This is a genomic window from Pseudochelatococcus sp. G4_1912 (assembly GCF_047501465.1).
Taxonomy (GTDB): Bacteria; Pseudomonadota; Alphaproteobacteria; order Rhizobiales; family Beijerinckiaceae; genus Pseudochelatococcus.
This window is the reverse complement of sequence record NZ_JAZDRL010000002.1, coordinates 863,145-960,000: the sequence shown is the minus strand read 5'-3', so window position 1 is coordinate 960,000 and position 96,856 is coordinate 863,145. Positions and strand designations below refer to the sequence as shown.

The 96,856-nt window shown below is 51.8% G+C and carries 104 protein-coding genes, 2 tRNA genes and 2 pseudogenes; 46 read left to right on the top strand and 62 right to left on the bottom strand.

Annotation, left to right across the window (positions count from 1 at the left end):
* Positions 1-330: 330 nt before the first annotated feature.
* Positions 331-3,354, bottom strand: a complete 3,024-nt coding sequence (polA, locus tag VRZ32_RS11625) for a DNA polymerase I (protein ID WP_414525888.1) — start codon at positions 3,352-3,354, stop codon at positions 331-333.
* 729 nt (positions 3,355-4,083) lie between these two features.
* On the opposite strand from polA, the gene VRZ32_RS11620 reads away from it, so the two are divergent.
* Complete coding sequence (locus VRZ32_RS11620; protein WP_414525887.1) at positions 4,084-4,788, top strand: XRE family transcriptional regulator; 705 nt, start codon at positions 4,084-4,086, stop codon at positions 4,786-4,788.
* Positions 4,789-4,899: 111 nt separating this feature from the next.
* Here VRZ32_RS11620 and VRZ32_RS11615 read toward each other — a convergent pair whose 3' ends face one another.
* Positions 4,900-5,175 (bottom strand): DUF1153 domain-containing protein, encoded by a 276-nt coding sequence (locus VRZ32_RS11615; protein WP_414525886.1) that lies wholly within the window; start codon positions 5,173-5,175, stop codon positions 4,900-4,902.
* A 375-nt stretch (positions 5,176-5,550) separates the two neighbouring features.
* Between VRZ32_RS11615 and mnmA the strand changes: the two genes are divergently transcribed.
* The 6 genes from mnmA to VRZ32_RS11585 all read left to right on the top strand — a co-directional run bounded on the left by mnmA (position 5,551) and on the right by VRZ32_RS11585 (position 9,382).
* A complete protein-coding gene (mnmA, locus tag VRZ32_RS11610; RefSeq protein WP_414526206.1) occupies positions 5,551-6,780 on the top strand; it encodes a tRNA 2-thiouridine(34) synthase MnmA in 1,230 nt (409 codons plus the stop codon).
* A complete protein-coding gene (locus VRZ32_RS11605; protein WP_414525885.1) occupies positions 6,781-7,431 on the top strand; it encodes a class I SAM-dependent methyltransferase in 651 nt (216 codons plus the stop codon).
* Positions 7,432-7,483: 52 nt separating this feature from the next.
* On the top strand, positions 7,484-7,984 hold the full coding sequence (locus VRZ32_RS11600; protein WP_414525884.1) for an HPP family protein: 501 nt from the start codon (positions 7,484-7,486) through the stop codon (positions 7,982-7,984).
* 10 nt (positions 7,985-7,994) lie between these two features.
* Positions 7,995-8,387, top strand: coding sequence for a dihydroneopterin aldolase (gene folB, locus VRZ32_RS11595; protein ID WP_414525883.1), 393 nt, complete (start codon positions 7,995-7,997; stop codon positions 8,385-8,387).
* A 6-nt stretch (positions 8,388-8,393) separates the two neighbouring features.
* Positions 8,394-8,870: a 2-amino-4-hydroxy-6-hydroxymethyldihydropteridine diphosphokinase gene (gene folK / locus VRZ32_RS11590; protein ID WP_414526205.1), complete on the top strand. Its 477-nt coding sequence runs from the start codon at positions 8,394-8,396 to the stop codon at positions 8,868-8,870.
* Between the two features lie 110 nt (positions 8,871-8,980).
* A complete protein-coding gene (locus VRZ32_RS11585) occupies positions 8,981-9,382 on the top strand; it encodes a c-type cytochrome (protein ID WP_414525882.1) in 402 nt (133 codons plus the stop codon).
* 7 nt (positions 9,383-9,389) lie between these two features.
* On the opposite strand, the gene VRZ32_RS11580 is transcribed toward VRZ32_RS11585, so the two are convergent.
* From VRZ32_RS11580 to gph, 11 genes are all read right to left on the bottom strand, one after another.
* Positions 9,390-10,028, bottom strand: coding sequence for a hypothetical protein (locus tag VRZ32_RS11580; protein WP_414525881.1), 639 nt, complete (start codon positions 10,026-10,028; stop codon positions 9,390-9,392).
* Position 10,029: 1 nt separating this feature from the next.
* The gene (locus VRZ32_RS11575; protein WP_414525880.1) at positions 10,030-10,767 is read right to left on the bottom strand and encodes a glycosyltransferase family 2 protein; all 738 of its coding nucleotides are present in this window, start codon (positions 10,765-10,767) and stop codon (positions 10,030-10,032) included.
* A gap of 15 nt (positions 10,768-10,782) precedes the next feature.
* Positions 10,783-11,583: a nucleotidyltransferase gene (locus VRZ32_RS11570; RefSeq protein WP_414525879.1), complete on the bottom strand. Its 801-nt coding sequence runs from the start codon at positions 11,581-11,583 to the stop codon at positions 10,783-10,785.
* Positions 11,580-12,356, bottom strand: a complete 777-nt coding sequence (locus tag VRZ32_RS11565; protein WP_414525878.1) for a glycosyltransferase family 2 protein — start codon at positions 12,354-12,356, stop codon at positions 11,580-11,582. The genes VRZ32_RS11570 and VRZ32_RS11565 overlap by 4 nt, the downstream gene beginning before the upstream one ends.
* Positions 12,353-13,219 (bottom strand): class II aldolase/adducin family protein, encoded by an 867-nt coding sequence (locus tag VRZ32_RS11560; protein ID WP_414525877.1) that lies wholly within the window; start codon positions 13,217-13,219, stop codon positions 12,353-12,355. The genes VRZ32_RS11565 and VRZ32_RS11560 overlap by 4 nt, the downstream gene beginning before the upstream one ends.
* Complete coding sequence (locus VRZ32_RS11555) at positions 13,209-15,359, bottom strand: hypothetical protein (RefSeq protein ID WP_414525876.1); 2,151 nt, start codon at positions 15,357-15,359, stop codon at positions 13,209-13,211. The genes VRZ32_RS11560 and VRZ32_RS11555 overlap by 11 nt, the downstream gene beginning before the upstream one ends.
* The gene (locus tag VRZ32_RS11550; protein ID WP_414525875.1) at positions 15,356-15,748 is read right to left on the bottom strand and encodes a GtrA family protein; all 393 of its coding nucleotides are present in this window, start codon (positions 15,746-15,748) and stop codon (positions 15,356-15,358) included. The genes VRZ32_RS11555 and VRZ32_RS11550 overlap by 4 nt, the downstream gene beginning before the upstream one ends.
* 3 nt (positions 15,749-15,751) lie before the next feature.
* On the bottom strand, positions 15,752-16,426 hold the full coding sequence (locus tag VRZ32_RS11545; protein WP_414525874.1) for an HAD family hydrolase: 675 nt from the start codon (positions 16,424-16,426) through the stop codon (positions 15,752-15,754).
* 167 nt (positions 16,427-16,593) lie between these two features.
* The gene (locus VRZ32_RS11540) at positions 16,594-17,835 is read right to left on the bottom strand and encodes a hypothetical protein (RefSeq protein ID WP_414525873.1); all 1,242 of its coding nucleotides are present in this window, start codon (positions 17,833-17,835) and stop codon (positions 16,594-16,596) included.
* 543 nt (positions 17,836-18,378) lie between these two features.
* Positions 18,379-18,453, bottom strand: a tRNA-Val gene (locus VRZ32_RS11535).
* Positions 18,454-18,553: 100 nt separating this feature from the next.
* On the bottom strand, positions 18,554-19,279 hold the full coding sequence (gph, locus tag VRZ32_RS11530) for a phosphoglycolate phosphatase (protein ID WP_414525872.1): 726 nt from the start codon (positions 19,277-19,279) through the stop codon (positions 18,554-18,556).
* 183 nt (positions 19,280-19,462) lie between these two features.
* Between gph and VRZ32_RS11525 the strand changes: the two genes are divergently transcribed.
* The 5 genes from VRZ32_RS11525 (at position 19,463) to VRZ32_RS11505 (ending at position 24,345) form a co-directional block, all read left to right on the top strand.
* Positions 19,463-19,984 (top strand): hypothetical protein, encoded by a 522-nt coding sequence (locus tag VRZ32_RS11525; protein ID WP_414525871.1) that lies wholly within the window; start codon positions 19,463-19,465, stop codon positions 19,982-19,984.
* An 85-nt stretch (positions 19,985-20,069) separates the two neighbouring features.
* Positions 20,070-20,708 (top strand): ribose-5-phosphate isomerase RpiA, encoded by a 639-nt coding sequence (rpiA, locus tag VRZ32_RS11520; RefSeq protein ID WP_414526204.1) that lies wholly within the window; start codon positions 20,070-20,072, stop codon positions 20,706-20,708.
* Positions 20,709-20,796: 88 nt separating this feature from the next.
* Entirely contained in the window at positions 20,797-21,360 is a 564-nt protein-coding gene (locus VRZ32_RS11515; protein ID WP_414525870.1) for a DUF2059 domain-containing protein, read from the top strand.
* A 129-nt stretch (positions 21,361-21,489) separates the two neighbouring features.
* Complete coding sequence (gor, locus tag VRZ32_RS11510) at positions 21,490-22,857, top strand: glutathione-disulfide reductase (protein ID WP_414525869.1); 1,368 nt, start codon at positions 21,490-21,492, stop codon at positions 22,855-22,857.
* A gap of 102 nt (positions 22,858-22,959) precedes the next feature.
* Entirely contained in the window at positions 22,960-24,345 is a 1,386-nt protein-coding gene (locus tag VRZ32_RS11505) for a class II 3-deoxy-7-phosphoheptulonate synthase (RefSeq protein ID WP_414525868.1), read from the top strand.
* Between the two features lie 30 nt (positions 24,346-24,375).
* Here the strand turns inward: VRZ32_RS11505 and VRZ32_RS11500 are convergent, their stop codons facing one another.
* The 4 genes from VRZ32_RS11500 to VRZ32_RS11485 all read right to left on the bottom strand — a co-directional run bounded on the left by VRZ32_RS11500 (position 24,376) and on the right by VRZ32_RS11485 (position 27,907).
* Positions 24,376-24,690, bottom strand: a complete 315-nt coding sequence (locus VRZ32_RS11500; RefSeq protein ID WP_414525867.1) for a hypothetical protein — start codon at positions 24,688-24,690, stop codon at positions 24,376-24,378.
* Between the two features lie 95 nt (positions 24,691-24,785).
* Complete coding sequence (locus tag VRZ32_RS11495) at positions 24,786-25,259, bottom strand: hypothetical protein (protein ID WP_414525866.1); 474 nt, start codon at positions 25,257-25,259, stop codon at positions 24,786-24,788.
* A gap of 106 nt (positions 25,260-25,365) precedes the next feature.
* Entirely contained in the window at positions 25,366-26,958 is a 1,593-nt protein-coding gene (locus VRZ32_RS11490) for a 2-isopropylmalate synthase (protein ID WP_414525865.1), read from the bottom strand.
* Positions 26,959-27,385: 427 nt separating this feature from the next.
* A complete protein-coding gene (locus VRZ32_RS11485) occupies positions 27,386-27,907 on the bottom strand; it encodes a CreA family protein (protein ID WP_414525864.1) in 522 nt (173 codons plus the stop codon).
* Positions 27,908-28,187: 280 nt separating this feature from the next.
* Here VRZ32_RS11485 and VRZ32_RS11480 point away from each other — a divergent pair, with 280 nt between their 5' ends.
* From VRZ32_RS11480 to VRZ32_RS11470, 3 genes are all read left to right on the top strand, one after another.
* Entirely contained in the window at positions 28,188-28,667 is a 480-nt protein-coding gene (locus tag VRZ32_RS11480) for a MarR family winged helix-turn-helix transcriptional regulator (RefSeq protein ID WP_414525863.1), read from the top strand.
* Between the two features lie 200 nt (positions 28,668-28,867).
* Positions 28,868-30,052, top strand: a complete 1,185-nt coding sequence (locus VRZ32_RS11475; protein WP_414525862.1) for a DUF2865 domain-containing protein — start codon at positions 28,868-28,870, stop codon at positions 30,050-30,052.
* Positions 30,053-30,533: 481 nt separating this feature from the next.
* Positions 30,534-30,944, top strand: coding sequence for a hypothetical protein (locus VRZ32_RS11470; RefSeq protein ID WP_414525861.1), 411 nt, complete (start codon positions 30,534-30,536; stop codon positions 30,942-30,944).
* Between the two features lie 328 nt (positions 30,945-31,272).
* Here the strand turns inward: VRZ32_RS11470 and VRZ32_RS11465 are convergent, their stop codons facing one another.
* Positions 31,273-31,479, bottom strand: a complete 207-nt coding sequence (locus tag VRZ32_RS11465) for a hypothetical protein (RefSeq protein ID WP_414525860.1) — start codon at positions 31,477-31,479, stop codon at positions 31,273-31,275.
* Positions 31,480-31,721: 242 nt separating this feature from the next.
* On the opposite strand from VRZ32_RS11465, the gene VRZ32_RS11460 reads away from it, so the two are divergent.
* From VRZ32_RS11460 to VRZ32_RS11405, 12 genes are all read left to right on the top strand, one after another.
* Positions 31,722-31,997 (top strand): helix-turn-helix domain-containing protein, encoded by a 276-nt coding sequence (locus VRZ32_RS11460; protein ID WP_414525859.1) that lies wholly within the window; start codon positions 31,722-31,724, stop codon positions 31,995-31,997.
* Between the two features lie 250 nt (positions 31,998-32,247).
* Complete coding sequence (locus VRZ32_RS11455; protein ID WP_414525858.1) at positions 32,248-34,008, top strand: SulP family inorganic anion transporter; 1,761 nt, start codon at positions 32,248-32,250, stop codon at positions 34,006-34,008.
* Positions 34,009-34,231: 223 nt separating this feature from the next.
* A complete protein-coding gene (locus tag VRZ32_RS11450) occupies positions 34,232-34,819 on the top strand; it encodes an invasion associated locus B family protein (RefSeq protein WP_414525857.1) in 588 nt (195 codons plus the stop codon).
* Positions 34,820-35,190: 371 nt separating this feature from the next.
* Complete coding sequence (gene rlmN, locus VRZ32_RS11445; protein WP_414526203.1) at positions 35,191-36,372, top strand: 23S rRNA (adenine(2503)-C(2))-methyltransferase RlmN; 1,182 nt, start codon at positions 35,191-35,193, stop codon at positions 36,370-36,372.
* Positions 36,373-36,600: 228 nt separating this feature from the next.
* Positions 36,601-37,191, top strand: a complete 591-nt coding sequence (locus tag VRZ32_RS11440; RefSeq protein ID WP_414525856.1) for a LemA family protein — start codon at positions 36,601-36,603, stop codon at positions 37,189-37,191.
* Between the two features lie 87 nt (positions 37,192-37,278).
* A complete protein-coding gene (locus tag VRZ32_RS11435) occupies positions 37,279-38,049 on the top strand; it encodes a competence/damage-inducible protein A (RefSeq protein WP_414525855.1) in 771 nt (256 codons plus the stop codon).
* 159 nt (positions 38,050-38,208) lie between these two features.
* The gene (gene gpt / locus VRZ32_RS11430) at positions 38,209-38,706 is read left to right on the top strand and encodes a xanthine phosphoribosyltransferase (protein WP_414525854.1); all 498 of its coding nucleotides are present in this window, start codon (positions 38,209-38,211) and stop codon (positions 38,704-38,706) included.
* Between the two features lie 256 nt (positions 38,707-38,962).
* Positions 38,963-39,038 (top strand) — tRNA-Lys (locus VRZ32_RS11425).
* A 280-nt stretch (positions 39,039-39,318) separates the two neighbouring features.
* Complete coding sequence (locus VRZ32_RS11420; RefSeq protein WP_414525853.1) at positions 39,319-39,501, top strand: hypothetical protein; 183 nt, start codon at positions 39,319-39,321, stop codon at positions 39,499-39,501.
* The gene (locus VRZ32_RS11415) at positions 39,494-40,165 is read left to right on the top strand and encodes a Fic family protein (protein ID WP_414525852.1); all 672 of its coding nucleotides are present in this window, start codon (positions 39,494-39,496) and stop codon (positions 40,163-40,165) included. The genes VRZ32_RS11420 and VRZ32_RS11415 overlap by 8 nt, the downstream gene beginning before the upstream one ends.
* 777 nt (positions 40,166-40,942) lie before the next feature.
* Positions 40,943-41,911 (top strand): thymidylate synthase, encoded by a 969-nt coding sequence (locus tag VRZ32_RS11410; protein ID WP_414525851.1) that lies wholly within the window; start codon positions 40,943-40,945, stop codon positions 41,909-41,911.
* The gene (locus VRZ32_RS11405; RefSeq protein ID WP_414525850.1) at positions 41,895-42,842 is read left to right on the top strand and encodes a hypothetical protein; all 948 of its coding nucleotides are present in this window, start codon (positions 41,895-41,897) and stop codon (positions 42,840-42,842) included. Before VRZ32_RS11410 ends, VRZ32_RS11405 begins: the two co-directional genes overlap by 17 nt.
* Here the strand turns inward: VRZ32_RS11405 and VRZ32_RS11400 are convergent.
* The 23 genes from VRZ32_RS11400 to VRZ32_RS11290 form a co-directional block, all read right to left on the bottom strand.
* Positions 42,839-43,936, bottom strand: coding sequence for an ImmA/IrrE family metallo-endopeptidase (locus VRZ32_RS11400; RefSeq protein ID WP_414525849.1), 1,098 nt, complete (start codon positions 43,934-43,936; stop codon positions 42,839-42,841). The genes VRZ32_RS11405 and VRZ32_RS11400 overlap by 4 nt on opposite strands.
* Positions 43,933-44,259 (bottom strand): hypothetical protein, encoded by a 327-nt coding sequence (locus tag VRZ32_RS11395; protein WP_414525848.1) that lies wholly within the window; start codon positions 44,257-44,259, stop codon positions 43,933-43,935. Before VRZ32_RS11395 ends, VRZ32_RS11400 begins: the two co-directional genes overlap by 4 nt.
* A 389-nt stretch (positions 44,260-44,648) precedes the next feature.
* A complete protein-coding gene (locus VRZ32_RS11390) occupies positions 44,649-45,149 on the bottom strand; it encodes a deoxynucleotide monophosphate kinase (RefSeq protein WP_414525847.1) in 501 nt (166 codons plus the stop codon).
* The gene (locus VRZ32_RS11385; RefSeq protein WP_414525846.1) at positions 45,146-46,414 is read right to left on the bottom strand and encodes a winged helix-turn-helix domain-containing protein; all 1,269 of its coding nucleotides are present in this window, start codon (positions 46,412-46,414) and stop codon (positions 45,146-45,148) included. The genes VRZ32_RS11390 and VRZ32_RS11385 overlap by 4 nt, the downstream gene beginning before the upstream one ends.
* Positions 46,415-46,479: 65 nt before the next feature.
* Positions 46,480-46,818: a hypothetical protein gene (locus VRZ32_RS11380; protein ID WP_414525845.1), complete on the bottom strand. Its 339-nt coding sequence runs from the start codon at positions 46,816-46,818 to the stop codon at positions 46,480-46,482.
* A 247-nt stretch (positions 46,819-47,065) separates the two neighbouring features.
* On the bottom strand, positions 47,066-47,416 hold the full coding sequence (locus VRZ32_RS11375; protein WP_414525844.1) for a hypothetical protein: 351 nt from the start codon (positions 47,414-47,416) through the stop codon (positions 47,066-47,068).
* Positions 47,413-48,063, bottom strand: coding sequence for a lysozyme (locus tag VRZ32_RS11370; protein ID WP_414525843.1), 651 nt, complete (start codon positions 48,061-48,063; stop codon positions 47,413-47,415). Before VRZ32_RS11370 ends, VRZ32_RS11375 begins: the two co-directional genes overlap by 4 nt.
* A gap of 92 nt (positions 48,064-48,155) precedes the next feature.
* On the bottom strand, positions 48,156-49,034 hold the full coding sequence (locus tag VRZ32_RS11365) for a hypothetical protein (protein WP_414525842.1): 879 nt from the start codon (positions 49,032-49,034) through the stop codon (positions 48,156-48,158).
* Positions 49,035-49,249: 215 nt separating this feature from the next.
* Positions 49,250-50,326: a phage late control D family protein gene (locus tag VRZ32_RS11360; protein WP_414525841.1), complete on the bottom strand. Its 1,077-nt coding sequence runs from the start codon at positions 50,324-50,326 to the stop codon at positions 49,250-49,252.
* Between the two features lie 9 nt (positions 50,327-50,335).
* Positions 50,336-50,548, bottom strand: a complete 213-nt coding sequence (locus VRZ32_RS11355) for a tail protein X (RefSeq protein ID WP_414525840.1) — start codon at positions 50,546-50,548, stop codon at positions 50,336-50,338.
* The gene (locus tag VRZ32_RS11350; protein WP_414525839.1) at positions 50,548-50,994 is read right to left on the bottom strand and encodes a phage tail protein; all 447 of its coding nucleotides are present in this window, start codon (positions 50,992-50,994) and stop codon (positions 50,548-50,550) included. Before VRZ32_RS11350 ends, VRZ32_RS11355 begins: the two co-directional genes overlap by 1 nt.
* A 63-nt stretch (positions 50,995-51,057) precedes the next feature.
* A complete protein-coding gene (locus tag VRZ32_RS11345; protein ID WP_414525838.1) occupies positions 51,058-53,454 on the bottom strand; it encodes a phage tail tape measure protein in 2,397 nt (798 codons plus the stop codon).
* 135 nt (positions 53,455-53,589) lie between these two features.
* Positions 53,590-53,901, bottom strand: coding sequence for a phage tail assembly protein (locus tag VRZ32_RS11340; protein WP_414525837.1), 312 nt, complete (start codon positions 53,899-53,901; stop codon positions 53,590-53,592).
* Between the two features lie 63 nt (positions 53,902-53,964).
* A complete protein-coding gene (locus VRZ32_RS11335) occupies positions 53,965-54,474 on the bottom strand; it encodes a phage major tail tube protein (protein WP_414525836.1) in 510 nt (169 codons plus the stop codon).
* A 26-nt stretch (positions 54,475-54,500) separates the two neighbouring features.
* Positions 54,501-56,168, bottom strand: a complete 1,668-nt coding sequence (locus VRZ32_RS11330) for a phage tail sheath subtilisin-like domain-containing protein (protein WP_414525835.1) — start codon at positions 56,166-56,168, stop codon at positions 54,501-54,503.
* 65 nt (positions 56,169-56,233) lie between these two features.
* Positions 56,234-56,776 carry a hypothetical protein gene (locus VRZ32_RS11325; RefSeq protein ID WP_414525834.1) on the bottom strand — a complete coding sequence of 181 codons (543 nt, stop codon included), beginning with the start codon at positions 56,774-56,776 and terminating at the stop codon, positions 56,234-56,236.
* Positions 56,777-56,786: 10 nt separating this feature from the next.
* A complete protein-coding gene (locus VRZ32_RS11320; protein ID WP_414525833.1) occupies positions 56,787-58,184 on the bottom strand; it encodes a phage tail protein in 1,398 nt (465 codons plus the stop codon).
* A gap of 18 nt (positions 58,185-58,202) precedes the next feature.
* Positions 58,203-58,856 carry a phage tail protein I gene (locus VRZ32_RS11315; RefSeq protein ID WP_414525832.1) on the bottom strand — a complete coding sequence of 218 codons (654 nt, stop codon included), beginning with the start codon at positions 58,854-58,856 and terminating at the stop codon, positions 58,203-58,205.
* Complete coding sequence (locus VRZ32_RS11310; protein ID WP_414525831.1) at positions 58,840-59,814, bottom strand: baseplate J/gp47 family protein; 975 nt, start codon at positions 59,812-59,814, stop codon at positions 58,840-58,842. Before VRZ32_RS11310 ends, VRZ32_RS11315 begins: the two co-directional genes overlap by 17 nt.
* On the bottom strand, positions 59,811-60,203 hold the full coding sequence (locus VRZ32_RS11305) for a GPW/gp25 family protein (protein ID WP_414525830.1): 393 nt from the start codon (positions 60,201-60,203) through the stop codon (positions 59,811-59,813). The genes VRZ32_RS11310 and VRZ32_RS11305 overlap by 4 nt, the downstream gene beginning before the upstream one ends.
* Before the next feature lie 2 nt (positions 60,204-60,205).
* Positions 60,206-60,406 carry a hypothetical protein gene (locus VRZ32_RS11300; RefSeq protein ID WP_414525829.1) on the bottom strand — a complete coding sequence of 67 codons (201 nt, stop codon included), beginning with the start codon at positions 60,404-60,406 and terminating at the stop codon, positions 60,206-60,208.
* A 26-nt stretch (positions 60,407-60,432) separates the two neighbouring features.
* On the bottom strand, positions 60,433-61,011 hold the full coding sequence (locus VRZ32_RS11295; RefSeq protein ID WP_414525828.1) for a phage baseplate assembly protein V: 579 nt from the start codon (positions 61,009-61,011) through the stop codon (positions 60,433-60,435).
* Positions 61,008-61,877 (bottom strand): hypothetical protein, encoded by an 870-nt coding sequence (locus VRZ32_RS11290; RefSeq protein ID WP_414525827.1) that lies wholly within the window; start codon positions 61,875-61,877, stop codon positions 61,008-61,010. The genes VRZ32_RS11295 and VRZ32_RS11290 overlap by 4 nt, the downstream gene beginning before the upstream one ends.
* On the opposite strand from VRZ32_RS11290, the gene VRZ32_RS11285 reads away from it, so the two are divergent.
* Entirely contained in the window at positions 61,867-62,262 is a 396-nt protein-coding gene (locus tag VRZ32_RS11285) for a hypothetical protein (protein ID WP_414525826.1), read from the top strand. The two genes, VRZ32_RS11290 and VRZ32_RS11285, sit on opposite strands and share 11 nt — an antisense overlap.
* Here VRZ32_RS11285 and VRZ32_RS11280 read toward each other — a convergent pair.
* The 15 genes from VRZ32_RS11280 to VRZ32_RS11210 form a co-directional block, all read right to left on the bottom strand.
* Positions 62,249-62,608 carry a hypothetical protein gene (locus VRZ32_RS11280; protein WP_414525825.1) on the bottom strand — a complete coding sequence of 120 codons (360 nt, stop codon included), beginning with the start codon at positions 62,606-62,608 and terminating at the stop codon, positions 62,249-62,251. The two genes, VRZ32_RS11285 and VRZ32_RS11280, sit on opposite strands and share 14 nt — an antisense overlap.
* A gap of 1 nt (position 62,609) precedes the next feature.
* Positions 62,610-62,945, bottom strand: coding sequence for a DUF2190 family protein (locus VRZ32_RS11275; protein ID WP_414525824.1), 336 nt, complete (start codon positions 62,943-62,945; stop codon positions 62,610-62,612).
* A 63-nt stretch (positions 62,946-63,008) separates the two neighbouring features.
* The gene (locus VRZ32_RS11270; RefSeq protein ID WP_414525823.1) at positions 63,009-65,003 is read right to left on the bottom strand and encodes a prohead protease/major capsid protein fusion protein; all 1,995 of its coding nucleotides are present in this window, start codon (positions 65,001-65,003) and stop codon (positions 63,009-63,011) included.
* Positions 64,996-66,510 (bottom strand): phage portal protein, encoded by a 1,515-nt coding sequence (locus tag VRZ32_RS11265; protein ID WP_414525822.1) that lies wholly within the window; start codon positions 66,508-66,510, stop codon positions 64,996-64,998. The genes VRZ32_RS11270 and VRZ32_RS11265 overlap by 8 nt, the downstream gene beginning before the upstream one ends.
* A gap of 3 nt (positions 66,511-66,513) precedes the next feature.
* Positions 66,514-66,717: a phage head-tail joining protein gene (locus VRZ32_RS11260; RefSeq protein WP_414525821.1), complete on the bottom strand. Its 204-nt coding sequence runs from the start codon at positions 66,715-66,717 to the stop codon at positions 66,514-66,516.
* A gap of 10 nt (positions 66,718-66,727) precedes the next feature.
* Positions 66,728-68,647 (bottom strand): phage terminase large subunit family protein, encoded by a 1,920-nt coding sequence (locus VRZ32_RS11255; protein WP_414525820.1) that lies wholly within the window; start codon positions 68,645-68,647, stop codon positions 66,728-66,730.
* A gap of 5 nt (positions 68,648-68,652) precedes the next feature.
* Complete coding sequence (locus VRZ32_RS11250; RefSeq protein ID WP_414525819.1) at positions 68,653-69,309, bottom strand: hypothetical protein; 657 nt, start codon at positions 69,307-69,309, stop codon at positions 68,653-68,655.
* Between the two features lie 161 nt (positions 69,310-69,470).
* On the bottom strand, positions 69,471-70,079 hold the full coding sequence (locus tag VRZ32_RS11245; RefSeq protein ID WP_414525818.1) for a hypothetical protein: 609 nt from the start codon (positions 70,077-70,079) through the stop codon (positions 69,471-69,473).
* 115 nt (positions 70,080-70,194) lie between these two features.
* Positions 70,195-71,043, bottom strand: coding sequence for a hypothetical protein (locus tag VRZ32_RS11240; protein ID WP_414525817.1), 849 nt, complete (start codon positions 71,041-71,043; stop codon positions 70,195-70,197).
* A 346-nt stretch (positions 71,044-71,389) separates the two neighbouring features.
* Positions 71,390-73,102 (bottom strand): phage/plasmid primase, P4 family, encoded by a 1,713-nt coding sequence (locus VRZ32_RS11235; RefSeq protein ID WP_414525816.1) that lies wholly within the window; start codon positions 73,100-73,102, stop codon positions 71,390-71,392.
* The gene (locus VRZ32_RS11230; protein WP_414525815.1) at positions 73,099-73,683 is read right to left on the bottom strand and encodes a class I SAM-dependent methyltransferase; all 585 of its coding nucleotides are present in this window, start codon (positions 73,681-73,683) and stop codon (positions 73,099-73,101) included. Before VRZ32_RS11230 ends, VRZ32_RS11235 begins: the two co-directional genes overlap by 4 nt.
* Entirely contained in the window at positions 73,680-74,843 is a 1,164-nt protein-coding gene (locus VRZ32_RS11225; RefSeq protein WP_414525814.1) for a CHC2 zinc finger domain-containing protein, read from the bottom strand. The genes VRZ32_RS11230 and VRZ32_RS11225 overlap by 4 nt, the downstream gene beginning before the upstream one ends.
* A 2-nt stretch (positions 74,844-74,845) precedes the next feature.
* On the bottom strand, positions 74,846-75,166 hold the full coding sequence (locus VRZ32_RS11220) for a hypothetical protein (protein WP_414525813.1): 321 nt from the start codon (positions 75,164-75,166) through the stop codon (positions 74,846-74,848).
* 1 nt (position 75,167) lies between these two features.
* On the bottom strand, positions 75,168-75,656 hold the full coding sequence (locus VRZ32_RS11215) for a hypothetical protein (RefSeq protein ID WP_414525812.1): 489 nt from the start codon (positions 75,654-75,656) through the stop codon (positions 75,168-75,170).
* Between the two features lie 144 nt (positions 75,657-75,800).
* On the bottom strand, positions 75,801-76,061 hold the full coding sequence (locus VRZ32_RS11210) for a carph-isopro domain-containing protein (RefSeq protein WP_414525811.1): 261 nt from the start codon (positions 76,059-76,061) through the stop codon (positions 75,801-75,803).
* A gap of 110 nt (positions 76,062-76,171) precedes the next feature.
* On the opposite strand from VRZ32_RS11210, the gene VRZ32_RS11205 reads away from it, so the two are divergent.
* Complete coding sequence (locus VRZ32_RS11205; protein WP_414525810.1) at positions 76,172-76,579, top strand: hypothetical protein; 408 nt, start codon at positions 76,172-76,174, stop codon at positions 76,577-76,579.
* 2 nt (positions 76,580-76,581) lie between these two features.
* Here VRZ32_RS11205 and VRZ32_RS11200 read toward each other — a convergent pair whose 3' ends face one another.
* Positions 76,582-76,779 (bottom strand): hypothetical protein, encoded by a 198-nt coding sequence (locus VRZ32_RS11200; protein ID WP_414525809.1) that lies wholly within the window; start codon positions 76,777-76,779, stop codon positions 76,582-76,584.
* A 237-nt stretch (positions 76,780-77,016) separates the two neighbouring features.
* Here VRZ32_RS11200 and VRZ32_RS11195 point away from each other — a divergent pair, with 237 nt between their 5' ends.
* Entirely contained in the window at positions 77,017-77,475 is a 459-nt protein-coding gene (locus VRZ32_RS11195) for a hypothetical protein (RefSeq protein ID WP_414525808.1), read from the top strand.
* On the opposite strand, the pseudogene VRZ32_RS11190 reads toward VRZ32_RS11195, so the two are convergent.
* Positions 77,463-78,191: pseudogene (locus VRZ32_RS11190) on the bottom strand (IS5 family transposase); the annotation flags it as partial. The gene VRZ32_RS11195 and the pseudogene VRZ32_RS11190 sit on opposite strands and share 13 nt — an antisense overlap.
* Before the next feature lie 468 nt (positions 78,192-78,659).
* On the opposite strand from VRZ32_RS11190, the gene VRZ32_RS11185 reads away from it, so the two are divergent.
* The 10 genes from VRZ32_RS11185 to VRZ32_RS11140 all read left to right on the top strand — a co-directional run bounded on the left by VRZ32_RS11185 (position 78,660) and on the right by VRZ32_RS11140 (position 84,882).
* On the top strand, positions 78,660-78,938 hold the full coding sequence (locus VRZ32_RS11185) for a hypothetical protein (protein ID WP_414525807.1): 279 nt from the start codon (positions 78,660-78,662) through the stop codon (positions 78,936-78,938).
* A 21-nt stretch (positions 78,939-78,959) separates the two neighbouring features.
* Positions 78,960-79,190, top strand: a complete 231-nt coding sequence (locus VRZ32_RS11180; protein ID WP_414525806.1) for a hypothetical protein — start codon at positions 78,960-78,962, stop codon at positions 79,188-79,190.
* Positions 79,191-79,294: 104 nt separating this feature from the next.
* Entirely contained in the window at positions 79,295-79,972 is a 678-nt protein-coding gene (locus VRZ32_RS11175) for a hypothetical protein (protein WP_414525805.1), read from the top strand.
* 13 nt (positions 79,973-79,985) lie between these two features.
* Complete coding sequence (locus VRZ32_RS11170) at positions 79,986-80,243, top strand: DUF2312 domain-containing protein (protein WP_414525804.1); 258 nt, start codon at positions 79,986-79,988, stop codon at positions 80,241-80,243.
* A gap of 88 nt (positions 80,244-80,331) precedes the next feature.
* Positions 80,332-81,258, top strand: coding sequence for a hypothetical protein (locus VRZ32_RS11165; protein ID WP_414525803.1), 927 nt, complete (start codon positions 80,332-80,334; stop codon positions 81,256-81,258).
* Positions 81,259-81,342: 84 nt separating this feature from the next.
* Positions 81,343-82,449 carry a DNA polymerase III subunit beta gene (gene dnaN / locus VRZ32_RS11160; protein ID WP_414525802.1) on the top strand — a complete coding sequence of 369 codons (1,107 nt, stop codon included), beginning with the start codon at positions 81,343-81,345 and terminating at the stop codon, positions 82,447-82,449.
* 2 nt (positions 82,450-82,451) lie between these two features.
* Positions 82,452-82,850, top strand: coding sequence for a hypothetical protein (locus VRZ32_RS11155; RefSeq protein ID WP_414525801.1), 399 nt, complete (start codon positions 82,452-82,454; stop codon positions 82,848-82,850).
* Positions 82,851-83,108, top strand: a complete 258-nt coding sequence (locus tag VRZ32_RS11150; protein WP_414525800.1) for a helix-turn-helix transcriptional regulator — start codon at positions 82,851-82,853, stop codon at positions 83,106-83,108.
* Positions 83,109-83,241: 133 nt separating this feature from the next.
* Entirely contained in the window at positions 83,242-84,213 is a 972-nt protein-coding gene (locus VRZ32_RS11145; RefSeq protein WP_414525799.1) for a tyrosine-type recombinase/integrase, read from the top strand.
* Positions 84,214-84,489: 276 nt separating this feature from the next.
* Positions 84,490-84,882 carry a VOC family protein gene (locus VRZ32_RS11140; protein ID WP_414525798.1) on the top strand — a complete coding sequence of 131 codons (393 nt, stop codon included), beginning with the start codon at positions 84,490-84,492 and terminating at the stop codon, positions 84,880-84,882.
* Between the two features lie 341 nt (positions 84,883-85,223).
* Here VRZ32_RS11140 and VRZ32_RS11135 read toward each other — a convergent pair whose 3' ends face one another.
* Together VRZ32_RS11135 and rpmB are read right to left on the bottom strand one after the other, a co-directional pair.
* Positions 85,224-85,835, bottom strand: coding sequence for a queuosine precursor transporter (locus VRZ32_RS11135; RefSeq protein WP_414525797.1), 612 nt, complete (start codon positions 85,833-85,835; stop codon positions 85,224-85,226).
* Positions 85,836-85,842: 7 nt separating this feature from the next.
* Positions 85,843-86,139 (bottom strand): 50S ribosomal protein L28, encoded by a 297-nt coding sequence (gene rpmB / locus VRZ32_RS11130; RefSeq protein ID WP_414525796.1) that lies wholly within the window; start codon positions 86,137-86,139, stop codon positions 85,843-85,845.
* A gap of 438 nt (positions 86,140-86,577) precedes the next feature.
* On the opposite strand from rpmB, the gene VRZ32_RS11125 reads away from it, so the two are divergent.
* From VRZ32_RS11125 to VRZ32_RS11105, 5 genes are all read left to right on the top strand, one after another.
* Positions 86,578-87,438: a DUF3108 domain-containing protein gene (locus VRZ32_RS11125; protein ID WP_414525795.1), complete on the top strand. Its 861-nt coding sequence runs from the start codon at positions 86,578-86,580 to the stop codon at positions 87,436-87,438.
* Positions 87,439-87,815: 377 nt separating this feature from the next.
* A complete protein-coding gene (locus VRZ32_RS11120) occupies positions 87,816-91,025 on the top strand; it encodes a helicase-related protein (RefSeq protein WP_414525794.1) in 3,210 nt (1,069 codons plus the stop codon).
* Between the two features lie 106 nt (positions 91,026-91,131).
* Positions 91,132-91,425, top strand: coding sequence for an RNA-binding S4 domain-containing protein (locus VRZ32_RS11115; protein WP_414525793.1), 294 nt, complete (start codon positions 91,132-91,134; stop codon positions 91,423-91,425).
* 288 nt (positions 91,426-91,713) lie between these two features.
* A complete protein-coding gene (gene fdxA / locus VRZ32_RS11110) occupies positions 91,714-92,052 on the top strand; it encodes a ferredoxin FdxA (RefSeq protein WP_414525792.1) in 339 nt (112 codons plus the stop codon).
* Between the two features lie 911 nt (positions 92,053-92,963).
* Positions 92,964-93,548, top strand: coding sequence for a CarD family transcriptional regulator (locus VRZ32_RS11105; RefSeq protein WP_414525791.1), 585 nt, complete (start codon positions 92,964-92,966; stop codon positions 93,546-93,548).
* A gap of 445 nt (positions 93,549-93,993) precedes the next feature.
* Here the strand turns inward: VRZ32_RS11105 and VRZ32_RS11100 are convergent, their stop codons facing one another.
* The gene (locus tag VRZ32_RS11100; RefSeq protein WP_414525790.1) at positions 93,994-94,665 is read right to left on the bottom strand and encodes a response regulator transcription factor; all 672 of its coding nucleotides are present in this window, start codon (positions 94,663-94,665) and stop codon (positions 93,994-93,996) included.
* A 149-nt stretch (positions 94,666-94,814) separates the two neighbouring features.
* Between VRZ32_RS11100 and VRZ32_RS11095 the strand changes: the two are divergent.
* A pseudogene (locus VRZ32_RS11095) lies at positions 94,815-95,542 on the top strand (IS5 family transposase); the annotation flags it as partial.
* Positions 95,543-95,899: 357 nt separating this feature from the next.
* On the opposite strand, the gene VRZ32_RS11090 reads toward VRZ32_RS11095, so the two are convergent.
* Positions 95,900-96,694: a phosphodiester glycosidase family protein gene (locus VRZ32_RS11090; protein ID WP_414525789.1), complete on the bottom strand. Its 795-nt coding sequence runs from the start codon at positions 96,692-96,694 to the stop codon at positions 95,900-95,902.
* Positions 96,695-96,856: the final 162 nt, after the last annotated feature.

The window sequence follows — 96,856 nt, the reverse complement described above, 5'->3', positions numbered from 1 at the left end:
GTCGGCCGCAGCGCCGGTGTGACGCTCTTCTAGGACAACACCCCCAAGTCGTCAATATCTAAAATTATTATCCACAAACATCCACACCCAAAACAAACCAGAAAAATCAAAAATACAATAATATCAAAACTTTACAAACAAACCAAAACAAACCCACACCCAATCAAAGCAACACAAACGACCCTAAATCCAGGCAAAAATCTCAAGAATCGCTGAAAAACCCTTCAGCAAAACCAAAAAAAGATCCCAAAAAATCAAAAAACCCTCGCTCAGCCTCTGAGAGACACGAGCAAGGGTTCGAGACATATACAGAGAGGTGGTCAAAAATGCTTAGTGCGCATCATCCCAATTTGAGGCGGCACGGGCCTCAACACTAAGCGGCACCTTGAGTTTCACAGCCGGAAGCGGCGCGTGCTCCATTATATTGCGGATGACAGGAATCGTAGCCTCAATCTCCTCATCACGCACTTCAAACACCAGTTCGTCGTGCACCTGCAGCAACATTCGTGCGGAAAGCCCCGATTCTACGAGTGCAGGCTCCATTCTGACCATTGCGCGGCGGATAATGTCTGCAGCTGCGCCCTGTAGAGGAGCATTAATTGCCTGCCGCTCAACAAAAGCTCGCTCCGACGCGTTCTTGGACTGAATCTGGGGGTAGTGGCAGACGCGCCCAAATGCCGTTGTTACATAACCATGTGTACGCACGAACTGCTTCATGTCTTCCATATAGTCGCGAATCCGAGGGAAGCGCTCAAAATACTTACGGATATAAGCACCTGATTCTTCGCGACTGATTCCAAGCTGGTTCGCCAGCCCAAATGCTGAGATTCCATAGATAATGCCGAAGTTAATTGCCTTAGCACGGCGGCGAATGGAGGGATCCATGCCCTCAACCGGCACCCCAAACATCTCCGATGCCGTCATCGCATGAATGTCTATGCCACTCTCAAACGCATTCTGCAGCTGCGGAATGTCTGCAACATGGGCCAGTAGCCGTAGCTCGATTTGCGAATAATCGGCGGAAACCAGCTTCCAACCGGGCTCAGACACAAAAGCCTTGCGAATCTTGCGGCCCTCTTCCGTGCGAATCGGAATGTTTTGCAGATTCGGGTCCGACGATGAGAGGCGGCCTGTCGTTGTTGCCGCCAGAGAAAAGGACGTATGCACCCGCCGCGTCTGCGGATTGATGAAACCAGGTAGCGCATCTGTATATGTAGAGCGCAACTTCGATAACTGCCGCCAATCCAGAATACGCGATGGCAACTCGTGCCCCTGCTCTGCCAGGTCCTCCAGCACGCCTGCACCCGTCGCCCATTGACCGGTGGCAGTTTTCTTTGCACCCGGAAGTCCGAGACGGCCGAAAAGGATCTCACCCAGCTGCTTGGGCGATCCAACATTAAACTCTTCGCCTGCAAGGCTATGAATTTCAGCCTCAAGGCTACCTAGTCGCTGCGCAAACTCGCCCGACAGACGGGCAAGTAAAGCAGAATCAATCATAATGCCGCGCTGCTCCATGCGCGCCAGCACGCCAACCAGCGGTCGCTCAAGCGTTTCATAGACTGTCGCCTTAGCCTCTGAAACGATGCGTGGCTTGAGCGCCTCCCATAAACGCAACGTGACATCAGCGTCTTCGGCAGCATAGGCCGTGGCCTTGTCGATCGCTACTTTATCAAAGCTGATCGCATTGCGACCCTTGCCCGCTACATCTGTAAAACTAATCGGCGTATGACCAAGATGCTTCTCGGAAAGTGCGTCCATACCATGAGTGCCACGTCCTGCATCTAACACATAAGAAAGCAACATCGTGTCGTCATAAGGAGCAACCTCGATGCCGTGACGCGCAAAGACCAGCCAGTCATATTTAAAGTTCTGGCCAATCTTCAGCACGTCCGGATCAGTAAGGAGGGGTCTCAGGCGCTCCAACGCAGCTTGGAGGGGGATCTGTTGAAGATGATTCGCTGCAGAGGGAACGGGCGCTTCCGCAAAAAGACCCGCTTGCGTCTCATGCTCCCGGTGCGCCAAGGGAATGTAGCACGCACGTCCCATATCAGTGGCAAGCGAAACACCAACCAGCCCCGCGCCCATAGCATCAAGAGCATCCGTTTCCGTATCAACGGCAACAATGCCGCGCGCGTATGCATCTGCAATCCAGCGATCAAGGGCCTCAAGGGTCGTTACTGTTTCATAGGTCGTAGTATCGACAGGACTGGTCAGTTGTCGCGCACTTGCCCGCGCGGCAACACGTGCGGGGCCCTCGCCTTGCTCCGCCTCTACGCTGGTTGAAACTGAACCGCTGTCTGCATGAGCTGCAATGGAAGGTGTTTTTGCCTGCGCTGCACTTATAATTGCTGCTGGGGCAACTTCATCAAGATCTACATTATATATGTCAGCCGCACGACGGGTAATAGTCGTGAACTCCATCGCCTTCAGAAATGCCACTAACTGCTGCGGATCCGGCTGGTGAAGCGCGAATGTCTCAATCGGCGTCGCGAGTTCAACTTCATCAACCAGCTGTACGAGTTGGCGCGAGATGCGAGCCATTTCAGCATTTGCGATCAACGCTTCTCGCCGCTTGGGCTGCTTGATCTCCGGAGCTCGATCGAGCAACGCATTGAGGTCGCCATATTCGTTGATGAGTTGTGCTGCGGTTTTAATGCCAATGCCGGGAACGCCAGGCACGTTATCAGTCGAATCGCCAGCAAGGGCTTGTACATCCACCACCTGGTGCGGTGGCACGCCAAAATAGGCAACGACTTCCTCTTCACCGATCAAACGCTCAGGCCGATAACTGCCTTTTGATTGCGTGCCAGAAGCCGGATCATACATCGCGACACCAGGGCGAATCAGCTGCATCAGATCTTTATCTGCAGAAATGATCAGCACTTCCGCTCCTGCCGCACATGCCTCACGAGCGTAGGTCGCAATCAAATCATCCGCCTCGTACTTGTCCTGTTCAACAGGCGAAAGCCCAAATGCACGCACAGCTTCACGCATTAAGGGAAATTGCGGCACCAGATCTTCAGGCGGCGGTGGACGGTTGGCTTTATAGGCTGGGTACAGCGCTTTACGAAATGAGTTCTCAGATTTATCGAAAATAATGCCCAGATGCGTCGGGGTGATGCCAGCCGCTCCCTCACGAATAAACTGGAACAGCTTCGTGCAGAAAAGCCTGACAGCGCCTGTCGGCAAGCCGTCTGATCGATAGTTGTACTTTCGATCCTGATTCATCGACTGGAAATACGCCCTAAAAACAAAGGACGATCCGTCAACGAGGAATACACGATCTCCCGGCCCTGGCACGCGAGAGGCGAATGCAGGAACGGGGGCGATGATGGGGGTGTCAGATGCGCTCATGCCCTATCCATACCCTGTTTCTACCCTCTAACGGTAGTCACCTTAACTTCCCTTCCCCAGCAGGTAACCATATTGGAAGCATCATAGATGCCATTACTGAACCGATGCGGAACCGCTAAAGCGCCTCACGCATTGAATCTTGGCAGAGATCGCGACACATCCGCGCGCGATGCGCCAACACTGCGCGCATTGCAATACCATTATCAGTAGCACGAACATCCATTATCAATAAGCTCACGCTTCATAAATGACATTAAGAATGACAGATTTACTATAACAAACAAGAACCAGGCAGCATGGAATCAATGTCTACTGATATAAACCGTACATTGAATTTGACATATGTGTACATTAAGGTTGATAATGACACAATGATCGGAAAAGTTTGCAGTAAGAGGAGGCAGAAAAGTGAATAACAAGATTCGGTTTTTAGCCAACATTTCTCCTGCATATTTGCTCAAATAATTAGTCAGAGCGTAATAAATGGATCTGTGAAAGCAGGATTTGTCGCAATCTTATAGATTGCATTCTGGCGAATTTAAACTTTCTTTTGCTTTGACCGACAACGGAAAAACGCGTCAATATTTAACCTTGCACGCTACTGATAAATATTAATGAAAGACCGTGATCGATCCAAGCGAAAGAACCTTGCGCAGCAATACTGTACCGGTCTGGCTTCTACACGGCGCCTGACCTCCATCCACCCCTTGCGAATGGTTGAAGCCCACCATGAATGGCAAATCAAGCACCCTGACTAACACCGCAATTGTTAGAAACGATGGGTTCCACGCTGACAATGATCCCGATGTCGGCCGCCGAATCCGCTTCCTTTTCGAACGCCTTGGAGGACAAAAAGCTGCAGTCGCAACGGATAAATCCATCCGCTCACTGCAACGTTATTTTTCAGGCGCAGAGCCGCCGGCTAGTGTTGTCAAGGCACTTGCTAAAGCAACTGGCGTTTCTGCTGACTGGATTTTATTCGGTGGCGATGAGCCAACTCTTCAGCCGTCAGGCAATGGCAGTAATCAGTTTGTCTATGTGCCAAAATTCGATGCTGTTGATGCGCATAGAGGCATTGGCAATGATAATAGCCAATCCTCAGCAATTGCGATGCGTGAAAGCTGGCTGCGGGGTATCGGCACAGACCCGAAGCACGCCTGCCTGCTCGCTTTTAGCGGCGACAGTATGGAGCCAACTATCCGCGATAGTGATCTGTTACTGGTGGATAGATCCGTACAACAGATCGTCGATCACGGAATTTACGTCCTGCTCGTTGGCGGGCGGATGCTCGTGAAACGCGTGCAACTTCGCCATGACGGTTCATTAGTGCTGCGTAATGATAACCCGGCGTATGAGATTGAAACCGTCTCTGCCGTTGATGCCAGCCGTCTCATTATTGAAGGGCGAGTCCGCTGGTTCGGTCGCACGGTATAAATTTGCAAGCAGCATATGAGCGATGCCCCGGCTGCAAGACTGAAACAATAAAGGCCAGCGGGGTTTCGCCCAGCTGGCCTTTAGTGATTCTGACAAGATCAGATGCAGTAATTACTGCCGATAATGCTGGATCCGCGTGGTACGCAAGCCAGCAAGGCCATGCTCATCGATTGACTGCTGCCAGCTGAGGAACTCCTCCACGGTCAGCGTATAGCGTTGGCATGCCTCATCCAGACTCAGCAGCCCGCCGCGTACAGCGGCAACCACTTCGGCCTTACGCCGGATAACCCAGCGCTTGGTTGTTGTTGGTGGAAGATCTGCCACCGTCAAAGGACTGCCATCTGGTCCGATGACGTATTTTACACGCGGGCGAAAAAGTTCGGTCATTGATACGCTCACAATTCTTGACTGACCCAATTCGACAGAACCGTGTCCATGGAACCGGCCCAACTCAATCGCTCGATTGATCCGATCCTTCGGAGTTTCCCGAAAAAAAACAGCCCAACCGAACTCTAGCTATTGGGAGGCTAACCGCTCAGATTTAAGAATTGCCTAAAGCCTTCATCAGCGCTTGCACTTGCGCTCATAACTGTAAAAGAAGGATAATAGTGCATTACTGCGGACGAACCGTTACGGCAGGCCAAAAGCACGCTTCAGTATTGCACTGCAGGGCTGGCACGATACATCCGAGACGGGTATACAAGCGGGTGATTACAAGACGCGCGGGCACCAATTCTGCGCGTACGAAAGACGGAAGAAATGTTGAATAGTCTGGGTTTGCCAAAAGATCCGCGGGATACACGCGTCGTTGTCGCCATGTCTGGTGGTGTCGATTCGTCGGTGGTCGCGGCCATGCTGGCGCGAGAAGGCTATGAAGTAATCGGCATTACGCTCCAGCTTTATGACCACGGCGCTGCCATCCATCGCAAAGGCGCATGCTGCGCGGGTCAAGATATCCACGACGCGCGACGCGTAGCTGAGCGAATCGGCATTCCTCATTATGTACTCGACTACGAATCACGTTTTCGCGATGCGGTGATCGAGCGTTTCGCCGATAGTTATCTCAACGGGGAAACACCGATTCCCTGTGTGGAATGCAACCGGTCCATCAAATTCACGGAACTGCTCGACACTGCACGCGATCTGGGTGCGGATGTATTGGCCACCGGCCATTATGTAGCAAGCCGCCTGCTTGCTGATCGCAGTGATGGACGACGCGGTCTTTTCCGCGCTGCCGATCCTGATCGAGATCAGAGCTACTTCTTATATGCCACAACTGATGAGCAACTCTCGATTGTGCGCTTTCCCTTGGGGGATTTGACAAAACCGGAAACGCGGGCGCTGGCGCGCGAATTTGGCCTTGAGATTGCTGATAAGCACGATAGTCAAGATATATGTTTCGTGCCTAACGGTCGCTATGCCGATATCATTGAGCGCTTGCGGCCGAAATCCGTATTGCCGGGCGATATCGTGCATGCTGACGGTCGTGTGCTGGGGCAACATAATGGCATCATTCACTTCACTGTCGGCCAGCGAAAAGGGCTTGGGTTATCCACAGGCGAACCGCTTTATGTCGTCAAACTCGATGCTGAAAACGCCCGCGTTATCGTTGGTCCACGCGATATGTTGGCAACCAGCGCAATAACTCTCGGCGATCTGAATTGGATTGGGGACGCGACGCCGCAACCTGGCGATGCACCGATTGAGGTTGCTGTGCGGGTGCGTTCAACGCGCCCGCCTCATCCTGCATTCCTGCGCATGACAGCAGATGGTGCTGTCATCGATTTACCAGTTGCAGAACAAGGCGTGGCACCGGGACAAGCCTGTGTAATCTATGAAAACGCCGAATCCCGTGCGCGCGTGCTCGGTGGTGGTACGATTCGACGCACGACTTCCGTCATGCCGCTCATTGTGCCTCCAGCGCCCAAGTCCCAGCAAGAACCAACCAACACGGCAGACGCCAAGTCAGCAACCGGTACGGAAAACACCTGAATGAATACGTTGGCCGACAGCTCCGATACGACCCTCATGCGCAAGGCTTATGCACGTTGGGCTCCGATCTATGACTTCGTCTATGATGGTTTGACGGCCTCAGCCCGACAAACTGCAGTGGAAGCAGCAATTGCCTGCGGCAACAACATTCTGGAAGCGGGTGTTGGTACAGGTTTGTCATTGGGGGATTACCCCGCAACGGCAAAAGTGACTGGATTCGATCTCTCAGAACATATGTTGAAAAGGGCAGCGAAAAAGGTTCGCAAGCATAAGCTTGATCACGTGCAAATGCTCACAGTGATGGATGCATGCAATCTGGGCTTTCCCGATGCATCGTTTGATGCCGTTGTGGCGCAATTTGTCATTACCTTGGTGCCACATCCTGAACGGGCGCTTGATGAATTCCTGCGTGTTTTACGTCCGGGTGGGGAAATCATTCTGGCCAACCACTTTGGTGCCGCCGACGGTCCTATCGCCCGCTGCGAGGAAGCTATAGCTCCTGCCATGGCCAAGCTTGGCTGGAGCTCGGCATTTAAGACAACGCGCGTGGAAGCATGGGCTGAGCAACGTGGAAATGCGTCTGTTATTGATGTGCGGCCAGCATTTCCGATGGGCTTCTTCAAAGTTGCGCGCTTACGCAAAATCGCGTGAACTGATTTTTCATAACCGAAAAGGCAAACATGCTGTGGCATGGCACCGCTCAATGATCGACAAGGTGGTCAGGGTGCGCGCCTATCCTATTGCGCGGCGAACTGAGCAAGGCATCTTAATCGGCTGTGTCAGTGCGCTGGTAATATTCACGTTATGTAGCCTTTCCGAATATACAAACACACTGCTTGTCATGGCCTCATTCGGGGCGTCCTGTGTGATTGTCTTTACATTGCCTCAAAGTCCGTTAGCGCAACCCTCAAATGTTATTGGCGGACATGTGCTATCGGCAATTGCCGGCTTTGCTGCTTTGTTTTTATTTGGCCAAACACCATTTTCTATGGGACTGGGTGTTGGACTTGCTATTATCGCCATGGCAATAACGGCAACGCTGCATCCACCAGGCGCGGGCAACCCCATTCTGATTATCGGCGGCGGTTATCCGTTATGGTATCTCTTAACCCCGGTGTTCATAGGCGCAGTAACCATCGTGTTAGCAGCCTTGTTTTATCATCGCTTCATATCCGGACATATTTATCCGGTCAGGAAAGTTTGACGGTTTCCCCATGATTGACCTCTCCCCAAAGCCAACGGATCGCATCCTTATCAGCCGGATTGCACTGTTTGCGTATCATGGACTGCATGCGGAAGAAGCGAAACTGGGACAGCGATTTTTTATCTCGCTTGATATCGGGCTAGACCTGCGCGAAGCCGGCCGCAATGATGATTACAGCCGCACCGCCTGTTATGGTGAGCTGACACAACTTGTGCAGGAAGTTGGTGTTGGCCAGCGATTCCGTACGATTGAGGGGTTGGCTGAGGCCATCGCGGCGGCAATTCTCCTCAAGGACGAGCGAATCACGCGCGCGACAATTCTGGTTGAAAAACCTGCAGCGCCTGTGCCTGCGATAATTGATGGCATTGCTGTCGAGATCACGCGTACACGTGCTGATATCTGAGCCATGATCCGACGCGCCTACATCAGCCTCGGCAGTAATATGGGCGATAAGCGCGGCAACATTGCGCTCGCCCTTGAGCACCTTGATGCGATAACGGGCATCCATGTTGCGGCCCGATCGCATGATTATCGCACGCCCCCGTGGGGCGACACCGATCAGGATTGGTTCATTAATGCCTGCGCCGCACTTGATACCTCGCTTACGCCCGAGGCATTGCTGGTTGCTTGCCTTGCAATCGAGACCAGGATGGGACGTATCCGCACCCGCAAATGGGGACCGCGCGTGATCGATATCGACCTGCTGGATTATGACGGGTTAACGCTCATCAGCAATGACCTAACCTTGCCGCATCCTCACCTAATGGAACGCGCTTTCGTGTTGATTCCGCTGGCTGAAATCGCTAGTGACCTCATGATATCCGGTCGAAGTGTCACTGCCACCGCACACGCACTCGCTGATCCAGCCATCATTCCATACGATTAATTGGCGGCCATCCACGGGTGCGCTCATTAGTCTGCTGGCATGCGCATATTATTTGGCATAAATGAGCGTTAGAAGTTTTCTGGAACGATTTTGAATCAGGCATCAAGTTTATGAAAAATCGCGTTTCATGGGCGATATTCGCCCTCGCTGCATCGCTTACTGCTTTCGTAACGCCAAGCCATGCTCAGGATGCTGCGGCTGGTGAGCGCGTATTCATTAAGTGCCGTGTATGCCATCAGGTGGGTGAAGAGGCCAAAAGCACCATCGCGCCAAATCTAAACGGCATTATCGGCCGCGTGTCTGGCACGTTTCCGGACTACAAAAACTTTTCAGCACCCATGAAAGAAAAAGCTGTAACGTGGAATGAGGAAACGCTCACTGCTTACCTGCATAATCCACGCGAATTTATCCCACGTAATAGCATGATGTTCCCCGGCCTTAAGAAAGACGCTGATATCGTCAACGTCATCGCCTATTTGAAGCAATTCGGGCCAGACGGTAAGAAGCAGTAAGCACGAGTTACAGCTGTTCCCACAGATGCGGGCACTTGGTGCAAACCATATCGGGAATGGATGCTTCCATGCCCGGTTGCTTCAGTGCATCGATATGGTGCATCACGCGCCCTTCCCACGAACTGGGATCGTTGACATGATGCAGCTCTGGTGACACCAGACAAATGCGATATCCGGCAGCCCTTAATGCTGCCGCATCTTCAGCAGGTAGCGGCTGGCCAGTGAAGCTGTCCGCCCAGATCCAGTCAATACTACGCCCCTGCACACGCAGGTGATCAGCCAGCCGCAGCGCGGTTTCAATGCTTTCAAACTCCGAGACACGTACGGCGAATTTCGATAAGCCCTCAAGCGCGTATTTGCGAATGAAGGGAAAGCTCTCATCCAGAATGAAAAAATCCTCAACACCATGCTCCGCGAGCATTGCGGTCAAGCGGGGTTCAAGCCCTTCTTCTTTCACATTGGCGATCAGAAAGCGGTGGCGATACTGCGCCAACCAATCCTGAAGCCGCACCGCATCGGTGATAAAGGGGTCATGTGTCACCAAAATATCATTGCCATGATTGCGCAAATCGATCTCCGCCCCATGCTGCGGCAGGGTTTCAGAGAGTTCGGCTAAAGTATTGCGGCGATGATGGATAACGATCATATCAGCTGGCCTTTTTCGCTTGCAGGTTTTCATTGGCCAGCGTGCGGCGCAGTTCAAAGATATAGGCAAAGGTGCGCCGGATCAGCTTGATGCGCGTTTTCCAGTTGCCGCCACCCTTGGCCTCGCCGTGTAAACGCTTGGCGAAAAACACCGGAACCTCAAGAATACGATAGCCGTGTGTACGCGCCTGATACAGCATATACAGGTCCAGCGAGAAATCGTGCGGGGCGCGTGCTGTCATGAATTCCTGATAAAATGCGCGCGAAAACAACTTAGGCTGGGCATTCACATCATCAAGCCGCACGCCAAGCGCTGCAGATGCCACTAGCTGCATGCCAAACGTGAAAAACGCCTCCAGCAAACGACGGTTGCGGCGATTGCCCTTAACGATAATTTTTTCACCCGCATGCTGCTTGTAGAGATCAAACGCAACCAGCACATCGCGTGGATCGGTCTGCATGTCGGCATGCGTCCACGCCAATACATCCCCGGTTGCAGCTTCAAGCCCCTGCAGAATACCATAACCATAGCCCTGATTCACCGGCACCGTCACCGCACGCACCACGCTATCGCCCTGCAACTCACGCTGGAGAACGGCAGCCGAGTCATCTCGCGAGCCATTATCAACCAACAGCACCTCGACATCACTCCGCCCAACAGTGATTTCACGCAAACGCGCGACAATCAGCGGGATATTCAGTGCTTCATTGTAGCAGGGAATGACGATCGATAATTTCATGATGTCCAAATCTGATTATGCCAAAGGTTCATTGGCGACAAAAGCAGTCCAGTACGCCAGTGTATTCTCGTAAGCTTCGTAGTCTTCGGGCGTTCCCCAGCAGTGGTAGCGCGCAACTTCGGCGACCCGCACGTCCCGCCCTTCATCGATCAAATATTTAAAGACCTGATCGACATAAAATTCGTTGTTGATGCGGTCGTTCGCAGCAATCATCCGATCCGCAGCCGCCACAAAATCAGCGCCACGGCGAAACCAGAACGTACCAACGACGGCGTGATCGTTCATAGGCGTCTGGCTTATGGGCGTTTTGATGGATACGCCTGTTGCCTTGTCACCGTCAGTTTTAATCCAGCCATAAGCTTGCGGCTTCTCGAGCACGGATTCGTTATTGCGGAAGGTGAAAATCACCGCATCAGCTGTACCGGCATGCTGCGCAAAATCCGTCTGCGCGATATCCATGCCGTTATCACAGGCGGCAATCAGCAAGGGCTGCTCGTTATCAATCAGATTGCGCGTCAAAAGACACGTGCTCGCCTGCCCTTCCGTCAGCGCGTTGACGGTAACAAACTGCGCCTGCGCAAAGCGGCTCTTGAGAGTGTCGCAAACACCATCGCGCACATGAAAATCACGCACAACAAAGATGATACGCGTATCGGGCGCATCGACATTCACCGGCAAATCTTCAACAGCAGCGACCACCATCGGCACCCGCTCACTACGATGGCGGCTCGATACCGGAATAACAGGCTTATGGGCAGAATAGCCCGCAGCAGAAAAACGCGAGCCAGCTCCCGCCATAGGAATCAGGATATTCATGATTGGCGCTCTCGCACAATTTTGGTCCAATAGCGGTATTCGTCCAGATCCTCGGGTGTGCCCCACTGGCAGAAGTGTTCAATCCCACCGGGCACCGCAACCCGCAGCCCATCACGTACCAGATGGTTATAAACCATGCTGACGTAGTACTCACCGTTGAGCGCATCGCCCTCCGCCATCAAGCGGTTACAATACTTTTTCATCACTTCACCGGTGTGAAAATAGTAAACGCCAGGCGAGTGTAGCGCCCTGGTCTTATCTGCCTCGAAGCTGTATTTTTCGCGGATCTCACCAAGATCGCCCTGCGCATCAACGCGGCAAGAGGCATAGAGGTTCTTTTCCGGCAATAGATGCGGATGGAAACCTGTATAGCATGGCACCGCACCCGCATATTCACCGCCCGCCATCTGTGCCAGAAATGCGGAATAGTCCCAACGCATGTAGTAATCGCAGTAGCTTATGAGGGCAGGACGATCATCGCTGATTTCAGCTTCAACCGCCATCAGTGCCGCGACAGGCCCAAGCTTTGCGCCTTCAATCACCGCAATCCTGCCTTTGGGACGCAGCTCCTTAAGAATCTTCTCCATAGAAGTGGTTTCGATATGCTCTCGGCGACAGATGAAGAGTGGCTCCTCCTCCCCGGGAAACATATTCAATACCCATTCGATCATTGGACGATCGTTCACCCTGATCAATGGTTTGGGATCGGTATAGCCCACGCGCGCGAAACGCGAGCCCAGACCTGACATGGGAATGATGAGTTGCACTGTCATGCCTGCGCCACTTTCTGCCGGTGCTTTTCCGATTCCATGTTCAGCAACACCGCTTTTTCCGCATCGTTGATAAAATTAAGCGTCAGCCCGAGCTCGGGAATGGTTCCCAGCAAATAAGCATAAGCCTGCGCCGTCTGCTGCCCTGCAAGCGAAGCAGCCAGTGCGGGATTACACTGATAAACCGCCTGATCCGGAAACAGTAGCCCCTCATCCTGAAACGCATCCTGAGTCGGCCGCGGAAAAGTCGGCACAGAGGCAAAGAGCCCCCGCACCCGCTGGTTGACTGCCGAATGCAAGGCATAGGCTGCATCCGGCGTTTCCGCAGAAACAATAAGCCCATGATTTTGCAGGAATATCACGCTTGCTTTCGTATCCTGAATCCGCTCCGCAATAGCAAGCGTCAACGTCAAACCGGGGGTGCAATAATCGACCCACAATGCATCGGGCAACGCCTTGGCCAATAAGGCACGCCCCCCTTGCGCGCAGGTCAGCAGATTGGCCCATACCGAATGCGAGTGCAGCACACACCGCCCCAGCAGCGCATGAAACCCGGATTCGATGGATGGTAGATGGTTGCCGCAATCATCTACCATGCGCTCCCGCAGCAAGCACGCAGCCATCAACGCACTGTAATCGGCCTCACTTTTGCAAGCACCAATCTCACTTTTCAGGCGCGCGCTATTGAGCGGCAGAAAGCCCGTTTCCGCTGAAATCGTTGCAAGATCAATGCCCGATGCCTTGATGTACATGACATCACCGCCATCAATCTTGATCGATGTATTGCCACCACCGCCTTGCACATAACCTGCGTTCGCGCCAAGCCGCCGTGATACAGCGGCGAGTTCAGAAAGCTCACTGATCATCGTGATATTTCCATCCATGGAAGACGCAGTACCCCATAATGAGCTGAACAATTCCCATCCAGTCTGCATGCCAATGCGGACTGTAGACGCCAAATTCCTCTAAGCCAGCGACATGCTTTTCGCCAAGCGCCCATATATCTTCGATATCGAACGGCTGGTCAAAATCGAGCACTTGCCTATCGTGATCGTCGTAATAATGGTGCACGCCCGTTGGCATAACCGCGTGTAAATCATCGATCAACGGATCGAGAAAGAAAGCGTTTGAAAGCGTGATACGCAGCCACTCATGCGTGACGATATCGGCATCACCGATCCTGTCATCTGGCACGGGATCGCGCAGCATGAACGATACCACGATATCGGCATGCTTTTCCTGCGCGGTAATGTATTTTGCGGAATCCGCCTGTCGGCGTTTTACCGAGGCAATCACCGTTTCCTTGGTGTAATTACGCTTCTGCATATCCCGCACAACCTTGCGATGCAGCAGCAATGTCGGGTCCGGCTTCACAAACACACGCAGATCGAAAAGTTTACGCGCAGGGCGCAGATAAAACGTGTGCAGCCCTTCAAGCACTGTGATGGGCTTGGGACGGATCTTCATCTCTTCCGTAAACTGGCCCGAGTTATGATCGTAATGACGTCGCCAGATAAGCCGGTTCTGCCGCAGGGCTTTAACGTATTGCAACTCGATATGCAGTTCATTGGCGCGCGGATCGAGATGCGTCAGCTCGCTCCAGCGATCGTGCCCGCGCTGCCACTTATGCATATCATCGCCACAGATCACCCCAGCATGGCGCGGGCCAAAAAGATCGGCGACAGCCCCTGATACAGTGGATTTTCCCGCACCCGAATCCCCTGCAACTCCGAACATAAAGGGCCGCGCTGTCAATTTATGCTGACGCGGAAGGTAGATGCCCCGATAGTACATCACGCAGCAACACAGAAAGAGCAGCGTCTGCAATGCCGTGAACACCAGATTGAGCAGTACATCAGCAGGCAGACCCAGGCTTTGCAAATACGCAAAGAGAGCCCCCTCTTCACCCTGAGCTGACCATTGCCAAACCGTTGTGAAATCGGAAGTTGGCGTTAATGCGAAATAGGCGAAATAACAAAGCTGAAAGGCCGCAAACAATATCAGATATGACAGATTCAGCCGTACAAAGAAGTAGACGAAGAATGGCACAACCCAGAAATACCACCCCTGCGACGGCGCCACAAAAAGCAGGATAAGACCAAAGGCAAATCCTGTGAATGTCAGGAAAAGCTCGCGATTATGAATCCGTATATGTAGCGAATAGGCAACCAGCGTCAGGTACAGCGCCGGGATGATGTAAAACACCAATTCCTGATCCGCCAAGCTGATCGCAGCCAGCCCTATCTTCGCCTGCTGTGCATTGAGAAACACCATGTTTGCAAGGCCAGCCCCCGCCATAAATGGTAGGTTAACAGCGACGAACACCGCCAGCGTCACAACCATAAAGCGCGCAACCGCACGCAAACTCAGCTGATCTTGCCAGATAAAAACCAGCGCGAAGGGTAGCACCAGCAGCGTTTGTGTTTTTGCAGCCAGCGCAAGGCCCAGCACAACGGCAGCCAGCGTCGAGCGACCGGAAAATATGCAGTGCACACATAAAAACTGCAACGCAACCGGAATAACATCAAGCTGCCCATGCATATAGCTGATGTAAAACAGAACCGGGGATGCCCAATACAGCCAAAGCAGATAATCAACCCGCTGTCGCATCCATCGGCACAAGAGCAAAAAAATCACAAGGTCTGCCGCCAGCAACGGCAGTCGGTATATCAGCAGCAAGGCATGCTGCCCCAAATGCTCAAAGCCAAGCCCAAGCGTCAGAAAACGCGGCATCGCCATCAAATACAGCATGACGGCGGGATACGGAAAACTCGTCTCATGCCCCGTTTGGGAGAATAGCTCATAGGGGTTAGCAAGTGGATGAGCCACAAATTGCTCAAGAAACGGAATGAACAGTTCCGTCATATACGTCGAGCCGAAACTTACCGATGCAACGAGCTTCAGTAAGAGGACAATCCAGAAAGCCTTTGAGCGTGCAATACGTTCCGTCCAAGCCAAGATGCGCGCCCTGAACCGATGACGGTCATGCAAGGTGATGCTGTTCATGCCCGAAACACCATGTATCGCGTACCAATGAAATTGGTGCAGGTTGTGAAAACAATAGAAATGGCATTGGCGATCAGGGGGTCGATATCCGCATATTCCACAAGCCCATGAATCAGCATCAGCCCCATGCCCAGCGAGGCAAGATAAACTGCGAGATAGCGCGCCACAACGCCAAGTGTTGACCGCGCCGTGACACCAAATGTCCAACGCTTGTTCAATACATAACCAAAAGCGACGCCTGAGAGAAAGCCAACAGCAGATGCAGGAACATAATCCAGCCAGCCATTAGAAAACAGGGCTAGAAAGACCAGATAATTGATGACCGTGGAGAGGCCACCAACGATCAGAAAGCGCGGCAAGGGAGCCGCCATAACGCGCTGGATCATCATGGCTCAGGCATCACCCAGTCGGATCAGACCTGCCTGCAAACCGGCCGCCAGCGCGCCACCAATGTCCTTACGCAGATCGTCACCAAACATAATCGCCTCATCAGCGCGAACGCCGAGCTTTTGTAATCCTGCTTCGAACATTCGGACATCAGGCTTTTCAACGCCAACCTCTTCTGAAGTCACAAGACGCGTGATCAATCCCTCTACACCAAGACGCATCAGCTTTTCGATCTGGATATGCGCCGTCATATCCGTGACGACACACACGGGCACCGAAGTATCGTGGCAACGCTTAAGGAACCGCATGGCTCCATCATCGACTTTCATGAAATCAATGAACGCGCCCCAATAAGCCCGATCGAGCGCATAAGCGGCTATAAAGGGCATTGATATGCCGGCCTCTTCGCCCATAATCTGGAAAGCAAAAAGCCGCGAGCGACCTGCCCCCTGTCCGTTCAGACGCGACGTTACACGATCACGCGCAATGCGATAGCTATTGAAAAATGCATCACGCGCCAACCCGAATGAATGCAACGCAAACGCCGCCGCCAAGGCATGCTGATGGCAGGGTTCATAATCATAAAGCGTACCATCCAGATCAATCAAAACCCCACGAATGCCAGCAAGTGACACATCGTCAAACGCAACTACATCCGGTTGAATTCTCTGGATATCCATGAACCAAGCGCCTTATTAAAAGCCCATACGTAATCTGGCTGAAATGACATACCCATCCCGATCATGCTTGTAACAAGCCTGGTGGCAGAGCTATCAGCCGTTATAGGCGGTCATAACTTGCTGGAAGGTATAGTCAATCAATATTAGAAACAAATGTTGTCTGCTCGTTACTTGGCTGCCTTAAAAACTTTCAACCGAGCAGTCTCGCATACAACTTCAAAGTGCTGGCCATTAAAAGAACCATCCCGTTCAATGCCTTCGCGCGAAGCACGATCCATGCGCAAATTTGCTGCGATTTTTTCATCCACCTGAGAGATATACTTCTCAAATTTGAGAGAAGGCAACGCGCCAGGAGCAAGTTTATCCATCACGAGATAGTCCAAAGGACGATCGCAATATTTCCCAGAAGGAGATAAATTATACCATGCAGTTGAGAAGCAAACATTCGGATTGGTCAGATTATTGACTGTCAAAGACAATGTATAATCCGTAAAAAGATGGCCACCCCACTGTTTACCAGCAAGATCGACAATGCACGCATTAATAAATGTCGCACTCTCCAAAACAGCATCCATTTGCTGCATCTTGTCGAAATAGCTAAAATGCCCCCATCGATCTGGCCTTGGAGCATGCGGAACCTGCGCACGTAAAGCTGCGTCTCCCGCCATCAGCAGCGCAATCAACGTTAAAACCCCTATACCAATGCGAAGCCTGCTCCACCCTATAGCCCCCAGAATCAGCAAGAATGAAATTGCCGTCGCATAAGATCCAACGCTGGCGCGGGAGTGGATTGAAAGCACAATGTATGAAAATATGAGGGCAATACTGACAAGCAATACAAAAATTTCAGCCCGTAAGGCTTTTTCTTTAATGCCAGCAATAAAAATACCTATCGAGAGAATGCAAATGGCAATGGCGCTTACAGCTGTGCCGAAAATGCCATGATAGAAAAGCATTCCTGGACTTAATGCCTCAGGTGATCTTTTTGCAATCTCAAGAAAGGTTTTCAGCGTCAACACATAGCTTGTCAAAATGCCTTCATCAAATGGAACATACAAAAAGGCGGGGTTGGTAAAAACCACAAGCGCCAGCAAAAATACCAGTGACGGCACAAGCATCGCCCGTATAACGCCTACAAGTGACCTGTCAGAAAGATGCACCAAGATCAAACCGCCGATCAAAGGTGCAATTAACAAGCCACTTAGTTTAATCGCGCCCGCAAATGCAAGTGACAGCAGCGCGAGCAAACGCCCCCTTTCTGTAGAGGGCTTGTCATTCCAGGCGAAGTAAAAACTCAGCATTGAAAAAAACATTACGGCATTCACCGTGCCAAACCGCATGGAGAAATAGCCAAAAGTAGGAAATAGACTGAAGATCGCTAATGCAGCCGCAGCGCCTGTTTCCGGCACCCCTGACCGCTTTAAAAGCCTGCGCATGACAAGCAAACTAAGCACAGCAAACAGAAGTGATATCTGCCGCGGGAAAACAACAAGCGGCCAGTCAATCTGCGCATACTGGCTCAGCAGATAGAATGGAAAAGTCACAACCCCGGCAGAGAACCAGTAAATCCATCCATAGGCATAATCATTTATCTGCCAGATGCCTGTGAAATCACCATTCAGCAACAGAAGGTGCACTTTTCTGAGCACATACTGAAATGCCAAATCATCGATATCGCGCAGCCCACTCAGGCCAAGAGAGCTCGAAATAAGGAAGTTCTGATAGAAAAGCGTCCCAACAATACAAAACACGATAGCATAGAAGAAACATGCCAACGCTTTATCATATCGTGCACGCTTTAGAGTGGCGCCAGAATTGTCTATATGAATGTCAGCTTCAGAAATCGCTCTAAAGGTCATCATTGAACTTCCAACAAGAACTCAGCACCATTCATGCGCAATTGCGCACGCTGCGGGTGCCATACGACAGTTTCTGGTTTTCGTGAAGCTGGATGGTGGGCGGTACAGGGATTGAACCTGTGACCCCTGCCGTGTGAAAGCAGTGCTCTACCGCTGAGCTAACCGCCCATCCCATGGTTTGGAAAAAATCACCAAACACATCACCCCGCACTGGGAAGCGTATGTCAGCCTTCTAGAAAGCTCCAAGCTTCTCGTCAAGCGCCCTCGCTCACGAAACCGATATTTTTGCACGCATGCTGGTAAATCCCGTGAGCTCCACTGCCGCCGTCCACAGCTCATCGAAATGCTGGATCAGACGATCCGGCCCAAGATCTGCTACAGGAATATCGGAATAGCCAAACGGCACCGCCACAACGGGAATACCTGCTGCACGTGCGGTTTTGATGTCTGTCTGCGAATCGCCCACCATAATCGCCCGATTATGCGCGCCGCCTGCACGGTCAATGGTCAGCGTAAGGTGGCGCGGATCGGGTTTGAAGAACGGAAATGTATCGCGCCCACAAATGGCATTGAAGCAATTCTCGATACCCAGCATCTCAAGCAATTGGATGGAATGCTTCTCATATTTATTGGTGCACACCGCCAGCAACCACCCTTCATCGCGCAATCTGTCGAGAGCCTCCGGCACGCCGGGAAACAGCGTGGTGTAGTCGTTGATGTGCGTGCCATAATAATCAAGAAACTGGCGGAACATCCGATCAAGTTGCGCATCATCCACGGTTGTATAGCCAGCCTCATGCAGGCCACGCAAGATCAATGCACGCGCCCCCGCACCAATGAGATCACGCGCCTGATCAAATGCAAGCGGCGGCAGTTTTTCGGTTGCCAGCGCAGCATTCAACGCCGCGATCAAATCTGGCGCTGTATCGGCCAGCGTGCCATCGAGATCGAAAACGGCGATCGGGCGCTCCAAGCTCACGCGTTTGTCAGTCATGATCCTGCTTCAATGCTGTTTCAAGGGTAAGGAATAATCGGGCATGACTATAGGCTGGGGAAAGGCTGGCAGCAATCCATCCCAAGGCACTAAAACAACGGCAAACGGCTGACGGATCGCTGCAGGGATGCTATGTAAATGCAACCCGATGTACCGCGCATGATAATGACACGGACCACGCCCATGAGACTTAAGCCAACTTTGCCGAATCGCATACATGCCATTTTCACGCGCATGGCTGCATCTCAGCTTGTCTCATTGCGCGGACGGATCGCAGTTGGCGGCTCAGCGCTTGTTTTATTGAGCGCGGCATCACCTTTTTCTTTTGCGCCGGCACCGCAGTTGGATCTCAACCGTATTTACCGTGTCAACACCACAACTGGTGAAGTAGGCGCATGCCAATATGGTTTGAAGGAAGGCACTATTGGTGTGACCTTCTGCTTTCCTGCAGGCGAAGGCGCGGGCGCGCAAGCTCTTGGGGAATATGGACTGGTTAGCTCAAGCCATACCCGTGAGAGTGGTGTGTTCCGTGTGAACTATCGCACTGGGGAAATCAGCAGCTGCTATGTCTTTAATACCCACGTTGTCTGCACACCGCAACTCAGCGCGGCCGAGACAACCACACCCTCTTCCAAAGCAGCGCCCGCGCAAACGCAGATAACGCCACAGACCGATACCAATCCCCCTGCCACCCCGGCTCAATAAAGCGCCGTTGAGGAGTTTAAGTAACGTGAGTGAGATCTTGAAGCGTGAGGCTGCCGCCCGCGCCGTTGCACTGGTACAACCCGGCATGCGCCTGGGCCTCGGCACCGGCTCTACCGCTCGCCATTTTGTGGAGTTGCTGGGCGAGCGTGTGCGCGCAGGACTTGATGTCATTGGCGTACCAACATCGGAAGCAACACGCATACAGGCCGAGCAGGAGGGCATTCGCCTCACCACACTCGATGAAACACCTGAGCTGGATCTAACTGTTGATGGTGCCGACGAATTCGACGCACAGCTGCGCCTCGTAAAAGGCGGCGGCGGTGCGTTGCTACGTGAGAAGATCGTAGCTGCAGCCAGCAAGCGCATGGTGGTAATTGCGGATGCATCAAAGCGCGTTGCCAAGCTTGGCCGCTTTCCGCTTCCCGTTGAAGTCATGCCTTTCGGCCTTGCCGCAACACAAGCTGCAGTAACGGAATTAGCGGCACGCTTTGGCAATACGGGCGCCGTAACGCTGCGTAAAAAGGGCGATGCACCATTCGTCACAGATGGCGGCCATTACATCCTTGATATCGCATTTGGCGCAATCGAAAATCCCGAAGCCCTTGCTGCTGCGCTCAATATGATCCCCGGCGTTGTGGAGCATGGGTTGTTTATCGGCTTGTGTCAGACTGCGTTTCTTGCCACAGATCGTGGCGTAGAAGCAGTTGAGAGCCAAAGCGCCTGAAGTGCCTTATGAACATAAACATGAGTTGAGCGGGGCTTACAGACCCTGAAAAATTCTGATAAACCCTCATCAACTCAGGAGATCTTCGATGAAAAGTTTTTCATTCAATCGTTTTTCCGTTTCGGGTACTGCTCTCGGTCTCGCGGCGACTTTGTCTATTGCCATTGGTTGCTTATCCCTAAGCTCAATAGCGCATGCGCAGCAACCAGCAGCGCCGCAGGCTGCCGCAGCAACGCATACGCAGAGCCATCTTGCTGCTGCACGTGAGGTTGTTGTACTGTCAGGCATGGGGCGCACATTTGAAGGCATGCTGCCTACTTTTGGTGATCAGGTACGACAGAACTTCATCACACGCCCTGAGATTTCCAACGATCTCAATGCAGTTCTGGATCAACTGAAACCCGAGCTTGAGCAGCGTAAAAATGAGATGCTCGACACGGCAGCGAAGATCCTCGCCAACCGTATCAATGAAGAGAACCTTGTGCAGATCCGCACATTCTTCCAATCAACAGCCGGCCAGCAATATGTAGCGACGCAGCCGCTGGTGCTGGATGATCTCTTTGCAGCACTCAATACATGGGTTGGCGATGTATCAGGCTTCCTGATCAACCGCGTCCGCGAAGAAATGCGTAAAAAGGGTCACGAGATCTGAGATCGATAAGACCCGGAACGGCTCAGATCTGGCAATCGTCAGGTCTGAAACCTATATCGGGGCTACGCGAACACCGCGCCGTATCAGACAACCTGATATGGTTTACCTGCCCCCCTCAAGGAGATATCGATGGGATCGTTTGATGTTGATCTTTTCGTTATCGGCGGAGGTTCAGGCGGCGTGCGTGCGGCGCGGATTGCTGCAGGTTATGGCGCGAAAGTCATGCTGGCGGAAGAATTCCGCTACGGTGGCACTTGTGTTATCCGCGGCTGCGTGCCCAAAAAACTTCTCGTCTACGCCAGCCGCTTTCCTGATGCGTTCGCTGATTCAGCCGGTTTCGGCTGGACCGTGGGTGAAGCATCTTTTGATTGGCCCACGCTGATCCGCAACAAAGACGCCGAGATTAACCGGCTGGAGGCAATCTACGCCAATACGCTTGAAGCTGCGGGCGTCACCATTATCAAATCCCGTGCAGAGATTGAGGATGCGCACACGGTGCACGTGCTGGCAACGGGTGCACGTGTTCGCGCAAGAACCATCCTGATCGCAACCGGTGGAACGCCTTCATTAGAAGCAACCTTTCCCGGCGCTGAGCTTATGATGACCTCGAATGAGGTATTTTACCTGCCCGCCATGCCGAAGCGCGTGCTCGTGGCAGGCGCTGGTTATATTGCGGTTGAATTTGCAGGGATATTCGCTGGTCTTGGCGCTGAAACTGCAATGATCTACCGTGGCGATGCATTGCTGCGTGGCTTCGATGATGACCTCCGTTACGCGTTGGGTGCAGCCTACACAGCACGCGGCATCAAGCTGCTGCCATTGCGAACAATCACCAGCATTGCGCGCGGGGCTAATGATCAAGAGCTCGTAGTCAGCTTGTCTGACGGCACACAGATCACTGTTGATGCGGTCATGTCTGCGCTGGGGCGTCGCCCGAATGTATCAGGCCTTGGTCTGAAAGCTTTGGGCGTGGCGCAGAGGGCCAATGGCGCAATCATTGTCAATGCTGATTCATGCACCAATGTGCCCTCTATTTATGCCGTCGGCGATGTTACGGATCGTGTGAATTTAACCCCCATCGCCATCCGCGAAGGACATGCTTTTGCCGATACCCTATTTGGTGGTAAAAGTTGGCAGGTAGATCATTCCATCATTCCGACAGCTGTGTTCTCAACACCTGAAATCGGCACCGTTGGCCTGTCAGAGACGCAGGCACGCGCACAATATGGAGATGTGCTGATCTTCCGCACCTCCTTCCGCGCAATGAAAGCAACCCTTTCAGGCTCTAACGAGCGCGTGCTGATGAAGATTGTGGTCGACAAGGCTACTGATAAGGTGCTCGGTGTGCATATCATGGGCGATGTTGCTGGCGAGATGATCCAGCTTGCGGGCATTGCTGTCACCATGGGCGCCACGAAAGCTGATTTCGATCGCACCATCGCCGTGCATCCATCTGCTGCTGAAGAACTGGTGACAATGCGCAAGCCTGTCGCATGAAGGCAGCGTGTGACAGGGTATCAGCATTCGCTCTTGTTTCGGGGCGCGCTTTATGCGTTATAGACCGGAATGCGGGTGATTTCGCGAGCAGGAGAGCATGTTATGACGGAGCGTTGGACGCCATCAAGCTGGAGATCAAAACCTGTCCAGCAGGTGCCCTTCTATCCTGATCAGGAGGCGTTGGCAGCCGTTGAAAAACAGCTTGCCTCATTCCCTCCACTTGTCTTTGCTGGTGAAGCCCGCCAGCTAAAACGCCAATTGGCACGTGTGGCTGAGGGTAAGGCTTTTCTTTTACAGGGCGGCGATTGCGCTGAAAGCTTTGCAGAACATTCAGCCGATAACATCCGCGATTTTCTGCGCCTGTTCCTGCAAATGGCCGTGGTGCTGACTTACGCTGGCGGTCTGCCTGTCGTTAAAGTTGGTCGCGTTGCAGGCCAGTTCGCCAAGCCGCGTTCTTCAGCGACCGAAACTGTGGAAGGTGTTTCACATCCAAGCTACCGGGGCGATATCGTCAATGGCATTGACTTCACCGAAGAAGCGCGTACGCCGGACCCTCACCGCCAGTTGAAGGCGTTCCGCCAATCGGCTGCAACGTTGAATCTGTTGCGTGCATTTACCAACGGTGGCTACGCCAATCTCGATAATGCCCACCGCTGGATGCTGAGCTTCGTGCAGGACAGCCCGCTGTCAAACCGCTATCAGGAAATTGCGGACCGCATCACGGAAGCGCTCGACTTCATGCGCGCATGTGGCATCGACCCCGAATTGAACCCGGAAATGCGCGCCACACAGCTTTACACCAGCCATGAAGCGCTGCTGCTTGGTTATGAAGAAGCGATGACGCGTGTCGATTCCACCTCTGGCGATTGGTATGCAACATCTGGCCATATGCTCTGGATTGGCGACCGCACACGCCAGCTAGACCATGCCCATGTCGAGTTTTTCCGCGGCATCAAGAACCCGATTGGCCTGAAATGCGGCCCCTCACTGTCTCCGGATGAACTGCTGCGCCTGATCGACGCGCTCAATCCAGAGAATGAGCCGGGCCGTTTGACGCTGATCGCGCGGTTTGGTTCGGACAAAGTGCTGGACGGCCTGCCGCCACTTGTACGCGCAGTTAAGGCAGAAGGGCGCAGCGTCGTCTGGTCATGCGATCCAATGCACGGCAACACTGTTACCGCCAATGGCTACAAGACACGGCCGTTTGAGCGGATCGTAGGTGAGATCGATAGCTTCTTCAACGTGCATCATGCTGAGGGCACGCATGCGGGCGGCATTCATCTTGAGATGACAGGCCGCAATGTAACCGAGTGCACGGGCGGCGGACGCCCGCTAACAGCTGATCAGCTTTCCGATCGCTACCACACACATTGCGATCCGCGGTTGAATGCGGAGCAAGCGCTTGATGTTACCTTCCTGGTGGCAGAGCGTTTGAAGCAGGAGCGTTTATTGCGCGCGCGCCAATCGCCTGCAGAAGCAGCTGAATAAGCAATAGGGCCAGTCACAAACTGGCCCTTTTCAATTGAGAATACCACGCAGAACCGAGTGATTGCTTTGGCGTTGCGCAAAATATTGGTCGATTAAAGCCTTGCGTGTTTCTGGGTCGAGTGCCGCAAGCGCTTTCCCGGCTTTGACGGCAAGTTCCTCAATATCATCCCGCGAAGCACCTGCCTGCATATCCGTATTTACAAGCGCGGCCAGAACCTTGGCTGCATGGTCTTTCGCGAGATCTGCCTCAAGGCCGATATGATAATGCGAGCCGTAGTCCACAGGCTCAGGTGAGAGCCAATAGATAATGCCAACCGCAATTATACAACGCGCGAAAAATCCCATAACGATCAACCCCTTTCCTGCCTTTCACGATGGCGGGAATAAGTGAATGATCTCATAACGCAAAGAAAGGCCTGGCATTAATCAGCAGCAATAGCTCACCCGTGGTATCGCTGGCGCAAGTTATCTATTAGATTAACAGCACCGGATATTGGCGGAACCACAACACTGACAATAATGCTACCAACAACGGCCCCCACAGCACCACCGAACACCGCGCAATACTCAACCGTGCCTCTAAACGCACGATAAAATGCATCTTCTGTTCGTGGCGAAGAAGCCATTGAGCTCAAAGGGCCCGCAGTGTACGCCACTGCGAAAGTGCCAGCGAAATAACCTGGAAGCACGCCCAAAATAGCAACTGGCACAGCGCCGAGCTGAATGAATACATTCTGAACACTCCGCATCCACCGCACTGTTCGTCCATCACGAGACAAACCAACACTATCATTACCGGTTGTTGTAGCAGCAATTTCAGCTACCAACTCAGGTAAAGGTGGAATGGAATCCTGCACGCATTCTAAACGATATTGCAGATTTGTTAAAAATCCGGAAAAAGAAACATCTGACATCTCAATTATACTTTCAAGAAAACAATCTAAAATCTTATCAATTATAGCATACTATAAATGGAGCGCCGCAGCTTATTATGCGGCGCTCCTAGAAGCACACTATATATCAAGGCGTTGCAGCATGAGCGTGCGTTCTTGCTACTCGAGCGCGAAGCCGATTGAGTGCTGACAGGTATGCACGCGCTGATGCCACCAATGTATCCGGGTCCGCACCGCGCCCCGTAACCTCTCCATTATCTGCCTTCAATCGTATTGAGACTTCAGCCTGCGCATCAGTACCGCCTGTCACGGCATGCACCTGATAGAGCTCAAGCGTGGCTTCATGCGGCACCAGTTTCTTGATAACGTTGAACACCGCATCAACGGGCCCGTTACCTTCCGCCTCTTCCATGCGCTCCGTGCCATCGATATCAAGCCGGATCGTCGCGCGCTGTGGCCCGCGCGTGCCAGCAACAATCGATAATGACACCAGCTTCACACGATCATGGGCTGTCAGAATTTCATCACCGACCAGCGCCTCAATATCCTCATCGTAGACATCCTTCTTACGATCAGCCAAATCTTTGAAGCGCTTGAATACTTCTTCAAGCGCATTCTCGCCCAAACTGAAGCCCAAATCCTTCAACTTTTCGCGGAACGCATGGCGGCCAGAGTGCTTGCCCATAACAAGCGCGTTCTTGGTAACGCCCACAGATTCCGGAGTCATGATTTCATATGTCTCAGCATTCTTCAGTACACCATCCTGGTGAATGCCGCTTTCATGCGCAAAAGCATTCCGACCTATGATGGCTTTATTGTATTGTACGGGAAATGACGTGACGGTCGAAATCAGCTTCGAAGCACGCATGAGATGCGTCGAGTCGATGCCCGTTTCAAACGGCATGATGTCGCCGCGCGTTCGAATGGCCATCACCACCTCTTCCAGCGCTGCATTGCCAGCCCGTTCACCCAAGCCATTGATGGTGCACTCGATCTGGCGCGCACCCGCACGCACACCGGCAAGTGAGTTAGCAACCGCCAAGCCCAGATCATCATGACAATGGGTCGAGAAAATCGCTTTATCGGAATTCGGCACGCGCTCAATCAGCATGCGAATGAGCTCGAAATACTCTTCCGGTGTCGCATAACCGACGGTGTCTGGCACATTGATCGTGGTCGCGCCAGCTTTGATGGCGGCTTCTATAACCCTGCAGAGAAAATCATGCTCGGTGCGGGTCGCATCCATCGGCGACCATTCCACATCATCGGTGTAATTGCGCGCACGCGTTACTGATGAAATAACCCGCTCGTATACCTGTTCCTGATCAAGCTGTAACTGGAACTGGCGATGCAAGGGCGAGGTGCCGATAAAAGTATGAATACGTCCACGAGCAGCCGGCTTAATTGCCTCACCAGCGCGATCAATATCTCCCGGATTTGCACGCGCCAAACCACAGATAACCGAACGTTTCACCGTTTTGGCAATCTCGCGCACTGATTCAAAGTCGCCATCAGAAGCAATGGGAAAACCTGCTTCGATAACATCAACGCCCATATCGTCAAGGAGTGTCGCAACCTGCAACTTTTCCTCGAAGGTCATCGATGCGCCTGGACATTGCTCACCGTCACGCAAGGTGGTGTCAAAAATAACGATGTGGTCTTTCGCGCCGCGCGCAGAGGCGCCGTTTGCTGCCGTGCTGCTGTTTTCTGCGGGATTCATAGGCCAGATCTCCTGAGCTGAATTCAATCATCTTGCTACAGCATCAATTCCAAGAAAGCATACCGTTTTATTGGATAATTTTGATGCAAAATCAATTTGCTGGGCCAATGCGCGATAAAGATTTATCGCGTCTGACTGGCAGATGCTCCCCTCAAGGCCCAGGCAAAGCCCAGTCGGCCTCAGGGGCAGCTAAGCAGGAGGCTAGCAAGAAACGATAGGTAAAAAGAAGGACGCATAAATGCAGCAGCGGCGCGGATATTGTCCGCGACCAAGCTTGTCTTCGCACCTGTAGAGCGGGAATGGCCCACGCTCACGTCCTCCAAAAGGTCAAGCATTGCGCCTGACGACGTCACTTTGTAACAACTGCAAACGGGCATGGCAAGTCTGCGACACTTCAAAGATACCTGCACTTCAACGCTCGCGACAATTATCGCTTTAGCCAGTCAGCACAACGCGGTGCATTGGCTTCGCCCCATGGCATAATTGGCACGCCTGATGTCGCATTTTTGGGTGAACCTTCGATGATTTTGTCGGAATAAACCAAATAAACCAATACATTCCGCTTTTCATCGCATCCACGAACGATCTGCATGCGCTTAAAAATCAACGAGCGTCGTTCGCTGAATACTTCCTCGCCCTGCGCAAACTTCTCATTAAAGGTGATCGGCCCTACTTGATGGCAGGATAGTGAGATGTCCGAAAGCTCCTCTGCAACACCGAACATGCCCTTCACACCGCCCCTCTCAGGCGTGGTATAATGACAAGAAACGCCAGAAACGACAGGATCATCAATACCATAGACAGCAAGTTTATCGTCTGGCGTCAGCATTTTCCAGACTGTCGATTTTTTGAAAATAAGATCTGGGCCATCCGCACGAGCAGATGACAACGCCGCCCCGCCAACCAATAAGGCTAAGACAAGCAGACGGAGCAACTTAATTCCGGGCATCATAGTCCTCCAAACTCACCTCATGGCATGCAACCAGCGAATGGCGCCATGCGATGCTTAATACGATACTTCGCTGACTAGATCATGCACAACGACAATTGGCATAACGCATTTTCGCGTATTATACCCGCTTTTCATGTGGATCAGGGGGTATTAGTCAAGATACAGATTTGTCGCGTATGGGATTGCCGCCGGCCAATGATACCTGTATTTCTTTAAGCATACGCTCACTCTGATTAAAGAGGTGAGACCTTTATTTTCTTAGGACGAGACAGGCATAATGACGGACAATCCAGCAGAACCGTTGGCCCTTAGCCGCTTTCTGCCTTATCGCCTGAACGTACTTGCCCATGTTGTGGCGGGCGGGCTCGATCGTATCTACACAGAGCGCTTCGGCTTTGGCATTCCGGAATGGCGGCTGATTGCGACCTTGGGCGAATTCGGCCCCATGACTGCGCGGGACATCGGCGCCCATAGTCAGATGCATAAAACCAAGGTTTCGCGCGCTGTTGCAACGCTTGAGGAGCGAGGCTTGCTTGTACGCCGCGCAAACGAGCGTGATCGACGCGAGGCATTTTTATCGCTGACAGAAAAGGGCGCAAGCACCTACGCCATGATTGTGCCGACAGCGCTGGAATATTCACAGCAACTGACCGCTGATCTGCCCGAGGCCGACTTGGCTGCATTTGAACGAATCATCGCCCACCTCATGGAACGCTCCGGCATAGATGCCATCAACGAAGACCTGCTGGACGATTGAAGCTTCTGCCATTCCATCTTAGGCTACAGCCTTGCCTGTAGAGCCAGCTTCATGATGAATTATCCCGCAAGCAAGCTACGGAAAAGCTGGCGGTGAGCATACTGATAATGCTAAACAATTACATGGGTGACAGACAATCCCTGCACTGCTGCAACACACCAAAAGCCGGACGACGAATGATTAAAGTGATCATGCAACCGATGAAAAAAACATTCTGGGCTTCTCTTGCCCTAACCGGCTTCAGCATTATCACGGGGATTGGCTTCGCCGGTGTCGGCATGTCCAGCGCTATGGCACAGGCTTTTGATTGCGCGGGCTATCGCGCAGAACTTTCCAGCATCTCACGTTCGGCTGACCCCAGAGCGCAGGAATACCTCGTTGCAGCCCAGCGCCAACGCGCGGAGCTGGAACGAACCCGCGAGTACTTCAATCAAATTGGCTGCACGCGTTCTGACATGTACCGAACGCCGGGCGAGTGCGCCCCGCTGCGTGACAGCATGCGACAAATGCAGGCCAATTTGAATGAAATGCTTTCATTTGCAGACAAGCTTGGCGGCGGGCCCAGAAGTCAGGCACGCAGACGGCAGCTGCAAGCTGCCCTTGATCAGAATTGTGCAAATGAGCCGGCACCACCACAGGGCTTTTTTGAGCGCCTGTTCGGCGGCAATGCATCGAATGAAGCCGCTCCGGCATATCCTGACGGTGGTACGGCACCCATGACAGATCTGGCCGAAGATCAATCTCTGGGCGGCTCTCAACCCGTTTGTGTGCGAATGGCAGATGGTTACTTCTTTCCGCTCGGTGCACAATTCAGAGGTCGGGAGCATGCGCAGCAGGTCTGCCAGGCGCAATGCCCTGCGACGCAGACTGAGCTTTTCTTTATGCGCCAGGGCGGCACGATCGAGCGGGCGCAGAGCGCTTATGGCGTGCCCTATAGCACACTGCCAAATGCACTCGTCTATCAGAAAAAGCGCATTGCTGAGGCAGCATGCGTGCCAGCAGGCCAAAGCTGGGAACAGGCACTGCAAGGGGCAGAAATGCTTATAGGCCGGCACGAAAACGATATCGTCGTCACCGCTGAAAAGGCTGATGAGCTGTCGCGTCCTAAAACATCCAGCAAGACCGCTTCCAGGGCAGAGGCAAAGCGTGCAGCTGTACCAGCTCTTGCGCCCGGTGATGCAGAAGACATTGCTGATCCAGCCTCTGTGCCGACAGCGGGCGGCGAGTCTGCCGGTATTGGCCCCGGGATTGTCAGCGACGAACACACAATCTCGCGCAAGGATGGTCCAACAATTATTTCCTCCGCCGCAGATGGCTCTCAACGTCGCGTACGGGTTGTTGCCCCATATCTTATCCCAACACCAACCTCTACAACTGGCAGATAAGCAGCGCCGTTCATGCTATTGAACGGCATTGCATCGCCCAGCAATAGACCTGGGTGCAAAACGCTGTGACATTTAAAACGTTCGCGCATGCGCAGCATCAAATGGATGCATCATTTTTCATGCATTATACTGTTCTCTACCGCTGAAATCCGGTACAGACACCGCAATATTAAGCTCTTAAACGTGCATAGCTTGTTTGCAGCCATTACCAATTTCGGGCTTGGCAAATCACTTTCATTGATCGCTCTGCTATGAATGCCTTATGGCTCATCGATTTTACTATATTAAGTTTTTCTCACGAGAGAGAGAAACAAAATCATGAACATAATTTAATGTTGCAAGTTAACGATAAATATTCCGGCGTAATGACATATCTTGCCTTGGTTATGCAACAATTCAGCGGCACGTTTAGAATGCAATTTTTCTGGAATTGATCCGCAACATGCAGACCATGATGCGGACAGCCTGTAAGGAGTGCAGCATGGTTTCAAGACGGCATTTTCTCAATAGCCTGCTAGCCTTTGGCGCAATTGCACCGCTGGCAGGCATGGGCCTCCTGAACGAGGCACAGGCGCAACAACGTCCGGACCGCCCTCCACCGGATAATCGACCGCCAGGCAACAGGCCACCGCCGAACGATCGGCCACTGCATGGCCCTTCTCGGCACCCCAATCGCCCGCCCCCCGGTCCACGTCATGAGCGCCGTCCGCCACCAAGGAATGGTTACATTTGGGTGCCAGGTTATTGGCAATGGGATTGGCGGCGACGTGACTATGTGTGGGTTGGCGGTGGCTGGGCACGTGCACGCCCAGGTTGGCGGCATCACGATCCACGCTGGGTTCGTCGTGGCAATGAATGGGTATTCGAGTCCGGCGGTTGGCGGCGGCGTTAAAGCAACGCAAGCCGCTTAAACCGCAAAAACGAAAGCTCGCGCTGATCCAATATGATCGGAGCGAGCTTATTTTGCATTCAAATTATCAACCAATAGAAAATCTATAAACATAACAGCATGAAATTCATTATTTCCGGCCACCCGATTTGCCGCTGGAATGTTTGCTGATAATTACACCCGCCCTCTAGACTCAGGACCTATTAATCCTCGTGCAAGGGCGTCGTCATAACCAAGACATGCAAGGAACTTACAAAGAGCGGGGTTATTCCCCGGTCAAACGGCTTGACTACGCAGATTATGGGTCAGTGCGATGTGCGAAGGATATCGTTTATCCGCGCGACTTAGCCGGTTTTTTATCCTGTTTCTGTTCAGCATCTGGATCCTGCCCCGCACCTGCGCGGGTTACAGTAGGCGCATCGCTAGCAGGGAATGTCTCGGCTAGCTCCTCATCAAGGCGATCTTCCATCGCTGCCTTTCGGCGCATTTCAGCATTCGAAGACGTCTTCTCGGATGATCCGGCTTTTGTTTTCGTCATGCCATCCCCCCTTACCTGTTTTTGATTGCAATCACGAAAACGTAGTTGCAACCACATCTCACGATTAAATCACTCTACAGCGCACTATAACAACACTCACCACGCATGTCGCTATGCACATACAATCACCACCCGGAAGCTTCGGCAGACATGGTTATGAATTTGACATTTATAGTAATGTTTTTGACATCATTTATAAAGGATATTATAAAGCCTGAAGGTTCTAAAAGAGGAGATTTTGCGTGATTACTGCTGCTCAGATGCGCGCCGCGCGAGCGTTGCTGGGGATGGATCAGCGTCAGCTTGCGGAGCTTTCCGGTGTATCTTTGCCAACCGTGCAGCGGATGGAAGCAAGCAGCGGCAATGTGCGCGGCGTCATTGATACTCTCACCAAGATTATTGATGCATTTGATCGTGCCGGCGTGGTGATGCTGGGTGAAAACGAGCCAAGCTCAGGCGGTGGCCGTGGCGTACGCATGAAAGAACAGGCAATGACGCCCCAACTCGAGAACGACTGAACATCTTCAAACAGCTAACTAAAACAAACTGTTCATTGCTTTCCTTCATGGAGCACAGCGCAATATGAAAGTCTGGATTTAGGAGCATGGAGTTTCAAGAAAGACAGCGCCAAAGAGGCGGTCTTAGAAAACAGGATGCAATGAGCCTGCTATCCATCGCTCAAACATCGCGAAAGGCCACAATACATAAGCCCCGAAAAGCGCGAAATTATTACTTTTCAGATAGATATCACACGTTAGGTCGCTAGCAATGGTGCCACATCCCTTGTCGTCATCTTCCAGTAAGCACCAAGCCCAGGCACGGCCATCATTTATTGAGCTGTTTACGCCCAAGCTTATCACGGTGCTGCGAGAGGGCTATACACTTGGGCACCTCAAGGCCGATGCCATCGCTGGCCTGACTGTCGCAATTGTTGCGCTCCCTTTGTCGATGGCCATTGCGATTGCTTCAGGCGTCGGGCCAGAGCGAGGACTCTATACGGCAATCATCGGCGGGTTTCTGGTGTCGTTGCTAGGCGGCAGCCGTTTTCAGATCGGCGGCCCTGCGGGAGCATTTATCGTTCTTGTGGCTACAACTGTGGCCACTCAAGGTATTGAGGGCCTCATACTCGCAACACTCTTATCTGGCGTTTTTCTGCTGCTGATTGGTTTCCTGCGATTAGGAACATTCATCAAATACATTCCCTATCCCGTTACAGTTGGGTTTTCCGCAGGTATCGCGGTGATTATCTTTGCAAGTCAGATCAAAGACCTGTTCGGTCTCACGCTCTCCGGGCCGGAGCCCGCACCTATCATTGCCAAGCTGACAGCGCTCACCAATGCCTGGCCCACTTTCAGCGTGACAGCATTGGGGCTATCCATTGGCACGATTGCCATCATTGTTGGCTTGCGCCATTTCCGTCCTCGCTGGCCAGGACTGCTCATAGCCGTAGCGACAGCAGCTTTGCTAACGTGGGCATTCAATATGCCTGTCGATACAATCGGCACGCGCTTTGGCGGTCTTCCACAAGCGCTACCTATGCCGCAAATGCCGGCACTATCACTGGAAAAAATTATCGCTGCACTCCCCGCCGCGATAGCGTTTGCCTTGCTCGGCAGCATCGAGAGTCTGCTATCAGCCGTCGTTGCTGACAGTATGACTGGCCGCCGACATCGTTCCAATTGTGAGCTTGTTGCGCAGGGGGCAGCAAATATCGGCTCAGCATTATTCGGCGGGTTTTGCGTGACAGGCACCATTGCCCGCACAGCAACGAATGTTCGCGCAGGCGCACATGGCCCCGTTTCGGGGATGCTGCATGCATTATTTCTTTTGTTCTTCATGTTGCTGGCTGCGCCTTTGGCCTCTTTCATTCCGTTGGCAGCGTTGGCGGGTGTGCTTGCCACCGTCGCCTGGAACATGGTGGAAAAACATGCTGTCATAGTGCTCTTGCGGACTTCTCGTGGCGAAGCGGTGGTATTACTCGCGACGTTGTTGCTCACCATTTTCCGTGATCTGACTGAAGGCATCGTTGTCGGCTTCTCGCTCAGCGCGCTGCTATTTTTGCATCGGATGGCACAATCGGTGGAGGTAGAGAACGTCCCTTCCCTGCTGAATATCCCTGAAGATCAGGCTGATACAGATGCGAATGGTGCACGCACTCCTTATGACGCCACGCAGGCGAGCGATCCGGATGTTGTGGTTTCGCGCATATCGGGTGCATTCTTTTTTGGCGCAGCAGCAAGCGTGGCAACTATGCTTGATCAGATTGCCCGTGAGCCCAAGGCTTATGTAATCGATTTTTCGGCAGTCCCTTTTCTGGATTCAACCGCCGCCGCGACGATCGAGGGCTTTGTACGTAAAGGGCATGCGCGCGGTGCAATCATTTCGATTACCGGTGCCCGCCCAGGCGTTCGGCGCACACTTCTCCTGCATGGCGTTCACCATCCGATGGTGCACTTCAAAGCCACCATCGAAGACGCCATCCACGATGCACGCGCAAAACTTCAGCTTGATCAAAACAATTCACTTTAAGTGATTTATGGAGCGCTCCCCAAAATGTGATTGGGCGGTTTTCTCGTATTTATCTGGGGAAGCCCGCCTAACCATCGGCAATTAAGGCCAAAAATCTCATGTATTTGGCGGCTAATCCCCATGAACGGAAATGTTGGTGACAGAAAGTTTACCATCCCATGTCATGGGTTGAAGGGAGCCACTCTGATAAACTCCAGATATCCATGAGGGTGGCACAAAATTGATGATTATGTCCGGCGGCGCTCGCCGGCTGAAAGGGTATGAAGCGACAATGATTCGAATGACTTCGGCACGCCCCCTCGCGGGTCTTCTCGCAGCCACGATCCTCGCCTTCGTACTGCCAGGTGCAGCGGCACAGGCGCAGGCGCCGGCAGGTTCACGATTGGCAGGCACGTTCTCGGATTGGAGCGTCTACACCTCACAGCAGGGCGGCAATAAGGTTTGCTACGCCGTAACTCAGCCCAAGGTACGCCTGCCTGCTGGCCTCAACCGCGATCCGGCTTACCTGTTCGTGTCATCGCGCCCTGCTGAGCGCGTGCGCAATGAAATCAGCTTTGTGATGGGCTTCCCTACCCGTCCGGGTCAGGATGCCGAGGCAACTGTCGATAGCCGGAAATTTGCTATTGTTACCAAGGATGCGAATGCCTGGATCAAAGATCCAAGCCAGGAAGCTACCGTGCTGGCAGCCTTCCGCTCTGGCTCGAAAGTGATTATTAAATCAACTTCAGCACGTGGCTCCAACCTTACAGACGAATACTCGCTCTCAGGCGTCAGCGCGGCTTTGCAGCAACTCGCTCGCGAATGCCCCTAGGATGCGCCGATCTGCGCGCCAGGGTGGCCTGCATATGGCAATCCTTTGAACTTCCAGTGCTCACGTTGACGTAAACTGCGCTCCGGCTTTCAAAGGATCACCATTTTCGGCTCACCCTGACACGAAGATCAACGTATCCCCTGTTCATTTTTGTGGGGGTGTGCTATAGGCGCGCTTTCCTGAGTGAGCAGGGCTGCCAGAATGATTAAGGCTGCCCATTTTTATAGGGTAGTCCGAGCATCAGGTTCGGCAGTTGGGGTCTATAGACAATGACAGCGGTTGCGCTGGACATCACAAATAATAATCTGGCGGCAAACAACTTATCTGTAGGCGCACAAGCCTCGGATATACCTGCTGCTGTGGCATCTGCCATGCGCCCTTCTCTTTTAGGGCTTACGCGGCACGGCCTTCATGACGCGCTCGCCTCCATTGGTGTACCTGAGCGCGAGTTGAAGATGCGCGTCACGCAATTGTGGCACTGGATTTACATGCGCGGCGTGACCGAGTTTGAAGCGATGACCAACATCGCCAAGGGCCTGCGCACCACACTCGCTGAAAATTTTACACTTGCGCGTCCCAGCGTTGTCACGGAACAAGTATCCACCGATGGCACCCGCAAATGGCTCATACGGATGCCCGCCACCGGTCCACATGACCGTGGAGCAGAGATTGAGTGCGTTTACATACCGGAAGTTGATCGCGGCACTTTGTGTGTATCCAGCCAGGTTGGTTGCACGCTGAATTGCACCTTCTGCCACACGGGAACCCAAAAGCTGGTTCGTAATCTGACAGTGGCCGAAATTGTTGCGCAAGTTGTTGTTGCGCGCGACTGTCTGGGGGACTGGCCGGATGCATCACCACCAGAAAACGGCTTCGTGCCAACCGATGGTGGGCGCTACGTCTCCAACATCGTGCTTATGGGCATGGGCGAGCCGCTTTACAATTTCGACAACGTTAAAGATGCGATGGATGTCGTTAGCGATGGTGAAGGCTTATCCATCGGGCGGCGCCGTATCACGCTATCAACATCTGGTGTTGTGCCGATGATTGAGCGCGCGGGTGAGGAAATCGGCTCCATGCTGGCGATCTCACTGCATGCTGTGCGCGATGATCTGCGCAACGAGCTGGTACCACTCAACAAAAAATACCCCATCGCGCAGTTACTAGACGCCTGCCGCAACTATCCAGGCGTATCCAATGCCAAGCGCATTACGTTTGAGTATGTAATGCTGAAGGGTGTCAATGACTCACCCGCTGATGCACGCGAACTAGTCCGCCTGCTCAAGGGCATTCCGGCGAAGATTAACCTGATCCCGTTCAACCCCTGGCCCGGCACCAAGTATGAATGCTCGGACTGGGAAACGATTGAGCGTTTTTCGGACATTGTGTTCCGTGCTGGCTATGCCAGCCCTGTCCGCACACCACGCGGGCGTGATATTCTGGCTGCCTGTGGCCAGCTAAAGAGCGAAACAGAAAAAATGCGTGCGCGCGCCCGCCTCATGCTCGAAGCAGAGAGTGAAAATGCGAACGCTGAGGAAAACGCTGACAATTAATCATACGGCCATTGTTTTTCATAAAAATTCAGCTTTGATTAACCATGGCCGTCAGGGTGGATGGCGTTTGATTTGAATTGAACGCTGACTACCCCAAATAATCAGAATGAGAGCGGGTTACTCCGCAACTTAGTTTCCTGGCAAGGGCAGAGCGCATTACACGCAATGCTACCTTGCGAAGAAAACGGAAGATCAGATTTGATAAGCCAAACTCAGAGGATTTCAGGAATGGCGGTATCTTCACGAAACCGTCTATTCATTGTTATCGGCGTCATTCTTGTCCTTGCACTTGCTTTTGCTGGTGCGCGCTTCATGAATGTTCCTCAGGCTGAAAGCCGTGCCGCAAATGCCTGGGGCGAGGTTGAACGCCAATACCAACTGCGCGCGTATCTAACGCAAGACGTCATTGATGCGGTTCGCGCGGTAAATCCGGCGCAGGTTGATCTGGTGACGGCTCTCGAAGAGAAGCGCCAGCAAGTAATCCGCTATCCTTTTGATGCACGCGCTCCACATCGTGATGAGCAGTTCCGGGCTTTTATGGCAACGCAGGATGCGTTGTCGGTTGAGCTTGGCAAGGTGCTTGATCTAATGCAGCTATACCCTGAGCGACGCGCCCAGCCGCCCATCAGCTCAGTGCTGGCGCGCTTGGCACAAAGCGAAATTCGCATTGTTATGGCGCGCAGTGATTACATACGCGCGGCAAAAACTTACAACCGGCTGGTCACGAACATTCCAACACGTTGGTTTGCAGGATTAGTAGAGCATGAGACCGTGCCGATGATTGTCAGCTTCGACATGTCGGCGCCTGCAAAGAGCTGATCAATATATCTCTATAGCGCTTGCGTCCGGTTGAGTAACAGTCCGCTTCGGCGTATGGTGTGTCTTGATATTCAAGGATGCAGCGCGATGACAAATGATGTTTTGACAGATCCTCAGCCGGCAATAACCGCTGCAGTGCTGATTATCGGCGATGAGATTTTATCGGGCCGAACACAGGATCGCAACACAAGTTACATCGCACAATACCTTACTGCACTTGGCATTGATTTGCGTGAAGCACGCACCGTACCAGACGTTGAAGACGAAATCATCAATGCCATTAATGCATTACGCACCCGCTATACTTATGTATTTACAACCGGCGGCATCGGCCCCACGCACGACGATATCACGGCTGATGCTGTGGCACGGGCCTTTGGTGTGCCTATCGTGGAAAATCAGCAGGCAATAGCATTACTGCTTGAATACATCCGGCCGGAAGATATGAATGAAGCACGCAAGCGTATGGCGCGGATCCCCGTAGGTGCACGACTTGTTGCCAATCCAGTCTCCAAAGCACCAGGCTTCTGGATTGAGAATGTTATAGTGATGGCAGGTATTCCAGCAGTCATGCATGCAATGCTGGATAATGTGGCACCAGAACTGACAACGGGCGTACCTCCGCAATCATATACAGTCCGCGCAGAATGCAAGGAAGGTGATGTCGCGGCAGGACTTAAAGAGATTGCGCTTGCATACCCTACGGTATCCATAGGCAGCTATCCATTTATGGAAAATGGAATTACAGGCACAAATCTGGTTCTACGTTCGCGCGATACCCTTACACTGGCAGCCGCGCATGATGATGTCATCGGTCTTGTAACGAGAACGGCTTCGCATAAAGACAACCGCTTTTAGCGCATGCATTTTTGCCACTTGTATGGCTTCTCCTTAAGGCGTTGCGCTCATGCAGCACAGGTTTGGTTTCGTGGCGCTATCAGTTTCGGCCTATAGACAATGACCCGAATGGGGAGTAACTGCGTTTTTTGAATTTTCAACGTAAGGCAGTTTACGCAAATGACGTCGGCTTCTCAAAAGGCATTTCCGGTATCGTGGGATCAGTTTCATCGTGATGCGCGCGCACTTGCATGGCGGCTGCATGAAGCCGGCCCTTTCCATACGATCGTCTGCATCACGCGTGGTGGCCTTGTGCCGGCCGCAGTCATTGCACGTGAGCTTGAAATCCGGGTAGTCGAAAGTGTCGGTATTGCGAGTTATCACGATTACTCGAACCAGGGCGAGCTGAAGCTGATCAAGGATATTGCGCCATCTATTCGTGAGACCAAAGGCAAGGGCGTGCTTGTAATTGACGACCTCGTTGACACTGGCAAAACTTTGGCACTCGTTCACACATTTCTTCCTGAAGCGCATTACGCTGCAATGTACGCCAAACCCCAAGGGCGCCCATTGGTGAATACGTTTATCACTGAGGTATCGCAGGATACATGGATTTACTTCCCATGGGATATGGGGCTGACATTCCAGCCACCCATCCGCGAGGGCGCGGCTGGCTAAACAGCAGCCATATGCCAATTTTCGCGTGGGTCAGATAGAAATGCGAATACCTTTTGTGTGTAAAGTGCTCCTTTCGCCATAAGATGCCGCTTTGGATATTGACCCGCGCGCCTCAAATCCGTATTTGATACTCAGCTAGCGAATCTAGTGTCATGTCGTGAAAATGATACTGATACATAGTAGCTGGCAAGGCTTTGGTGACCGAGCGTTAGCTCACTCTTTAGAACAATTGCTCTAAATCTCTCACCATAAAAATGTGCTGGTAGCTCAGTCGGTAGAGCATTCGACTTTTAATCGAATGGTCGTGGGTTCGAGTCCCACCCAGCACACCACTCCTTTTTTATTGTATTGTTTTTTTTGATTATTTCGGATTAAAGTCCAACTTTTCTGCCGCCTCAAAATTAGGTTGGACGTTCTCTGATCTTCGATTCGCTCCGAAACGTCTCCTCTAAATTTACAATTAGATTGATCTCCACGACTGCATCTGACACAATTTCGCACTCATCAGATGTATGCCTGCATGATGCTGATAAAATGCTGAATGCGTTAGAAACCGCGGCAATGATGGACTAGGATAGCAATCTTACAGGCACGTCTAAAAGGAATCTGATAATGAATGAAGCGTTAATAAGCCTCATAGAGGCAGCAAAAAAGGTGCCCCAAACAGATAGCGACCGAGAAAAGCAGCGGCGCAGTTTCGCGTATGGGAATACCCATTTCGAAAATGATATGATCACGCGCGAGATGGTTAATCGCATAGCTAAGCAGATGGCAGAGAAAAAGAAAAATGGCTGACAAGCTCCGTCGTCATAGCGTTGCAACAGAAGCATATCTTATTAAAGATGACCAAGCACGGGCCGAAGCAGAAGCCCGCAATGGCCTCCTACAGTATGACTATGCCTTACGCATGATAATGGATGCCATTGAGAAGGGCAGCGCATGGAAGCTGCGCACTTCTGCACTTCTCGCACTGCATCGTGAAGCCCTACAGGGTATCAGTAGCTACGCGGGGAACTTTCGCCCTGCAGCGGTTATGATTGAAGGCAGCAATCATAAACCTGTTGATGCGCATCGTGTTCCAGAGTTGATCGAAGAACTCTGCGACTACGTTAATGAAAATTGGGAAAACAAAACAGCTATTCATTTAGCATCATATGTAATGTGGCGCTTAAATTGGATACATCCATTTAGCGATGGCAATGGCCGCACCTCACGTATGGTTTCCTACGTTGTGCTTTGCGTAAAGCTTGGCCTCGCCCCACCTGGCCACAACACAATTCCTGAACAGATTGTTGATAACCGGATTCCTTATTTTGATGCGCTGGAGGCTGCTGACAAATCAACCAAAGATGGCCCCCATGACCTTTCACAAATGGAAGAGCTAATAGAGAGTATGCTGGCGAAGCAGCTTGCAAGCGTCATGGAAACAGCAACCGGTAAGCAATTCCTACCTCGCTGAACCACTTTAATCCCTATTGCTACAAGTTAATCCGGCAATATTAGGGCTGCGCTCAGAAACTAGAATCAATCTGCAAAAATGCGGTCATACCCATTACATGGGGGTAGAGTAGGCAGCTGCCGATCTGGGCGCTAAATTTCTATTCTAGATAAGCTAGAGCAAAAAAGCCGCTGCCCAGCGCAGATGCGGCAGTCAGGCGCGACTTGCAATCAACCATCAGAAAAATGACTCGATTTATTGGCAGTGTGACCTGAAATTCTATGAAAGCGTTATATCACAGCACCGAGTAAACAAATCGGATATAATCAACTGCCACATAACCTTTAAGCGTTTTCTTCCTCAGGCATGATCCATACCGTCACCAACAGTATCTTGACATATCGATCGAAATACGCATGCGTCTTCTACTGTCGATCTGGCCTTCTTGACCTCTTCTTTCATGATATGCACTGAATAGCCAATCTAAACAGAAATCAAATAACTTCCTGCCAGCAAGATAAATGCTGACGCTCACCGACTAAGATCACTCGCATCGCTTGCCCATGGAAAAACTTACTCATTGTTTTTTATTATGATACTCTACCTACTTAGAAGCTAAGTAGCTTACAGTATATCCGAAACAACTCAATATAGATGAAGAAAAATGGCAAAATCACGGCTCACATTTTTTGTATTCATCAGGAGTTATGACGATAATTTAAAACAATCAAAATATTCATGCATAATAGAAAAAAGTCACATAACATGGTGCTAGTTTATTGATTCGAAGGAGTTCGAATGGAGATCGTCAAGGAAGGAATCGACGACATTCTGATCGAGCTCTACCAAGCGTTAATCGAGCATGGGAAGGTCAGCTCAGGAACGAGAGGCGAAATAAAAGAGATTCTTGGGGTACTAGTAACAATTCGTAACCCCTGCGCGCGTATTAGTTGCTCAGAGAACCGAGGCAAACCTTTCAGCGCTTTGGGAGAGCTAATCTGGTATCTCAGTGGCTCTAATAGGTTAGACTTCATTCAAGCCTACATAGATAAGTACAAGGATGACGCCGAAAAAAACGGCACCCTGCATGGCGCTTATGGCCCACGCCTCTATAAGATGCGAGGCAAGATCAATCAGCTCAAAAATGTTATTAATCTTCTGAAGAGGCATCCAGATTCTAAGCGTGCCGTAATACAGATATTCAACGCAGAAGATATCACTGGAAACTTTAAAGAAATACCATGCACAACAACGATGCAGTTTTTCGTGCGACAAAAAAGACTCTATTTATCCATTACGATGAGATCGAACGATGCATATTGGGGACTCCCACATGATGTATTTTGTTTCACTATGATGCAGGAGATTGTTGCCCGTCAACTTGGCTATGAACTCGGAGAGTACTATCACTACGTTGGTAGTATGCACATCTACACCAAGTACATCGATCAAATACAATCCTACATCAATGAAGGGTGGCAGCGAACCTCAATTATGCCCAGCATGCCACCTGTCGATCCATGGCCAAAAATTAAAAAACTAATCAAAGCTGAGGCGGGGGTGCGCAACGGCAAGTCCATGCAGGCAGACAACGAGATGAAGGCAGCGTATTGGGCAGATCTTCTACGCCTAGTACAAGTGTTCTGGGCGTCTGGCAACGATGAACTGTTAAATAAATTGAAGCCTGAATTCAAGAACAAGGATTACCGTACATATCTTGAAACGCGGCGTCATATGAAACAGCGGCTGGATGACAATTCAGGGTAAGGTTTTGACAACTATGTGGCCATCGAGACTTAATGAGAAGAACCGCCTTAAATCTGCTATTCAGCTGCATGCTATTGAAGTTCGCGCGCTACCCGGTATTGTAAATGAGAATGCTCTCGAAACCTTTGCCATGCAGCTAATAGCCAGTATCCGGCGTGAGGATTATTATCGCATAATAAAAGAGAGGTCTATATCCACTTACAGAGCTGACCCCAACAATTCGATGTTCGATGCTGAACGCGCAGTCGCCTATCACCTACAGAAAGGCAATTTAGAGGAGGCTTGTTGGCTAATTTTCCTGATGACACACTTTGCACGCCCTGCGGATACGGGCTGGCTCCGGTTGCGTGATGTCTATGGGAAACTGGGAGAAAGTATTTGGTCATGGCAAATTGTCAGCAATACTCCTGAGGTGTTTGTGCAATGGCTGACGGAGAAGTGGACATGTATCAGGGGGAAATTTGGAAATCATCGTAAATATGAAAGCCTCCGTCCGGATTCAAACCGAAATATTGGCCACGTTCTTAAGTCATATATAGAACTTATTGGAATAGACCATACCACTTTCTTCGCAAATGCAGTACATGAAGCAGGCAATAACCCGACAATTATCTTTGATCACCTATATCATAAGATGAACAGTGTCGTGACTTTTGGGAGATTGGCAAGATTCGACTATCTTGCCTTAATCGGACGATATGGAATTGCGCCTATATACCCAGGTTCCGCTTATCTATCAGGAGCAACCGGACCTGCAAGTGGCGCGCGTCTTCTCTTTCTCAACTCTACAAAAGCGGCAGCGCCTATATCTTCCCTACAGAGTTGGCTTGACGCTTTGAATTTGGATATCGACGTCGGAATGCAAGTCATGGAAGATGCACTTTGTAACTGGCAGAAAAGTCCAACAAAATTTGTCCATTTTAAAGGCTAAACAGATACAGCATCGATCTGATCCCAAGTCCAGCGTCTCTTTAGGTAATTAAGCTTTTCGGGGCCAATTTTACGCCATTTCTGCATCTGTCCCACAGTCAACCCCGGAGCGATTCGGAGAGATGCGCTGAAACGTAAAACAGGCATCTTTTCCGGAAGTAACTCCTCAAACTCCGAAGTCCTGTCATCGGGAATTATGCACCTGCGAGCAAAGTCATTGGCCTCATCCTCGCGATGGTCATAAGCAGCCATTTCTCCTTCGACAAATGTATGGGCCTGGTGCAGCACCAAATGGCCAATCTCATGAAACATAGTAAACCAGAAATGATCATCGGACCTATGTCGGAAGCTCATCAACAACATCGCTTTGTCGGGAGCTATCAAACGGGTAGCACCGCTTGCACGGCACCCCTGGGGTGACTTAACCACAACGAGCGCCACTCCAGCTTCAGCAAGCAACGTCCGCAACTTGGGAAGAAATAGCTTTGGTAGCTTCTGGAGCGATAATTTTTTTATGGCTTCTAGCCGATCAAGTAAATTGCCTGGCTCCCAAGGCTTTGTATCGATCAAGTCTGCTTCAATCTCTCCTCGGCGAAGCCACATAAGAACTGCTTCCTCACGCATTTCGTATGCTTGAGTACTTCTAAATGCAGTACTATCAATTAGACCACCGTAACGCTGTTGCCAAACTTTAAAATTAGAAACACCGAAATAGACAAGCCGACGCCGGATTTCTTCTGCACGACGCGCATCTGTCATCTTAAAGGAAATCTTAGCGCCAGGAACGGGAATTTTAGTAATCAAATCATGTGTATCCTCTGGTCGGATACTCGCAATGCTTCTAGCGATAGCCTTCTCAAAGTTTTTTTGTCGTGTAAGCCAAAAGTGTGGAGTAGCGCCAAGGACCAAAGAAAGATTTTTTGCAACAGGTTCGTCGATCTCTTTAGATCCGTCCAATAGGGAGCGGAGCAATAGAATGCCGCCGTCTAACTCCTCTGCAACTTGCTGAGCTGTTATCTGCTTTCGATGCATAATAGCACGAATAGAGTCACCAGGTTTGGAAAACCAGTTTGCCGTGTACTGCTCTTCCATCATTCTTTCCTCTTAATTTCAGTAAGTTTCAAACGCTTAACGCTCGCCCAGACGATCATTCTCTTATCGTCGATGAGGTAAGACTCGCCAACTGGGATAAAGACCGCTACTAGCCCTACTCCGATTTGAACTACAAATGTGTCATCTTTTGCAAAGCTCAGATGAGTATCAAGAATCTCATGCCACTGGGCCACATTATCGAAAGCTTCAGCCTCAGCAAGCAAGTTGAATAGATCCATAGCTAGATGCGGACCTAATTTTTTTTCTGCGACCTCGGCAATACAGCAGCAGTCTCTAAGATCGTTGCTTCCAAATGATATCTTCAAGCCAACCTCTCCCAGGACCGAGAGTCCTCATAGGCTAGAATCTTACTGACAAAGCCGTTCAGGTGCATTATGGAAACGCTGAACCCTTCTTTTTAGATGCTTGCTTGGCACGTATCGTTTCGCCCCTTTCCCAGTTATGAGAAAGTTCGGCCTCCCCCACCCCCTTTATATCAATGCGCATGCATTGCATACTCATGAGCTATTCTAAGATGATTATATTTAACGCGAATCATTTAACCTAATTTCAATATTACCCTATACAACCACAATTACCTTTCAATCTCATCAATCATTATTTTCTAATAACCTTATTGGTCACAATAAACGTAATAAAGGCTATGAAGAAAAATCTTCTTAATGAATTACATTGTCAGCTCAAGCGCATTTCTTTATGATTCAGATAAAATTGCATGATATAGCTCTTCAAAGGTATTATTATTCGAAATAACAGCGTTTACCGCAAAATCTATTTGCTCAGAAACATGATCATGCACTGCCGCAATAATTCCTAACCGATCAACTCTCACCATAACGCCTCCCAATTCCTTGATCGCATCAGCTTCATTCGCAAATCGCACATCGTCAACGACCACATCACCATCAGGAAGCGTTGCCTGCCAAGCACTCAACCATAGATCGGGGGATATCAGATCTCTGCCCCATTCTGTACCAAGTGTCTGCATAGCGTGTCGTGGCGTCTTGCCTCCAAGTAGATCACAGGGGACCTCTTTTAGATCCCCATCCGTATGGCGCTCGTTCAGACCAAGACAATGCAGCATGGCCTTGATCGGCCCCGCCATGCGATGCCGGGTGAAGCCATAATGCTCCACCAGGTAATTTGCTGCCGTTGTCTTGCCTGAGCCAGCCAAGCCCGTAAGTCCGATAATCATGCTGCCTTACTCCAGCCTGCAGGCACCCTGATGCGTGAACGTTCAGGCGTTGATGGATCCTCCAACTGCACATCAAGGCGCTCGCGCAAGCCCCACTTCTGATGCAGCAGGAACAGCCATTGCTTTGGCGGCTCAATCGTCGCGCGGAGACCCGCCGCATATTCCGAATAACCAGGCACAGACCCATTCGATAACACAGCACCGGGATTGGCCGAGGTATGGAAATGGCCATGCAAAATTAGATCCGGCCGACGCCCTGCTTGAGCCTGCTGCGCTTCTACTTTTTTCGTGCCACGCACGATCGGCAGAACCGGCCCGGCAAAGCCCTGCCCACCTCCTGTGCCCATCTTGTCACCATGCGTTAGAAACACAGTGCGACCAAAGATCGGCACAACCGCATCGGTCGCTGTTGTAATTTGGAAGGTCACGCGCTTATCGCCACGGAAACGATCTTCAATCATCGTCGCTGCCATCGTGTCGTAGCTCAAGCGGCTATAGAGCTTGGCTGTGGGCTTGAGCGTTGTACGACCATGATTGCCCGGCACAGAAACGACATGCACTGCACCATAGGTATCGAGCAAATGACGGATGCCTGCCGTGATTTCCTCCACCACAAACCGCACCTGCTCATGCGCTGTCAGCGCATTGGTAATGCGTAGCTCATCGTGGATATCGCCAGAAACCAGATCGCCCCCCAAAGCCACTAACACACCCTGATTATCCGTATCCGAGATCCAGCGTTGCGGGACTTCGCAAGCAGCCGCGAACAGACGGCGCAGTCTGCGGCGGCAGATGTCAACGTTATAACCATTGATACCCATCAGCTCATCGGCATCAATCACTTCACCGGCATGTACGTCGGTCAGCAGTAATCCGACAACAGAGCGCGCCTTCTTTCCTGTTGTTTTGGACATCATCCATTCCGGGGTGCTCACAGGAACATCACGAATACCCGCAAGCTCACCCACTAATGCTTCTGCATCTGCCAGGGATGATTGCAGAACTGTCGCCCGCTTGCGCCAGAATTCAGCGTCCCGAAGCTCACGCCGGGCTTCAGGCGAATCCGGAATAGGCGCGTTCATAACCTTACTTTTATTGCCTTTGAGTCTTTTGATGCGACGGTGGGCTGTACTGACAGAAATACCCAACTCATGCGCAATGGCCTTGGCGTTATAACGACCATTATCAAAGGCATGGCGTTTCATGGCGTCACGTGTTTTGGCGATTGCTTCCGGTGAAAGAGGCTGGAAGTGGTATTCAGCCATGTTTTCTCTCTCCCATAACGATGATTTGTTCATTCCAGTGAGCAGTAGCAACTCAATGCGCACACCTACTCTTTCGGCACAGGAAGCCCTCTCCACTGTTTGGCCCACCGTATGGCAACCTCTGCGAAGGTCATGCCGCAAAGCCCCAGCAGGAAGCCAACAGCGCCATCAAGCCCCGCCGCCGAATAGCCAGCAACGGAAAGCCATTTGCATACGATTGAAGTAGCTGTAGGCGTGCCATATCCGGCCGTCAGGCCACCGACGATGACGGCGCTTGTCGCCTCGATGATTCCATACCGGCCCACGACGAATGACCGGACAATGCCCCCGGCAACGCCAGCGATCAGATGCACCAGCTTGACGCCAAAAGCGGCGGCCTCCGGGTTGCTATGAAGGTAATTCATCAATTCACTCTCCGGCTTATGCATGAGATCAAGCCTGACTATCCAGAATATTTACAATCACTTGCAGCCGTCCCCGGCATATTGACGCCTGATACATCCATACCAATCGACCATCGCTGTGATGCGACGGTTGGCATCACCCCTGCCCGCCCGTTCCCGAGCTGCAATCGCCAAAGGATCGTCACCGGTTTGGGGTGCTCTCACCTTCACCGGACTGGCCCAAACGGGCACAGGCGGTAGGGCACGTTCAGTGCTCGCCGGCATCGATGTCGAGCAGGCTGCGAACATCGGCATCAGACATACGACAAGCAGCACGATCCGACCGCTGTGAAAGCTTGGCTTCCAGCTCATCAACTGTCTCCCGATAACGATTGGTTGTAATGGAGAGGCTTTCAGCCTGCTTATTGGCTTTATTCTCAGCCTTATAGGCAGCCACAAGATCAGCCTGCGCAATGGCCAGTTCAGCGCGAACAGTGGCAACATCGCAGCGTTCTTCGGCCTGGTTAGTTGCGATATGCCACACGCCAATAGCGACAATCGCAGCCAGACCAACCCGCGATGAAAGAACAGCCCAAATGGTGGAAATAGCGGTCATCATGCACGTTCCTCCATGTGGCGACGCGCAAGGAAATACAGCCCTGCTCCAACAGCGGCCACCAAAGCTGCAGCTAATGCCCATTGCAATGGGCCAGAAGAGCTTGATGCAACGGCAACAGATGACAGCACGCTACCAACAGCAGCCAAGTTCTCGCCTGTCACAAGTGGGGACTTCAAAGGCGCGGCAACAACAGGAGCAGAAGAAACGAATGCACCTGTTACCCAAAGGCCAGCTTCAGCAGCGCGACGATTAACCAGCCCCTGTAATCGCCTGCCCCCTGCATTGACCCAGCGCGCGAGCTCGGACGGCACTGAATTATAATCACCCGCGTTAAGCTTTCGCAGCAGCGTGGACTTCTCGAATGCAGCTACGCCAATATTGAAGGCGAACGACACCAACGTACCAAACTGGTTATCCGTGAGCGGAACCTTCACGCCTTGATCAACGGCGCGCTCAAATCGGGCAAGGTCATCCATCAGCAACTTATCGGCTTGCGCTTGCGTGATCTGCATGCCCGGTTTTACATCCGGCCCTGTATGACCATAACCAATGGTCCAGACACCGGCGGAATCGCGATAAGCGTTCAACCGGCACCCCTCCCATTGTTTCAGCTTTCCAATGACGTAAGGCGTGACTTTGCGAGCCATGGCGGCCTCCAGTTATGAAAAAACCCGCACTGTGGCGGGTAAAGAAATTTATCGTTGCTTGGAAATGCCAGTCAGAGCCGCCAATTCAGGGGCTATTTCCTGACCCAATAGGGCCTGTTTCCGTTACGGATATTCGCCTGAATTGCCGGCGTGATAACATCATCCAACGAAAGCCCCCGACTCCATCGCACAGGCTTAACTGTGAGATGTTTCTTTACTTCATTCCTCAGCATGGGCAGCGGATCTAAAGGCAGTGAATTGAACACACGGGGTTCAAGCTGCGACAAGGCAATAGGTGAAAGCTTGTTCAGGATATTAGGAGTAATCTGAATTAGCGTTTCGAGTGAGAGACCATTGATCACGTCAGCAGATAATCCGTTTAGCGTCGCATCGGAAAGAGAATTCAGGACATCCCACGACAGTCCTCTGATGGATATTGGCTGAAGCTTATTTAGCTCATCTGGCTGAAGGCTACTTAGTACGTCGTGTGAAAGTGAATTCAGTCTCCCAAAGCCAAGCTCATTTTGAGTAGCCTCCGAAAGCCCCCAAAGTAAATCAAGGGAAAGCAGCTTTACGGCACCACTCGGAACGGCCAGTAATTCTGAAATATCCAGATTGAGAATTGCATCAGGAGAAAGCCGATTTAAGCTATTCACCCTATCCATGATAAAAGCATCGACAGGCATATCCGCCAGAGGAAATGCGGCGGATAATTGCCCCGTAAAAACTCTGGCAATAAGACGACACAACGAATCCCATAATCGCTTCAGCGTGACAGGTATTTCAGCGATCCACCTTACAACCCGTGAATAATTACCCGAAGCCGTTCCTTCATTGGCAATACCAGCGCCAATGCCCCGCATAACCCCGGTTCTTAATTCATGCGTCCTAGCCATACCTTGTTCGCCAACAGGCAGATTGGCTCCCTCACGACGTGGCGCATCATTGGCTAAACTATCAAAATGCATCATCAAATTTTTGGAAACTCACTCATTTGATTAAATGGAATTTTTATCAACAGATCAGGAATACCAGTCACGCTATCGGCCGATCACATCGCCAACACCACGTGCAATATCACCCCACCCATCGTCGCGTGGCAGCGAACAGGCGCAAAGGGCAAGCGCAAGCACTGCCGCAATGGTCAAGCGGATCATGATCATCTCCAGATTTTTGAGGGAAACGATTAATCCAGCGACAAGTCTGGATCGTAAGGAAACTGCGCTTCAGGCTTCACGGATTTCTTGACCGACTTCTTTTTGGTTTTACCGCTCTCCACACCGCGCTTGCCCGACACCCGTGTGGTGTAGCCAGACTTGCTGAATTCGTGCGTGACGGTATCAACGGTCCATTCCAGATCATCAACACCAGGGCGCACACCTAACAATCGACAGGGCACGCCAGCTTTCAGATCCGGATTACCGATCACGGAAAACTCAATCGTATCAGAGCCAGCCTGTTGCTCACGCGCCTTGGCTTTGGCAGCCTTTTTCGCCTCATCTTCAGAAGCGTAGGTTTCGGGCAAGCTGTAAGACGCTGATGCGTCTTCATCAGACTCGATCTCGACCTCTTTGCGCTTTTGCTGGCCCTTGTCCTGATAACGCGCCACCACGCGCTTATGCTTGCCACGATCAGCAAAACGCACACGGCATGAACCTGTCACCAGATCAGACCGGTTGATGACAAGAACCGTCATTGCCTTACCAGAGCCAGAGTTTCCTGCGCCTCGTTCAGCAAATACCAGCTTGCCATCCTTAAATGACACCAATGCTCCATGCCGCTCACCAAGGCGCGTTAGCAGGTGCATATCAGATTCATCCATCTGCCCCAGCCATTCATAACGAATGCTTGAGACCTCATCAGAAACGCTTGGCGTCATACCATGATCGGCAGCAACCCCCTGCACGATTTCGCCCAGTGTCTTGTTTTCCCAGTGACGGGTTTTTTGCTGCTTCAGCGTATCCCGCATATCAGCCGATTTGCCCGTAATAGTCATGCGATACGGCGCAATATCCAGCTGCACGGAATCGACTACGAATGCGCCATGGTAACGCTCACCAGTCTCCCGATAGCCAAGCCACACACGGATTTTGGCTCCCGTCTTGGGTATCTCCAGAAAAGGATCACCGTCGAGCAGCTCAACACTCACCTCATCAGACTCATTCCCAGCCTTGTCAGTGACGGATAGACGGATAAGCCGCGCCCAGAAAGCACCCGTCACCTGTTTGCCATTGACCTCGATAGTCGCACTTGGATGGTGCATTATGCCACCTCAATCCCAAAGGCTGATGGTTTGCTGCTGACGATCCGGCGGCAGGATATCTGGCAAGATGATGATCACACCGGCTTTATAGGGCTGGGGGATCGCGGCCAGTCCGGGATTGGCCGCAAGAACCGCTTCCGCTGTGCCTTTGTGCTGGCCATACTGGCGCCAGCAAATCAGGTCCAGAATATCGCCATCGATAGTAGTGATCGAGGTTGCCATCAGAAGAGCCCCGTGCTTTGCGAACCTGGCTGCGAACTCGATTGCGCAAGCGATCCCGCCTCTTCATAACGGCGCAGATCAATACTCCAGGCGTTTTTGCGCGGCCGGCCGAGGTGATCCATGAAAGCCCGATCTTCGCTGATGCCATTGATCACCTGCATCCCGAAGATGCCGCCATCAAGCGACACCAGCATCAAAGGCTCGCCGGATATCGCAGCTGCGCGTAAGCCTTCAAGTGAAGCATCGCCGCCAAATTCATGCGGAAACAACACGCCACGAATGCTCATGCCTTCACTTTTGGGGCCAGTCCATTGCAGTGCTTCGAAACGATCCACCACTTCAATGGATGCCCAGGAAGTATCGAGGTTGCGCGTGACATCGGTGTAGCCAAATCCGTGTGCTTCAAACGCATATGGGCCAAGCGACATGGAAACCGGTCCGGCCATGTGATTGCCTTTCATTTTCGATATTGGAAATCACAACACGACGAGCCCTGAAGGCCTGACCGATCAATCGTAGTCGAACAAAGCCCCTTCCAGCCGCTGCGAGACCTTGTTACCAATCTCACGCGCAATCGATTCTGGATCGATGCCATTCGCACCAGATATGGTGATCTGAATGTGGTTGGTCTGGTTGACTGACGGCCTGGTTGTCTGAGGTGCTGACGCCCCGGCAGTTGGTGTTTGATAACCAGACTGCATGATGGCTTGCACAACAGGTTCTGGAAGCGTGTATGCGTCAAGATTAGGCGTTGCAGCAGCGGGTACCGCGTAAGCCGCTGCCCCCAATGCTGCCGTGGACTTCAACAATCTGGTGATGCGGGCTGGCAGAATGAAGCCATCACGCTCTGGCGCAAACAGTTCCGGCCCACGCTCTCCCACCAGATAGGTGCCGCCTGCCGCAACAGGGCCGCCACTGGCACGCGCACCACTGATGGCCTGCTCACCTTGTGGTGTAACACCAGGAACGGCAGCAGCTTGTCCTGATCCACTGAACCAAGAACTGACAGCGCTACCGATACCCCTGGCTCCTTCCAAGGCTTTGCTGATCCAGCCGACAAGTGTCTGGAACTTTTCAATCACGCCCATGATAGCACCACCAACGACGGTGCCAATGTTTTCGCCCCAACTGCGCCATTGGTCACCATTGGCCCGCACCTCACCGGTCAGCCCTGAAAACTTGTCCCATAACCATGAAACACCATCGATAATGGGCTGAATCGCTGGCATAACCGGGGTAAGCGCAGCTTTTAGACCAGTGCCAAAACCCTCAAAGAAGGTCACCAAGCCTGACCAGTTATTGTAAATCCAGACACCAGCCGCCGCGACCGCCGCCGCAATTGCACCGATACCGGTTGAGATCAGCGCAACCCGCATCGCAATCAATGCCCCGCGTACCAATGCCATGGGATTTAAAAGTGCCAGCAGGTTTCGGCCAAGCATTGAAAGCGCCGTGCCTGTACCAAGTCCTGACGCAACAAAGCTGAATGAAGCCGCTGCCAGAGCAAGCCCCCGGAAACCGGCAATAATTGGTCCGAATGTTACGGCCAGCAACATTCGTCCAAGGGAAACAACAGCCCCGCCTATAGCCAGAATACCCCGAGAGGCCATGAGACCAATTGAAGCAACCTGCAACAAACCACCCTTGAGGAACAACAGTCCCCACTGTGCCGCGATTGCAGCCACACGAAAGGCGACCAGCCCACCAACGCCAAAAATAACACTGCGAACGAGCTTGCCATTGGCTTCAACAAACTCACGCACTTGATGAATGAGCGGAATAAGACCTTTTGACGTGTTGTTGATGATAGGCAGAAGAGTATCACCAATAGCCTTACTGAGATTGCCAAAGGTATTGATAAGTCTCTGCAAAGCATTTTCTGTTGTCTCGGCCCGCGACTGATATTCTCTTTCTGCTGAACCAATATAATTTGTTTCATTTGCTACATAGCCAAGATTTTCCTTAAGCAAGTCGAGATTAGTAATGATTGGCCCAAGCGCATGCGCCTCATCACCAAACAGCTGTGAAACAATTGATCCACGCATGTATGCTGGTAACTTATTGATCCGTTCAAGAACCGTAACCGTGGATTTGACAGCATCCTTTTGCATAGCTTTAGCAAGCTTGACGCTATCAATTCCTAAAGTGCCAAGCGCTTGCCGCTGTGCCTTTGTGGCATTACCACCGCGCACAAGCGCTCGGCCCATGTTGTTGAACGAGGTCGCCGCAACATCCGACTTCGCACCCGCACCAAGCATTGCAGCACCGAACGCCGCAACCTGTGTGGCTGTAAACCCAAACTGCTTACCCTGCGCACCCACACGGCGCACAACATCCAGAACATCCTTCGCAGCTGCAGGCCCTTTGTCCGATAAATGGTTCATGCTGTCTGATAGCGCAGAAACGCCAGCGATCGACAGATTGAGACCTGTCATCATCTTGGCCAAAGACTCGCCAGCCTCGCTTGCGCTAATCTCGAAAGCCACCCCAACCTTCGCAGCCATTTCCGTAAACTCAAGCAACTGATCTTTCGGGATACCCGATTGACCGGCAGCGGCAACGATCTGTGTCAATTCTTTTGATGCCATCGGGATGCGCTCGGACAAGTCCGTCACATCCTTCGAGAACTGCTTGAACTCGGCAGGCGTGTCGAAGTTCACCACCTTCTTGACGTCCGCCATGGCGGATTCAAATTCCATCGCCGACTTGACCGGGGCCGAGATAGCACGTGCCAGTGCATAGCTAACAGCTGCCGCCTCCACCATGCGCCCGCGTATGGCATCCATCTGGGCATTATTCGCCTTGATACGATCTTGCACACCCTTGAGCGCAGCATTAATGCCGCGCATCGGGGCTGTAACTTGATCTACCAATGAGACGATCAGTTTGGAGGTGAGTACGGCCATGATTGATCTCTTATGATGAAGCGCTGTTTTCAGCTTTCAGGATGCGACCGGCCGCTGCGAGATATGCATCAAACCGGCCAATCTCCATATTCTCGACCTGCTCTATTGAGGTGTGCAGGTGGCGAGCCAACGCTGCTACAGCGTCGATGTGGGGATAGCCTCGTTTTCGCCTGCCGCCTGCCCAGCCAGACGGCTCGCCAACTTTCCCAAAAGAGGACGGATTTCCTCACCGATCCTCTCAAAATCGGCAAGATCCATCTCTTCAATGACACCCATTGGCACGCCTGCACTGGAAGCGAAAATGGCGATGCTCTTGCGCACTTCACCATCAACCAGATCAGAAGCAACAAGATCTTTGGCCTTGATCTTGCGGAACGTCAGGCTGGTGTAGGTCTTGCCCTGGTACTCGACAGGAGAGTCAAGCAGCATGGTAATTTTCTCAGACATGAAAAAACTCCAAAGAAAAGCCCGCATCGAGGCGGGCGCTGGTTTGCAATGTATGGTTAGGGCCTAGAGAAGCAGCGCTGATCTGATGCCTTGATACTGGCTGGCACCATTGATCTTCACATCAAAGTCATCCATCTCGATGATGGTTTGACCAGCCACTTCCAGCTTGAATTCGTGCACCGACAGATTGAATGTGGTCTCTGCCTTGCTGCCCGGCTCCCAGGCACCCGGATCGAACTGGCGCAGAAAGCCGATCATGAAAGCCGTGGCGTTGCTGACAGTCCCGTCCTCATCCACCAGCGCGCCTGTCGCCATGAACTCTTTCGTCACCCCCGGCGCGAGACCAAACAGTCCAATCACAACCGGATCAAACGCTGTCTCCACGAAGGATGCTTCCAGCTTGGAATAGCCCATATTCACATCACGGGCCTTGACCATGCCAGCGTTACGGAATTCCTCCACCGCCACTTCAGGCGTGGGCAAGGTGACCTCCCGCGCCTGACCGACGCGGGAGTTTCGATCCACGAATATCGTGGCATTGCGCAAGATAAGGCGCGGCTTTTCCGAGGCCATGTTGTCTCACTCCTGTATCGGTGAATTTATACTGCTACGTTCAGCGTGCCGCCGCTGACCTCAGTCAGCACCCGGTCACGCAACTCAGCGTAGTAGGTGATATTGCGGTGGGCGATGAGACGGATGTCTTCCATCGGCGCTGGTGGCTCGAAATCCACCCCAAGCGTCACACGGCCCTGCGCCATTTCCTCATCGGTGTTACGCTCCTGATCAAGCCAGACACGCCCGCCGAGGATCGCGCCTTCCGCCCGCAATGTCTTCATGAATGCATTACCGCTCTCGATCATGAACTTGAGGTTGGCAAGCGAGAACGGCTTGTCGACGAACTCCAGGTATGACTTTTCGAGCGCATCATTGATGAAGTCTGCCGTGCGCCGCACAGATAAGAACTTCCAAAGGTCATCACCGGTCGCAACACGATTGCCCCAGGTGCGATATCCCTCACCATTCAGGTTGATGATCGTCGCGACGGCCCGTTCGTTGAGGTAGTTCGCCTGCTCACCATAGGTCACCGGGCGGGTTACACCCGTAATGCCATTGATTGGTTTATTGGACAGCGACCACCAGAAACCATTCTGCCGATCCACCCGGCATTGCACGCCCGCAAAACGTGCTGAAGCCGGACGCGGCACATGCGCATTTAAGGTTGTATCCCAAACTGTCACCTTCGGATCAACGATGTAAATGCGCTGACTATTGATCAAACTGCGATAGGCAACAGCATCTTCATCGGTGGTATCAGGACCATCCACGAAGGAAATCGCGCGCAGCTTCTCGGCAACACCCATCGACTCAGCCACAACAGGGTTGATGACCGTGCCTACATTAGCCGTAGCTGTTGCGCCCGTTCCACCGCCATCAGTAATGGTGACCGTAGGGCTGGCATAGCCAAAGCCTGCATTACGAATGATAAAGCCTGTCACCTTCCCGGCCTCAACAATCGCTTCAGCCTTGGCACCAATTCCGCCACCGCCCGTAAAGGTGATGGTCGGAGCAGCCGAATAGCCCGCGCCGCCATTGGTCACGGTAATCGCGGTCACGACACCGCCAACCACCGTTGCGGTTGCAGAAGCACCGGACCCTAAACCTGCGAACACCACATCTGGAGGCGTGACATAGCCCGAACCACCTGCTGTGACAGCAACTGACGCAACCGCGTCACCCGCCAGAGTTGCCGTTGCGGTTGCACCCGTTCCACCCTGTCCCGTGATAGTTACAGCTGGGGTAGAGGTATAACCCGTACCTTGTGCCGTCACGTTGATCGAGGCAATACCATCGGTAGGCGTCGAGGCAGTAAAGCCAGGTTCAAGCAGAATGCGCGGCTTCAGACCAAACTGGCTTTCGCAGGCTAGAGCCGCATGAACGCCCGTCAACGCCGTGCTGCTGCCAAGGATATTGGACAAGGTCGCGGCAGCATCCGCGCCTTCCGCCACCCGATGCACAAGCACCAACGGTCCATGCTGATCGAAGATATCATCAATGGCAGCCTTGAGCGTGCCGGTATTCCCAAGGCTACGCGCCTTTGAAGGATTACCCTTAAGTAAAACCGTCTTGCCAACCGGCCAATCTGCAGGATCTGCATCGGGTGCAGTCCCGATCAGAAAAACAACGGCTGATTGATCGGTTCTGATGAGAACCGGATTCTCATTGCTTTCAGAAACGCGCGTGCCGTGATGAAAGGAAACATCTGCCATAATGGCCTCCAGGCATAAAAAAAGCCGCACGAAGCGGACATGAATTGTTGATTGTGATCAGGTGTTTATGTTGCGCTCGGCCATGTTGGCTCAATTGTCCGCGCTGTTGCTTCATCCTCTGCAGCATCAATCTGCGCTTTGGCTGTCAGCCTGACCCGCTCAATCGCGGCCCCCACCTGCAGCCACTGCCGATGAAGGTCGAGCACCACGCCTGCTACTTCCCGAATGGTTGCACCTGTTATGCCGATTTCGGCAGCAAGCAACGGATAGTCATCCGCATCAGGAATTACTGCAGGATCAAGCCCCAGCACCGTGATTGCCTCTGCTGCCTTGGCCTGGTAGGTCATTGCCTGGCCAGCACCTGGTGTGATGTAGCGATAACGCTCAATCTCTGCCGCAGCATCAACCTGCGCCTTGAGCGTGATCTTCAGCTTCGCCAGATCATTTGGCGACAACGCGGGCGGTGCAAACGCACCATTGGTATAAGCCCAACCGATTGAAACGTTATCCGGGCAAATGATGGCATTGACACTGACCGCATCTTCCGGGCTGTCCACGATTATGATGTTGCTGACAATGCTGCCGTCAAGAATGGCTGCCACTGGCATGTTTTCCTCCTTAATACCGGATGATGATCAGGCCGGGTGTGCCTGCGCCGCCTGAGATGTTACCGGCGCTACCGCCGCCTCCACCACCACCGCCAGGGCCGGCACCTCCACCTGCAATGCCATGGCCAGCACCACCACCAACACCGCCAAAAGGCGATCCGCCGCCAGGCCCACCTGGAACACTCGATCCCGTACCACCAGCGGTTCCGCTTCCACCGGGAAAGTTAACGTCACCGCCAGAAGATCCGCCCCCAGCGCCGCCGTTACCAGATGGATTGGGACCTCCACCCGTGCCGCCATATGCATTCAACGTGCTGAAGGCACTAGCTCCACCCGTTCCGCCAGCACCACCTTGGCCACCTGCCGTGCCACCCGCACCTACAACACCTGCAATTACCTGTCCCGGCGTAACGGTCATGAGCTTGCGTGTATAACCACCCCCACCGCCTCCACCTGCTGAACCGCCTGTGCCAACACCACCGCCTCCACCGCCGCCGCCCCACATTTGAACATCAATCAAGGTGACACCGGTCGGCACCGTAAAGTTGCCCGATGCTGTCATCACCTGAATGCCAACGGGAGGACGGGGAAGCGCATTAACACGAGCTGTCAAACCAGCAGGCGTTACAGCACGCTCGGCATCGGTACCAGCCTGTGTCTCGGCATCGGTCGCAAGCTCAACAATGCCTCTCCGGGTGGTGGTAGCAACCCATTCTTCCCATTCTGTTGCCGTTCGTCGCCAGTATCTACCTGTATCCGAAGCGGCGATGATGGTGCCGACAGGAGCACTGACAATCCGCCAGACAATGCCGTTCCACATCGCCAGTTTACCGACAGCGCCATTCCAGGCACCTGTGGGAGCGGTGGGGACAAGGTAAGTATCGCCCTGCACCGGCGAGACCGGCGGTGTTTGCACGCTGATGCTGTTAACCGCAATAAACGGTGTGCGCATCAGGCGAGCCAGATCGACAGCAACATCAGTGCTCAGATTGACCGTGATCTGCGCCGTGGACGATACCGGAAATACGATATCAGTTGTCAGCTCAACTGATACCCCCTGCCCTGGCGCTCGCTTCTCAACAAGCGGATGACGCGCGATTGCGATCATATCGCCATCGGCATCGAAAACACCGATCTCACGGATATCGAATGGGCCATCTGTAGCTGGCACAAGCGCAGATACCCGCCACATCTGGGCATTGACCGGATCTACACCGCTCGACAGAATGCCATAACCATTGCCCACCCGGTGCACGAGGTCGATCATTGCCTCATTGGGCGTAATCTGTGCGCCGTTGCCATCTCCCACGCGAATGGTTTGCAATACCAGCGGCGCTCCGCCAATTGCAGCAGCAAGCTTCTGCTGGCCCACCAAGGTGAGCACGCCAAGATAATCATTTGATGCCATAATATTCCTCGCGAGGGATCACGAAACTGTAATGCTGACGCGCAAACGGCTGGCGATGACCGCCCCTGAGAAGGCTGAGGCAGTGCCAGTCAGCTGTGTTACGGGCTCAGTGCCTGGAGCGACACGAAGCCTGGTATGAATGACGGCCCCCGCATAAACAGGAACCTTCGCGCCCGACACCTTGAGCTCAATTGCTTCAAGCCATGAGCGGACATTCTTGGCTCTTCTGGAGACACGCTCCATGCTGACGATTTCTGCTTCAGTCCACGAGCGTCCAAAGGGCGATGTCAGCGAATAGCGATAAGTGTATGGATCCCGCTCCGGGGTTGCCTGCCACCATTCCACAACGTTAAGCGAGAATCCTAGAGCATTGACGGCGCGTTGCATGGCACCAGCACTGCCCTTGATGCTGTGAAGATCCCATGATCCAGCAATGACAGCGCGCTGCACCGCCTCTGACCAGTCACGCTGCCATTCATCAACCGACCACTCCCATGCCAGCCAGGGCAGCAAAACTGGAGGACAGCGGGCAGGACTAAGAACATCCGTTATACCCCAGCCATCAGGCTGACCTGCGAATGCTGCAGCAAAGGCCTCTGACAGCACTTGCTCATAGTCGGAGGCGGCTGGGACGAACGATCGCTGCGGACCCGTATCATATGACAATGTCATCGAGGATTTCCGTTGTCACGGTGACGGACTGCGCAAAGGCTGCTTCCTTGGGACCAGGCACAACATTTGCCAAAGGCGACGTAATAGCGACCGCCTCAACCAGCGCCCGACCCTGTTCGTCCACCACGCTGGCAGCAGCTGCAATCCCGGATACGGTTACCGCCGCACCAACCTTATGCCTGTCTGCGACGTGAGCAGTAATGCGTGCCAGGGCACGCTGGCGAACAAGTTCATTATCCGGCCCCGGCAACACCGTCAGCGTAACTACGACATCATAGGCAATAATTGCAGCGCTCTCGACAAACACCGGACGATCTGTCAGCGGGCGAACAGTGGCCGCAGAGAGCTTGCTCGTAACCGCATCAAGCACTGGTTGAGGGGCGACACCATCACCACGCTTATCCAGCACCATGACGAGCACCTCACCCGGATCAACCAGCCCGCTTTCAGGGCCATATACCGCCACTGATTTGATCTGCGGATGCGCTTCCAAAGCCCACCAGATATAGGCCCCGTAAGGCCCGGCCGTGCTAATAGCCTCAACCGCCATCTGGCGACGGCGGCGTAAGTCTTCATCTGTTTCCATGACATCCGGCACAGGTGGAACAGCCTGCGGATTGCCAGGCGTGATCACCCGCCGGGTTAGTCCGAACTCTGCAGCACGTTGTTCAAGATACGCTCCCCAGGTCGAGGCAAGCATCACTGCGCGAACGGCATCGTTGTAATGCTGCTTCACCAGCGTCATCCGATAGGCAACCTCTTCAATCAGGGCAACGGTCGAGGTGCCCTCAAGAAACAGTGTATCGACAGATGGCAGTGAAGGCTTTTTCAACCGCATGGCTTCCCAGCGGGCAATAATATTCTGTGTGATGGCTGCGACTTCCGCCTCGTAATCAGGTGGAAACAGGTCCGGCACATCACCAAGGCGCGCCAGGTCGATATCTTCAAATCGGCTCATAGCGCTACCTCAAGTGTTTTCTGACCTGCAGGCGTTGCATCTCCTACATGGCCACGCGGCACATAACGACCCGACACCACAATCACGATCCGCCCGTTGGCTTGAGCGTTAGACACCATCACACGTTCAAGTGCGAACCGTGGTTCACCATATTGACGCCCCTCAACAAGGCGCGGACGAAGCGCCTCAGCCGTGGCACGAAACAGCCGCAAACGGTTTTGATCGTTCATTGGCGCATCAATCAGCGAGGGCAGATCAGAACCGAACAACCGGCGCATGACACGCGTGAAGCGCGGCGTGGTCAGAATCACGCCAATTGATTGCGCGACGTGATCCCAGTCCGTGATGACAGCGCCGGTCATGCGATCAAAGCCTACGGAATCGGGCACGTTCAAACCTTCGCAGGCTTCTTGTCAGATACAGACGCCCCCTTTTCATCGGCCTTGATGATAGGCGGCAGAACCTCTTCAAGCCGGTTGTCATGAGGCGGCAGGAAGGCGCGTACCTCGGCCTCGTTTGCATCGATAATGTCTCCAGTCTGGCGATAAACGCCCGCAAGCCAGCCCTCGCGTTTGACACGAAACTTTGGCATGAATGCCTCCCTTGAATTTTGAATGATCAGTTAGCTGGAACGCCAGTATTTGCCGGACCTGCCATGACACCGCCATGGATATGCGTGTCACCAATGTTTTTGCCATTATGCGTGACAGATGCGCCCTCAATCGTAACTGCACCCTTGAGAGTGATGCCAGCGGCTTCAAGTGTAACAGCGCCATCAGTCGCTGTGATGGTGCTGCTGCCAACAGTAATAGTCGTTGTCGCCCCTCCATCACTCACGGCAATCCGAGAGGCTCCGACTTCGAGCAGCACATATTCATCGCCTTTTTGAGAAGGGCGCGTGTTGGTATCTGAAGGCAATGATGCCTGGATTTCGGCATCTGTCAGATCGCCGTTCTGTGAGCTGACACGCACCTGCTGTCCGATTGAGAGTGGAAAGTGCGTTCTCGCCGCTCCTGCAGCCTGCTCCTGCCAAGGTATCCAACCCGTCACAAAACCGCTTGCCAGCTCAATACGGGCTTTTCCCTTTTCGGGATCAACCTCTTTCACAGTACCTATGCGCGAGCGATTACGGTCACGGCGCTCAAGCTCAGCAATCCGATAATTAAGCCTTGCAATATGCGCTGCCAGATCACTCATAGCGGAGAGCCTTCATCTGAATGCCATTCGTAATCATGCGTCACAGGTTGCGCATCCGGTGGCGTAATATCCGTGATCGTTGCATCACCTGGTACACCTGCTGGAGGCTTGATCATGAGAGCATCTGCTTCATAGCCGGTTAAGCCAAAGCGGCGCTGGATCGTCTGCCAGTCAAAAGGCGCGGCATCGGTTCCGATCTGAGCTCGCATCAGCTCGATTTTTGCTGCGATGACCGGATCAACAATGGTTGGCTCGTCACTCTCATCTGGATACGCAGGATTAGGTAAGCGCAGATCAGTCTCGCATTTATCGAAGAAGAGTTTGAGTGGGCTTGCATCCTTTAAGGGCTGGCCACGCACGGGATCGGCCACAAGGTCTGCTGTTATCCTGATTTGCTGTGCAGCAAGACGAACGCCATTCGTGTCGCTTGATGTTCTCAGACGCTCAACATTCTTGAAGGATTGTACCAGCAGCCGGAATATCTCTGCCCATTGGTTATCTGGATCTAACAGAGCATCACCAATTTGGCGAGCAACAATATCTGCATGCATCTCAAAGGCATCATCAGTTGCCGGAATGCCTGTCACGACATTGGACAATCCAGTCTCAGGATCAACTACGATCTGTGATGATGCTATCCCGAACTCAAAAACCAATATGGTTTGGCCATTAGCAGCAAATGACCGCATTGTTGCATTCGGGAATGTCTCTTTGGTGGATGAAGAATCCGTATAAACAGCCAGCCAGGGCCGATCTTCATCAGTCCGCAACGATCCATCCGCGCTTACATCCAGAGCACCAATATTGCTGTCACTAACATTCGCACCGGCAAGGGTACGATTCTTCAGAGCTTCAATGACTGCCATGCGCAAAGCTATTCGAACCAATGACATTGCTTTTACCTTAAGCTATACTATTATGAGAAAGCCAGTCATTGCTTATTACGGAAGAATAAACATGACCACACGTAAGGCAGAACCATTAAAGGTTCCCCATATGCTTTTTGGTTATGGGGAGTTGCTCAATAAGGATCTGGATGAGCTATATAAATTGCGAGAGAAATATAGCGGGAATGATGCTAATATGGTGCGTATACTTGATATAATACATCGGAAAGAAATGCATCAGCAGAATAAGCAGATGGAGAGAATGACAAAGAGCATACTTTGCTACACATGCATAATGACTGTATCAACCATCGTCATGCTTGTCTTGGCAGCCCTTCCAAGCATTCATTCTATATTTGATTGAGCAGCAAAACCCAAAGATTGCTGTAACGATCAGACACCGATTTCACTTCCCACCAGGGCTTACCTGCGCGATCGTTTGCACGCACCCGATCTCCTTGTTTGGGAGCAGGGCCCGCATATTCTGCGCGCGACAGAACAAGCTCAGCCTGCCCGGCTGACAGGTGCGTGTAAAATTTGTTAGCGATGCCATTATCTTCATCGCCACCCGTATGCAGAACAGCCCGCACCGTGACCATCGGACGAGAAGGATCAGCATTTCCATTCTTGATGAATGACAACCTGATCTCTTCGCCAAAGGAGGCGTTGATCTTGGAATCAACCGCCGCCTCAAGTTTGCGCCAGTCCATATCAGGCGTTCAACAGAACAAGACCGGTCGCAGATGGGTTAGCCGCTGCATCGGCTGCTACCCCTATGAGCGTATTAGCAGGCGATGATCCTGCACTTGTTGTTGCCAATCCGGATGCTGCAACGAGATAGATCTCCGCACCTTGCGTCCATGCCTGGGCACTGACCTTTGGTACTTCATAAACTCCATGACGCGAGATCTCGACCTGCTCGCCTGATGCCGCTTTTCCGTTTGCAACACCTACAAGTGAGCCAACCACGACCACATCACCAGACTTCACATCAGCAGTCGCTGTGACAGTGATTACATTGCCGGGCTGAATAAAATTCTTAGCCATAATGGCCTCCAATGATTGAATGAATAAAGCAGCCGGAAACAATTCCGGCCGCAGCATGCTGGATCACGCGCCAGGGTTTTTGTAAGCGAAGCGGAAATCGGTCGCGCCGCAGCCGAAGTCATGCTCGACCGACATCGCAAATCCTTGCTGACCAAATGGCTCATCCATCCGCACGCGGGGGGCTTCGTATCCTTCAAGATAACCCCAGCGGTAGTTGGAACCGAAAGCTGGATCTGCCAGAAGGTACCAGGCATTGCCTAACAGCTGAGAACTTTCCAGCGGCTCAAGTCGTCCTGAGAACATGTTGACGTTGGAGACTGTAGCCGGTGTGATTGAGGCAAGAAGCTTTTCTGCTTCTGTCAGCTTATCCGGCCCGGTCAGCAAGATCTTTGGCGGATTAGCAAGCAAGGGGTTACCTTCAGTGCTTTTCTGCTTCGACATAGCAGCGCGGGCCTTACCCACGTTGTCAACGTCGATCACTGTTCCTGCTGAAGCGAGGTTGTTATGATCAGCATGGAATACATCCTTGCCATCAGCCAACTTGCTGTTAAACGCCGTCGAATAGAATGTCATTTCCTCAAACAGAGCTACCGAAGCACCATAGCTTGCCAGAAGCTCCGAGATAGCGCCCAGATCATCGTTGATCAACATCTGGCGGGTAACGCGCAGAGCAATCGCATAACTGAAAGCCTGAACCTGCTCCTTGCCCTCATTAAAGGTACCGTATTTGATCTCACCGCCTTCCATCACCTTCTTTAAGAGCGGGAAATCGCCCAGCTTCACAGTCGTGTCAGGACGGAAATCCCTGAAATTGCGCTTCTTGGCGAAACGGCGGAATGTTGGCTGGGCCAAAGCATAACGCTGTTCAAGAGCGCGATTGATGGCCCCTTCGAAAATGATCGGGAAGTCAGAGGTTGTGTGCGAGGCGCGGGTGAAAATATCATCAATTTGACGCGCATTAAGCATGCGGCCACCACGGAAGCCCACAGTATCAGCTGCAAGATCAACCAGACCTCGCGCCATATACTGACGTGCACCTTCACTGGGCCCAGCATGTGGAACTGGTGCACCCAAACCATAGGAGAGCGCTTCTGTCATGGAGGCACGGCGTTTCTCAATTTCATCGGTGCCGACCTGAGCGCGTACAGTGTTATTTGTAGGTGCTTCTTGTTCCTTGGCAACTAAGTGATCAAGTAAGGCGGCGCGGAATGCTTCAACGCTTGAACCCGAACGAATGTGCTCATCAGCAAGATGGCGCACATTAGCTGTTTCTGCATAGCCAGAGATTGTGGCTACACGATCGCGCTCGGCACGAACCGCATGCTCAGCAGCCTCTGCAACAGAGCGGGAAGCATCAACGCTATTAACGGCAGCGCGTGTACCCTGAACTTCAGAACTGATGGTGGAACCAACAGCGGAAGTGCCCGCTGCAATAGTGCTCTCTGACATTTCTGCCTCCATTTTTGAGCGGGTGGTAGTGATCATGACTGGGTAGCTCGTTACATCTTGCGAACGAACCTGCGCGCCGGGATCGGCTGGCACTGTCACAAAGCTGATTTCCATAGGTGTCCAGCGCTCGACAATCCGGCGCTCGACTTCATTCTTGTTTTCGGGCTCGATGACCTTCGTACGATTGATGCTGTAACCAACTGAGATATTGCGAACGATGCCTTCTGATACGAGGCTGAACATCCTGTCTGCAGCTGCATCGACACCAACTGAGGGGAAGCGGATTGTGGCGCGGCCTTCTGTACCTTCGATCCAGGCCCGTTCGACGACACCAACTTGCGAATGCGATGACCAAATACTGTGACTATCGAGAGCTGGAGCGCCTGCATTCAACCGCGTGAGGTCAATCGCCTCACTACTAACCTCAAGCACCTCATCGAATGGCACAGCAGAGTCCCATCCTGCCCACCGTGTGCGTCGCACTGCTGCTCCTGTGGTAAAGACCACGTTTACAGTGCGTGCATTCACATCAATAGATGTGTCCGCAATAGGCGATTCCCTTGTCTGCATCGGCAACGTTGCCGGATGGCTATAAGCGCCATTATGCATCCTGATCATCCTCTTGTGTAATGTCTGACTGTGCTTGCTGTGTTTGCCCAGCTTGCGAAATGCGGCGTGGATCACTGTCGAAGACAAGTCCCAGAGCATCGAGCTTTGCGTTGTCAGCAGCTATCTCTGACAGAACGTCATCCGGGTTGTAGCCCGTCTCGGAAATGGCTGATGACAGCGACTTGAATCCTGCCCTGACTTCTGCAACCCGTGCAGTTACGTCCCGATTTGGATCAGCCGAATACAATCGCGGTGGCGACCATTCGACAGGTACTACAGGGCTGGAGATTTTTCCGGCGAGATAAGCCGCCTCGCAAAACCAATCCCATACGGGTTGGCACAACATCGGAATGACAATATGCCACTGCAGAGCGCTGATGGTGAGCTTAAAGCCCTCAAGCCCAACCTTGGACGAACTGTAGTTCACCTTGTCTAGGCGACCTGACAACAACGCATGTGGCACACGAAAACCAGCGGCGACAGTATGCAACATGCTTGTTTTGTAAGCATCGTAACTACCAGTGCTCGCTGGCTGTGTGAATTTTACATCCCGCCCACCAACAGCGTTATAGATCATGCCAGGAGCAAACTTTTCTATCCGCTCGCCATTGGCATCGTACACTCCAGGCGGCAAAGGCTTTCCGTCTGGCCCATCCATGGAAATACCAATACCATCATCAATATCGGCACCTGTCATGATGCCAACCATGCAGGCCTCTATTCGCTTACGAACAAGTTCCGCTTCCTCATATCCGGCAAGCGCCTGCAAAGAACTGATGACTGGCGACCCCCAAGGCACGCCCCGCACTTGCGTTCTCTGCTTTTCAAACAAATGCGCTATATCTTCAGCAGGTATCGGCCGCGACGACAGGGAGCCTGGCAAGCCAATAAACGCACCACCAGGATGGTTAGGATACATCCAGTAAGCACGGCGACGCCCAATATCGTCAAACTCAATCCCTTGAATAATATCTTTGCCGCTGAATCGGCCATCACGGGAGCTGTCGATCTGGTCTGTTTCGATGACCTGCAACTGCAGAGGCACTGGCAAACCATCAGATAACTGCCGTCGTCTACGACGCACTATGCCGTCACCAGACTCCAGCATTTCTCGAAATACAAGGGCTTGGAGACCATAGAAATCCAGATGACCGTCAGCATCACAACGGATACACCACTGCTGGAAAAGCTCATTGATCTTTGGATCCTTGGCGCGCGGTGTAATCCCATCACCAATCGTATGCGTGACCAGAACGGACAACGCATTTGCAGCATATGGATTGTTACGTACCAGATCGCGCATACGATCCCGTAACAATGAAGCTGCCTTGGCAATTTCGGCATCCGCTGATGTAGAACGCGTTTTCCATGAATGCATTGCTCTGGAGCGCTGAGCTCCATCATAGCCACGCATCATGATATCCATAGCAGCACGATTGCGTATCCGGCGAGCGCCTGCCTCCGGCGCGATCCAACCAATCGCCCGGTCAAGAAAGTTACTTTTCATGAGCTAGTTCGCCACCAGAATGATCGGAGATTTTCGTCTTTGCGCTAAAGCCTGCTCTGCTTTCAAGCGATCGAGAAGATCCTGCATTTCCTTAAGCGAATGATACTCCACTTCTCGGCGCGTGCCTCCTGAATGGAACGTCACACGCTTTGCACCCATGGCGATCGCTTCTGTAAGGGCAGCGATACGATCATCAATGCTCGACATCATTGCCTCCTTAAAGCCAATCTGATTTCTTGATTTTCGGCACATGAGCAGTACGCGGCTGTTGTGACGGCAGGAATAGCTGATCTTCAAGATCAAGTTGCGCCTCCTGTAATGGCGCTTCTCTTTCTGCCTCTAACCTGTCCCAACGCGTATCCAGCATATCGCGGATGCCGAACTTGGTTGCAGCAGCCTCAGCCTGCACCATGGTATCGAGCATCTCATTTCTCTGGTTTGGATCGACTTTCGTCCAAAGGTATTTGATGAAACCATCCCGTTGACGAATGGGCTTACGCCGCTCTGCCGTCAGTTCATGAAAGTAGGAATCTTCGAGCCCAGCCGGAAACCCCACATAACCTTTTGCCAACGGATCTTCCCGCATGAGATTGCGGTACAATCCCATTTTAAACACCGCCTGATTGATGTTGTAGAAGCGGCGGGATCGCTTGAGCACTTTACCGTTAGTGTTACTTCTCTGCTTCTTGACCAGTGCGACCAAAGGGACATTTTCGTTAGGAATGCCTCGGATCATGATAACTTTTGAGATGGGATGACGGCCGACCCAACCAAAAACATCTTCAGTAGAGTCGTTACCGTCTATCGCCATAAGGTCGATGCCGATCTTCCTACCCACCGAATTTACCCAGGTGGATTTCAGCAGATCATCAAGCCCATCATGACATCTTTGCTCACTGATGTGACCGTTGATCGTACCAGCATCAATCACAAAGCGCCGCCCATCCCGCGACCAGGCAACGGCTTGCCATGCAATAAAATCCTTATTGCAGTCCACACCAACGGTGACTACAAGGCCGCCAGCAGGAATGGTGCCACGTCGATAACCAGTCTCTTCTGCACGCTGGCGCAGCATCTCCCATGGAGGCGCTTCACCTTGTGCTTGATAAGCCTTGCCTACTGTGTCGTTCAGAAACACCTGCTCAGCCGCAGGATCGCCTTTTGACTTTAGGTATTCCCGCGCAATACGTTCAAAGCTTTGCAGCGGTGAATAAGCTGACCAAAGATAGAATGAGCGATGTTCACGAGCAGCTTGCGGATTAAGAGCAACCCACTTGCCCTGCTTCAACATACCTGGGCGGTGATGCTCCATGATAAGAGCTCCACAGTCCGTGCAGGTAAAACACGCCTTTTCAGGGTGCTCTTCATCAATGGTGTCCTGAAAATTCTCCCATTCCAGCGTTTGGTAATGACCGCAGTGAGGGCATGGAACTTCGAAATATTCCTGCGACCCTGCCTGAAAGTTACGAGTAATGCGGCAACCAGGCGCAACCATCGGTGTCGAGATCTTGAATATCTTCGCAAACTCTTCTGCGCGCGAGCGACTGTCTGCCTGCTGTTCTGGATCACCAGCCACATTGATATCCCACTTGGACAAGTCATCCTGCACCTGTCTTCTGATCGATATCATCGATAGCGATGCTGGTGAGTTTGCCCCTGAGATCAGGATAGCACCGCGACCATCCATCCTCTCCTTATAGAAGACGCTATCTGCTCCATCACGTGACTTGGACGAAAAGATTTCGCGCAGCACACGCGTATTGGAAAGCATCGGAGCCAACTTCATCCGGCTCCAGCGACGAGCGTTATCCTCTGTCGGATGAACATACAAAACGTTGCTTGGCGCCAGATGGCTAGCACCCAGCACAAAGATATTGGCCAGAACCGTGCCGCCGCACTGCGCTGACTTGGCAAAGGTCACAAACCTGCATGGATCATCCGGTCCCAATGCCCGCAGAATTTCCGAGAAATAAGGGAATGCATTAGGATTATATGGCCCTGCAAATGAGGACTCACGCTCATCAAAGACGACATTGTTAATCGCCCAATCTTCAAAATCGACAGGCGGCGGCGGCTTCAGAACAAGCGCCATCGCACGGCTTGCTAAATAAGCCGCATTCGCAAGGATAACTGGCACGATCTTTATTCCACCACGCTTGTGTCGTCAGAGTCAGGCGCTTCGATAAATTCGGGCAAACCTTCCATCTCAAGTTGGCAAGTTGCAGCGGCCCGCTCGCGCACCTCTCTGAATTGCTGGCGTAGCAAATGCAGCACATCGCGAGACGGTAGCTCAAACTGACCTGCAATCGCTGACGCAAAATCCGATAATGCGCCTTCAAAGACCGTCAGCATTGATGCCGCCAATCGCACCATTTCCGCTTCAGCAACTTTTGAGACCGCATAGACCCCTCGCGCTGCCATTTCCTCGCGCTGCATACGTGCGGTGGTCATTTCAGCTTGCGCCAACTTCTCGGCAGCAATCCTGGACTCGATCGTGCTAGCAGTTGACTTTGGTGCCTCTACGGGAATGAGAGGAACATGCTTGAGCTCAGGCGCTTCATCCTCTTCAAGCGGCAATCGAGTACCAATACCATTCAACCCAAACCGCTGATTAACATTGAGCCTTATACCTAATTGTTCAGCAGCAATTTTCACACGGATCTTTGAGCCACGCCCAGAGCCGTCAAGCGCAGCATCATCAATTTGACGTGCTTTCACCCACTGTGTAACCCGCCCAGGTGAAACGCCACATAAAGCAGCAAATTGGGATCTTGAAACGACATCAGGTATTTCTGTCATCGCTAAAAAACCCAATCTTTAATTTTAGCCCATTTTTAGGCTTGATTTTAATGGATGTCTGGCGAAATCCCGCAGGTATGTACCCCCGCTATTTGTACCCCTCTGGGAAGGACCCAAACCGGGGGGATCGATCGGGCATCTGGGCTTGGCTCCGGCACGTCTCATATCAGCCCCTTCAGCGTATAGGTGGCCAGCACTTTCTCAACCCGCTCCTGAAGCAATGGCCCCGCCGTCTTTTCGAAAGCCGCTTTGGTTGCACCCGTTGTCATTTCATTCGGGATTGCCATTTCAGATCGTACTTGAGTAATACGATCGCCTCTTGAACCGTCACGGCGGTTGTCATAGCCAAGGCGTCGATAGATATGCCCACCAAACTCATCAACGAATTTGCGCTTAGGAAAGGCACCGCCTTTCATAAATGCACCCGGATAGAGTGTAGCCTTGCCAAAAGGCCTGGCAATAACACCTGGCATCATTTCCCGAGGCTTCAGATATTTCAGACGAACATAACCACCCCGCGTAACCATCTCATAGGAAAGACGGGCATTTGATCTTGCAGTTGCTGGATTACCAATGGCTTTGACGATGGTTTTCCGAGGCAACCCTGTCTGGCCTGTTAGCTTGCGGATGACCTGGGTTTTGGCCTTATTACCAACCTGATTAATTATACGTGGCAAAATAACCGGGAAGCGGTCATTCAACGTCTTAAGCCGATTGGCGTAGCGCTTAAGAGTATCATCGGCCCATGCAACCTTGACTACACCTGCCATCGGTCACCTCGCCCAAACAGACAACAAAAAACCCCGCCGCCAATCAGGTTGCGAGGTCATATCTTCTTTGTGGCTTTTCACCGTGGACAACCCTATGTCAAGCAGCTGGCGCAAGTCAAGAGATTTCTACATTTCTGTTTTTGGCATCGCGCAAATTATCCCCGTGAATCGCCTCCCATGGCCGCTGGTGGCGATTTGTTGGGATTACGTTGAATGACATCAAATGACCTGACAGAGCATCCACAAGCCTTTCCAGCCCCTGATGCCAGACCTCATATTCCGCACGGTGCATGATCAGGTGCAGTGGATCAGGATGTAGCTCCTCTTTGCGATAAGCATCAGCATAGGGACGACGTGTGCGTTCGTTTCTCCCATCCACCTCAACAGTGATCACCTCAGCAGCAATACCCAGCTTTTTATCCGTTGGCGTTATTTCCACTTGCTCAAGGCGGAACCACAGCGGCTTACCAAACTCACTAACAAACCGCCTTTCAATCGGTTCACTCTCCCAGTCCGGCGAACCACCCAAAATGGCATGGCGCTGAATGAGGGCAGCAGGGCGCGCTTTCATCCAGCGCTCACCATCAGCACCAACAGGCGCAATCCGCTCAAGCGCATGCTCAACCGCCAGATATCCCAATCCATCAAGACCATCCATATCAGCCAACGGGTACCAATCCTGCGGCACCACCACCGGGCAGCGATTGAGCTCCATCACTGCCTCATGAATACGCACTGCATCTTCATGCGGCACATCAGCTGCGGAAAAGTCAGGCACAAGCCCAAAAGCGTTTTCCGGCCGAGGCGAGACATCAACAATCGCCAGGTAATCGCCAAAATGCTCCACGCTCTCCCAGCCGCGCGGAAAGCTCGCTGGGGTAAGCCGATTGCCCAAGGATGGCGCTTTTGGCAACTCATCCACGTAAGCCCAACGCAACGCCTGCTCGATGGTGATGGTCCGCATTGCCTGCCCCTGTTTTGCTAGTTTATGGTTGTCTGCGATAGTTGCGATAGTTTTTCGATAGTTAGCGACAAACTATCGCAGCTATTTTTATTTTGTTTTTCAATATGTTATTTAGTTATCGCGATAGTTGCGATAGTTATTCCCGTAACGTGTATAGAAAATATATTCTCTCTATACCCGGAGCCCTATTCACATACACACACGCGAGAAAACTATCGCAACTATCGCGGAGCGCCATTAAGTGGCTGACACCGCTAATTAATTCGACTGCGATAGTTCCTTGAAAACCCTCGCAAAACCATCGCAACTATCGCGCTTTTGCGAGGGTTTTTGCCTGCTTGATGCCTTAGTCGTAGGGGCTGCGGGGCTCAGGCCGATGCGGCACGTCAAACAACTCGACATCCACCCAGCGCCGAATACGCTTGTCATCACGCACCAGCCCCTTCTTTTTCAGCGCACGGCCAAAGGCTGTTTCCTTCCAGGCACGAATGGCATTCGCTTCGCAATAGCTGACAAACGCCTCAAACATGGACCGAGCCTGCACCTCGCTACCCTCACGGGTTCGCACACAGGCAGTGAGGAATGCCCCCACGGGATCAAGGTCCTCCCTGTGCGCTGCCGTCAGTGCAGTGACATTCGGCGGATCACGCAAACCATCACGCAGAAATCTCAAGGCCCCTTCAATGGCCCAGTTGAGGATGCCCGGCGCTTCCGCCAGCATACCATCCACCATTTCACGCAAAGGCCTTTGTTCTTCTGGCGGAATTTTCACTGGCCAATGGACAAACTTCAGGCGTCGCCAGATACCATGGTCAAGTCCACCGACTTCAGGCAAGTCATTGCCGGACATGAAGGGAATAAACTCTGGCACAAGGTCAAAAAAGCCCTTGTTGAGATGGCGTGCAGGCATGGGCTCGCCACCTGTCATGGTTTTGACAAGACTTTCGCGCAATGGCGCACCACGCCCCAGCTCAGCGATGGCAACAAAGCGCTTGCCAGCCAGACGTGCGATATCTGGCGTTGCCTGATCGCCCCGCCCCTCAAGCGAGCCAGTAATTGTTTCTGGCTTGAGGCGACCGGCATAAGCGCCCAGCAATTCCGCAATCACTTCCATGAAGACGGATTTGCCGTTTGCACCATCACCATAAAGAAAAATCAGAGCTTGAGTTGTAGCGCCACCGATCATGGCCCGGCCGACAGCTGTCTGCAAAAATCGCCTTTGCGTTCGATCGGGTTGCATGCGCCGCAAGAACTTGAAAAAATGCGGACATCTGGCACGCTTGTCATACACAAAAGGCGCGATCTTTGCGATTAGCCGCTCACGATCATGCGGAATTAGCGAGGCTGACACACGGACACGCTTACTCAAGCGCCGTTCTGACGGATCAGGACATTCCAGATCCTCCACCTCTTCCATCCATCGCCGGAAAATAAGCGTCCCGTTTTGAACGTTGAAAGCCATCGGATCGGAATCGAGGGCTGCGGGAGCCACAGACCGATGCGGCTGGGCCTGCGCAATCATGGCAACAGTCCGCGCTCTGTTTCCGCAGGAGACGGCAAACTTGTACCTGTCAGCCCTTTTTTTTGCCAATCTCGCAGCGCAATCCGCGCCCCGTTTGATAACAGCACGATCACCATCACTGAGACCATCCTCAGGCAGGCCTCTAAGCTTTTCGAATGCCTCGATTGCTTTAGCATCAGCCTCCGATGGCATGATAGCCCCGCTTTCAAGCTTGATGCGCCGTGCAACCTCCTGCGCATAACGCTCGATAGCATCCTGCCCGCCATCGGGATCCCAATGGGTGCCATTCCAGATATGCGCGCCAATTTCCCGCACGAACAGGATATCAGCCCCGAAATGAGCAATCAGACGCTTGCCATTATCCGTGTCATTCTGGTCCAGCTTGGCGCAGGTCCGTATGATCTCCAGTGAAGGTGGCGAATAAGTAGAAACTGGATGCTCATCTTCAGGTGGCTGCGGAGGATTGGCTGCCCCGGCAAGGATTACCTCAGCATCATCAATGGCGGCCGCGATAGCATGGCTTGCTTCATTATTCATGCGCCATTTCTCCAAGAAATGCGCCGCAGCTCTATTGGCCTTACACCACGTGGAGCAGCTTCAAAAACAAACCAAGCAAATGGTGCGCCCGAATTGCCATTTTTGCGCCCTTCCCAGCCATATCTATGCATCATAGGAAGACGCTCTATACCAGCCCAAACACGTACAAGATGACTATCAATCAAATCAGACCTTTTAGCTCCTTCAAGAGCCATAAGACGTAAAAGAACTACGACCTTGCCGACCAATGAAAGGCCGTGCCTGATAAACTCATCACTTAATTTATATGGCGGGTTTGTCACTATGCAGCTGCAACCTGAGGGCGCTACTTGCTCCATAAGAAAATCAATCGGCGTCTTAATTTCATTATCTGCTTCTGGCCAAGAAACCAGATCCTGCTTAACAACTGTATGGCCAGCAGCCTCAAGCTCACGCGAGATGGCCCCCCGGCCTGCGCACGGTTCCCAGATAACCCCAGAAAATGGCTCATTCCTAAGCAGAGCTAAAGTAGCCTCACGCGGCGTTTCATAAAAATCGTTTGCCCTATCTACTAGAGCGTGACGTGACGCACCCTGTTTCATACGCGCCCCCTCAACATGTCATTGAAATCAAGCCCGTCGCGTGCCCATGCCAGGCGAATGGTGCGACCTGGGGCTGCAAACCTTTGTGCGGCACGGCGCAGAGTGTTTTCGGTCAAGCAGCGATCACTGTCGCCATCCCCCAGCAACACGACATCTGTCACACTGTCAGGGATCACGATCCCAGCCACTGACATATCCGGCATCACACCCGGCACCCTTCTCGGCGCACCATTTGGCCCCGTCTCTGTCGGATGCGGCACCGTCTCCAGCGCACGCCCGCCAAGATTGCCCAGATCAACCGATGACCAGAATGCCGTCTGCGATAAATCACGCCCTGCACGGCGCATGACGCTCCAGGGCGACAACACCGTCTCTATCCCCTCACCCATCACCAGACGGCTAGGCGCATGCAGACTGGGCACCAATCTGATGGCATTCCCCTGCTTGACGCCTCGCACCTTTTTGGATGGCAATCGCTCACCCGTTTCAGGATCTGCAATCCATGCCTTGCCATCTGGCTGATCGAGGTCAATCCAGGTGATATGCAGACCTCGGAATGTACCCGCTGTATCCTGAATAGCTGCCAGCATTGCGTGGCCGCGATAAAGTAGTTTTGGCTTGCCATCTGGCCCTGGGTGGAAGTACGGCACGTCTAGCGCCGAGCGCAGAGCCCGCGTTTCCGGCATTTCAAGGCCGCGTAAGTGTAGATAAGCAGCAACCAATGCACCAGGAGAGCGCGCCTGGGCACTGCCCCAGATGTCCCAACAACGAGCCCGCTCCTGATTCCGCCGTTCAGCTTCAACAGCAGCTGCGCGGCGACGGCGCTCTTCCCGCTCTGCCTCACGCTTGGCCATCAGTTCCGGCTCTGGTTCACCTGCCCCGCCAAGCGATTCTACCGCCTCACGAAAGCTTTTGCCCTCGACACGTTCAACAAGCCGGATAACATCACCACCATCAAAGCAAACCGCACACACCCATTTATCAGCCGTCACTTCAAAGCGACCAGCCGTGCGCGATGCAGTGTTTGCAGAGCAAATGGGACATGGCCCAGCATATCGCCCACCAGGTCGCGCCCGAAGGGTCACCCAACGGCTGGCCACCTCATGCACAGGATTGCGAGCGCGTAGATCATCGAGCGCAGAGTCAGATATCCGCGCCATGATCAAAACTCCGAACACAGGCCAGCTGGCGATGAAATCGATACATCACCACCGCGCATTGGCGAATGCCATGGGACCATGTCATGCCAGCTTTCCTCACGGTCGATATATGGATGCTCGGCGTTCTTGTAGAGATCCGCCAACGCCAAACAGTCATCTGCTGCCTGCGCATGATAATCGCGCCTGGGATGCCCAATGCTCAAACCGACTGCCGCAGCCTTATGCGCGCGAGACAGCGCATGCAGATGCTTCGCGACGCTATGGCGATAGCCGCGCCGCTCCAGCACTTTGATAAGAAATGAAAGCTCAGTGATGCCACCCATGTCACACCACCACGCGAAGTGTTGCCGAACCAGCAACCTTGATCCCGGCCATGACCATCTTGAGACGCGTAAGTGTTTGTTCCGTATCAGCGATGGAACGACTGATTAGCTCTGCCTCTGCAGGTGTTACCTTGCCATCAGCCAGCGCCTGCGACATGGAGCCAAGCAATTCAGCCGATTCACGTGTGTAACCGGTGAAAGCACCCAACAGGCAACTGGCAACATTATCAGTTTGGGGATCGGTAAGCCGCCGGCCATTCAATTCAGCCATGGCAGTCGTCACCATGGGCACACCGCATTCAGCTTCAAGCGCCAGCGCGGCAGGTAGCGAAATGATGTCGGCATCTGTCGCAGCTTGCCAGCGCGAGACCTCGCTTTTGCTGACACCGGCGATTTCACCGGCGCGCACAACGCCACCGGCCATTTTGACCAGATCCCGCGTTGCAGATTTCACGCGGTGAAACCACACATCGGATATGGGGCGATTCATGACAAAGCTCCGCTGTCAACGGGAAAACGCATAACGCTTTCCCGTTCCGGGAATGGAAACGGTGTGGTGTAGTCAGAAGGTCAGATCAGCCGGGCATAGGAGCATCTGAACCATGATGGATACGGACACAAAAACAATGAGACATCAGACAGGCTCCGAAGAGATGGATTGCTCAAGTGGAAAATTAGAAGTCCTCTTGTTTGCTGCTGCCATTGCTAACGCCTCAAGCGAGACACCATCAATTCCCGCTTCAGATGCCGCATCTACAACACGCTGCCAATATGATGACGGAATGCTGTCACGCGTTTTCCATGCGCTGACAGTACCGAGCTTGTCGATACCGACAGCCTGCGCAAACTTCGTATACCCACCAAAGGCATCAATGATTGAAGAAAATGTCTGCATGGCACAGTTAATCTGCATAATGCAGAGAAACTTGTCAAGCAACATCTATCATACATGCAGAGACAATCTCTGCATTATGCAGCTCATGAGTTTATTATGAGTTTTTAGCAATGAATCCGAATGAACGACTGCGCATTGCACGCAAAGCAAGGCACTTCAAATCTGCCGCTCAAGCTGCAGAAGCTATGGGAGCTGCTTACGGTACCTATTCAGGGCATGAGAATGGCCTGCGAGGTATCCCGCGCGATGAGATATTACGATACGCGTCTTTTTTTCGAGTCTCACCAGGATGGCTAGATTATGGGGAAGGAGAGATGGAACTAATGCTTCCAGGAAACATCCTGGAAGCCCTTAGAAACTTGGAAGGGCCATACCTCACTAAAGCAGCGGAATTAATCTTGATGGTCAAAGGCCTTCAAGATAACAGCATGGCTTTACCGACAACTCCGACACTGCAAGAGAGCTCACTTCCCTCACCAAAAAAACAAATATCGCCTACGACAAGACGCAACTTATAAAATTAATTAAGCATTTGCTTTGCACCAAGACTTCTGCCGGCATCTTTTTCAATGAACCGCGCCACTTCATCAACTACCAGTCCTGCAATATCAGGTCTTTCCAGTAACATCAGCATTATTTTGATAGACATTTCTTGCACCTCTAATGATGTGAGAATGTCGCATCCCGAATTAAGTTTTAAATCTACACTGCTACCCATACCATAGCCCCTGCCATCGTTTTAAGAACGTTAACGGAACACTAACAGGTATGGAACATATCAAAAACAGATAATTTTGATATTTAGAAAATTCGTACGAATTGTGGTTAATCTAGCAAACCCCATCAATATTTTATCCCTCTTTCAGCATGACTTACGCAACCTGAAGTTGACTCAAAAATATAATCCCTCATGATTTAAGCTTGAGTATATTGGCATTTAGCAATAGGGGGCAACATGTTCCGAGCAACACTGACGGTAGCAGCAATACTCTCAACTTTAGTTACGCCAGCATCAGCAACATGGCTCACCAACAAAACTAGCAGCGACTTTGAAGACATCCTTCAATACAGTGCCATTACAGCCAATGCTAACTTTACACATTTTTTCGGAGTAAGGTGCAACGGGCAAGGAATAGAAATAGTATTCGTTACCCCTGACAAATCGTTTGAAACCGCAGATAGCCTTGAAACTGTCAACTCTACAGATCCTAAAATTAGAATCCGGATCGATAAGGGTAATGTACACTCTCTTGATGCCAAAATATCAAATACCGATAAAGGTGCACGAGCTATAGCAGAAACTGATCTTGAATTTCTCAATCAAATTAAAGGCGCAAAATCTTCAATATCTGTCGTTTTAACAATTCTGGATCAAAATTTTCACGAAACTAGGCTGAGGATTCAAATTAAGTAATACGAGAATAAGATAGCGATTGTTACGGCGTTGAGGAACGATTGAGCTGATTTGTCATATCGTGTAGCGATGCGGCGCCAGTTTTTGAGTTTGGCAAAGCATGCCTCCACCCTCCATCTTTTTTTATAAAGCTCTGTATCAATTGTATTTTTGACTTTTGCATTTTTTCGGTCTGGCACACAATATGTGATGTTTGCGGCTTCAACGCAGGCGCGGATGTCTTTGGAAACATAGCCTGTATCCGCCAGTATCTGGCGTAAATTTGGATGATTGCAGGCGTTGATCAGCAGCGGGGCGAGGCAAACATCGTGAATGTTGCCACCCGTGATCAACCATGCGACGGGTTTGCCGCGCCCGTTACAGGCCAGGTGGATTTTACTCGTCCAACCGCCGCAAGATCGACCTGTGGCAGGACATCCTTTTTTTGGGCGCCAAGAGCCGAACGCTGTACCCGTATCGTGGTCGAATCTATCATAAGTGTCTCATCTTGCGCGTCTTTTTCGGATAAAGCCTGAAAAATACGCGTCCAGACGCCCTGAGCGTTCCAGCGTTGATAGCGCGTGTAAAGTGTTTTGTGTGGTCCGTAAATCGCCGGAGCCTGCCGCCACATCACACCCGACTGAAGAACATAAACAATCCCCGATACGACCCGCCGATCATTTACACGCCGCCGTCCCCGCTTCACCTTCGGCAACAAATCCTGCAATTTGGACCAGGCAATGTCATTGATATAAAAAGGATATCCACCCATCAGAAACCTCAAAATTAAAGCGATGATGGGAGTGAATCAAAACACTTATAAATATTCGTTAATTTGAAGGCTTAACCTAAATTTAATTCCAAAGGCTCCACAGCAGCTATGAATACCCTAATAAAAGGCTGCAATCTTTCTTCAAGCTCTTCCCATGCCTCTGAAAAGAAAGATAACAGCAATTAAATGCAATAGAATATTTCAACAAGATAACCATAACTTCGAAAAGAAAACTTAAAAAGGGAGCCTACAAGCTCCCTTTTTAATTCGCTAGTTGCCTCCTTCATGCCCATGCTTTCACCACAACAATGTAGCTGCTTTGATATCACAACCAATACGCAGAGATAGAGGATCACATTTCTCTGCATTATGCATTGACATTTAATTCTGCATTATGCAGAGTTATTTCCATCAACTCGATGGAACCGATGCAATGCCCAGCCCTTATACCTCCCCTGCCCTAACGCTGATTGAGCGCTTCAAGAGCCACTCGCAGATTCCGGATCGGGATGCAGCCAAGGCCTTCGAAGCCATACAAATCAATATCGCTCACTCGGCACGTTTGGCTGAAATCATCGCCAAAAAATCCGCCGATAAGGCAGTGCGCGAGCAAGCAGGCTTTGCCTGTTTCTGCATAGCATTAGCCAATGCCAACGTTGAGCAGGCGCTGGAAGCCTGCCTCGCAAAGCCATCCTCTTCACAAGCCGCATAAACCAGCCAGGGAGAAATCACCATGGCACAGAACGTTTATGGGCAATCACCGGGCGAGGATGCCAGCCAAACCGTCACAGCCATCATCAACCGCATGGGCAATGTCCTGTTTGAGACGACAGCAGTCCAGGGCGCATGCACGGTGACGGACCTCATTAATGCCGGCTTCACCAGCGCCGAAATCATTGAGCACATCAATGATGCCCGGACTGTCGCTGCAAGCCGTGAAGCCAGCAAGGACAACGTCCGATGACCGGCCTCATTCACGATCTTATCGACGGCCTAGCCGCAGTCACGGTCATCGCAGCCGTAGGCGCATGGGCCATCATTTTCAGCCCTTGATGATGGAAAAACACAATGATTGTGGCCAATAGAGCTTTGACGAATAGCGGACGACACCCATTACCAGCTGCCCCATCCACCTGGGTGCAGACCGCTTCGGGCAAAGCCATGTCATTAATGGTGCCAGCTCAATCTAGCGTGGATTTCGTACAGGATATTGCGCCGCAACTTGCCAAGCTTGCCCGCTTTAATGGCGCAACCGATGGCGCTTTCTATTCCGTAGCGCAGCATTGTGTGATGGGTGCTGATGCTCTCATGGTCGAGACGCGACGGGTGGAGCTTGCTGCATATTTCCTGCTGCATGACGCTCACGAAGCCTACATTGGCGATACACCCACACCGGTTGTGGCAGCGCTAGCTGAGATCGGCCGCATCGCAGGCATTGGCAGTGAAGGCGATGACATCAGCCATATCTTTGCCGAACTGAAAAGTCGCCTCGATAGCGCCATTCATGCAGCGGCCGGGCTTTCGGCTCCTGATGCCAATATCCGCGCCCACATCCGCGAAATGGACCTGCGCATGCTGGCCACCGAAAGGCGCGACCTGCTGCGCCCGGTTACAGGCAAAACCTTTGAACCAGCCTCACCAATCCGTGGTGGACGCATCCGCCCATGGCCGTGGCCTAAAGCCGCTGACCTCTGGCTAGCCCGCCTCAAACAATACTGCCCAACCGCCTTCTTGCGGGCAGCCTGAAAGGAAAACTGACATGACTACAGATGTCGCAGACTCTGGCGTAGCAGCTGAAGAACTGAAGCAATTCGTTGAGCGCATTGAGCGCCTCGAAGAAGAAAAGTCGGCTCTCGTTGCCGACATCAAGGAAGTTTACACGGAGCTGAAAGGCCGTGGATTCGATGCCAAAGCCATTCGCAAAATCATTTCGTTGCGCAAGAAGGCACTGGAAGAACGGGCGGAAGAGGAAGCCATTCTTGAGCTGTATCTCCAGGCGCTAGGGATGATGACTTGAGGCGATCATATAAAAACAATCAGTATTCACTCGAATATAAGAAAAGCATTTGAAGTTGTCTTTAGAAATTGAATGACGGGAGATAGAAATGACTGAAAAAATATCTCGCATCGGCAATTCAAATATAATCAATACAACCTTAAGCGGCGCGCATACTGGCACTGTCGGCAAAGGATCGGCATCATCAACTGCAAGTGTTGGCTATTATCAAGTTAACTCAAGTGCACCCGAGTTTAAATTCGATTCCTACATGGGTGCGGATGATGACTTCAAAAACTATCAAGTAGACGAATTGGAACACAGGATCAATGTTGGTTTCCCGCCTGCCAGAACCCTTATCCTGGATCTTATTGCCAAGGCGCTTAACACAGAGCGTGCAATCGCACATCAGATGTTTGTAGCATGTTCACTTGGCCAACGTGCCGAGCTTCTGGCCGAAGCCCAGCGCATGAGAGATAGCGCTAAAGATATGATGATCGGTGCCTGGCTTGGCTTTGGTATGAGCGCTGCCTGTATAGCTCTATCAACGAAGAGTTTACGCGGAGCCACAAAAGAAACAAAGGATGCCGCGCCAAAAGTTGAGCAAATGCAGGCGAATAGGAAGCGCTGCGAGACTATTACTGGCACGATCAAAAAGAATGAAGGGACGACAGAGCAGCTCACGGCCTTGCGGAATGAGAAAGCCGATCTGCTGAAGCACAATAAGGAGCTTGGCAGAATTGCTGAAACTCATACCTCCCGCTCAAGCGCGCTCGCCGCATCGGCATCTTCGCTTACAGCCATCGGTAATGCATCCGGTCACGCACTAGAAGCCACGATGAGCGCCAGAGCCAAAGATGACGATGCAGAAGCGAAGGTGCATGCGGCAAATGCGCAGGCTGAGCAGACAACAAGAGACGCGGCATCGAAGATACTTGACGGGCTACGGACCACCTTTGATGCGCTTATTCATAGCATGAAAGAGATTAGAGACGCGCAAGATCAAGTGAAAGCAAACATTGCTCGCAATGCATAAGGCCAACCACGGAAATATGCAGCGCCTTTGAGAGTTAGCGCGGCTCTCCACGATAGAATAAGCATCTAAAAAGGAAAACAACACATGAAGCTCACGATTGAACGTGATGCTTTGATGCGGGCACTTGGCAGAACAACACGCATCGTACCATCACGAACCACCATACCTGTTCTCGGCAACGTGCTGTTATCCGCTCATGATGGCCGCTTGAACATTACTGCAACCGACCTCGATATCTGGATATCGGACAGCACACCTGCAGATATTGAAATGGATGGTCGCATTACCGCGCCAGGTGGCCCGCTGCATGATATAGTCCGCAAGCTATCAGCAGGCGGGCAGATTACTCTCGATGCCACTGGATCACAGCTGCGGGTGCAATCCGGGCGCAGCCGATTCCTGCTTCAAATGCTACCGCCCGATGATTATCCCGGCGAAGATCTTGCCCCTTTGCCCTATGGGTTCCGCCTGCCTGGCAGTGGCCTGACGCAGCTGATCAGCAAGACGAAATTCGCGATCTCAACAGAAGAGACGCGCTATTATCTGAATGGCATCTACCTTCACCCTGCTGATCGGGATGACAAAACATTCCTGCGCGCGGTCGCAACCGATGGGCATCGGTTGGCACTTGCTGACATAACGCTCCCTGAAGGTGCAGCTGAGCTTCCTGGTATTATTGTGCCCCGAAAAGCTGTGATGGAAATCGCGAAAATCTGTGAAGGCGCGGATTACGTGGAAATTGCAGCCTCGAATAACCGCTTACGGATTGAAGCGGGAAACACCGCCCTCACGACCAAACTGATTAATGGCACCTACCCTGATTATCAGCGCGTGATTCCTGAAAAGGCCGATATCGAGGCATCTGTAGAACGGGAAGTTCTTTCTGTCGCGGTTAGTCGCGTTACCAGTGTCAGCAACGAGCGCGGCCGGGCAGTGAAGTTCAGCTTTTCACCGGATGGGCTCACGCTCTCGGCGCTAAACCCGGAGGTGGGAGAGGCACGCGATGAGGTTGATGCAGAAGCATCAGGGGAAATCGATATTGGCTTCAACGGCAAATACATGGCCGAAGCCCTTGGTGTTCTGGCTGGTGAGACCTTGCAAATAGGCCTGACCAGCGCCGGTGGACCTGCAACATTGCGCGATCCAGGCGACACCGACGCCTTGATCGTGCTCATGCCAATGAGGGTTTGAGGATGAGTGACGAGCAAATGACACCTAAATTCAATGTTGGCGATCGGGTGAATTTCAGTGGTATCTTAAAAGAGGTCATAGTGGACGGAGCTTTAGTACTTATTGATGGAAACCCGTCCGGGACTACATTCATCACAGAAAAAGAGTTGAATCGTGCTAGTGCTAGCTCAGTACACACGGAAGAAGATGCCACCTTCCGCGATCAGACCGCGATTGCGGCTTTGCAATCCTTAGTCACACCATCCTCATTTCAGACTGCTCTATCGTCGTTCTGCCTCGATGGTAAAACCGCCTTCGATGCATATGACCAATTCGCAAAGCACGCATTTGACCTTGCAGAAGCCCTAGACGCTGAGCGCAAGAAACGTGACGCATGGTTGGAGAAGGAAGGAGGCATTTAAATGGCAACAAAATCTGCCGTAGCAACCCGTTTCCAGTTGCGCCGCGGATTGGGCGAACCAGAAGCAGCGCTTTATCTGGGACTTGGTTCATCAAAATTTCGGCAACTGGTCAACGAAGGAAGAATGCCCCGTCCACGTCTGATCGATAGTCGACGAATCTGGGACGTAGATGATCTTGATGCCGCGTTCCGCGGCCTTCCCATTGAGGGCGACAGTGGACATGAAGACGATGATCCGTGGAGCCGCGTATCTGTGTGAGGGCGAGATGGTCAAGCGTTTGCCAAAGTATTGCATTGAGGATGTAGATCGGCATGGCAAGGTCCGATGCTATTTCCGCCGAAAAGGCCAAAGGAAAATTTTGCTCACGGGTATACCGTGGAGCGAACCATTCATGGAACAGTATCGTCTCGCTCTGGATGGTGCGATAGCTGATCGTAAAGCAAATGATATCACTGGCCCAATAGCTCCTAAATTTGGCACCTATCGCTGGCTGTGCATGCTGTATTTCAGCTCTGGAGAGTATCGGCAGCTGGCCCCTCAAACGCGTAAAACACGCCGCAGAATACTAGAGCTGACTTGGGATGAACCAATTGAGCCCGAATCAAAAACACTATTTGCGGATTTTCCCCTTCAGCGCATGACAACAAAGGCGATCAGGGTATTGAGAGATCGTAAAGCTGACTACCCTGCTGCAGCTAATAACCGTTTGAAAGCCATTCGTCAGGTTTTCTCTTATGGCCTTCAAGCAGAGCCTGACCTCGTCAAAATAAATCCAGTAAGAGACGTGCCCAAGCTTCGTATTAGCGGCAATGGATTTCATTCCTGGGAAATCAGCGAAGTTGAGCAATTTGAAGAACATCACCCAATAGGCACCAAAGCACGCCTGGCACTTGCTCTCCTGCTTTATACGGGGCAGCGTCGTTCGGATATTGTACAATTTGGCCGACAACATATTCGAGATGGATGGCTGAAGTTTACACAACACAAGAACCGCAACAAAAACCCTGTTACACTCGAAATTCCAGTCCACCCTGATCTTTCAAATATCATTGAGGCAAGTCCTGTTGGTGATTTAACATTTCTGGTTACAGATTATGGGCAACCATTTACGTCCAATGGATTTGGCAACCGTTTTCGTAAATGGTGCGATGAAGCTGGCCTTTCGCAATGCTCTGCCCACGGATTAAGAAAAGCCATGTCTACACGTTTGGCGGAGAGCGGCGCATCGGATCGACAGATTATGGCCGTAACGGGACATAAAACCTCTAAGGAGGTAGACCGTTACGTGCGAGCAGCCCAGCAAAAGGTTTTGGCTAAAAGTGCAATTCCACTGCTGACAAAGGCAGACAAGGATCGCAAATAGGTTGGACACTGTTATAAAATCACAAAGAAAAACAGTAAGTGAAATTTATGTCCAACCATCACTTAACTAATTGATGCATAAAACTTTCTGCACTCCCACCCAGCACACCACCCCTTTTTTATCCCCCGACTATATCAAACCTAAAACAGATGATGCCCTTCGCTATATTGATGGTCTGTGATCGTCTTAAGATAGGCACGAAGTCGCTGCACCTGCTTACATACATGCAGCTTCACACTTGCTATCTATCCAGAACCAAAACTGGAGGGCCTCGTAGTGAAATTCGGTTACACGATTGCATATGTTCCTGATGTGGCTGCATCTTTAGCATTTTTCACGCAGGCATTCGGTTTTCCAGTACGGTTTCTCCATGAATCAGGAACATATGGAGAGCTGGAAACGGGAGAAACAACTCTAGCTTTTGCAGCTGATGAACTAGCAGAATCAAATTTTTCAACTGGCCATGTATCAGCACATACGTCAAAAGCGCCTCTAGGCATGGAGGTGGCGTTTATAACAGCGGATGTTAGCGCGGCTCACTTGCAAGCAATCACTGCAGGTGCGGAGGAGCTTTCTCTTCCTACAGAGAAGCCTTGGGGACAGATTGTCTCATATGTGCGTTGCCCGGATGGCATTCTCGTCGAACTCTGCACTGCTGTATCCGCATGACATCAAGCTTAATGATACTTCGGATTGGGCTATGGCCCGGTAAATCGCTTGATTGCGAGGCTTAGAATCAAGACGTGCAAATAGCCCGCAATGAAGCCGGCTCTTGTCTTCAACGCAGATCACCCGGCACAGATAAAGAAGCAAACTGGCTTCCTGCACCAAGGAATGGCGAGTCTACGTTAAATCTGCGGCATCTATTGGCCAAAGCGTGCAGCGCTTAATCAGAGCTGGCCTCCGCCCCAGTTAAAACTATAGATTAAAACAACAACAAAAACCCCGGACATAAAATCTATGCCGGGGTTTTTAATAATCTATAGAGATAAATAGCAAAATCTCAGCACCTAGCCTGCATTGCGGGCTGCGTCCACCGGCACCACCGCGCGCAACAGCGCGCCGTATGGTACGAGCATCAATAGTGCCATTGCCACCTTAACCAAAAAGTCACTCACTGCCCACGCCATCCACACAGGTGCCGTTACGCTTAGCCCCATAAAGCTATATGCAGCAACATCCGTCACAGCACCGGCAAAAGCGAGCGAGAAAAACAAGGCTGTATCAATAGCAGAACCGATAAGGCCAGACGCTAAAGGCGCACACCACCAGGATAGCTGACGCAACCGATTAAATACCGACACATCCAGTAATTGCCCAAACAGAAAGGCAATCCCAGAGGCCGCAGCAATGCGCGGTTCAGAGACTATGGCTGACACAACTACCGCCAGCACAAAGCCAACCCCAACAAGTCGCCGAGCAGCACTAACGCCGAAACGACGATTTGTCAGATCAGTGACAAGAAATGCAACAGGATAAGTAAACGCACCCCAGGTGAGGTAATCCTGCAAGCCCCAAGGTGTGAATGGATATTGGACGGCAATGTTAGATAAAACAACAATAGCAGCCATGGCGGCTACAGGCCACCATAGCCGCTTAAAATCCATCCGCAACCGACCCATTGTTGGCTCAGCCAGCAACAGCTTCCACGTGCTTCTTGGTGATTTCGCGCTTCAGGAGGCGTGCACCCTGCGACAGCGTATCTTCACCAGCCTTGATCAGGAATGCATCCAGACCACCGCGGTGCTCAACCGAGCGAAGAGCATGTGCACTGATGCGCAGACGCACAGAACGCTCCAGAGCCTCCGACTGCAACGTCACCTTGACGAGGTTAGGGAGGAACCGACGCTTGGTCTTGTGGTTCGAGTGGCTCACGAGGTGGCCAGTCAGGACGGCCTTGCCCGTCAGTTCGCAGCGGCGTGCCATGACGCTCTATCCTTGTTTTTCGCTAACGAGGCACCCTGCTATTACTATAACAGCGAAAGCCCGACGTTTCCGCCGGGACTCTGGACACCTCATGTCCCATGAAAGATGCGGCTGTATAATGTAAAATGCAACCTAACGTCAAGGCGCAACCCGCGCTTTGTCATCGACATGGCGCAATCTCTCATGGTTTTGAGAGGCTACAAGCACTTAAGAGCACGGCAGCGTCTACCAATAACCTATATTAAGACATGTATGGCACCACGAATTACGTTATCCTGGTATTTGGGCGCATTTTTATGGCGAGCGTTTACAAATCATTATCCATAGTAGGGTGATTCTGGGAGCGTGACTGAGTGAGATGATTCTCTAAACCAGGGATGGCAGGCGATTGAGCATGCACATTCCATAAGAATCGTCGGGTACGGAGTAATCAGCGTTATGAAACGGCGACCCTTTGCGATCATTGCAGCTGCGAGTTTTGCAACAATGGCTGCCTTTGGCGCCATCGCGCACAGTGCTGAAGCGCAAAACGATTTTGGTGGCCTCGAAGGTCGCTATGATATCACGCTCATGGGCATGCAGATTGGCGTTGCGCAACTGAAAGCCATCGTGAATGGTGATGACTATAAAATCGATGTCTGGACACGTTTGACCGGCCTTGCAGGCGTCATGACGGGCGGCAAAGGTGCAGCAAGCGCATCTGGCATACTCTCCGATGCAGCCGTATATCCGACCAAATTCGCGGTGACGACAGCATCTGGTGATAAATCTGTTAGCGTGCGCATGGCGCTTGCGAATGGTGGTGTGCAAGCACTCAAGATCACACCGCCTATTCCCGAACGTAAACAGCGTATCGCTTTGCGCGACGAAGACACACGCAATATTATCGACCCGGTTAGCGCCCTGCTTATGCCGGTGGCCGGCAAGGCCGTAGCGGGCGATCCAGCAGCATGCAACCGTACACTGCCACTTTTCGATGGTTCTGCCCGGTTTGATGTGCCGCTGTCTTTCACGCGCGCCCAGAAAATCAACGGCCGCGCTTTTTCTGGTACGGTCGCAATTTGTGCAGGTCGCTACCGCCCCATAGCAGGACACGTAGCCAACCGGCCAGAAACGGCGTTCATGGAGAATAACAAGGACATAGAGGTATGGCTCGCGCCCTCCCCCGACGGACGCCTGTTTATTCCTTACCGTATTTCAGTGCGCTCACCCGTTGGCCTTGTGATAATTGAAGCATCCCGCTTTCCGGGAGGCCGTAGCGCTCCTTCATCGATACCGACCATCCGAGCCAGCAACTAATCATATTCAAATTGCACCTGGCTAATCGCCGTCATAGATGCCTCGTTAAGAATGAATGCCAGCCTCGGCATAAATTATGGTGGCCCGGAACAGCTGTGATTTCACCCGTAATCGAATCTGCTCAGGACATCAATGACAAGGGTAACTCATAAATTATTGCTATGCTTGGTTGATCGAATCGCCTGCGCACCCAATATTTCCTTCAGACTAGGCTGAAGCCTGTTTAGAATGGTAATTTACCCTCAACCTCTTTCTCCTGATGCCGGGATGACGTATCAGTAAAAACATCAAAGCGCAGTCCGGATGACGCTTTATGTAAACACGCACTATCTTCCCGCGCATGTCCGATGCCAGGTTCGCGAGAATATAAAGATTTTATGGCCATAAATCCCCTGCCCCGTTCGTTACCCTTGCGTATCCGCGCACGTGGCGTGACTGCCGTTCTTGGTCCAACGAACACCGGCAAGACACATCTCGCTATCGAGAGATTGCTGGGCTACGAAAGCGGCATGATTGGTCTGCCGCTGCGTTTGCTGGCGCGTGAGATTTATAATCGCGTTGTCGAGCGAGCAGGCGTTGATGCTGTCGCCCTCATCACGGGTGAGGAAAAGATTAAACCTCCGAATGCCCGCTACTGGATCGCCACCATTGAAGCGATGCCGCGCGATGTTAATGTCGCATTCTGCGCTATCGACGAAATCCAGCTCGCAAGTCATTTTGATCGCGGCCATGTGTTCACTGACAGACTGCTGAATATGCGCGGAAGCGCAGAAACGCTCATTATCGGTGCATCCACCATGCGGCCGCTCGTTGAACAGCTGCTTCCCGGCGCGAATATTATTTCACGACCGCGATTGTCCACACTCTCATTTGCCGGCGAGAAAAAAATTACCCGGCTACCACGCCGCTCCGCCATTGTGGCGTTCTCCGCAGAAGAAGTTTACGCCATTGCCGAACTGATTCGCCGCCAACATGGCGGAGCAGCGGTGGTGCTTGGCGCGTTATCCCCACGCACGCGTAATGCACAGGTAGAGCTCTATCAGTCAGGTGATGTGGATTATATCGTCGCGACTGATGCTATTGGTATGGGCCTCAATCTCGATGTTGATCACGTCGCTTTTGCCGCGAATCGCAAGTTTGATGGCTATGGTTTTCGCCCTCTCAACTCCGCAGAAATCGGCCAGATTGCAGGGCGTGCAGGCCGACATCTGCAGGATGGCACGTTCGGGACAACCGGTCGGGCCAAGGCTTTTGATCCAGAAATCGTGGAAGCGGTGGAAGATCACAGGTTTGAGCCAGTGCGGATTCTGCAATGGCGCAATCCAGAGCTTGATTTTCGAACGATTTCCCATCTACAGACAAGTCTTGCTGCAACCCCTTCAGAACCGGGGCTGACGCGCGCTCCGATTGCCGAGGATTTGGCAGCACTTGATGTTCTGGCGCGAGATTCTATGATCCGCGATCTTGCCCAGAGCAAAAGCGCAGTTGAAAGACTGTGGGAGGTCTGTCAGGTTCCCGATTATCGGAAGGTTGCTGCAGCAGCCCATGCTGATCTTGTCGGCACCATCTATCAATCGTTGATGCGCTCTGGCACCATCGCGGATGATTGGTTTGCTAGGCAAATTCGCCATGTGGATCGGACTGACGGTGATATCGATACGCTATCAGGGCGCATTGCGCAGGTGCGCACATGGACCTTTGTAGCTAACAGACCTGACTGGTTACGCGATCCAGGCCATTGGCAGAGCGTCACCCGTAAGGTAGAGGACAGACTATCTGACGCGTTACATGAGCGGCTAGCTAGCCGTTTTGTGGATCGCCGCACCAGCGTCCTGATGCGACGCCTGAGAGAGAATACGATGCTCGAAGCTGAAGTTACCACCGCAGGCGATGTCCTGGTTGAAGGCCAACACATTGGCCACTTGCAGGGATTCCAGTTTGCGCCGGATGCGGAAGCGGAAGGGCAAGTGGGAGGCCAGGAAGTACGCGCACTGCGTGCCGCCGCCCAAAAAGCACTCGCAAGTGAGATCGAAGCGCGCGCTGATCGATTCTCGAACAGTGCCGACGATACGTTCGTGCTCGCCAATGACGGCATCATCCGCTGGAATGGCGATAGTGTTGGCAAGCTGATTGAAGGCGAAAAGCTGCTTAGCCCCGGCTTCCGCCTGCTGGCAGATGATTCTCTGGCCGCTGGGGCCCGCGAAAAGGTAGAAACACGCCTTTCCACATGGCTCAAAGCGCATGTGACCAAGCTGCTAGGCTCCCTTGATTTGCTTGAGAGCGCCGAAGAAATTACCGGCCTTGCTCGCGGCATCGCATTCCAGATCGTGGAATCATTAGGGGTGCTCGAACGCTCACGCGTGGCACAGGATGTGAAAACACTTGACCAGGACAGCCGCTCGGCGTTGCGCCGCCATGGCGTACGTTTTGGTGCCTTCCACCTGTATATTCCCCAGCTTCTGAAACCCGCACCGCGTGCACTTGCTGCGCAATTGTGGGCACTTAAGAATGGCGGCCCAGACCAGCCAGGCCTTGATGATATAGCGCATCTTGCATCTTCTGGCCGCACCTCGTTCAAGTTGCTGCCGGATGTCGCCAAAGGCCTTTACCGTGCCGCCGGTTTTCGCGTATGCGGTGAACGGGTGCTACGGGTTGATATTCTGGAACGCCTTGCTGATCTGATCCGCCCTGCAATTGCCTATAAGCCTGGCGTCACCCCTGGTGAACCACCAGCAGGTACGGCGGATGGCGACGGGTTCGTGGTCACGGTTGCGATGACGTCTCTCGCGGGCTGTGCGGGTGAGGATTTTGCCTCGATCCTGAAATCACTAGGCTACAACGCTGAAAAACGCACGGGTCCTGCAATCACGGTTGAGCTGGTAGCAGCCCCTCGCCTGATCGCAGCACCAGCAAGTGCTGACAATGTGGACGCCATTGCAGTTGCTGGTGACCTCGCACCGCAAACTGAAGCTGTCGTCATGGCTGATGCTGTTTCCCCAGAAACGCTCTCTGTTGAAACAACAGAGTTGGCCGCAGATGACAGCGAAGTAACGACTGAGGCAGCACCTGCAGAAGCCGCTCCAGCTCAAGATGCCACAGAAGTTGCAGATGAGCAGAAAGCGCCTTCACAGACCGCGGTGGAAGAGATTGAAATCTGGCGTCCACATCGACACCAGCACACACCACGTCAGCACGATCGCCGTGGCCGCGGGGACAATTCACGCGGACAGCAGCGCAATCATCAGGGTGCTGGTGAGGGTACGGATCAAAAGACAGGTGATGCATCTGCGCGTGATGGCCATGGCCGTCAGGAGCGCCACCAGCGTCTTGAGCGCTTTGGCGGCGCACCTCGTTCACGTGGGCAAGAGGGTGGCTCACGGGAAGGCGGAAATGACGATCGCTCCTTCAACCGCAACCGCGGCCGTAACACTCACCCTGGCGCGGGCAAAGGCCATGGTGCGCATGGTAAGCCTTGGCAGGAACGTAAGGGGACATCACGTATAGATCGCGCGCCCGATCCTGATTCGCCTTTCGCCAAGCTCGCAGCGCTTAAGCAAGCCCTTGAAGGTGGGAACGATAAAAAATAACAACTAAAGCACTTCTCGGTCAGAGCTCGCTCAACCGCAAATACCTGAGAGCAGTTTCTGATCATAATTGATTGGGAGCTGCTCTTTTGTACTCGGGAAGCAGGCTGTGCCAGAATCGGAGTTTCTAACGCGCCAACGCCTTGATAAGTGGCTCTGGCACGCGCGCATGGCGCGGACACGAACACTTGCAGCCAAATTAGTGCGTGAAGGGCATGTTCGCTTTCATGGCCAACGGATCATGGATCCTGCTAAACCGGTTCATGCGGGAGACATACTGACATTAGCGCTGGCACATGCAACAATGGTTATCAAAGTGCAAGGATTTGCTCAGCATCGCGGCAGCGCCCCTGAAGCGCAACAATTATACCAAATTGTAAGCACATCGTTAGTCCGCGAATGACAAGGTCATGCAAAAACGTGACAGCACAGATAATAACACAGCGCTTGCACCTGGCGACAATTGCCGCTAGAGCAAGGCCTCATATTGGAAAAACTCCAAATATGGCGCGCTACAAGCAAGATTGACGTTGAGCAAGGTTTGCATGGCGCGGTTTGATGTTAGGGTTCGTAAGCTAGCGCACCCATTAATAAGAACAATATACGACTGCAAATAATCGTATATTGCTCTAGGTCTACTCGAGGCGTCGGGGTCTTAATTGACGTAGATGCCCGACAGCAGGAGGGGTGAATGCCCTACGTCGTCACCGACAATTGCATTCGGTGCAAGTATACTGATTGCGTTGAAGTTTGCCCTGTAGACTGCTTCTACGAGGGTGAAAATATGCTTGTCATTCACCCAGACGAGTGCATTGATTGCGGTGTCTGCGAACCTGAATGCCCTGCAGAGGCCATCAGCGCAGATACAGAGCCGGGCCTTGAAAAATGGCTTAAGTTGAACGCAGATTATGCAAAAGTCTGGCCTAATATAACACAAAAACGCGACGCCCTGCCCGAAGCAGCTGAATTCGATGGCGTGCAAAACAAACTTGAAGACCACTTCTCTCCGGAGCCTGGTGAAGGCGACTAAACTGCCACTGGATTAGCATCAGCACGCCATTACGTTCATGCTAACCATCTAAACGTATGTTTTGTTATGCCGAATCAAAAACTAATCACGGCGCTCTTACAGACAGCATTGCCCCGGACATTCGTGAGCTGGCCAAATGGAATATACTCTATAACCAACGATTAATAAGTTTCGACGAATACAGCAATTGTATTCATGCACTATAGACGGAAATCATGACCTTGGATGGTTAAATTCAACGTTGCATGCTATACGTTATATCGTCACCTACACATTCTTCTATAAAATAAGATTACTGCAATCATATTTCATGCATTTATAAACACCAACGAAATACAATATTTTTAAAATAAATTCCGCGACAAGTATTGTTGAGTAAGCTGCAATAAATTTCACAAGCGTTTTAGTGCGGATAGTATTTTCTTTTAAATTACTATGCAGACTTATCATATCTGGTGTCGCACACCGCAGTAATAAGCAGATGCCTCACTTTTGCCACGCTCAGGTGCGATAAAAGTCGCTAGTTGTTTAGCTTCTTCGCTATTTATTTTAATAGCAGGCTGCAGCAACTTTTTGATATCAAATTAATCCATGGCAAAAGTTAACAATTTTGATTTTTGCTGGTTTTTGTGTTAGTCTGCGTTCTAATGGTCTATCGTGCGCCGAAACTTGTCACTGTCTCAAGTGTGCAATTTCAGCTTCAATGTACGTTTATAAAGGACGCGACGGTTTTTAGTTGTCATCACCAGAGTGAATTTCACTTAAATGTTGGCACTGCATTTGGCTGATCATGTCTGTAAGTGCATGTAACCGTATTATGCGGCTACTGCGAGGTTCCTTTCGTTCGGGTTTAGCTCGGGCTATATGCATATCGCATCCCCTCGTGGAGCGATCAGGAGGCAATCACAACTATGAACAACGCCAAGAAGACTTCTCATCGTCTGGGCTTTAAAACCGGTGAATCGATTGTTTATCCTGCACATGGCGTTGGCGAGATTGTCGCCATCGAAGAGCAGGTTGTTGCTGGCTGCACGCTTGAACTATTTGTAATTTCCTTTGAAAAAGACAAAATGACGCTTCGCGTCCCCACCGCCAAGGCAGCAAGCGTTGGCATGCGCAAAATTGCTGAAGACACGCTAGTTGACAAGGCCCTTGAAACACTTACTGGCCGTGCTCGCGTTAAGCGCACTATGTGGTCACGCCGCGCTCAGGAATACGAAGCCAAGATCAATTCTGGCGATCTCATCTCGATTGCTGAAGTTGTTCGCGATTTGCACCGTTCGGAGACCCAGCCAGAACAATCATATAGCGAGCGGCAACTCTACGAAGCTGCGATTGATCGGATCGTGCGTGAAATCGCAGCCGTTAATGGTGGCACCGATACTGAAGCTATGCGTATCGTAGAAACAGCTCTTGCACAGTCCCCTCGCCGTCCGGCCAAAAAGGCTGCGAATGAGGAAGAGGCTTCGGAAGAGCTTGAAGACGAAGCAGCATAAGCGTTTTTCAACAGTCTTCACAATACCTTATCGCGTTTTCTAATTAAGATTTTTAATCAGAAAGCGTGATGTTGGTTATAATTATTCAGCCCGTGGCGCATTCTTATTCGCTGCGGGTTTTTTCGTGATCAACTATGCTGCAGCTTTTGCTCTGATGATTAGAATCAGAAGAAACGGCTAGATTTTTACGTAAATGATATATTTTGCCAATATCTCACTGGATCAGATGACATGCATGCATTTCAAATTCGGTTAGATAGAGATATAAACTTGGCACGATAATCAGAGCATTGAGAAACCTGAGCATTTCCTTATTAAGTTTAGCGTCGGCTGCACTTGAGATACATCTCATGTTCTCATAAATAGCAAAAGGCCTCAGCGTACAATTATACACGCCAAGGCCTTACTTTATATACACCAGAAACTCACAAGAGACAAAGGTCATTCAACCGATGTAGGTGTATCCCAGATACCGTTTAGCTTCGATTGGATCATGTCCAAGCCGCATCCGTAATTTCTTACGCAGCTTGCTCATATGCCCCTCAACCACATTCTCTTCAACATTTTCGTTGAAGATGCCATAAATCGCATTGAAGATTTGTGATTTGCTGACACGACGGCCACGGTTGCGCACCAAATATTCCAGAATATGGCGCTCACGGCGAGGAAGAATAAACTTTTCGCCATTTATCTCAGGATCACGGCCGTCAAAGTAAACATGAATACCTTGACGGTTCGTTTCTGCCGCAACATGCGCATTAATACGACGCCAGATCGCATCTACTCTAGCAAGTATTTCACGCACATGGACCGGCTTGCGAACCACATCGTCAATACCACTCATAAAGAGCTGCAGCGTTTGCTCCAAGGATCGTGTTTCGTTTAAAGCAATAATCGGCGCCTTACAATGCGTTCGGATCATATCCGCACATGAGACCCGATCTTCAAAATCGCCTAACAGGAAGCCCTGAACACATCCAAGATCTGGCTCCGAAGTGGTTGTGAGCCACTCTCGGAAATCGCCAGCGTTAAAGCCTAGAGATGGCAATCCCTCGCGGTCAAAACCTGCGACATAGCCATCTGTTACGATCTCTCGCTGGTCAACAACAACATACATTACCGCCACCCAACTCACTAGAACGAGAATAGCATAGGTTAAGCCTTCAAATTAACGAATATTTATAAGTGTTTTGATTCACTCCCATCATCGCTTTAATTTTGAGGTTTCTGATGGGTGGATATCCTTTTTATATCAATGACATTGCCTGGTCCAAATTGCAGGATTTGTTGCCGAAGGTGAAGCGGGGACGGCGGCGTGTAAATGATCGGCGGGTCGTATCGGGGATTGTTTATGTTCTTCAGTCGGGTGTGATGTGGCGGCAGGCTCCGGCGATTTACGGACCACACAAAACACTTTACACGCGCTATCAACGCTGGAACGCTCAGGGCGTCTGGACGCGTATTTTTCAGGCTTTATCCGAAAAAGACGCGCAAGATGAGACACTTATGATAGATTCGACCACGATACGGGTACAGCGTTCGGCTCTTGGCGCCCAAAAAAAGGATGTCCTGCCACAGGTCGATCTTGCGGCGGTTGGACGAGTAAAATCCACCTGGCCTGTAACGGGCGCGGCAAACCCGTCGCATGGTTGATCACGGGTGGCAACATTCACGATGTTTGCCTCGCCCCGCTGCTGATCAACGCCTGCAATCATCCAAATTTACGCCAGATACTGGCGGATACAGGCTATGTTTCCAAAGACATCCGCGCCTGCGTTGAAGCCGCAAACATCACATATTGTGTGCCAGACCGAAAAAATGCAAAAGTCAAAAATACAATTGATACAGAGCTTTATAAAAAAAGATGGAGGGTGGAGGCATGCTTTGCCAAACTCAAAAACTGGCGCCGCATCGCTACACGATATGACAAATCAGCTCAATCGTTCCTCAACGCCGTAACAATCGCTATCTTATTCTCGTATTACTTAATTTGAATCCTCAGCCTAGACTAAAACAGCGCTACTATGCAATAGCGCAACATTAACCAAAGCATATGACACTTATTAGCAGAACATCAAAGAATATTATTGCAAATAATACTACAGGGTATTTAATTATTTTTTTAAATATAGTGCATCTTATATAATATCAAAAATATATAGCTGCGAACGCAACCGTGCCCATATGAGTATATGGCAAAAATAAGACAAGTATCCGCATCCTGATAATCATCTTTGTGATTATCAGTCATGGTTAATGCGCACTTAATTTATTTGATTCCAGAGGGGCTTATAATAATTCCCCTACTTACGCGCTATTTCTCTCGTTATAAATAAACAATACTCATAAAATTATCTCAATTTCGACACACTTAGTGCTGTTCCAATCCGTTTTTCTGACACCAGCAATGACTGCACTGTTCCTGCATTCTTCGCTTCTCCATTAACAGAGATGCGCGATATGGATCCATCTAGATATAACGCATCGGGACACTTCAAAGTGTCACGAAATAAACGGGCAAATCCCCCAAAACTGATTCCCTGACGCGAAATTGCCAGCACAATAGTCCCATCTCGCCGCACGCCAACACCGTTACGTATTTTGCGCGACATCCCCTCCCGTTCAAAACGTGGGTGAATACGCCCCTTAATCACCAACATCGGACCTGACTGGGTGGCAATGTCAGGTTTATATCGAGATTTTAAAAACGTCCGGGTCTCCATAACCCCAGCCTTGTGGCCTTTCATATAAAACACACCATTAGGCTTCAGATAAAAATTGCCCTTTCCATCACGCATATTGGCCGGATGTAGAGTTTTTCCGCCAGCTATAAACAAACCAACAGGCGATAAATCGGCTTCATACATGCCAGCGTTCATCGTGACTAACGGTTGACGCCCGGCCGCTTCTAACTCCCGCTCTACAGCACCTAATGTCCCCAAAGGACTTCCAGCAACATCCTTCCAATGCAAATCGATACGATAGAGCCTGGGGTTAATCTCACAAACCACATGCTCCACTTGCTCAAGCATTATCTGCCGACAAAGGTTCCATTGCGCAGCAATCGTTTTATTTGTTGCTCGCCCCAAAGTCTCCGTAGACCATGCCGGTGTTGCATGGGCAATAACATAGAGCGCAGCGCTCATAAAAGAGATGCAACACAAAATGCACCACTTCCCCATGCCTCCCCCGTTATTCACAGGCCACCTCTTAATACCATGACGCTGAAAGACTCGACCGCCGAGCATGTGGTATCAAAATGGCACGCAATGTCCTAGCCTGCATGTAAGTTTTTCGACAGATTTAAT

What these genes read in the sequence shown, in the direction of transcription:
- polA (WP_414525888.1), bottom strand. Translation starts at nt 3,354, where the DNA reads ATGAGCGCATCTGACACCCCCATCATCGCCCCCGTTCCTGCATTCGCC.
- VRZ32_RS11620 (WP_414525887.1), top strand. Translation starts at nt 4,084, where the DNA reads ATGAATGGCAAATCAAGCACCCTGACTAACACCGCAATTGTTAGAAAC.
- VRZ32_RS11615 (WP_414525886.1), bottom strand. Translation starts at nt 5,175, where the DNA reads ATGACCGAACTTTTTCGCCCGCGTGTAAAATACGTCATCGGACCAGAT.
- VRZ32_RS11605 (WP_414525885.1), top strand. Translation starts at nt 6,781, where the DNA reads ATGAATACGTTGGCCGACAGCTCCGATACGACCCTCATGCGCAAGGCT.
- VRZ32_RS11600 (WP_414525884.1), top strand. Translation starts at nt 7,484, where the DNA reads ATGATCGACAAGGTGGTCAGGGTGCGCGCCTATCCTATTGCGCGGCGA.
- folB (WP_414525883.1), top strand. Translation starts at nt 7,995, where the DNA reads ATGATTGACCTCTCCCCAAAGCCAACGGATCGCATCCTTATCAGCCGG.
- VRZ32_RS11585 (WP_414525882.1), top strand. Translation starts at nt 8,981, where the DNA reads ATGAAAAATCGCGTTTCATGGGCGATATTCGCCCTCGCTGCATCGCTT.
- VRZ32_RS11580 (WP_414525881.1), bottom strand. Translation starts at nt 10,028, where the DNA reads ATGATCGTTATCCATCATCGCCGCAATACTTTAGCCGAACTCTCTGAA.
- VRZ32_RS11575 (WP_414525880.1), bottom strand. Translation starts at nt 10,767, where the DNA reads ATGAAATTATCGATCGTCATTCCCTGCTACAATGAAGCACTGAATATC.
- VRZ32_RS11570 (WP_414525879.1), bottom strand. Translation starts at nt 11,583, where the DNA reads ATGAATATCCTGATTCCTATGGCGGGAGCTGGCTCGCGTTTTTCTGCT.
- VRZ32_RS11565 (WP_414525878.1), bottom strand. Translation starts at nt 12,356, where the DNA reads ATGACAGTGCAACTCATCATTCCCATGTCAGGTCTGGGCTCGCGTTTC.
- VRZ32_RS11560 (WP_414525877.1), bottom strand. Translation starts at nt 13,219, where the DNA reads ATGATCAGTGAGCTTTCTGAACTCGCCGCTGTATCACGGCGGCTTGGC.
- VRZ32_RS11555 (WP_414525876.1), bottom strand. Translation starts at nt 15,359, where the DNA reads ATGAACAGCATCACCTTGCATGACCGTCATCGGTTCAGGGCGCGCATC.
- VRZ32_RS11550 (WP_414525875.1), bottom strand. Translation starts at nt 15,748, where the DNA reads ATGATGATCCAGCGCGTTATGGCGGCTCCCTTGCCGCGCTTTCTGATC.
- VRZ32_RS11545 (WP_414525874.1), bottom strand. Translation starts at nt 16,426, where the DNA reads ATGGATATCCAGAGAATTCAACCGGATGTAGTTGCGTTTGACGATGTG.
- gph (WP_414525872.1), bottom strand. Translation starts at nt 19,279, where the DNA reads ATGACTGACAAACGCGTGAGCTTGGAGCGCCCGATCGCCGTTTTCGAT.
- VRZ32_RS11525 (WP_414525871.1), top strand. Translation starts at nt 19,463, where the DNA reads ATGAGACTTAAGCCAACTTTGCCGAATCGCATACATGCCATTTTCACG.
- rpiA (WP_414526204.1), top strand. Translation starts at nt 20,070, where the DNA reads ATGCGCCTGGGCCTCGGCACCGGCTCTACCGCTCGCCATTTTGTGGAG.
- VRZ32_RS11515 (WP_414525870.1), top strand. Translation starts at nt 20,797, where the DNA reads ATGAAAAGTTTTTCATTCAATCGTTTTTCCGTTTCGGGTACTGCTCTC.
- gor (WP_414525869.1), top strand. Translation starts at nt 21,490, where the DNA reads ATGGGATCGTTTGATGTTGATCTTTTCGTTATCGGCGGAGGTTCAGGC.
- VRZ32_RS11505 (WP_414525868.1), top strand. Translation starts at nt 22,960, where the DNA reads ATGACGGAGCGTTGGACGCCATCAAGCTGGAGATCAAAACCTGTCCAG.
- VRZ32_RS11500 (WP_414525867.1), bottom strand. Translation starts at nt 24,690, where the DNA reads ATGGGATTTTTCGCGCGTTGTATAATTGCGGTTGGCATTATCTATTGG.
- VRZ32_RS11495 (WP_414525866.1), bottom strand. Translation starts at nt 25,259, where the DNA reads ATGTCAGATGTTTCTTTTTCCGGATTTTTAACAAATCTGCAATATCGT.
- VRZ32_RS11490 (WP_414525865.1), bottom strand. Translation starts at nt 26,958, where the DNA reads ATGAATCCCGCAGAAAACAGCAGCACGGCAGCAAACGGCGCCTCTGCG.
- VRZ32_RS11485 (WP_414525864.1), bottom strand. Translation starts at nt 27,907, where the DNA reads ATGCCCGGAATTAAGTTGCTCCGTCTGCTTGTCTTAGCCTTATTGGTT.
- VRZ32_RS11480 (WP_414525863.1), top strand. Translation starts at nt 28,188, where the DNA reads ATGACGGACAATCCAGCAGAACCGTTGGCCCTTAGCCGCTTTCTGCCT.
- VRZ32_RS11475 (WP_414525862.1), top strand. Translation starts at nt 28,868, where the DNA reads ATGAAAAAAACATTCTGGGCTTCTCTTGCCCTAACCGGCTTCAGCATT.
- VRZ32_RS11470 (WP_414525861.1), top strand. Translation starts at nt 30,534, where the DNA reads ATGGTTTCAAGACGGCATTTTCTCAATAGCCTGCTAGCCTTTGGCGCA.
- VRZ32_RS11465 (WP_414525860.1), bottom strand. Translation starts at nt 31,479, where the DNA reads ATGACGAAAACAAAAGCCGGATCATCCGAGAAGACGTCTTCGAATGCT.
- VRZ32_RS11455 (WP_414525858.1), top strand. Translation starts at nt 32,248, where the DNA reads ATGGTGCCACATCCCTTGTCGTCATCTTCCAGTAAGCACCAAGCCCAG.
- VRZ32_RS11450 (WP_414525857.1), top strand. Translation starts at nt 34,232, where the DNA reads ATGATTATGTCCGGCGGCGCTCGCCGGCTGAAAGGGTATGAAGCGACA.
- rlmN (WP_414526203.1), top strand. Translation starts at nt 35,191, where the DNA reads ATGCGCCCTTCTCTTTTAGGGCTTACGCGGCACGGCCTTCATGACGCG.
- VRZ32_RS11440 (WP_414525856.1), top strand. Translation starts at nt 36,601, where the DNA reads ATGGCGGTATCTTCACGAAACCGTCTATTCATTGTTATCGGCGTCATT.
- VRZ32_RS11435 (WP_414525855.1), top strand. Translation starts at nt 37,279, where the DNA reads ATGACAAATGATGTTTTGACAGATCCTCAGCCGGCAATAACCGCTGCA.
- gpt (WP_414525854.1), top strand. Translation starts at nt 38,209, where the DNA reads ATGACGTCGGCTTCTCAAAAGGCATTTCCGGTATCGTGGGATCAGTTT.
- VRZ32_RS11420 (WP_414525853.1), top strand. Translation starts at nt 39,319, where the DNA reads ATGAATGAAGCGTTAATAAGCCTCATAGAGGCAGCAAAAAAGGTGCCC.
- VRZ32_RS11415 (WP_414525852.1), top strand. Translation starts at nt 39,494, where the DNA reads ATGGCTGACAAGCTCCGTCGTCATAGCGTTGCAACAGAAGCATATCTT.
- VRZ32_RS11410 (WP_414525851.1), top strand. Translation starts at nt 40,943, where the DNA reads ATGGAGATCGTCAAGGAAGGAATCGACGACATTCTGATCGAGCTCTAC.
- VRZ32_RS11405 (WP_414525850.1), top strand. Translation starts at nt 41,895, where the DNA reads ATGACAATTCAGGGTAAGGTTTTGACAACTATGTGGCCATCGAGACTT.
- VRZ32_RS11400 (WP_414525849.1), bottom strand. Translation starts at nt 43,936, where the DNA reads ATGATGGAAGAGCAGTACACGGCAAACTGGTTTTCCAAACCTGGTGAC.
- VRZ32_RS11390 (WP_414525847.1), bottom strand. Translation starts at nt 45,149, where the DNA reads ATGATTATCGGACTTACGGGCTTGGCTGGCTCAGGCAAGACAACGGCA.
- VRZ32_RS11385 (WP_414525846.1), bottom strand. Translation starts at nt 46,414, where the DNA reads ATGGCTGAATACCACTTCCAGCCTCTTTCACCGGAAGCAATCGCCAAA.
- VRZ32_RS11380 (WP_414525845.1), bottom strand. Translation starts at nt 46,818, where the DNA reads ATGAATTACCTTCATAGCAACCCGGAGGCCGCCGCTTTTGGCGTCAAG.
- VRZ32_RS11375 (WP_414525844.1), bottom strand. Translation starts at nt 47,416, where the DNA reads ATGATGACCGCTATTTCCACCATTTGGGCTGTTCTTTCATCGCGGGTT.
- VRZ32_RS11370 (WP_414525843.1), bottom strand. Translation starts at nt 48,063, where the DNA reads ATGGCTCGCAAAGTCACGCCTTACGTCATTGGAAAGCTGAAACAATGG.
- VRZ32_RS11365 (WP_414525842.1), bottom strand. Translation starts at nt 49,034, where the DNA reads ATGATGCATTTTGATAGTTTAGCCAATGATGCGCCACGTCGTGAGGGA.
- VRZ32_RS11360 (WP_414525841.1), bottom strand. Translation starts at nt 50,326, where the DNA reads ATGCACCATCCAAGTGCGACTATCGAGGTCAATGGCAAACAGGTGACG.
- VRZ32_RS11355 (WP_414525840.1), bottom strand. Translation starts at nt 50,548, where the DNA reads ATGGCAACCTCGATCACTACTATCGATGGCGATATTCTGGACCTGATT.
- VRZ32_RS11350 (WP_414525839.1), bottom strand. Translation starts at nt 50,994, where the DNA reads ATGGCCGGACCGGTTTCCATGTCGCTTGGCCCATATGCGTTTGAAGCA.
- VRZ32_RS11345 (WP_414525838.1), bottom strand. Translation starts at nt 53,454, where the DNA reads ATGGCCGTACTCACCTCCAAACTGATCGTCTCATTGGTAGATCAAGTT.
- VRZ32_RS11340 (WP_414525837.1), bottom strand. Translation starts at nt 53,901, where the DNA reads ATGTCTGAGAAAATTACCATGCTGCTTGACTCTCCTGTCGAGTACCAG.
- VRZ32_RS11335 (WP_414525836.1), bottom strand. Translation starts at nt 54,474, where the DNA reads ATGGCCTCGGAAAAGCCGCGCCTTATCTTGCGCAATGCCACGATATTC.
- VRZ32_RS11330 (WP_414525835.1), bottom strand. Translation starts at nt 56,168, where the DNA reads ATGGCAGATGTTTCCTTTCATCACGGCACGCGCGTTTCTGAAAGCAAT.
- VRZ32_RS11325 (WP_414525834.1), bottom strand. Translation starts at nt 56,776, where the DNA reads ATGCCAGTGGCAGCCATTCTTGACGGCAGCATTGTCAGCAACATCATA.
- VRZ32_RS11320 (WP_414525833.1), bottom strand. Translation starts at nt 58,184, where the DNA reads ATGGCATCAAATGATTATCTTGGCGTGCTCACCTTGGTGGGCCAGCAG.
- VRZ32_RS11315 (WP_414525832.1), bottom strand. Translation starts at nt 58,856, where the DNA reads ATGACATTGTCATATGATACGGGTCCGCAGCGATCGTTCGTCCCAGCC.
- VRZ32_RS11310 (WP_414525831.1), bottom strand. Translation starts at nt 59,814, where the DNA reads ATGAGCCGATTTGAAGATATCGACCTGGCGCGCCTTGGTGATGTGCCG.
- VRZ32_RS11300 (WP_414525829.1), bottom strand. Translation starts at nt 60,406, where the DNA reads ATGCCAAAGTTTCGTGTCAAACGCGAGGGCTGGCTTGCGGGCGTTTAT.
- VRZ32_RS11295 (WP_414525828.1), bottom strand. Translation starts at nt 61,011, where the DNA reads ATGAGTGATCTGGCAGCGCATATTGCAAGGCTTAATTATCGGATTGCT.
- VRZ32_RS11285 (WP_414525826.1), top strand. Translation starts at nt 61,867, where the DNA reads ATGACTGCCATGCGCAAAGCTATTCGAACCAATGACATTGCTTTTACC.
- VRZ32_RS11290 (WP_414525827.1), bottom strand. Translation starts at nt 61,877, where the DNA reads ATGGCAGTCATTGAAGCTCTGAAGAATCGTACCCTTGCCGGTGCGAAT.
- VRZ32_RS11280 (WP_414525825.1), bottom strand. Translation starts at nt 62,608, where the DNA reads ATGGACTGGCGCAAACTTGAGGCGGCGGTTGATTCCAAGATCAACGCC.
- VRZ32_RS11275 (WP_414525824.1), bottom strand. Translation starts at nt 62,945, where the DNA reads ATGGCTAAGAATTTTATTCAGCCCGGCAATGTAATCACTGTCACAGCG.
- VRZ32_RS11270 (WP_414525823.1), bottom strand. Translation starts at nt 65,003, where the DNA reads ATGCATAATGGCGCTTATAGCCATCCGGCAACGTTGCCGATGCAGACA.
- VRZ32_RS11265 (WP_414525822.1), bottom strand. Translation starts at nt 66,510, where the DNA reads ATGAAAAGTAACTTTCTTGACCGGGCGATTGGTTGGATCGCGCCGGAG.
- VRZ32_RS11260 (WP_414525821.1), bottom strand. Translation starts at nt 66,717, where the DNA reads ATGTCGAGCATTGATGATCGTATCGCTGCCCTTACAGAAGCGATCGCC.
- VRZ32_RS11250 (WP_414525819.1), bottom strand. Translation starts at nt 69,309, where the DNA reads ATGACAGAAATACCTGATGTCGTTTCAAGATCCCAATTTGCTGCTTTA.
- VRZ32_RS11245 (WP_414525818.1), bottom strand. Translation starts at nt 70,079, where the DNA reads ATGGCAGGTGTAGTCAAGGTTGCATGGGCCGATGATACTCTTAAGCGC.
- VRZ32_RS11240 (WP_414525817.1), bottom strand. Translation starts at nt 71,043, where the DNA reads ATGCGGACCATCACCATCGAGCAGGCGTTGCGTTGGGCTTACGTGGAT.
- VRZ32_RS11235 (WP_414525816.1), bottom strand. Translation starts at nt 73,102, where the DNA reads ATGAATAATGAAGCAAGCCATGCTATCGCGGCCGCCATTGATGATGCT.
- VRZ32_RS11230 (WP_414525815.1), bottom strand. Translation starts at nt 73,683, where the DNA reads ATGAAACAGGGTGCGTCACGTCACGCTCTAGTAGATAGGGCAAACGAT.
- VRZ32_RS11225 (WP_414525814.1), bottom strand. Translation starts at nt 74,843, where the DNA reads ATGGCGCGGATATCTGACTCTGCGCTCGATGATCTACGCGCTCGCAAT.
- VRZ32_RS11220 (WP_414525813.1), bottom strand. Translation starts at nt 75,166, where the DNA reads ATGGGTGGCATCACTGAGCTTTCATTTCTTATCAAAGTGCTGGAGCGG.
- VRZ32_RS11215 (WP_414525812.1), bottom strand. Translation starts at nt 75,656, where the DNA reads ATGAATCGCCCCATATCCGATGTGTGGTTTCACCGCGTGAAATCTGCA.
- VRZ32_RS11210 (WP_414525811.1), bottom strand. Translation starts at nt 76,061, where the DNA reads ATGCAGACATTTTCTTCAATCATTGATGCCTTTGGTGGGTATACGAAG.
- VRZ32_RS11205 (WP_414525810.1), top strand. Translation starts at nt 76,172, where the DNA reads ATGAATCCGAATGAACGACTGCGCATTGCACGCAAAGCAAGGCACTTC.
- VRZ32_RS11200 (WP_414525809.1), bottom strand. Translation starts at nt 76,779, where the DNA reads ATGGGTAGCAGTGTAGATTTAAAACTTAATTCGGGATGCGACATTCTC.
- VRZ32_RS11195 (WP_414525808.1), top strand. Translation starts at nt 77,017, where the DNA reads ATGTTCCGAGCAACACTGACGGTAGCAGCAATACTCTCAACTTTAGTT.
- VRZ32_RS11185 (WP_414525807.1), top strand. Translation starts at nt 78,660, where the DNA reads ATGCCCAGCCCTTATACCTCCCCTGCCCTAACGCTGATTGAGCGCTTC.
- VRZ32_RS11180 (WP_414525806.1), top strand. Translation starts at nt 78,960, where the DNA reads ATGGCACAGAACGTTTATGGGCAATCACCGGGCGAGGATGCCAGCCAA.
- VRZ32_RS11175 (WP_414525805.1), top strand. Translation starts at nt 79,295, where the DNA reads ATGATTGTGGCCAATAGAGCTTTGACGAATAGCGGACGACACCCATTA.
- VRZ32_RS11170 (WP_414525804.1), top strand. Translation starts at nt 79,986, where the DNA reads ATGACTACAGATGTCGCAGACTCTGGCGTAGCAGCTGAAGAACTGAAG.
- VRZ32_RS11165 (WP_414525803.1), top strand. Translation starts at nt 80,332, where the DNA reads ATGACTGAAAAAATATCTCGCATCGGCAATTCAAATATAATCAATACA.
- dnaN (WP_414525802.1), top strand. Translation starts at nt 81,343, where the DNA reads ATGAAGCTCACGATTGAACGTGATGCTTTGATGCGGGCACTTGGCAGA.
- VRZ32_RS11155 (WP_414525801.1), top strand. Translation starts at nt 82,452, where the DNA reads ATGAGTGACGAGCAAATGACACCTAAATTCAATGTTGGCGATCGGGTG.
- VRZ32_RS11150 (WP_414525800.1), top strand. Translation starts at nt 82,851, where the DNA reads ATGGCAACAAAATCTGCCGTAGCAACCCGTTTCCAGTTGCGCCGCGGA.
- VRZ32_RS11145 (WP_414525799.1), top strand. Translation starts at nt 83,242, where the DNA reads ATGGAACAGTATCGTCTCGCTCTGGATGGTGCGATAGCTGATCGTAAA.
- VRZ32_RS11135 (WP_414525797.1), bottom strand. Translation starts at nt 85,835, where the DNA reads ATGGGTCGGTTGCGGATGGATTTTAAGCGGCTATGGTGGCCTGTAGCC.
- rpmB (WP_414525796.1), bottom strand. Translation starts at nt 86,139, where the DNA reads ATGGCACGCCGCTGCGAACTGACGGGCAAGGCCGTCCTGACTGGCCAC.
- VRZ32_RS11125 (WP_414525795.1), top strand. Translation starts at nt 86,578, where the DNA reads ATGAAACGGCGACCCTTTGCGATCATTGCAGCTGCGAGTTTTGCAACA.
- VRZ32_RS11120 (WP_414525794.1), top strand. Translation starts at nt 87,816, where the DNA reads ATGGCCATAAATCCCCTGCCCCGTTCGTTACCCTTGCGTATCCGCGCA.
- fdxA (WP_414525792.1), top strand. Translation starts at nt 91,714, where the DNA reads ATGCCCTACGTCGTCACCGACAATTGCATTCGGTGCAAGTATACTGAT.
- VRZ32_RS11105 (WP_414525791.1), top strand. Translation starts at nt 92,964, where the DNA reads ATGAACAACGCCAAGAAGACTTCTCATCGTCTGGGCTTTAAAACCGGT.
- VRZ32_RS11100 (WP_414525790.1), bottom strand. Translation starts at nt 94,665, where the DNA reads ATGTATGTTGTTGTTGACCAGCGAGAGATCGTAACAGATGGCTATGTC.
- VRZ32_RS11090 (WP_414525789.1), bottom strand. Translation starts at nt 96,694, where the DNA reads ATGAGCGCTGCGCTCTATGTTATTGCCCATGCAACACCGGCATGGTCT.